The organism is Streptomyces sp. SID13726 (assembly GCF_010548375.1).
In the GTDB taxonomy this organism is placed as follows: Bacteria; Actinomycetota; Actinomycetes; order Streptomycetales; family Streptomycetaceae; genus Streptomyces.
In genome coordinates this window covers 1-99,380 of sequence record NZ_JAAGLY010000028.1, presented here as the reverse complement: position 1 = coordinate 99,380, position 99,380 = coordinate 1, and the positions used below count along the sequence as shown (strand labels likewise).

General features: G+C 70.1%; 80 protein-coding genes, 9 tRNA genes, 2 pseudogenes and 1 riboswitch. Of the genes and pseudogenes, 44 read left to right on the top strand and 47 right to left on the bottom strand.

Annotation, left to right across the window (positions count from 1 at the left end; genetic code table 11):
• On the top strand, positions 1-811 hold an 811-nt coding region (locus tag G3I78_RS41030; RefSeq protein WP_203616192.1), incomplete at its 5' end, for an NPCBM/NEW2 domain-containing protein.
• A 15-nt stretch (positions 812-826) separates the two neighbouring features.
• On the opposite strand, the gene G3I78_RS52445 is transcribed toward G3I78_RS41030, so the two are convergent.
• On the bottom strand, positions 827-4,300 hold the full coding sequence (locus G3I78_RS52445; RefSeq protein WP_343243970.1) for a BTAD domain-containing putative transcriptional regulator: 3,474 nt from the start codon (positions 4,298-4,300) through the stop codon (positions 827-829).
• 450 nt (positions 4,301-4,750) lie between these two features.
• Positions 4,751-6,829, bottom strand: coding sequence for an asparagine synthase-related protein (locus G3I78_RS41015; protein ID WP_164434469.1), 2,079 nt, complete (start codon positions 6,827-6,829; stop codon positions 4,751-4,753).
• 683 nt (positions 6,830-7,512) lie between these two features.
• On the opposite strand from G3I78_RS41015, the gene G3I78_RS41010 reads away from it, so the two are divergent.
• The 4 genes from G3I78_RS41010 to G3I78_RS40995 all read left to right on the top strand — a co-directional run bounded on the left by G3I78_RS41010 (position 7,513) and on the right by G3I78_RS40995 (position 12,537).
• Entirely contained in the window at positions 7,513-8,937 is a 1,425-nt protein-coding gene (locus G3I78_RS41010) for an MFS transporter (RefSeq protein WP_164434467.1), read from the top strand.
• Positions 8,938-9,010: 73 nt separating this feature from the next.
• Complete coding sequence (lhgO, locus tag G3I78_RS41005) at positions 9,011-10,231, top strand: L-2-hydroxyglutarate oxidase (protein WP_343243971.1); 1,221 nt, start codon at positions 9,011-9,013, stop codon at positions 10,229-10,231.
• A 34-nt stretch (positions 10,232-10,265) separates the two neighbouring features.
• Positions 10,266-11,141, top strand: a complete 876-nt coding sequence (trmB, locus tag G3I78_RS41000) for a tRNA (guanosine(46)-N7)-methyltransferase TrmB (RefSeq protein ID WP_164434463.1) — start codon at positions 10,266-10,268, stop codon at positions 11,139-11,141.
• A gap of 40 nt (positions 11,142-11,181) precedes the next feature.
• Entirely contained in the window at positions 11,182-12,537 is a 1,356-nt protein-coding gene (locus tag G3I78_RS40995; protein WP_164434460.1) for a PrsW family intramembrane metalloprotease, read from the top strand.
• Between the two features lie 15 nt (positions 12,538-12,552).
• On the opposite strand, the gene G3I78_RS40990 is transcribed toward G3I78_RS40995, so the two are convergent.
• The 5 genes from G3I78_RS40990 to G3I78_RS40970 form a co-directional block, all read right to left on the bottom strand.
• Positions 12,553-13,506 (bottom strand): aldo/keto reductase, encoded by a 954-nt coding sequence (locus G3I78_RS40990; RefSeq protein ID WP_164434458.1) that lies wholly within the window; start codon positions 13,504-13,506, stop codon positions 12,553-12,555.
• A gap of 67 nt (positions 13,507-13,573) precedes the next feature.
• A complete protein-coding gene (locus tag G3I78_RS40985; RefSeq protein WP_164434456.1) occupies positions 13,574-14,599 on the bottom strand; it encodes a M23 family metallopeptidase in 1,026 nt (341 codons plus the stop codon).
• A gap of 11 nt (positions 14,600-14,610) precedes the next feature.
• Positions 14,611-14,768, bottom strand: a riboswitch (cyclic di-AMP (ydaO/yuaA leader).
• Between the two features lie 224 nt (positions 14,769-14,992).
• Complete coding sequence (locus G3I78_RS53040) at positions 14,993-16,078, bottom strand: PP2C family protein-serine/threonine phosphatase (RefSeq protein ID WP_164434454.1); 1,086 nt, start codon at positions 16,076-16,078, stop codon at positions 14,993-14,995.
• A gap of 107 nt (positions 16,079-16,185) precedes the next feature.
• Positions 16,186-16,259, bottom strand: a tRNA-Met gene (locus G3I78_RS40975).
• 65 nt (positions 16,260-16,324) lie between these two features.
• On the bottom strand, positions 16,325-17,548 hold the full coding sequence (locus G3I78_RS40970) for an alginate lyase family protein (protein WP_164434453.1): 1,224 nt from the start codon (positions 17,546-17,548) through the stop codon (positions 16,325-16,327).
• Between the two features lie 107 nt (positions 17,549-17,655).
• Between G3I78_RS40970 and G3I78_RS40965 the strand changes: the two genes are divergently transcribed.
• From G3I78_RS40965 to G3I78_RS40950, 4 genes are all read left to right on the top strand, one after another.
• Entirely contained in the window at positions 17,656-17,907 is a 252-nt protein-coding gene (locus tag G3I78_RS40965) for a hypothetical protein (RefSeq protein WP_164434451.1), read from the top strand.
• 192 nt (positions 17,908-18,099) lie between these two features.
• Entirely contained in the window at positions 18,100-18,855 is a 756-nt protein-coding gene (locus tag G3I78_RS40960) for a class II glutamine amidotransferase (RefSeq protein WP_164434449.1), read from the top strand.
• Positions 18,856-18,901: 46 nt separating this feature from the next.
• Complete coding sequence (locus tag G3I78_RS40955; protein WP_164434447.1) at positions 18,902-20,053, top strand: sensor histidine kinase; 1,152 nt, start codon at positions 18,902-18,904, stop codon at positions 20,051-20,053.
• Complete coding sequence (locus G3I78_RS40950) at positions 20,041-20,691, top strand: response regulator transcription factor (protein ID WP_164434445.1); 651 nt, start codon at positions 20,041-20,043, stop codon at positions 20,689-20,691. The genes G3I78_RS40955 and G3I78_RS40950 overlap by 13 nt, the downstream gene beginning before the upstream one ends.
• 148 nt (positions 20,692-20,839) lie before the next feature.
• Here the strand turns inward: G3I78_RS40950 and G3I78_RS40945 are convergent, their stop codons facing one another.
• From G3I78_RS40945 to G3I78_RS40935, 3 genes are all read right to left on the bottom strand, one after another.
• Complete coding sequence (locus tag G3I78_RS40945) at positions 20,840-23,044, bottom strand: MMPL family transporter (RefSeq protein ID WP_164434442.1); 2,205 nt, start codon at positions 23,042-23,044, stop codon at positions 20,840-20,842.
• A 79-nt stretch (positions 23,045-23,123) separates the two neighbouring features.
• Positions 23,124-23,759 (bottom strand): GTP cyclohydrolase II, encoded by a 636-nt coding sequence (gene ribA / locus G3I78_RS40940; protein ID WP_164434440.1) that lies wholly within the window; start codon positions 23,757-23,759, stop codon positions 23,124-23,126.
• A 107-nt stretch (positions 23,760-23,866) separates the two neighbouring features.
• Positions 23,867-24,391: a MarR family transcriptional regulator gene (locus G3I78_RS40935; protein WP_164434438.1), complete on the bottom strand. Its 525-nt coding sequence runs from the start codon at positions 24,389-24,391 to the stop codon at positions 23,867-23,869.
• A 71-nt stretch (positions 24,392-24,462) separates the two neighbouring features.
• Here G3I78_RS40935 and G3I78_RS40930 point away from each other — a divergent pair, with 71 nt between their 5' ends.
• On the top strand, positions 24,463-25,590 hold the full coding sequence (locus G3I78_RS40930) for a dihydrofolate reductase family protein (RefSeq protein WP_164434435.1): 1,128 nt from the start codon (positions 24,463-24,465) through the stop codon (positions 25,588-25,590).
• Positions 25,591-25,600: 10 nt separating this feature from the next.
• Here G3I78_RS40930 and G3I78_RS40925 read toward each other — a convergent pair whose 3' ends face one another.
• The 4 genes and pseudogenes from G3I78_RS40925 to G3I78_RS53330 all read right to left on the bottom strand — a co-directional run.
• The gene (locus G3I78_RS40925) at positions 25,601-27,172 is read right to left on the bottom strand and encodes a hypothetical protein (protein ID WP_164434433.1); all 1,572 of its coding nucleotides are present in this window, start codon (positions 27,170-27,172) and stop codon (positions 25,601-25,603) included.
• 200 nt (positions 27,173-27,372) lie between these two features.
• The gene (locus G3I78_RS52435; RefSeq protein WP_239158358.1) at positions 27,373-27,681 is read right to left on the bottom strand and encodes a hypothetical protein; all 309 of its coding nucleotides are present in this window, start codon (positions 27,679-27,681) and stop codon (positions 27,373-27,375) included.
• A 324-nt stretch (positions 27,682-28,005) separates the two neighbouring features.
• On the bottom strand, positions 28,006-28,452 hold the full coding sequence (locus G3I78_RS40915) for a hypothetical protein (RefSeq protein ID WP_164434429.1): 447 nt from the start codon (positions 28,450-28,452) through the stop codon (positions 28,006-28,008).
• 41 nt (positions 28,453-28,493) lie between these two features.
• A pseudogene (locus G3I78_RS53330) lies at positions 28,494-28,619 on the bottom strand (restriction endonuclease fold toxin-2 domain-containing protein); the annotation flags it as partial.
• A 14-nt stretch (positions 28,620-28,633) separates the two neighbouring features.
• On the opposite strand from G3I78_RS53330, the gene G3I78_RS40910 reads away from it, so the two are divergent.
• The 5 genes from G3I78_RS40910 (at position 28,634) to G3I78_RS52430 (ending at position 32,528) form a co-directional block, all read left to right on the top strand.
• The gene (locus tag G3I78_RS40910) at positions 28,634-29,278 is read left to right on the top strand and encodes a hypothetical protein (RefSeq protein ID WP_164434427.1); all 645 of its coding nucleotides are present in this window, start codon (positions 28,634-28,636) and stop codon (positions 29,276-29,278) included.
• 120 nt (positions 29,279-29,398) lie between these two features.
• On the top strand, positions 29,399-30,037 hold the full coding sequence (locus G3I78_RS40905; RefSeq protein ID WP_164434425.1) for an HAD family hydrolase: 639 nt from the start codon (positions 29,399-29,401) through the stop codon (positions 30,035-30,037).
• 101 nt (positions 30,038-30,138) lie between these two features.
• Positions 30,139-31,257 carry a helix-turn-helix transcriptional regulator gene (locus G3I78_RS40900; protein ID WP_164434423.1) on the top strand — a complete coding sequence of 373 codons (1,119 nt, stop codon included), beginning with the start codon at positions 30,139-30,141 and terminating at the stop codon, positions 31,255-31,257.
• Positions 31,258-31,596: 339 nt separating this feature from the next.
• Complete coding sequence (locus G3I78_RS40895; RefSeq protein WP_164434421.1) at positions 31,597-32,178, top strand: DUF6415 family natural product biosynthesis protein; 582 nt, start codon at positions 31,597-31,599, stop codon at positions 32,176-32,178.
• Complete coding sequence (locus G3I78_RS52430) at positions 32,175-32,528, top strand: hypothetical protein (protein ID WP_239158357.1); 354 nt, start codon at positions 32,175-32,177, stop codon at positions 32,526-32,528. The genes G3I78_RS40895 and G3I78_RS52430 overlap by 4 nt, the downstream gene beginning before the upstream one ends.
• Before the next feature lie 478 nt (positions 32,529-33,006).
• Here the strand turns inward: G3I78_RS52430 and G3I78_RS40885 are convergent, their stop codons facing one another.
• The 5 genes from G3I78_RS40885 to G3I78_RS40865 all read right to left on the bottom strand — a co-directional run bounded on the left by G3I78_RS40885 (position 33,007) and on the right by G3I78_RS40865 (position 39,981).
• Entirely contained in the window at positions 33,007-34,392 is a 1,386-nt protein-coding gene (locus G3I78_RS40885; RefSeq protein ID WP_239158356.1) for a hypothetical protein, read from the bottom strand.
• An 8-nt stretch (positions 34,393-34,400) separates the two neighbouring features.
• Complete coding sequence (locus tag G3I78_RS40880) at positions 34,401-36,431, bottom strand: HNH endonuclease (protein ID WP_164434416.1); 2,031 nt, start codon at positions 36,429-36,431, stop codon at positions 34,401-34,403.
• Positions 36,432-36,856: 425 nt separating this feature from the next.
• Entirely contained in the window at positions 36,857-37,957 is a 1,101-nt protein-coding gene (locus tag G3I78_RS40875; RefSeq protein WP_343243969.1) for a DUF3644 domain-containing protein, read from the bottom strand.
• 204 nt (positions 37,958-38,161) lie between these two features.
• On the bottom strand, positions 38,162-38,701 hold the full coding sequence (locus tag G3I78_RS40870; protein WP_164434412.1) for a GNAT family N-acetyltransferase: 540 nt from the start codon (positions 38,699-38,701) through the stop codon (positions 38,162-38,164).
• The gene (locus tag G3I78_RS40865) at positions 38,698-39,981 is read right to left on the bottom strand and encodes an XRE family transcriptional regulator (protein WP_164434410.1); all 1,284 of its coding nucleotides are present in this window, start codon (positions 39,979-39,981) and stop codon (positions 38,698-38,700) included. The genes G3I78_RS40870 and G3I78_RS40865 overlap by 4 nt, the downstream gene beginning before the upstream one ends.
• A gap of 241 nt (positions 39,982-40,222) precedes the next feature.
• On the opposite strand from G3I78_RS40865, the gene G3I78_RS40860 reads away from it, so the two are divergent.
• The 7 genes from G3I78_RS40860 (at position 40,223) to G3I78_RS40830 (ending at position 49,226) form a co-directional block, all read left to right on the top strand.
• On the top strand, positions 40,223-40,669 hold the full coding sequence (locus G3I78_RS40860; RefSeq protein ID WP_164434408.1) for an ATP-binding protein: 447 nt from the start codon (positions 40,223-40,225) through the stop codon (positions 40,667-40,669).
• Between the two features lie 227 nt (positions 40,670-40,896).
• Entirely contained in the window at positions 40,897-41,088 is a 192-nt protein-coding gene (locus G3I78_RS40855; RefSeq protein ID WP_164434406.1) for a hypothetical protein, read from the top strand.
• A gap of 190 nt (positions 41,089-41,278) precedes the next feature.
• On the top strand, positions 41,279-41,458 hold the full coding sequence (locus G3I78_RS40850; protein ID WP_164434404.1) for an FxLD family lanthipeptide: 180 nt from the start codon (positions 41,279-41,281) through the stop codon (positions 41,456-41,458).
• Between the two features lie 216 nt (positions 41,459-41,674).
• On the top strand, positions 41,675-44,629 hold the full coding sequence (locus G3I78_RS40845) for a lantibiotic dehydratase (protein WP_164434402.1): 2,955 nt from the start codon (positions 41,675-41,677) through the stop codon (positions 44,627-44,629).
• A complete protein-coding gene (locus tag G3I78_RS40840) occupies positions 44,626-45,900 on the top strand; it encodes a lanthionine synthetase C family protein (protein WP_164434400.1) in 1,275 nt (424 codons plus the stop codon). The genes G3I78_RS40845 and G3I78_RS40840 overlap by 4 nt, the downstream gene beginning before the upstream one ends.
• 21 nt (positions 45,901-45,921) lie before the next feature.
• Positions 45,922-48,003 carry a methyltransferase, FxLD system gene (fxlM, locus tag G3I78_RS40835; RefSeq protein WP_164434399.1) on the top strand — a complete coding sequence of 694 codons (2,082 nt, stop codon included), beginning with the start codon at positions 45,922-45,924 and terminating at the stop codon, positions 48,001-48,003.
• Positions 48,004-48,092: 89 nt separating this feature from the next.
• Complete coding sequence (locus G3I78_RS40830) at positions 48,093-49,226, top strand: hypothetical protein (protein ID WP_164434397.1); 1,134 nt, start codon at positions 48,093-48,095, stop codon at positions 49,224-49,226.
• Positions 49,227-49,232: 6 nt separating this feature from the next.
• Here the strand turns inward: G3I78_RS40830 and G3I78_RS40825 are convergent, their stop codons facing one another.
• From G3I78_RS40825 to G3I78_RS40805, 5 genes are all read right to left on the bottom strand, one after another.
• A complete protein-coding gene (locus tag G3I78_RS40825) occupies positions 49,233-50,948 on the bottom strand; it encodes a relaxase/mobilization nuclease domain-containing protein (RefSeq protein ID WP_164434395.1) in 1,716 nt (571 codons plus the stop codon).
• Positions 50,945-51,688 carry a MobC family plasmid mobilization relaxosome protein gene (locus tag G3I78_RS40820; RefSeq protein WP_203616190.1) on the bottom strand — a complete coding sequence of 248 codons (744 nt, stop codon included), beginning with the start codon at positions 51,686-51,688 and terminating at the stop codon, positions 50,945-50,947. The genes G3I78_RS40825 and G3I78_RS40820 overlap by 4 nt, the downstream gene beginning before the upstream one ends.
• A 172-nt stretch (positions 51,689-51,860) precedes the next feature.
• Complete coding sequence (locus tag G3I78_RS40815; protein ID WP_239158355.1) at positions 51,861-52,787, bottom strand: DUF2637 domain-containing protein; 927 nt, start codon at positions 52,785-52,787, stop codon at positions 51,861-51,863.
• Between the two features lie 431 nt (positions 52,788-53,218).
• A complete protein-coding gene (locus G3I78_RS40810; protein ID WP_164434393.1) occupies positions 53,219-54,493 on the bottom strand; it encodes a DUF3631 domain-containing protein in 1,275 nt (424 codons plus the stop codon).
• A gap of 233 nt (positions 54,494-54,726) precedes the next feature.
• Complete coding sequence (locus G3I78_RS40805) at positions 54,727-54,957, bottom strand: hypothetical protein (protein WP_164434391.1); 231 nt, start codon at positions 54,955-54,957, stop codon at positions 54,727-54,729.
• 94 nt (positions 54,958-55,051) lie between these two features.
• Here G3I78_RS40805 and G3I78_RS40800 point away from each other — a divergent pair, with 94 nt between their 5' ends.
• From G3I78_RS40800 to G3I78_RS40790, 3 genes are read left to right on the top strand one after another with little or no spacing between them, the layout of a single operon-like run.
• On the top strand, positions 55,052-55,738 hold the full coding sequence (locus G3I78_RS40800) for a helix-turn-helix transcriptional regulator (protein ID WP_164434389.1): 687 nt from the start codon (positions 55,052-55,054) through the stop codon (positions 55,736-55,738).
• Entirely contained in the window at positions 55,735-57,273 is a 1,539-nt protein-coding gene (locus tag G3I78_RS40795; protein WP_164434387.1) for a site-specific integrase, read from the top strand. The genes G3I78_RS40800 and G3I78_RS40795 overlap by 4 nt, the downstream gene beginning before the upstream one ends.
• Before the next feature lie 24 nt (positions 57,274-57,297).
• Complete coding sequence (locus G3I78_RS40790; RefSeq protein ID WP_164434385.1) at positions 57,298-58,527, top strand: hypothetical protein; 1,230 nt, start codon at positions 57,298-57,300, stop codon at positions 58,525-58,527.
• A gap of 39 nt (positions 58,528-58,566) precedes the next feature.
• Here the strand turns inward: G3I78_RS40790 and G3I78_RS40785 are convergent, their stop codons facing one another.
• From G3I78_RS40785 to G3I78_RS40750, 8 genes are all read right to left on the bottom strand, one after another.
• Entirely contained in the window at positions 58,567-59,592 is a 1,026-nt protein-coding gene (locus G3I78_RS40785; protein ID WP_239158354.1) for a hypothetical protein, read from the bottom strand.
• Positions 59,589-60,158: a hypothetical protein gene (locus G3I78_RS40780; RefSeq protein WP_164434383.1), complete on the bottom strand. Its 570-nt coding sequence runs from the start codon at positions 60,156-60,158 to the stop codon at positions 59,589-59,591. Before G3I78_RS40780 ends, G3I78_RS40785 begins: the two co-directional genes overlap by 4 nt.
• 439 nt (positions 60,159-60,597) lie before the next feature.
• Positions 60,598-60,670: transfer RNA gene (locus G3I78_RS40775), tRNA-Lys, on the bottom strand.
• 119 nt (positions 60,671-60,789) lie between these two features.
• The gene (locus G3I78_RS40770; protein WP_164434381.1) at positions 60,790-62,343 is read right to left on the bottom strand and encodes an amino acid permease; all 1,554 of its coding nucleotides are present in this window, start codon (positions 62,341-62,343) and stop codon (positions 60,790-60,792) included.
• A 37-nt stretch (positions 62,344-62,380) separates the two neighbouring features.
• Positions 62,381-62,641 carry a hypothetical protein gene (locus tag G3I78_RS40765; protein ID WP_164434335.1) on the bottom strand — a complete coding sequence of 87 codons (261 nt, stop codon included), beginning with the start codon at positions 62,639-62,641 and terminating at the stop codon, positions 62,381-62,383.
• Between the two features lie 47 nt (positions 62,642-62,688).
• On the bottom strand, positions 62,689-64,833 hold the full coding sequence (locus G3I78_RS40760; RefSeq protein ID WP_164434379.1) for a DEAD/DEAH box helicase: 2,145 nt from the start codon (positions 64,831-64,833) through the stop codon (positions 62,689-62,691).
• Between the two features lie 233 nt (positions 64,834-65,066).
• The gene (locus G3I78_RS40755) at positions 65,067-65,582 is read right to left on the bottom strand and encodes a hypothetical protein (RefSeq protein WP_164434377.1); all 516 of its coding nucleotides are present in this window, start codon (positions 65,580-65,582) and stop codon (positions 65,067-65,069) included.
• Positions 65,583-65,661: 79 nt separating this feature from the next.
• A complete protein-coding gene (locus G3I78_RS40750; RefSeq protein ID WP_164434375.1) occupies positions 65,662-66,012 on the bottom strand; it encodes a metallopeptidase family protein in 351 nt (116 codons plus the stop codon).
• 85 nt (positions 66,013-66,097) lie between these two features.
• On the opposite strand from G3I78_RS40750, the gene G3I78_RS40745 reads away from it, so the two are divergent.
• The 8 genes from G3I78_RS40745 to G3I78_RS40710 all read left to right on the top strand — a co-directional run bounded on the left by G3I78_RS40745 (position 66,098) and on the right by G3I78_RS40710 (position 73,088).
• A complete protein-coding gene (locus G3I78_RS40745) occupies positions 66,098-67,660 on the top strand; it encodes a metallophosphoesterase (RefSeq protein ID WP_164434373.1) in 1,563 nt (520 codons plus the stop codon).
• 80 nt (positions 67,661-67,740) lie between these two features.
• Positions 67,741-67,813: transfer RNA gene (locus G3I78_RS40740), tRNA-Glu, on the top strand.
• 38 nt (positions 67,814-67,851) lie between these two features.
• A tRNA-Asp gene (locus G3I78_RS40735) sits at positions 67,852-67,926 on the top strand.
• A gap of 23 nt (positions 67,927-67,949) precedes the next feature.
• A tRNA-Phe gene (locus tag G3I78_RS40730) sits at positions 67,950-68,023 on the top strand.
• A 66-nt stretch (positions 68,024-68,089) separates the two neighbouring features.
• Positions 68,090-68,374: a hypothetical protein gene (locus G3I78_RS40725; protein WP_164434371.1), complete on the top strand. Its 285-nt coding sequence runs from the start codon at positions 68,090-68,092 to the stop codon at positions 68,372-68,374.
• 85 nt (positions 68,375-68,459) lie between these two features.
• Complete coding sequence (gene hrpA, locus G3I78_RS40720) at positions 68,460-72,419, top strand: ATP-dependent RNA helicase HrpA (RefSeq protein WP_164434370.1); 3,960 nt, start codon at positions 68,460-68,462, stop codon at positions 72,417-72,419.
• 93 nt (positions 72,420-72,512) lie between these two features.
• A tRNA-Asp gene (locus G3I78_RS40715) sits at positions 72,513-72,587 on the top strand.
• Positions 72,588-72,896: 309 nt separating this feature from the next.
• A complete protein-coding gene (locus G3I78_RS40710; RefSeq protein ID WP_164434368.1) occupies positions 72,897-73,088 on the top strand; it encodes a DUF6274 family protein in 192 nt (63 codons plus the stop codon).
• A gap of 413 nt (positions 73,089-73,501) precedes the next feature.
• Here the strand turns inward: G3I78_RS40710 and bldC are convergent, their stop codons facing one another.
• Positions 73,502-73,708: a developmental transcriptional regulator BldC gene (bldC, locus tag G3I78_RS40705; RefSeq protein WP_003949541.1), complete on the bottom strand. Its 207-nt coding sequence runs from the start codon at positions 73,706-73,708 to the stop codon at positions 73,502-73,504.
• A gap of 456 nt (positions 73,709-74,164) precedes the next feature.
• Positions 74,165-75,007, bottom strand: a complete 843-nt coding sequence (locus tag G3I78_RS40700; RefSeq protein ID WP_164434366.1) for a hypothetical protein — start codon at positions 75,005-75,007, stop codon at positions 74,165-74,167.
• A gap of 222 nt (positions 75,008-75,229) precedes the next feature.
• Here G3I78_RS40700 and G3I78_RS40695 point away from each other — a divergent pair, with 222 nt between their 5' ends.
• A complete protein-coding gene (locus G3I78_RS40695) occupies positions 75,230-76,333 on the top strand; it encodes a Glu/Leu/Phe/Val dehydrogenase dimerization domain-containing protein (protein ID WP_164434364.1) in 1,104 nt (367 codons plus the stop codon).
• Between the two features lie 281 nt (positions 76,334-76,614).
• A complete protein-coding gene (locus G3I78_RS40690) occupies positions 76,615-76,869 on the top strand; it encodes a DUF3073 domain-containing protein (RefSeq protein ID WP_164434362.1) in 255 nt (84 codons plus the stop codon).
• 92 nt (positions 76,870-76,961) lie between these two features.
• Here G3I78_RS40690 and purM read toward each other — a convergent pair whose 3' ends face one another.
• The 5 genes from purM to G3I78_RS40665 all read right to left on the bottom strand — a co-directional run bounded on the left by purM (position 76,962) and on the right by G3I78_RS40665 (position 82,288).
• A complete protein-coding gene (gene purM / locus G3I78_RS40685) occupies positions 76,962-78,029 on the bottom strand; it encodes a phosphoribosylformylglycinamidine cyclo-ligase (RefSeq protein ID WP_164434361.1) in 1,068 nt (355 codons plus the stop codon).
• A 44-nt stretch (positions 78,030-78,073) separates the two neighbouring features.
• Positions 78,074-79,600, bottom strand: a complete 1,527-nt coding sequence (gene purF, locus G3I78_RS40680; protein WP_164434359.1) for an amidophosphoribosyltransferase — start codon at positions 79,598-79,600, stop codon at positions 78,074-78,076.
• 57 nt (positions 79,601-79,657) lie between these two features.
• Positions 79,658-80,470, bottom strand: a complete 813-nt coding sequence (locus tag G3I78_RS40675; RefSeq protein ID WP_164434358.1) for an META domain-containing protein — start codon at positions 80,468-80,470, stop codon at positions 79,658-79,660.
• 147 nt (positions 80,471-80,617) lie between these two features.
• Positions 80,618-81,415, bottom strand: a complete 798-nt coding sequence (locus G3I78_RS40670; RefSeq protein WP_164434357.1) for a maleylpyruvate isomerase family mycothiol-dependent enzyme — start codon at positions 81,413-81,415, stop codon at positions 80,618-80,620.
• A 231-nt stretch (positions 81,416-81,646) separates the two neighbouring features.
• A complete protein-coding gene (locus G3I78_RS40665; RefSeq protein ID WP_164434356.1) occupies positions 81,647-82,288 on the bottom strand; it encodes a TetR/AcrR family transcriptional regulator in 642 nt (213 codons plus the stop codon).
• A 79-nt stretch (positions 82,289-82,367) separates the two neighbouring features.
• On the opposite strand from G3I78_RS40665, the gene G3I78_RS40660 reads away from it, so the two are divergent.
• Positions 82,368-83,810 (top strand): MFS transporter, encoded by a 1,443-nt coding sequence (locus G3I78_RS40660; RefSeq protein WP_164434355.1) that lies wholly within the window; start codon positions 82,368-82,370, stop codon positions 83,808-83,810.
• 83 nt (positions 83,811-83,893) lie between these two features.
• Here the strand turns inward: G3I78_RS40660 and purL are convergent, their stop codons facing one another.
• Genes purL through purS form a run of 3 tightly spaced genes read right to left on the bottom strand, consistent with a single transcriptional unit; the run spans position 83,894 to position 87,089 of the window.
• On the bottom strand, positions 83,894-86,152 hold the full coding sequence (purL, locus tag G3I78_RS40655; protein WP_164434354.1) for a phosphoribosylformylglycinamidine synthase subunit PurL: 2,259 nt from the start codon (positions 86,150-86,152) through the stop codon (positions 83,894-83,896).
• Positions 86,149-86,829 (bottom strand): phosphoribosylformylglycinamidine synthase subunit PurQ, encoded by a 681-nt coding sequence (gene purQ, locus G3I78_RS40650; RefSeq protein ID WP_079310179.1) that lies wholly within the window; start codon positions 86,827-86,829, stop codon positions 86,149-86,151. The genes purL and purQ overlap by 4 nt, the downstream gene beginning before the upstream one ends.
• Positions 86,826-87,089, bottom strand: a complete 264-nt coding sequence (purS, locus tag G3I78_RS40645) for a phosphoribosylformylglycinamidine synthase subunit PurS (RefSeq protein WP_015659417.1) — start codon at positions 87,087-87,089, stop codon at positions 86,826-86,828. Before purS ends, purQ begins: the two co-directional genes overlap by 4 nt.
• 269 nt (positions 87,090-87,358) lie before the next feature.
• Here purS and G3I78_RS40640 point away from each other — a divergent pair, with 269 nt between their 5' ends.
• The 8 genes from G3I78_RS40640 (at position 87,359) to G3I78_RS40605 (ending at position 91,932) form a co-directional block, all read left to right on the top strand.
• Positions 87,359-87,676 carry an Lsr2 family protein gene (locus G3I78_RS40640; protein ID WP_164434353.1) on the top strand — a complete coding sequence of 106 codons (318 nt, stop codon included), beginning with the start codon at positions 87,359-87,361 and terminating at the stop codon, positions 87,674-87,676.
• 139 nt (positions 87,677-87,815) lie between these two features.
• Positions 87,816-87,887 (top strand) — tRNA-Gly (locus G3I78_RS40635).
• 80 nt (positions 87,888-87,967) lie between these two features.
• Positions 87,968-88,040: transfer RNA gene (locus G3I78_RS40630), tRNA-Gly, on the top strand.
• A 126-nt stretch (positions 88,041-88,166) separates the two neighbouring features.
• Positions 88,167-89,231: an ABC transporter ATP-binding protein gene (locus G3I78_RS40625; protein ID WP_164434351.1), complete on the top strand. Its 1,065-nt coding sequence runs from the start codon at positions 88,167-88,169 to the stop codon at positions 89,229-89,231.
• Positions 89,228-90,001 carry an ABC transporter permease gene (locus tag G3I78_RS40620; RefSeq protein ID WP_164434349.1) on the top strand — a complete coding sequence of 258 codons (774 nt, stop codon included), beginning with the start codon at positions 89,228-89,230 and terminating at the stop codon, positions 89,999-90,001. The genes G3I78_RS40625 and G3I78_RS40620 overlap by 4 nt, the downstream gene beginning before the upstream one ends.
• A 19-nt stretch (positions 90,002-90,020) precedes the next feature.
• Entirely contained in the window at positions 90,021-91,232 is a 1,212-nt protein-coding gene (locus G3I78_RS40615) for a sensor histidine kinase (RefSeq protein ID WP_164434347.1), read from the top strand.
• Positions 91,229-91,837 carry a response regulator transcription factor gene (locus tag G3I78_RS40610; protein ID WP_164434345.1) on the top strand — a complete coding sequence of 203 codons (609 nt, stop codon included), beginning with the start codon at positions 91,229-91,231 and terminating at the stop codon, positions 91,835-91,837. The genes G3I78_RS40615 and G3I78_RS40610 overlap by 4 nt, the downstream gene beginning before the upstream one ends.
• A gap of 22 nt (positions 91,838-91,859) precedes the next feature.
• A tRNA-Gly gene (locus G3I78_RS40605) sits at positions 91,860-91,932 on the top strand.
• A gap of 44 nt (positions 91,933-91,976) precedes the next feature.
• On the opposite strand, the gene G3I78_RS40600 is transcribed toward G3I78_RS40605, so the two are convergent.
• From G3I78_RS40600 to G3I78_RS40575, 5 genes and pseudogenes are all read right to left on the bottom strand, one after another.
• Positions 91,977-92,876 (bottom strand): phosphoribosylaminoimidazolesuccinocarboxamide synthase, encoded by a 900-nt coding sequence (locus G3I78_RS40600; RefSeq protein ID WP_164434343.1) that lies wholly within the window; start codon positions 92,874-92,876, stop codon positions 91,977-91,979.
• Positions 92,877-92,969: 93 nt separating this feature from the next.
• Complete coding sequence (locus G3I78_RS40595) at positions 92,970-94,502, bottom strand: N,N-dimethylformamidase beta subunit family domain-containing protein (RefSeq protein ID WP_164434341.1); 1,533 nt, start codon at positions 94,500-94,502, stop codon at positions 92,970-92,972.
• A gap of 259 nt (positions 94,503-94,761) precedes the next feature.
• Positions 94,762-96,681, bottom strand: coding sequence for a hypothetical protein (locus tag G3I78_RS40585; protein ID WP_203616194.1), 1,920 nt, complete (start codon positions 96,679-96,681; stop codon positions 94,762-94,764).
• A gap of 372 nt (positions 96,682-97,053) precedes the next feature.
• Positions 97,054-98,307, bottom strand: a complete 1,254-nt coding sequence (gene purD, locus G3I78_RS40580) for a phosphoribosylamine--glycine ligase (RefSeq protein ID WP_164434337.1) — start codon at positions 98,305-98,307, stop codon at positions 97,054-97,056.
• 204 nt (positions 98,308-98,511) lie between these two features.
• Positions 98,512-99,380 (bottom strand): annotated as a pseudogene (locus G3I78_RS40575) (DNA polymerase III subunit gamma and tau); the annotation flags it as partial.

Below are 99,380 nucleotides of genomic sequence, written 5' to 3'. Positions count from 1 at the left end.
CTCGGAGGGCCTGGGCGCGCCGGTGAAGGCGGGTATCGCGGCCGGTGTGGTCGCCGTGGCCGCCGCCGCGGTGGCGCTCGCGCTGGTCGGCGACGACAGCCCGGCCAGGAAGCCGGACGCCAAGCCGCCCGCGTCCGCACCGGTGGTCGAACCCGCCGACCCGGCACCCACGCCCACCCCGAAGAAGCCCGAGCCGAAGCCGCCGGTGATCGTCGCCGTGGCCACCCCCAGCCCCACCCCGACGCCCACCCCCACACCGACCCCCAAGCCCAAGCCCAAGCCCGAGCCGACCCCGACGCCAACCCCCACCCCGAAGCCGAAACCGAAGCCGACGCCCACACCGACTCCCACCCCGACGCCGACTCCGCCTCCCCCGCCGGCCGTCTACCAGTGGAGCGAGCTGTCGTACGACGTCTCCGGCGACGGCAGCCGGCCCGAGATGCGGATCGGCGAGAGCAGTTGGGTGTGGCAGCGCTACGGCGTCTCGATCGGCCACACCTCGTACGGCCACGGCGTGACCGTCCACGGCCGCTCCTCGGTGACGATCGACCTCAACCGCGAGTGCTCCTCCTACGACGCGATGGTCGGCGTCGACGACATGTCGCTGGGGCTCGGCAAGGTCTACTTCTCGGTCTACGCGGACGGGGTGCGGCTGTGGAGGTCCGGGCTGGTCGAGGGCGGTGACCCGGCCGTGCCCGTCCATGTGAACCTCGCGGGGCGCAAGACCGTACGGCTGGTGGTGGAGCCGCGCAGCCACTTCGACGATCTGATGCCGGCGGACTGGGCCGAGTCGAAGTTCCGCTGCGGCTGAGCCCGGTGCCGGCCCTCAGGGGGCCGCAGGCAGTGCTTCGTCGAGTTCCTGGAGGATCTCGGCCGGGGTGAGAAGCCTGCCGCGGGCGCGCTCCGCCGCGTGCCGCTCGGGGTCGAGGCCGGTGCGGGTGGCGGATTCCGCTCGCTCTGCTTCCGTGCGCTCCGGATGGTTGCGGGGATCGCTTCCGCGCAGGCGCTCGGCGGCGGCGAGGAGCCGGGTGGCGCGCGGAAGGTCTCCGAGGTCGCACAGCAGGGCTGCCGCGGAGTCCACCAGCGTCGCCACGATCACGTCGGCGCAGCGCTTCTCTACCGCCTCGCGGACGGTGGCGGCCAGCAGGGGCAGCCCGCGCTCCGGGCCCGACTCCGCGACCGTCACCATCGCGTCGATCGAGTTGAGCATCACCAAGAACGGGGACGGCGGCGATACCGGGCCTATCTGCCGGCGGACCGCGTCCACCAGTTCGCGCGCACGGGCGGTGTCCTTGTCGTCCAGGGCGATGTAGGCCCGCATCAGCCAGACGAACGGCCGGGTCTCCGGGACGCCGTACCGGTCGCCGACGGCACTCGCCTCGTCCAGGGTGGCCAGCGCGGTGGCGCGGTCGCCGGTGCGGTACGCGACCTCGGCGAGCCGGGCCACCAGGAACGGCGTCTCGGCGTACGCCCCCACCTCGTAGGCGAGGCGCAGCGCCTCCTCGTACTCCTCCTTGGCCTCGGCGGGACGGCCGCGGGCCATGGCCGTCTCACCGGCCGCGCTGCTGACCTGGGCGCTGAGCCAGCGGTCGCCGAGACGGCGGCTGAGGGTGCGCAGTTCGCCCAGGTCGTCGTCCACGCCGTCCATGCCGCCCGGGGAGTCGACCATGGTGTGGGTGCGGAACATCAGGGTGACCGCCACGGACCAGTCGTCGCCGTGGACGCGGCAGTTGGCCACGGAGGCGTCCATGAGAGAGCGAATGTCCACGGGGTCGCCGAGCACCAGGCCGATCATGGGCCAGGCGATACCGGGGATGCGGGCCGCGTCGGGACCGCCCTGTGCGAAGTGTTCGCGGACGAGGGTGACGTGGCGGTGGAGGCCGGGGTCCAGGCGGCTGTCCATGGGCTCTGTCTCGGCCCTGAGGAAGAGGTGGAGCATGCGGAGGTTCATGCGGGTGCGGTGGGTGGCCGCCGGGTCCTCGGCTCCGCCTTCGGACCTTGTGCTCCCACCCGCACCACCCGTGCGGCTTTCGTGGTCGGGTGCGGGTGGCCCCTGGGGGGCGGATTCGCCGTCGGCGGGTGCGGGGGGGGGGGTGGTCGGGGCGGCCGTGGATGCGGAGGTGAATGGTGTAGCCGTGGATGCGGAGGTGATTGGTGCGACCGTTGATGCGGAGGCGGCCGGTGTGGCCGTGGATGCGGAAGTGATCGGTGTGGCCGTGGATGCGGAAGTGATCGCTGCGACCGGACCCGGCTGATTCCCGGCTCCGTTGCTGTCCTGGGGTGTGCTCAGGGTCAGTACTCGGTCCGTCCAGGACATGCCCTCGCGGCGGTAGTTGCGCAGCCACCAGAACCAGCCCATGGCCAGGACCATGGCGGCGGCTTCCGGTTCCTCGCCTGCCGTGATCGTTCGGTCGAGGGCGGTGCGGATGTTGTCGAGTTCGGTCTCCAGGCGGGCGATCCACGGGAGTTGGGCGGCGGAACGGAGCCGGGGTTCGGCCTGCTCGACCAGGGTGCGGACCCAGTCGCGGTGGCGGCGCTCGGCGGTGGCGCGGAGGTCGGGGGACTCGGCGGCGCGCTCGGTGGCGTACTCCTGGATGGTTTCGAGGAGGCGGTAGCGCATGCCCTCGGAGCCCTCGCGCTCGTAGGGGGTGGCCACGATCAGGGACTTGTCCACGAGGGCCCCGAGGAGTTCGGCGGCGGGCGCTCCGCAGACGGACTCGGCGGCCTCCAGCTCCCAGCCGCCCGCGAACACGGAGACCTCGCGCAGCACGGTCCGCTCCCGCTCGTCGAGCAGGTCCCAGGACCAGTCGACGACGGCCCGCAGAGTCTGCTGGCGGGGCAGGGCGGTGCGGCTGCCGGAGGTGAGCAAGCGGAAGCGGTCGTCGAGGCGGTCGGCGATCTGCCGCGGGGTGAGCAGCCGCAGCCGGGCGGCCGCCAGCTCGATGGCGAGGGGCAGTCCGTCGAGGCGCCGGCAGATCTCGGCGACGGCCGCCTCGTCGGCGAGCACGGTGTCCGCGTCGGGGCGGACGGCGGCGGCGCGCTCGGCGAAGAGGCGGTGCGCCTGGTCGGGGAGGAGGGGCTCGACCGGCCGCACGGACTCGCCCGGGACGCCGAGGGGTTCCCGGCTGGTGGCGAGGACGGTGAGCCCGGGGCAGCGGGTGAGGAGGGTCTCCGCGAGGTGGGCCGCGGCCTCGATCACATGTTCGCAGTTGTCAAGGATCAGGAGTTGGCTGCGCGGGGCGCAGTACTCGACGAGCAGGGCGAGCGGGTCGTCCTGCGGGGCCGTCAGCTCGGTGGTCATGAGCACGGTCTCGCGCAGACCGAGCGCACTGACCACGGCACCCGGCACCGCCTCCGGCCGGTCGAGCGGGGCGAGCTCGACGAGCCACGCCTGCGGTGAGCCGGCGGCGGCCTCCTCGGCGAGACGGGTCTTCCCTGAGCCGCCCGGTCCGGTGAGGGTGACGAGGCGGGCCCTGTGCAATTCGGAACGGATGGCGTCGAGTTCTGGTTCCCGGCCCACGAACGAGTTAAGGCGCGGACGGATGTTGCCGGTGCGTTCGGTGGGTCGACGGTGGCTCGGTTCCGCGGGTGTGAGCAGTTCCCTGTGCAGGGCCTGGAGTTCCGGCCCCGGGTCACTGCCGAGGCCGTCGGCGATCACACGGCGCGCGGTCTCGTACGCACCGAGCGCGTCCGCACCACGACCACTGTCCCGCAGGGCACGCACGAGCAGCACATGCAGCGACTCGTCGTACGGGTACGCCCCGGTCAGCTCCACCAACTCCGGCACCACCCCCTGCGCCCGCCCGAGCGACAGCTCCGCCTCGATCCGGCCCCGGACGGCCTCCAGCCGCAGCGCCTCCGGTCGGGTCGCGGCCGTACGGTCGGGAAGATCGGCGAACGCGGGACCACGCCACAGACCGAGCGCGGCGGCGAGTTCCCGAGCGGCCGTCGAGGCGTCGCCGTCGGCCAGGGCGGCGGTCCCCTGTCGCACAAGTCCCTCGAAGACATACAGATCCACGTCGTCCTCGGCCGCGGCCAGCCGATACCCCCCGGGCTCGGAAACGACCGCACCCTTCCCCACCGCACGCCGAAGCCGACCGACCAGTGCCTGGAGCGCGGCGGGGGCGTCCTGGGGTGGGCCGTCGCCCCACACCTCGTCGATCAGCGCCTCAGATGTACGAGTACGGCCGGGATACAGGGCCAGAGCCGCAAGCAAAGCCCGAACCCGGGGACCCCCCAGAGCCACGACGCCCTCGCCGTGGCCCACCACCTCGGTCACACCCAGAATTCTGTACCGCACGGGTTCATTGTCGCCGGGTTCTCGGTGAGGGTCGGTGAGTTTCGCCTATGGATGTGCCGGGTTCGGTTGTGGGGCGGGTGCGGGTGCGTCGTGGCTGGTCGCGCAGTTCCCCGCGCCCCTAACGAGCTACAGGCACCCTGCGCCGATACCCGACCCCCCTCGACCACGGCGCCCCACGCGCGCCACCACGGGCCGTCAGCCGCCGACGGCGCGCAGGGGACGGGGTGGGGGGTGTCCGCCCGCAGCGGCCGGCGTCCATAACCGAGCACTGCTCCAGAGACCGAGCCGCCGGACCGAGGACGGATACCCCCCACCCCGGCCCCGACCCCACCACCACGAGCACGCGCTACACACGCCCCCACCAGGGCCGAGCGGGCCGCCGCAGGCCTCAGGGGCGCGGGGAACTGCGCAAAAACGCCCACCCCCACCGAACCCGCAGACGAATACGGCTCAACCGCCGGAGGCCAACGCTCCGCGCTGCGGCCGAATCCCCGCCGGCACAGCCCGCGCCCGAGCCGGCGTCCCCGTCCAGCACGTCCCCCGCCGAGCCAGCAACCGCCCCAACCACAGCTCCAGCGAGACCAGATCCGCCAGCCCGTCCAACGGCAGCGCCTCCCCCTCCGCCGCCCCGCGGAGCGCCTTGCGGACGACCCGTGCCTCCACCAGCCCCGCCTGAGCCAGCAGCGGAGTCCCGAACAGCGACATCAGCGAGTCCGCCGCCACCCGCAACCCCGTCCGCGTCGCCGCCGCCGAGGAGGCGTGGGACGGTGCCCCCCAGCCGGGCGGGAGGTCGGAGACGCCCGCCCCCTCCAGCACCGTACGGAGGATCTCCGCGCGGGCGCCCGGCTGGACCCGCAGCGCCTCCGGGAGGGCACGGCAGGCCCGCACGACCTGGTTGTCGAGGAACGGCGCGTGCAGCCGCTGCGAGCGGATCTCCGCGGCCTGCTCCAGGACCCGCAGATCCGACGCGTGCCGAGCGAGCGCCGCACGCGCGCGGAAGTCACCGGGATGCTGCCCCGGCCCCACCCCGGACCGATGCGTGGCCCCCTGTAGGCGAACCGATACTTCAGCCAGCGCCTCACCGGTGAGCCAGCGCGCCGCGGGCCCGGGCCTGGCCCAGGTGAGCGCGGCGAGAGAGGCCCCCACCGCACCCCCGGGCTCGTCGAAGCGCCGGTGCAGGAGACGGTCGGCCAGCACCTCCAGGCCCGCGCGGTACGGCGTACGGGCCAGCTTCCGTGCCGCCCCGTACACGCGCGCGGGGACCAGCACCGAGCCGTCCGCCTTGGCCAGCGCGGCCACCGGCCGGACCAGGTGGCGCCGCTTGCGGTCCATCAGCAGGTCGGCGAGGCGCGCCGGGTGGGCGTCCAGGACCTGCCGGGCGCCGTACCCCGTGAAGTGGTCCGCGCTGCCCGCCGCGAGCCGCGCGCGGTGCCGTGCGGCTGTCACCAGGCAGGGCCCGGGTTCGTCCGTCAGCGGCCCGTCCAGTTCGGCGTACGGAAGCGTTTCCTCACCGCCGGCCACCACCACGTGATGCAGCCGGGGGTTGGCCGCGAGCGTCCCCGCCCGCTCCACCTCGGCCTCCCGCCCGCTCACCGCGAGGTCGTTGAAGGTCACCGCCAACAGCCGCTCACCGGCCCCGGTGCCGTGTCCCAGGACGGTCCCCGGCATCCCCGGCAGCCCGGCCGCCAGCAGGGCGAGCGTCCCCGACGCGGGCCCCCCGGACAGGTCGGCCCCGATCCCCGGCACCGGCATCCCGCGCGCGGCACGCCGTTCGGCGGGGCCCATGCCGGGCACCGGGCCGGGGTCGATGTCCGGCACGTGGCGGGGCGCGGACAGACGCGCGCGCACCGCCTCCACGAGAGCGTCCCGTACGCCGTCGACCGCGCTGTCCGCGTCGGCGGTGGGCGCGGCGACGGCGAGCGAGGCGACCGGCTCGTACCCGGCGATCTCACGGGCGCCGTTGCGCAGGATCAGCGCGTGCCCCGGCGGAATGCGCCGTACGCCTTCGTAGGGCGTGGAGTCGTGCAGCGCGGCCGGCACGTCCGGGGCGGCGAGCAGGGCGGCGAGGTGACCGAAGTCGAGGTTGGCCTCGATGAGGTCGGCGAGCGGGAGGGCGGCGGTCGCGTAGGCCGTGCCGCCCGCCCAGGGTGTGTGGAACACCGGCCGCGCGCCCGCGAGATCGCCGGAGACGGTGATCCGGCGGCCCACCTGGACCACCGCCGTGTACGCGCCCGACCAGGCCGTCAGATGCCGAAGTGCCCCTCCGCGCGCGGCGAGCAGTCCGACCCGCAGCTGTTCGTCGGAGGCGCCGCAGGTGCCGAGGACCGCGATCCGGGTCTGTTCGTCGACCTTCACCACGCGCACCTCGTCGGGGCGCCAGTCGCCGACCGCCCACAGCGGATCCGGGTCCCCCCACAGGAGTTGGGAACCCACCGGGTGAACGGTCTCGCCGTCGCTTCCGGTGGCTCCCGCGGTCCCGATCGCGGAAACACCGGCGGCGGTGCTGCTCCATCCCACCAACCACCGCATCGACGCCTCCACAGGCTGTGGACAACCAGTGCACCGTACGAACCGGTCACCATGCTGCCATGAAGGAAGCCTGCCGGAGAGCTGGTGGAGCCGCTCGGGACGAGGGGAACGCGCCCCTGTGAACACCCGCGTACGCCAGCGAACACCGGCGCCGGGCAAGGGGCGTGCGACGCGAATGCGCCCCCGAAACGCTCCCCCAGAACACCTAACGCGCCCTCAACTGCCATGGTGGGAGGGCTGATCGCCCGCGAGAACGAGGGTAGATTTTCAGCCAAATCGGCGCCATCGGAGCAGGCTCGCGCACGCTCCGTACACACTCCGCGCGCCGCACGACAGGCGCGCAGCCCGGGAGACGCCACTTCGCCCCCCGGGCCGTTCCGCCGCCCGCGGGGATGTAGGCGGCGGTGTCCCCCAGCCCACTGGATCCAGTACAGCGGGCCGACCCACGCACGGCCCATGGAACCGCTCCCCCGATGGCCGGAGAAGAGCGCACGCACAGGCGCACGGCCACACAGCGGGAGCACGACGCAACTGCGCGTATCGGACCCGTACTTCAGTACGGACCACAATCCCGCCATCCGGAACAATGCCTCTTAACGCTTGGGATGCGGCGAACTACGCTGGGTTTACGAATGCCGCGTGGTTATGCCAGCGCGGCAGCCGTCTGTGTCGAGGGGTGGCGCATGTCCAGGGAGCAACGCGGGCCGAACGAAAAGCTCGGCGCCGTTCTCGCCCTCGCGGGAATCAGCAACGCAGGACTCGCGCGTCGCGTCAACGATCTTGGCGCCCAACGCGGGTTGACACTTCGCTACGACAAGACGTCGGTGGCGCGCTGGGTGTCGAAGGGGATGGTGCCGCAGGGTGCGGCGCCGCACCTCATCGCCGCCGCCATCGGCCAGAAGCTCGGCCGCCCGGTGCCGCTCCACGAGATCGGCCTGGCGGACGCGGATCCCGCGCCGGAGGTGGGCCTCGCCTTCCCCAGGGACGTCGGCCAGGCGGTCCGGTCGGCGACGGAGCTCTACCGTCTCGACCTCGCCGGCCGCCGCGCGGGCACGGGCGGCATCTGGCAGTCCCTGGCGGGCTCGTTCGCAGTGAGCGCATACGCAACGCCCGCCTCACGGTGGCTGATAACCCCGGCCGACAGCTCGGTCGCGCGCGAGGTGAACCACTCCGAGGGCACCGGCGCACCGCTCAAAGTCGGCCACAGCGATGTGCAGAAGCTGCGGGAGGCCGCCGAGGACGCCAGGCGCTGGGACTCCAAGTACGGAGGCGGCGACTGGCGTTCGTCCATGGTGCCGGAGTGTTTACGGGTGGAGGCGGCACCGCTGCTGCTCGGCTCGTACTCCGACGAGGTCGGCCGGGCGCTGTTCGGCGCCTCCGCCGAGCTCACCCGGCTCGCGGGCTGGATGGCCTTCGACACCGGTCAGCAGGAAGCGGCCCAGCGGTACTACATCCAGGCGCTCAGGCTCGCCCGCGCGGCGGCCGACGTACCGCTCGGCGGCTATGTGCTGGCGTCGATGTCGTTGCAGGCGACCTACCGGGGCTTCGGCGACGAGGGCGTCGATCTCGCGCAGGCCGCCCTGGAGCGCAACCGTGGTCTCGCGACCGCCCGCACCATGAGCTTCTTCCGGCTCGTCGAGGCGCGGGCACACGCGCGTGCCGGGGACGCGGCGGCGGCCGGAGCGGCGCTGAAGGCCGCCGAGGGGTGGCTGGAGCGCTCGCGGGAGGGCGACAACGACCCCTCGTGGCTCGGGTTCTACTCCTACGACCGGTTCGCGGCGGACGCGGCGGAGTGCTACCGCGACCTGAAGGCGCCCCGGCAGGTACGGCGGTTCACGGAGCAGGCGCTGTCGAAGCCGACGGAGGAGTTCGTGCGCTCGCACGGACTGCGGCTGGTCGTCTCCGCGGTCGCCGAGCTCGAGTCGGGCAATCTCGACGCGGCGTGCGAGCAGGGCGTGCGGGCGGTGGAGGTCGCGGGGCGCATCTCCTCGGCCCGCACCACCGAGTACGTGAAGGACCTGCTGCACCGGCTGGAGCCGTACGGCGACGAGCCGAGGGTGGTGGAGCTGAGGGAGCGGGCCAGGCCGCTGCTGATGGCTCCGGCGTGAGCCCGGGACGACATCACCGCACCCCGCGTTTGAAGTGACTGTCAGTGGTGCAGTGCACTATCGGGGGTGGGAGGTGGTGCAGGTGCTGTCCGGGATCGCTTACGACTGTGACGTGCTCGTGATCGGTGGGGGCATTGTCGGGTTGTCCACGGCGTACGCGATCACTCGGGCCGCGCCCGGGACTCGGGTCACCGTGCTGGAGAAGGAGGCGGGGCCCGCCCGGCATCAGACCGGGCGCAACAGCGGGGTGATCCACAGCGGGATCTACTACCGCCCCGGCTCGCTCAAGGCGCGGTACGCCGTGCGCGGAGCCGCCGAGATGGTCAAGTTCTGCGCGGAGTACGGCATCGCGCACGCGGTGACCGGCAAGCTGATCGTCGCCACCGAGCGCGGCGAGCTGCCCCGGCTGCACGGCCTGGTCCAGCGCGGCCGGGAGAACGGCATTCCGGTGCGGGAGCTGGGCGCCGCCCAGATCGCGGAGTACGAACCCGAGGTGGAGGGCCTGGCCGCCATACACGTCGGGACGACCGGGGTGTGCGACTTCGTCGGGGTCGCCCGGCAGCTGGCCGAGGCGTCCGGGGCGGAGATCCGGTACGGCGCGGGGGTGCGCCGGATCGACCGCAGGCCCGAGCTCGGGGTCGCCGTACGCACGGACGCGGGGGACGTCGTACGCGCGCGGGTGCTGGTGAACTGCGCCGGGCTGCACTGCGACGAGGTGGCCCGGCTGACCGGGGACGACCCCGGGATGCGGATCGTGCCGTTCCGGGGTGAGTACTACACGCTGGCCCGGCCCGAGCTGGTGCGGGGCCTGGTGTACCCGGTGCCGGACCCGGCGTTCCCGTTCCTCGGCGTGCACCTCACGCGCGGGATCGACGGAAGCGTCCACATCGGACCGAACGCGGTACCGGCGCTGGCCCGGGAGGGCTACGACTGGGGCGTCGTACGGCCCAGGGAGCTCGGCGCCACCCTGGCGTGGCCGGGGTCCTGGCACATAGCGCGGCGGCACTGGCGGTACGGAGCCGGGGAGCTGCGGCGGTCGGTGTCCCGGCGGGCGTTCACCACGGCCGTGCGCAGGCTGCTGCCGGCGGTGACCGTGGACGACCTGGTGCCCTCGGCAGCCGGGGTGCGGGCGCAGGCGGTGCTGCGGGACGGGACGCTGGTGGACGACTTCCTGATCAAGGAGGGCGCCCGGGCGGTGCACGTGCTGAACGCGCCCTCGCCCGCGGCGACCGCCTCGCTGCCGATCGGGCGGGAGGTGGCCCGGCGGGCCCTGGAAGCGCTGCGGGCCGTGTGACGGACCACTGGATTCACGTAAAATCGTCCCCACTGTGTCTGATTCCCTCAACACTCCCGATGCCACCGAGCCCTCGCCGCACACCCCCGGTGTGTCCGTCCGGCACACCCGGACCAAGGGCGAGCCGCGGTTTCCCGACGGGCCCAGTGCCGATCCCGCGGGCTCGCACTTCGAGCGGCGGATCCGGAGTTTCCAGCCGCGGCGGAGCCGGGTGACGGCGGGGCAGGCGGACGCGTTGCAGCGGCTGTGGTCCCGGTGGGGGCTGGACATCGACGGCCAGTGGACCGTCGAGCCGGACGAGTTGTTCGGGAACGACCGTCCCGTCGTGCTGGAGATCGGCTTCGGGATGGGGGAGGCGACCGCGCAGATGGCCGCCGGTGACCCGGACACCAACATCCTCGCCGTCGACGTGCACACCCCGGGCCAGGGGAACCTGCTCAACCTGGCCGAGCAGCACCACCTGACCAACATCCGGGTCTGCAACGGCGACGCCATCATCCTGCTGCGCGAGATGCTCATGAAGGACTCGCTCGACGGGCTGCGGGTGTACTTCCCCGACCCCTGGCCGAAGAAGCGGCACCACAAGCGGCGGCTGATCCAGCCGGAGTTCCTGGACCTGGCCGCGACCCGGCTCAGGCCCGGCGCGACCGTGCACTGCGCGACCGACTGGGAGCCGTACGCCGAACAGATGCTCGAAGTGCTGGACGCGCACCCCGACTTCGAGAACACCCAGGCCGACGGCGGTTTCGCGCCGCGTCCCGACTTCCGGCCGCTGACCCGTTTCGAGGGGCAGGGACTGGACAAGGGACATGTCGTGAACGACCTGCTGTTCCGTCGCGTACAGCACGGCGACCGACCGGACCGTTCCGACCGATCCGACCGATCCGACCAACCCTCCTCCGGCGCCTGAGCGTTCCAGCAGTCCCCGCCGTCTCGTTAAGGTCGATGCCGTGGCCACCTGTCCCCCGTATCCGACGCACCCCGGTGACCCCACCGGTGGCGGCGCGCTGCGGCACGCGCACTGGTGGCAGCGGAAGTGGGTGCGCTACGGCGCGCTGATCACGCTCCTCGCGCTGTCCGGGCTCGTCATCCTGGCCCTGGTCCGGCAGCAGACCGGTACCGAGGGGTTCCTGGTCGGACTCGGGCTGGCCGTGCTGCCGGTGCCGCTGCTCCTGGCCGCCTTCCGCTGGCTCGACCGGGTCGAACCAGGGCCCTGGCGCAACCTGGTGTTCGCGTTCGCGTGGGGCGCCTGCGCGGCGGCGCTGATAGCGATCGTGGCCAACAGCTTCGCGACGAAGTGGATAGCCACGGCGACCGCGGACCCCTCCAGCGCGGACACGCTCGGCGCGACCGTGATAGCGCCGGTCGTCGAGGAGTCCGCCAAGGCCGCCGCCGTCCTGCTCGTCTTCCTGTTCCGCAGACGGGACTTCACCGGGATCGTCGACGGAGTGGTGATCGCCGGGGTCACCGCGACCGGGTTCGCGTTCACCGAGAACATCCTCTACCTCGGCACCGCCTTCGGCACCGACCAGCTCACCGGCGACCGCGGCATCGCCTCCGTCACCGCCGCGACCTTCTTCGTGCGCGTGGTGATGTCACCGTTCGCGCACCCCCTCTTCACCGTCCTGACCGGCATCGGCTTCGGCGTCTCCGCGCTGTCGGCGGAGCACCAGCACGTACGGCGGGTGCTCGTCCCGCTCTCCGGCCTGCTGCTCGCGATGGGCATGCACGCGATGTGGAACGGCTCGTCGACGTTCGGGGAGTACGGGTTCTTCGCGGTGTACGCGATGTTCATGGTGCCGGCGTTCGCGCTGCTGACCTGGCTGGTCGTCTGGACGCGGCAGCGGGAGCTGAAGACCGTGCGCGAGGAGCTGCCCGCGTACGCCGTCGCCGGCTGGCTGACCCCGACCGAGCCGTACGTCCTCGGCTCGATGCGGGCGCGGCGGGTGGCCCGGGAGTACGCGCGGCGGCAGCTCGGGGGGCGGCCCGCGGGGCGGGCGGTCGCGCAGTACGAGTCCTACGCCACGTCTCTCGCGTTCCTACGACGACGGGGGCGGCTCGGCAAGGCCGGGCCCGACTTCGTCGTACGGGAACGGGAGTTGCTGCACGAGCTGTGGTGGCGCCGCGAGATCGCGCGGCCCGCGCTGGACCACGCGGCACGGATGACGGCACCGCCGGTACCGGTGGCCGCGCCGCCTTGGCCGGTGTACGGGGTGTACGGCTACCCGACCCACCCGACGGCCCACCCCACGCATCCGGTCCAGCCGACGGTGCCGTACCCCGCGTACAACCCGTACCGGACGTAGGGCCTGTCGTTTGGATCAGGCCGACGCCTCCGTCAGCCGTGCCAGCTCCTCCTCCGTCAGCGCCAGTTCCGCCACCCTCACCAGCGCCGGCAGCTGCTCCACCGTGCGCGCGGACGCGATCGGGGCCGTGACCGTCGGCTGGGCGGCGAGCCAGGCGAGGGCGACCGTGGCGACGGGGACCCGGTGTGCCTCGGCGATGTCGTCGAGGGCCGCGAGGACCTTCCGGCCGCGCTCGGTGTCGAGGTGCTTGCCGGCGCCCGCCACCGCGCGCGGGCTGTCCACGGTCGTACCGGCGCGGTACTTGCCGGTGAGGAACCCGGAGGCGAGGGCGGAGTACGGGACCGCGGAGAGGCCCTCGCGGGCGACGACGGCCTGGAGGTCGCCCTCGTAGGTGTCGCGGGAGACCAGGTTGTAGTGCGGCTGCACGGCCACGTACCGGGCCAGGCCCTCGCGGTCGGAGAAGGCGAGGGACTCCGAGAGGCGCTCGGCGGAGATGTTGGACGCGCCGATCGCCCGCACCTTGCCCGCCTTCACCAGCTCGTCGAGCGCGCCGATGATCTCCTCGACGGGTATCTCCGGCTTGTCGAAGTGGGTGTAGTACAGATCGATGTGATCGGTGCCCAGGCGGCGCAGCGAGGCCTCCGCGGCCGCCTTGATGTTCGCGGCGGACAGGCCGGGGAAGGCGGGGTGCTGGCTGACCTTCGTGGCGATGACGACATCGTCGCGGTTGCCGCGGGCCGCCACCCACTTGCCGATGATGGTCTCGGACTCGCCGCCGGAGTTGCCGTCGATCCACGCCGAGTAGGAATCGGCCGTGTCGACGAAGTTGCCGCCCGCGGCCGCGTACGCGTCGAGGACCGCGAACGAGTGGGACTCGTCCGCGGTCCAGCCGAACACGTTGCCGCCGAGGGAGAGCGGGAAGACCTCCAGATCGGAGGAGCCGAGCTTGCGAAGGGGAGAGGAAGTCATGTCCTACGACAACGCAGGCACCGGAAGCCGATCTTCCGATGCCTGCGACAAAGTTCCGTAAAGAACCTCAGGGCGTGAGCCCCTTGCCCCGCAGCCACGCCATCGGGTCGATCCCGTCGGCCGCGCCGCCCGGGTGGACCTCCAGGTGCAGGTGCGCGCCGGTCACGTTGCCCGTGGCGCCCACGCGCCCGATCACGTCACCGGTGCCGACCTTCTGGCCGACGCTGACGCTGATCGAGGACTGGTGGCAGAACCACAGCTCGGTGCCGTCGTCGAGGGTGAGGATCGTGCGGTAGCCGTAGGAACCGGCCCAGCCGGCCTCCGTGATGGTGCCGCTGTGGATCGCCTTGATGAGGGTGCCCGTGGGCGCCGCGAAGTCGAGGCCCGTGTGGTAGCCGGAGGACCACAGCGAACCGGCCTGACCGAAGGTCGAGGTGATGGTGTACGACGAGGTCGGCAGCGTGTACTGCTTGGCGAGCTCGGCCAGGCGCGCGGCCTCGGCCTTCTCCGCGGCGGCCTGCTCGGCCTTCTTCTTCGCGGCGGCGGCCTTCTCCTGAGCGTCCTTCTCCGCCTTGGCGGCTGCCTCGTCGGCCTCCTTCTGGGCGGCGTCCGCGACGGCCTTGGCGGCCTTGGTGTCGATCTGGTTCTGCTGCGTCTCGGCCTGGGCGAGGATCCGCGAGCGCAGTGCCTCACCGGCGTCCGAGGTGCCCTTGGCGGTGTCGGCGGTGGTGGCGCCGACGCTGCTGAAGGCGCTGGTGTCGGCGGCGGCGGAGCCGGAGTCGTCCGAGATGAGCGACCCCACGTTGGGCAGGTCGGGCATCGAGATCGACACGGGCGGCTTGCCGGTGTTGGCGCTGGCCATCCCGCCGGCGCTGACGGCGGCTATGACACCGACGCCGAGAACGGTGGAGCTGCGGGCGAAACCTCCGCCGCGCTGCTTGGCGACACGGTGCCGGCCTCGTACGGGGGCGAGGGAATCCGCGGTCGGGTTCCACTCGCCGACCGGGGCCTCGTCGTCGGCTTGGTAGCCGCCGTACACGAGAGTGCTGCGCGGTACGGGAGGGGCCTCGGGGGCAGGCGGGTTGGACGCCACGTGGGCGTGCTCCTTTCCTTCCTTCTCGCCTACCGGGTTAGCTGACGGGTTCGGAGCAGGAAGGTCTCCTACGCGCGTATATCCGCCGTGCTGCCACGGCGAAGTACGAGCGATTCACCCCAAGTTGGTGGTTCCCCGGTTCCCTTGCGGAATTCGGCGCGTGAGCACGGAGCCGTCTCTTGTGACGGCTGGGACGACCGCGCTGCGTTATCGAACGTTAATAGACCCGGGGGCTCGATTCCAAGCTGTTCCGCTTGATCATTAACGAAATCCCGCAGGACTTACGGCCCATGACCGGCGAAAAACGGGCGAGTTGACCTTGCCTCAGTCGACGCACAGGGATTGACGGTATGTCAGTTGTTATGCGGAGGGCGCTCGCCCGCTCACACCACGTCACGAAGGCCGTCGTACGGCGAGCAGCGCCATGTCGTCGGTGAGGAACCCGCCGGAATGCCGGCGCACCTCGGCCGCGAGGGCGGAGAGCAGCGCGCCGGGCTCCGCGAAGGAACGGCCGGCCAGCCGCGCCCGCGGATCGTAGAACCGCCCCTGCGCGTCCCGCGCCTCGGACAGTCCGTCGGTGTGGAGCAGCAGCGTGGCCCCGGCCGGGAAGCCGTGCTGTTCGGCGCGGTCGGGCCAGGTGCCGAGCTCGCCCATGCCGAGCGGCAGCGCGGGCTCCCGGGCGGGCAGCGCGTCGACCGTGCCGTCGGCGTGCAGCAGCAGGGGCGGCGGATGCCCCCGGTTGACGATCCGTACGGCCCCGTCGCCGTGCGGGAGTTCGGCGAGGACGGCCGTGGTGAACCCCTCGAAGGCGTCGACGCTGTCCCGCCGCGTACCCTCCCGGGCCAGCGCCCGCTCCAGACGCTGGGCGACGGCCTCAAGGGTGGCCTCCTGCTCGGCGGCCTCCCGGAACGCCCCGATGACGATCGCGACGGCCGCCACCGCGCCCATCCCCTTCCCGCGCACGTCCCCGACGATCAGCCGTACGCCGTGCGGGCTGTCCTGCACCGCGTACAGGTCACCGCCGATGAACGCGTCCGCCTGGGCCGCCTCGTAGCGCACCGCGACGGCGAACCCGCCGATCCGCTCGCCCGGCCGGGGCAGCACCGCGCGCTGGGCGGCCTCGGCGATCTCGCGCTGCGAGGCGAGCTGTTCGCTGCTGCGGCGGACCAGGACGTTGATGAGGACGGCCAGGACGGCGACCGTCACCACGGTGACCAGCTCGGTGACGGCGTCGGCTTCGAGGAGGATGCCGAGCCGGGTGTGGATCGCCAGGACGACGAGGACGGAGGCGGCGCCGGTCAGGACGGTGCCGCGCCGCGAGTACAGCGGGGCGGCGACCAGGGGCGCGGCGGTGAAGAGGGGAGCCGCGGAGAACTGCATCGGGGTGAGGTAGTCGTAGAACGCCCCGACGACGAGCAGCAGCGCCGGGAGCGCGCGGACGAAGGTGCGCGCGTACGAGATCGGCCCCTCCTGCTCCACCCCTCCAGGTTTCCCGGCGCGGGAGCGCGGGGCGAGCCGGGTGGACCGACCGGGGGAAACACTCAGGGCCGGAGTCCAGTGACTGGACTCCGGCCCTGAGCCTTGAGTAGCGGGGACAGGATTTGAACCTGCGACCTCTGGGTTATGAGCCCAGCGAGCTACCGAGCTGCTCCACCCCGCGTCGGTGTGTTCACTACTGTACGCCATCCGCGGGGTCGCTCGCGCCAGGGTTTGTCTCCGCGGGGTTCAGAGCCCCGGGTTGTCCGCGTGGGTCAGGGTCTCCCAGGAGACGAAGAGGTCGTCGGTGCCGGCGGGGCGGGTCTCCTCGGCCAGCTTGTGCGCGGCCGGGACGGAGACGTCCAGCCGGTCCTCCAGGTGGTTGAGGGCGACCTCCAGGTCGGGGCCCATGTTCCGGTCGACCTTGCCGCCGCACAGCCAGGCGGGCGCGGGCTCCCCCGCCTGGTAGCGGGCGTGGAAGGCGAGCGCGGCCTTCAGCCGGTCCTTGACCTCGCCGTAGAGGTCGACGCCCTGGTGCCAGGCGGTCTCGGCGACGTGCGCGGTCGCGGCGAGCGAGTATCCGACGTGCTTGAAGTTGCGGCAGGTCTCCTGGGCGAGACCGTCCTTGAAGGTGGTCTGCCGGAACCAGTAAGTGGTCAGCTTCTGCGGGGTGTTGACGCTGGAACCCGGCGGGGTGAGCGGGAGCTTGCCGTCCTTCTCCAGGTAGAAGTAGGCGGGCACCCGCTCACGGAAGCGCTCCAGGGCGTGGTCGAAGGCCTTGTGGTCGTCGAGGAAGACGGCGATGCCGATGGCCGCGTCGGTCATCACGAGGTCCCAGTTGCCGTTGTAGTCGGGGACCTTCTGCGTGACGGTGGGCAGATAGGCGGTCCGCAGCATGTGCTCGAACCGCGCGACCCGGTCGGCGGGCCACCCGGCCCCGTCGGTGTACCGGACGATCTCGGCGGCCCGGGCCCAGGTGGACCCCGCCCACCCGGTCTGGAGCCCCGAGTCCTCCTCGGTGTGCCGCCGCATCCGCGCCGACCAGGCGTCCATGATCTCCCTGGCCTTCACGGCGTGCTGCTGCTTGCCGGTGACACGGAACAGCAGGGCCTGCGTGTAGGCGGCGATGGCATCCTCACGCTCCTCCACGCACCCGTGCGCGGGCCGGTCGGTGTGGTCGCCACCGGGGCAGTCGACGCTCGCGTACGGCTCGGGGGCGTACTTGTACGACCCGTACTTGCTGTCCCGCATGTCCAGATACGCCTTCAGCCACGGCTGCTTCCCGGCCGTGACCTTCTCCCGTACGAGGTCCAGCTGCGCGTTGCTCACCAGCACCCCGGGGTGGGTGAAGCTCGCGTCCGGGGGCAGGGCGCGGGCCATCGTGCGGGTACCGGAGTCGGTCGTACCGCAGGAGGCGAGGAGTGCGGTGAGCAGGGGCGCGAGGAGCAGGGCGGCGGTGCGTCGTGGGGCCATGGGGCCAGGGTGGGACGGCGGGCGGCGGGGCGCAGGTCCGGTTGGGCCGATTGGCCGGGTGGGGTCGGCGTACTGTGGCGCCCCGCGCAGGAGACGAGGAGGGGTCCATGACGACGTCCGACGAGCGCCCGGTGGAGATCGACAAGCGGGACGTCCCGCTCTCCGGGGGCCGCACGCTCCGGGTGACGGAGTTCGCCAACGGCAGCGTCCGGCTGGCCGTGCACGCGGGCTCCCCCTATGTGGTGACGGTCCTGGAGCAGATCGACGACGGGGTCGTGCTGAAGCTCTCCCCCGGCCGCGAGGGCTCCGGCGCCCACAGGAACTGGGTCCGCGACCACAGCGAGGACAGGCCCGCGTAGGGCTTGTCCGGCGGATCTGGCGGACACGGGTGAGCGGGGTCCGGTGCGTACAGCCGCGAGGTGGAGGAGCCGTGTCGATCAGCCGCAGCCGCGGCGGCCGACGCGAGGGTCCCCTTGAGGGGAGGAGGCTGCGCCGGCCTCCTCGGCATCGGCATGATCCGCCGCACCAGCCCGCACAGTACTGTCGCCCCCATGTGCCGTCTCCTCGGTGTGGTCACCCGCACCCCGCTCCTCCTCACCACCGCCCTGGGCGATCTCGCCGCTCCCTTCACGGAGTTGAGCCGGGAGCACGGTGACGGCTGGGGGATCGCGGCCCGGCCCGGGGACGGGGACGCGGGCCCGCTGATCGTCAAGGGGACCGGACGGGCCTCGGACGACGAGCTGTGGGACCGGGCGCTCGGCGGCACGCTCGCCGACGCGGCCCTGCTGCATCTGCGGATGGCCTCGCCGGGGCTGCCGGTCGTCGCCGAGAACACCCATCCCTTCGCCGCGGACGGCCTCGCGTTCGCGCACAACGGGTTCTTCTCGCCGTACGACGCCCTCGACGAGCTCATCGATCCCGGGCTGCTCGCGGGGGCGGGCGGGAGCACCGACTCCGAGCGGTACTTCCTGCGGGTGCTGACGCTGCTGCGGGACAAGGGCCCGGTGGACGCGCTCGCGCAGGCCGCCGAGGACATCCGGGCCCGGTCCTCCTTCGCCAGCCTCAACTGTCTGCTGCTGACCGGGCAGGCGCTGTACGCCTACTCCGACGAGGACCCGGAGTCCGAGGTCAGCCGGCGGCGGGGGCCGGACTTCTTCCGGCTGCGCTACCGCGCGGACGGCGAGCGGGTGGTCGTCGCGTCGAGCGGGGTGCCGGCGGCCGAGGGCGAGGGGTGGGGCGTGCTGCCGTACCGGGAGGTGCTGGAGATCCGGCGGGCGGACCTCGGCGTCCGCCGCTGGATGGTGTAGCCCGCTACACCGTGCGTCCACGGGTGGATCATCTAGCGTGAGCCGCATGTGGAAGTCGGTTCAGCGTGCGGCGATGGCCACCGTGCATCTCTTCGTGGCCGCGGCGATGTGCTTCGGGGTGTACATCTTCATCACCGTGCTGCTGATCGCCGCCGTCGGCACGGTCGCGGTGGTCGGCTGCTGGCTGCTGCCCGAGGCGGTGCTGCTGATACGGCGGATCGCGGGCGCCAAGCGGAACCTGACCGCCCTGTGGACGGGCCGGGGGATCCCCGAGGCGTACGCCCCGCTGACCGGCACCCTCAAGCAGCGGCTGCGGACCTCCGTGCAGGACCCGAGCACGCTCACCGACCTCCGCTGGATGGTCTGCTACTACCTCTACGGCGCCCTCCTCGCCCTCGCCCTCCCGCTGTGGCCCGTGGGCCTCGTGGTCGACGGGGTGTGGGCCGGGGCGCTGCGCCGCGACCCGGTCGTGCTGCCGCTGATCGTGAGGCTCGCCGACACCGAGGCCCGCTGGTCGACGAAACTGCTCATGCCCTCCCCGAAGGCCCGGCTCGCCGCACGCGTGCAGGAGCTGAAGGAGACCCGGGCCGACGCGATCGCCGCGCACGAGGCCGAACTGCGCCGCATCGAACGGGACTTGCACGACGGCGCCCAGGCCAACCTGGTCGCCCTGTCGATGCGGATCGGGCTCGCCAAGCGGGCCTACGACCGTGACCCGGACGCCGCCCGCAAGCTCCTCGACGACGCCCAGGCCCAGGCCGAGCAGGCGCTCACCGAGCTGCGGCACGTGGTGCGCGGCATCCACCCGCCGATCCTCACCGACCGGGGCCTGGTCGGCGCGGTACGGGCGCTCGCGGCGAGCAGCGGACTGGCGGTGACCGTGGACGACGGCGGCCTCGACGAGGGCACCCGGGCGCCCGCGGCGGTGGAGGCCGCCGCATACTTCGTGGTGGCCGAATCCCTCACCAACGTGGCCAAGTACAGCGGGGCGGAGCGGGCCGAGGTCCGGCTGACCCGCATCCGGCGCGGACTGACCGTGCGGGTGCGGGACGAGGGCCGGGGCGGCGCCGACGAGTCCGCGGGCTCGGGACTGCTCGGGATGCGGCGCAGGGTCGCCGCGCTCGACGGGACCTTCGAAGTGACCAGCCCCGTCGGGGGCCCGACCGTGATCGATGTGGAGCTGCCGTGCGTGTGGTGATCGCCGAGGACAACGCCCTTCTGAGAGAGGGGCTCGTCCTCCTGCTGACGTCCTCCGGGCACGAGTGCGTGGCCGTGGTCGGCACCGGACCCGAGATCCTGCCCGCCCTGCTCGAACACCGCCCCGACATCGCCGTGCTCGACGTCCGCATGCCGCCCCACTTCCGCGACGAGGGCCTGCGGGCCGCCCTCGACGCACGCGAGCGCATTCCCGGGCTGCCGGTCCTGGTCCTCTCCCAGTACGTCGAGGAGTCGTACGCCGCCGAGCTGCTCACCGGTGGCACCAGCGGGGTCGGCTATCTGCTCAAGGACCGGGTCGGCCGGGTCGACGAGTTCCTCGACGCCCTGGAGCGGGTCGCGGCCGGCGGCACCGCGCTGGACCCCGAGGTCGTCACTGAGCTCCTCACCCGCCGCCGCGACACCCCGCTCGACTCCCTCACCCCGCGCGAGCGCGAGGTGCTGAAGCTGATGGCCGAGGGCCACGACAACACGACCATCGCCTCGACCCTGGTCGTCACCGAACGCGCGGTCAGCAAGCACATCGGCAACGTCTTCCTCAAGCTGGGCCTGCCCCCGAGCGACAGCGGCCACCGGCGGGTGCTGGCGGTACTCGCGTACCTGGCCCACACGCCCCAGTAGCCGCGTTCCCTGAGCCCGAGGGCGGTGTACGGGCCGTTTCCGGAGGGGGCCGGGGAGGGGGTGTCCTGTCCGGAGCGGGAGAGATCGTGAGAAGGGGCAGCCCCGCGCCCTCAAGGGGCGCGGGGCTGTAGGCGACCGGAGACAGAACTCAGCGGTGACTCAACACCCGTTCCTCATCAGCGACTTCGGCGGAACCCACAAGCTTCGAGCCCTCGACGTCGATGTCCGGCAGCACCCGTCCCAACCACCGCGGCAGATACCAGGCCTTGTGCCCGAGCAGAGCCAGCACGGCCGGAACAACCGCCATCCGCACCACGAACGCGTCGAACAGCACCGCCACCGCCAGCCCGAACCCGATCATCTTGATCATCGACTCCCCGGCCCCGATGAACCCGGAGAACACCGCCATCATGATCAGCGCGGCGGCCACGACGACCCGCGCGCTGTGCTGGAACCCCGAGACGATCGCCTGCTTCGGCGCGTCCCCGTGGACGTACGCCTCCCGCATCCGCGAGACCAGGAACACCTCGTAGTCCATGGCGAGCCCGAACACGATGCCCACCAGGAAGATCGGCATCATGCTCATGATCGGACCGGTGGTCTCCACCCCCAACAGCTCGGCGCCATGGCCCTGTTGGAACACCGCGACCACGGCACCCAGCGCGGCCAGCACCGAGAGCAGGAAGCCGAGGGCCGCCTTGAGCGGGACCAGCAGTGAGCGGAACACCAGCAGCAGAAGCACGATCGCGAGTCCGACGACCACCGCGAGATACGGGATGAGAGAGCCCTGCACCTTCTGCGCCACGTCGATGTCGAGGGCGGTCTTGCCGGTCACCTCGAAGCTCGCGTCGGCCTTGGACTCGATGCCGGGACGCTCGTCGCGGATGGTCTGGACGAGGTCCTTGGTGCGCTCGTCGGTGGGCGCGGTGGAGGGCGTCACGGCGAGGATCGCGGTGTCGCCAGCCTGGTTGAACCGGGCCGGCGAGACGGAGACGACTCCGTGGGTCGCGGCGATGTCCTCGGCGACCGTGGCCACGGCCTGGTCCGGGTCGTCGGCCCCCTTGGCGTCCACGACCACGGTGAGCGGCCCGTTGAAGCCCGGCCCGAACCCGGCCGCGAGGGCGTCGTAGGCCCGCCGTTCCGTCGTGGAGGTCGCCTTCGCCTCGTCGCCCGGCATCCCGAGCCGGAGGTCGAGGACCGGGGTCGCCATGGCACCGAGACCGACCACACCCAGCAGCAGAACGGGGAGGGGATGCCGTACGACGATCCGCGCCCAGCGCGAGCCGCCGTTCTCGGTCCTGAGCAGCTTCCTGCGGTGGCGCCTGGAGTTGCGGCGGGCGCCGCGGGAGAGGACGGCGTTCGGCCAGAAGCCGAGCAGGGCCGGGACCAGGGTCAGGCAGATGAGGACCGAGACACCGACCGCGCCGGCCGCCGCCAGGCCCATCTTGGTGAGCATCGGGACGCCGACCACCCAGAGTCCGGCGAGCGCGATGACGACGGTCAGGCCGGCGAAGACGACCGCGGAGCCCGCGGTGCCCGCGGCGAGACCGGCGGCCTCTCTCGGGTCGTGGCCCTTGGCGCGTTCCTCGCGGTAGCGGGAGACGACGAACAGGGCGTAGTCGATACCGCAGGCCAGCCCCAGCATGGTGGCGAGGGTGCCGGTGTTCTCGGACAGGCCGAAGGTCTCGGAGAGGGCCAGGATGCCGGTCATGCCGATGCCGACGCCGATGACCGCGGTGAGCAGCGGGAGCCCGGCGGCGGCCAGGGAGCCGAAGGTGATGAGCAGGACGACGGCGGCGACGGCGATGCCGATCACCTCGGCGGCGCCGCCCGCGGAGGGCTGGGTGGCGAGGGCGTCCCCGCCGACCTCGACGCGCAGACCCGCGTCCCGGGCCACGTCGATGGCCGACTCCAGGTGCTTCTTGCTCGCGTCGGTGAGGTCGTCGGCCTTGGCCTTGAAGGAGACGGTCGCGTAGGCGGTCGTACCGTCCTCGCTGACGGCCTTGGCCTGGAACGGGTCGGCGGCGGAGGCGACTTGGGACCCGTCGGCGGCGGATTCCACGAGCTTCTCTATCGCCGCCCTGTTCCCGGCGGCGGTGACCTTCTCGCCGTTCGGCGCGATGAACACGATCCGCGCGCTCGCCCCGTCGGCGGCCGCTCCCGGGAAGCGCTGTTCCAGCAGGTCGAACGCCTTCTGGGACTCGATGCCGGGCATCGTGAAGCCCTCGTCGGCGGGGGTGGCCGCCTTGGACGAGGCGAAGCCGACGGCTCCCAGGACCCCGATCCACAACAGGGCGACGAACCATCGCCATCGGAAGGAGAAACGACCCAGGTGATAAAGGAGAGTTGCCATGGATACGACGATTCCGTCGGCGGCTCTCCGCCACGAGGGAGTGCCCTCCCGAACCGGGGTGTAGCGGACTACACCCCCGTCATCCGGCGCTGAGCTCGGTCAACTCCCCCAGCGGCAGCGTGTGCTGGGTCTGGAGGACCTTGGCGCGCAGGTAGCGGACGTTGTGGGCGGTGGTGAAGACCCCGGTCGGGACCCGGTCGTGGACATCGATGCCGAGGTCGCGCAACTGGCCCGCCTTGTCGGGGTTGTTGGAGAGCAGGTCGACCGAGTCGATGCCCAGGGCGGTCAGCATCTGCGCGGCGGCCGTGTAGTCACGGGCGTCCTCGGGCAGGCCCAGCGCGGTGTTCGCCGCGTAGGTGTCGAGACCCTGGTCCTGAAGGGCGTACGCGTCGAGCTTGTTGTAGAGGCCGATGCCGCGGCCCTCCTGGCGGAGGTAGAGCAGGACGCCACCGCGCTCGGCTATGCGCTCGACCGCCTCGCGCAGCTGGGGCCCGCAGTCGCAGCGGGCGGAGCCGAAGACGTCACCGGTCAGGCACTCGGAGTGCAGCCGCACCAGGGGGACGGGGCTGGGGTCGCCGAGGACGACGGCGAGGTGTTCCTGGCCGTCGGTCAGGCCGTGGAAGGTGACGAGCTCGGCGTCCACGCGGAAGCCGTCCCCGAAGCGCAGCGGAACGCGGACGCGGGAGCGCTGGGTGGCGGCGGGCAGGTCGGTCATGCGGGTACTCCGGTCCGTAGGCATATCTGCTTCAGATTTGAAGCAGATCTACTGATCGAGACCCTACCCCATGCTTTAAATTTGAAGCAACGGTTTTATGGCGCTCGTCACGCCCGGCTCTCACCCGAGCAGGAGGGGGACGAGCGCCGGCGCCAGGGGACCTCCTCGACGGGGCCGCCCTCCCCCTGAAGCCCCGCCGTGACGCTGGTGAAGATCTCCTCCAGCTGCCCGACCTGCTCCGGGGTGAGCCGGTCGAAGAGCGCGGCGCGGACGGTGTCCACATGCCCCGGCGCGGCCCGTTCCAGCACGGCCACGCCCTCCTCCGTGAGCACCGCGATGCTGCCGCGCTTGTCCCACTGGCAGCTCTCGCGCCGCACCAGCCCGTCCTTCTCCAGCCGCGCGACGGCGTACGTCAGCCGGGGCCGGGTGATCTTCAGCCCTTCGGCGAGATCGGTCATCCGCAGCCGCCGTTCCGGGGCCTCGGAGAGGTTGGCGAGGATGGAGTAGTACAGGTGGGGCATGCCGGCCTCCTGCTGGAGCTGCCGGTCGATGGTGTCCTCCAGGAGGAGCGAGGCGGCGATGTAGGCACGCCACGCTCGCTGCTCGTCGGGGCTGAGCCAGCGGGTCGTCATGCCCCCAGTGTAGGTTTGCTTCAAACTTGAACCAAGCCCGCCGTCCCTCGACCAGCCGGGGAGCCCCTCGCATGTCCCACCCCTACGTCCTCCTCTCCGCGGCAGTCTCCCTGGACGGCTACCTCGACGACACCGGCCCGGACCGGCTCCTGCTCTCCAGCCCGGCCGACTTCGACCGCGTGGACGAGGTACGGGCGTCCGTGGACGCGATCCTCATCGGCGCCGGCACGATCCGCGCCGACAACCCCCGCCTCCTGGTGAACTCCGACGAACGCCGCGCGGCCCGGGTCGCCGCCGGGAAACCGCCGTACCCCCTGAAGGTCACGGTCAGCGGCACCGGCGACCTGGACCCGGCCGCGCACTTCTGGCACACGGGCGGCGAGAAGGTCGTCTACACGACGGACGAGGGGGCCGAGCGGGCCGGCGAGCTGGGCCTGGCGGCCGACGTGGTCCCCCTGGGCCCCGCACTGGACTGGCGCCGACTGCTGGAGCACCTGCGCTCGGCGTACGGCGTCGAACGGCTCATGGTCGAGGGCGGCGGCCGCATCCACACCCAGCTGCTCCAGGAGGGCCTGGCCGACGAGGTGCAGCTGGTGCTGGCCCCGCTGTTCGTGGGCGACCCGGACGCGCCGCGCCTCTTCGGCCCGGGCGGGTACCAGTCCGGCCGGCTGCGCCTGGTGGAGTCCCGCCGTATCGAGGACGTCGTCCTCATGCGCTACGAGCCCACGGCCCCCGGCACGGGCCTGACCCCCGTCGCCGCGGACCACCACTGGCTCTCCCTGGCCTGCGAACTGGCGGCCGAGTGCCCGCCCTCACGGACGGCCTTCAGCGTCGGCGCGGTCGTGGTCGCCGCCGACGGCACGGAACTGGCCCGCGGCCACTCCCGTGAGTCCGGCGACCCGGTCGTCCACGCGGAGGAGGCGGCCCTGGCGAAGATCCCCGCGGAGGATCTCCGGTTGGGGTCGGCCACGGTCTACACCAGCCTGGAACCCTGCACCCACCGCGCCTCCCGCCCCGCCCCCTGCGCCCGGCTGATCCTGGACGCGGGGGTACGGCGGGTGGTGACGGCCTGGCGGGAGCCGGACACCTTCGTCGAGGGAGCCGACGGGACGGGACTGCTCACGGCGAAGGGCGTGGACGTGGTGGTGCTGGGCGACCACGAGGGCCGGGCGAAGGCACCCAACAGCCACCTGCTGTGACCCCGGGGCCTCAGCCGATGGCGTAGGCCCGGTACACCGTCTCCACCGAGCGGTCCCCGGCGGCGTCGGTCACCTCGGAGCGCAGGGCGACCGCGCCGGAGGCCGGGTTGCGGACGGAGGCCTGCCAGGTCGTGCCGGTGTGCTTGACGGTCGCCGCCTTCCAGGTCTTGCCGCCGTCGGCGGACGACCAGACCTTGACGGCCTTGGCGGTCACCTTGGTGAACTTCGTGTCGGGTCCCTGGGAACCGCGCCCGGCGCTCACGTTGACCGTCGTGGTGGTGCTCGGCGCGGCCTGGTTGCGGCTGTTGAGCCCGGTCGGCAGGAAACGGGTCATGAAGACGGGCGCGACCGTCGACTTGGCGGGGTCGGCCTTGAAGTGCCAGTCGAGCGTGACGCGCGACGAGAGCATCCCGGCGGGGAAGGTGATGCCGGGGCGGTAGCGGTGGGCGTCGACGGTCAGGTCGTACCAGCCGGCCGAGCGGATGCCGGCGGAGAACTCGGCGTCGTCGGTGGCCCAGTCGGTCAGGGTCTGCTTCTTGACGGTGGTGCCGCCCTTGGTGAGGACCACCGTCTCCTTCGTCGGGTCGGCCGAGTTCGCCCCGACGTCGGGGTCGCCGATCAGGGTGTCCGGAGCGAAGCCGACGGCCCTGCGCCCGATCGTGGGCAGGGCGTACATCGGACTCCACACGGCCCGCCCGAAGGACTGGGTGACGTTCTGCCCCGCCTTCAGCGTCCGGACCTTCGGGAAACCGCTGCTGACGTCGTCCCCGTTGCTCCCGAAGACGTCGTCGCGCGGCTGCCAGGTCCCGGGGGTCACATGGACGGTCTCGCCGTAGGGGGCGTCTTCGTCACGCACCCCGGCGGGCAGGTCGGTCGAGCAGTCGTCGGTCTTCGGCGCGGCCTGGAGCATGGTGTCGACCTGCGTGCCCATCTCCGTGCCGCTGCGCACCGCGAAGTGGATCCCCGCCAGCTGCGACCGCTTGTAGGCCCCGCCGGGCGCGGCCGGGATGCCGGTGCTGTTCTTCACGGCGACGTAGCTGTCCTTGCCCGACCACTGCGCGAGGTACGCGAACTGGAGCAGCTTGGAGGAGTTCGGGACGGCGTAGAGGGACCCCTGGTAGTTCCAGCCGCCCGTGCTGAAGGCGGACGGCAGGTTGCTCACCGTTCCGGCGCACACCTGTGCGTTGATCCGGGCCGGCTCGGTCACGTCGGCGGGCGTGTCCAGCGACACCTTGACGGCCTTGCCCTTGCGCGCGTCGAGCGTCACCGCCCTGTTGCCCGAGACCTTGAGGTCCAGCGCGCCGAGGGTGTCGGTGCCGAGCCCTTCCGAGCCGTGCTCCCAGATGTCGGTCATCGCAAGGTAGCGCCCGGCCGGCAGGCTGAGCCGCTTGCCCGACTTCACGGTGTACGTCTGCCCGGACGGCACGGCGACGACGGTGAGCGTCGTCGCCACCTTGGCACCGTGCCGCCCCAGCGTGGTGACGGTCAGCGAGGCCGACGCGGCCTGCGCGGAAACAGCGGAGACGACCAACGGCACCACCGCGGCCACCCCGACAAAAGCGATCGATCTTCGTCGCATCATCTTCAACTCCCCCTCAGACCCCCGAAGTCGGCCAAGCCTAGGCACGGGAGAGACAAGGAAGCTCAAAGCGAGCAGACACATCTGCCCAAGCGGCGACAAAGAAACACCGGCGCTTTTGAGAGACCCGAGAGATCTGAGAGACCCGAGAGATCTGAGCGATCTGAGCGATCTGAGCGATCGGTGAGCAGATCGTGCTGCTCTCACTGGACGAGGAGACCAGCGTCCCGCGCGAAGCGCCCCTGCGGGTGTCCCTGACGGTCTCGGCGGCCGCCCTGCTGGAACTGGGCTTCTCCGGTCACCTGACGGAACGCGACGGCACACTCGTCGTCGCCGGAGCGTCGGCGCCGGTGGACCCAGCGGCCGCGGTCATGGCGGAGCACCTGCGCGGCCACCCCGAGCAGACGAGCCGCGAGTGGCTGCCGGCCGTACGAGAGCGCGCTCGACACCGCGTACCAGGGGCTGCTGAAGAAGGGACTGGTGAGGGAGGAGGGGCGACGGGTCCTCGGCACGTTCGGATCGGTGAAGTACCCGGCGACGGCCCCGTCGGAATCCGCGGCGCTGAGACAACGTCTGGCAACCGTCCTCGCACACAGCCACACCCCTGGCGAGCGCACGGCCGCGTTGATCACCCTGCTGCACCACGCGGGCCGCCCTGCAGGGAAGAAGCCGACCGCCCGAAGCACATCGCCGGCTCACCGCACACAAGGACGCCCCCAGCTCGAAGTACCTCTGAGCTGGGGGCGGGTTGGTAGGCCCTGTGGGACTCGAACCCACAACCAATGGATTGAGAGTCCTGGCCTCCCGCATGTTCACGGTGGATGGGGGCCTCGCCGTCAGTCGAGGCCGCCCGTCTCCTCGACGTGTTCGACGAAGGCTGCGACGATTCGCTGTCGGGGCGCGTCGGGAACGGGCATCGGCGGCATACCGGCTTCCAGACCCCACTCGGTGTTGAACATGACCTCCATGCCGCTCGGCACCACGTTGCCCCGCAGCCATAGAACGAACGTGGCCGCCAGGTGAGCGTTGCAGTCCAGCGCGGCCACCCCCTCGGGGGACAGCAGGGCCATACCCTCCAACTGCTCGTCGTCCAGGGTGATGCCGAAGTGCATCGCCGAGCCCTTGACCGGTCCGTCGGAACCGTGATCGATGCCGATGAACTCGTCGGGGTTCCGCTCCCGCAGCTTCGCATCCAGGCCCTCGTAGGTCAGACCCCAGCTCTGCCCCTTGGGCGAGGTGAACACGTACATCGTGCGGAGTTCTGCGATCTCTTCCGGTTCCATCGTGGCGGGATGCTTCCTGTGCGGCGGAGTACGAGCGGTGGTCAGGGAACGTAGCGGGCGTGGCCCCGGACACCGTAGGCGGCCATCATGATGCGCCAGTACTGGACCGCCTCCTGGTTGTTCGTGACGGTTTCGACGCCTCGCATCTCGGTGTTCCGCGGATCGTTGAGCGCTGCCGCGCGTGAAGCTCTCCGACATCCTTGTGCCCGATCCGGTGGCCGGGGAGTTCGCCGTGCTCAAGGATCCGAGGTACGTCGGTGATGTCCTGGTCGGCGGCACGCCCAGTGCAGGGAAGGTACTCACTGCGACGTCCGGTACTGCGGCGTCGTGGCAGACACCGTCGGGAGGCGGCGGTGGACTGTCGATCGCGACGGCCAGGATCCGCGTCGTCAACGACGACCTGTCCGGCCTTCCGGGGTCCGGATCGTGGGCGATCGTGCAGACCTCCGTCGGCACCAAGCTCCAGTGCTCCATCGCGGCCGCAGTCGGCGACCGGATCCGCGTATGCCCGAACTTCCTGTACGTCGGCTCGCACTACCTCGACTGGACGATCCTCGACGGCGCCGGGGACCCAGACGACTACGCAACCTCGGAGTCTTCCTCGCCTCCGACTGAAGGCAACCCGGCGATGTACCCCACCCTAACCATCAGCAAGATGGCATCGTCCGAGATGTTCACCGTCGGGCCCGGCCACCTCAACGCAGGCCTGGCGACGATCGCGCTCGCCCACCAAGGCGCGGGCACCGGACCCGGGAACCGGGTCTACGCCCACACCACATATCCCTGGCGGTTGCGACTGGAGAACATCGGCCCAGAGCCCGCCTGACCACGACTGCGGCCCCGCTCCCCTTCGGGAGAGCGGGGCCGCTTTCGTCATGCCCGGGCCCAGGAGCGCTACGTGGCTGCTGCCGGGCCAGCCACGAGTTCGCCTGGGTACCCTCGGCCCATGATTCGCGCTGTGCTCCTCGACGTCGGCGAGACGATCACCCGGGACGATCGGTACTGGGCTGCGTGGGCCGACTGGCTCAACGTCCCACACCACACCCTGTCCGCGCTGGTCGGATCCGTGGTCGCCCGGGGAGACGACAACTCCGAAGCTCTGCGCCTGATCCGTCCCGGCATCGACATCCCCACCGAGTACGCCGCGCGGGAGGCGGCCGGGTTCGGCGAGCAGCTGGACGACAGCGACCTCTACTCCGATGTCCGCCCCGCCCTCGCCGCTCTCCAGTCCGCCCGGATCCGGGTCGTCATCGCCGGTAACCAGACCGCTCGCGCGGGCGCCTTGCTTCGTGGCCTCAACCTGCCGGCCGATCTGGTCACCACGTCCGATGAACTCGGCGTCGCCAAGCCGCAGGCAGAGTTCTTCCACCGCGCGCTCGCCGCGGCCGACGTCGATCCGGCCACTGCCCTGTACGTCGGTGACCACCCCGCCAACGACATCCGCCCTGCACAGGCGGCCGGGATGCGCGCCGCGCATCTACGCCGTGGCCCCTGGGGACACCTGTGGGCCGGCACCCCCGAGGCCGCTGCCGCGGACTACCGCATCGACAGCCTCCACGACCTCCTCAGCATCGTCTCTTCCTGACCTGTCACCCCACCAGCCTGGGCGGCGCTACGGTGGCCAACATGACGGCACGGTCAGTCGGAGAGCGCATCGCCTACTACCGGAGCGTGGCCCGTCCGCGCATGACCCAGCAGCAGCTCGCCGACGCGGCGTGCGTGGCGCTGGGCACCATCCGGAAGATTGAGCGCGGGGAACGCGGGGCCAGCTCCGACATGCTGGAGACGATCGCCGACGCACTCAGCGTCGACCCGACACGCCTCCTCTCCGACCGGGCCGCCCCCCAGTCCCGGGTACACGCGGCGCTGCCTGCCCTGTCTGCGGTGATCGCCTCTTACGACCTGCCCGACGACGGGCCGGTCCGCACGCTACGGATGGTGCGCACGTCCGTCGATGAGGCGGCAGCGTGGCGGTTGGCCGCGCAGTACACACGGATCGCGCGCACACTGCCTGACCTCCTGTCTGAAGTACTGCGTGGGTTCCACGGTTCCGCAGGGGCCGAGCGGAAGGAGTGGGCCGGGCTGCTGGTGCGAGCGACCCGCTCGGCAGACGCAGCCGCCTACAAGGTCGGCGCTCGTGACCTGTCCGCACGGCTGGTCGAACTCATGCGGTGGGCCGGGCCCGAAGCAGGTGATCCACTGCTGGATGCGACCACGGCCTACGTGCGCACCGAGACGTATTTCGCGGCACGAGCCCACCGTCCCGGGCTGCGCGCCCTGGAGACGGCCCTCGATGCGGCACCCCCGCCCACCACCTGGGCGGCAACGGCGGCGCGGGGCGCACTTCACATGCGTGCCGCAGTGATCGCCGGTCGGGCAGGCGACAGCACCGCCGCGGACGTGCACCTGACCGAAGCACGTGCGCTGGGCGACAGGGTCCGCGAGAACGTCTACTACGGCACGGCGTTCGGTCCGGACTCGGTGCGTGTCCATGAGGTGTCGGTCGCGGTGAGCCTTGGTGACGAGCACACGGGCCGGGCGCTCGAGGTGGCTCGCCAGTGGAAGCCGCCCGTCGACCTGCCTGCCGAGCGCCGGTCCGGGTTCTACATCGAGATGGGCCGCGCGCAACTGTGGGCGGGGCGCGCGGACGCCGCGTTCGAGGCGCTGAAGGTGGCCCGGCGGATCGCGCCACAGCACACACGAGAGCACCCCTGGGTACGGCAGGACGCCGCGACCCTGCGCCGGCTCAAGCGAGCCGACGCCGAGGAGCTGACGGCCTTCGCAGAATGGTGCTCTGCCACCTGACTACCCCTCGCCGGGGTACTTCCGGCCCTGGGCCGGGCGCACCATCTGTCGCATGCGCACGACCAAGCAGATGGGATCCGGGATGTCGGCTGCACCCCTGCCCCCGCCCGCGGTCATAGACCCGGCGGTGAGTATCGCCCGTCTGCACGGCGAGGCCTGCTTCTTCTGCGGTGCTGTTGCCAGGGTCCTGCGCGCAGCCGGGACAGTCGTGATACGCGGCACCACACGCGTGTGGCCCATCGCCACCTGCGGATGCCGAAGCAGCGTCAGTCCCGTCGCAAGAGATTCCCGGGCGCCGCGCGAACGGCCCCGGGAACGTCCGACTGAGTTGGAGTCGACATGGCGCACCGTACCGTCCCGGAAGCCGCAGCGGCAGAGGTAACCGAACCCCCGGACATCGCCACCATGCGCGGCACGGTGGACCGCCTCCTCGATCCGGACTCCGTCCCAGACGCTCTCCCTCCGGCCGGCGCCGAGCTGGAGACGCTCACCGCAGCCGTGATCGGCCACCTCGAAATCCTCATCCCCCAGGCCGAGGCCGTGGCCGACCGACCGACGGTGGGCCTGATGGCACGGCACGGCCTGATCGCCTGCATCTCGGACGCCCGCGGCAGACTCGCATCCCAGCCCAGCGCCCGATATGGCGGGCCCGCCGGCCACGCCCGGCGCCTCGCCCGCGCGCTCAACGCCCTGTGCAACCACTACGAGGAACTGCACCAGGAGACTCGCCCTGTGGCGCCCACACGGGTGAAGTGGTGCCAGCGCTGCGGCAAGCCCCTCTTGCCGGGCACCTACGACCGCATCGACAACGAGCGGCCCACCGGCCCGGGCACGACGGTCTACGTCTGCAAGAACTGGTGCAAGCGGGCCAACACCCAGACCTCTCCCGTATCCCGGCCTGAGCCGATACAGGAGGGATGACCGGCCGCCACCACGCCCCCGATGGGGCGGCCGCGACCCGCCGCTGGCGCCCGCGCGGGCATCACCGCGCCGGCGGCGGGTCAATCGTCTGGACCGCGCGCAGCGAGCCGCAGTTCGACGTCAAGGGCCGCGGCGATTCGGATCACGGTGTCCATGTACGGGGTCTGGTGACCCTGCTCGATCCGGTTGATGGCCTGCCGTTCGAGCCCAGCCATCCCGGCGAGCTTCTGCTGGGAAATCCGCCGCTCGCGGCGCAACTCTCGGATGCAGTCGCCGAGGACCCGGCGGTGGGCAAGGACCCAGTCGGGCGGGGGAGCGGTTGGCACCCCACCACGCTGACCGGATCATGATCTGGTGTCTGTATCGTCGACCGTACATTTTGAGCGCCGGTCGAGGCGGCACCGCAGACCGCTGAGGCGTTGGGCGAGAGCCCGGACAGGGCGCCGAGGCGGAGCCGGGCGGTCACCCCCGTGGGTGGCCGCCCGGTCTCGTTCTCGGTTCGAGTTCCATGATCGACTACACCTCGGTTGAGCTTCGACTGAGCTTACGATCATGGAAGTATCCAAAAACGGACACGCCCCCAGCTCGAAGTACCTCTGAGCTGGGGGCGGGTTGGTAGGCCCTGTGGGACTCGAACCCACAACCAATGGATTAAAAGTCCTGGCCAAAGCTTGCCGGGTGGTTCCGGACACTGCTTCGGTGTCTGGAACCACCTGGTCAGAGCATGTGGGCCTTGAGTGCCGATCCATCGCGCGACGGGTTGTGCCGCGCCGTCCGCTCACGCATCGCTCACGCATGGAACCTGCCGTTCAAGCGGTCCGCGGCAAGCTATGCCTCCCTTACAGCACGTAGCGGGGGCCGCGGCGCTGCGGCCTTCATGCTCTGGATGCAGGCCGCTAGCAACCCGGTGAGTTGCTCCAAGCTCTGGATCAGTTCCTCGTCGTAGAGCTCCCCGACATCATCCAGGCTCAGTTGTTCGAATGCCTTGGATGCCTGGCGCACACGGCCGTGCAATGCGGCCTTCCGCTCCTCGACCTTCACTTGAGGATCCTTGTCGACTGCCTGGACCACGAACTGCTGTAGCACCTCGTACGCCGCGGCGGCGTCGGCTGGGCTGCTCTGCGAAGCCTGCTCGGAGGGCGTCAGATGCCTCTCAGCATCAGCCTTCACTGCGTCGGTGAGTTGGATCTTCTGGCCAGCCGACGTTTTGACCGCACCTTCTTCCAGAGCTGCGCGAACGTACTCGATCTGGCCCGCACGCTTGGTCTCGGCGGCAACCGCCTTCCTAAGTGTGGTCGTGTCGGAGATATGCTTCGCCATCACTGTTTGGAGGTCGGGATCGTCCTCTAGGCGATCCATGAGTGCGTTCCTCGCGGCCTCCGCAGTGGCGGAGTCTGCGAGGATGGCCACGCGCAGCGCCGTGGGGTTTTCCGTGATCTCCAACGCTTTGGTGGGACGAATACCCTCTGCTTCTGCAGCTGCGGTGATTTGCGTCCCTCGCTCGGAGTCACCACTGGAACGAGCTGTGTAGTACTGGCCCCAGGTTTCAGCGTCGGGCAGGTCGATGTCGACTCCCGGCTGCAAGTCGTCGAACACGGGAACCAGGCCCTCTTCGGCCGCCTTGGACCAGGCGCGATAGAAGCGCATCACGCGCTTGGCTGAGCAGCCGGCCCGTCGCCCGAACTCGTTCGCTGATACCTTCGTCACCTCATTGTGGTCGCCACGAGGTGATGTTTCAGACTTTTCGCCTTGATTCGATCCCGGGTTTACGCAACGGGCGACCTTCAATCCGAACAGCCAGCCGCCAGCTTTGGCGTACCCTCCGAAATCGCGAGCGTCGCGCGTGACGGGGTCCTCGCTAGGGTCGGCGCCAAGGAGCCTGCTGGCCTCCGCGCGCATCCGATTCATCTGTTCCCGAACGTGCCGAACCCCCTCATGCGGGTGCTTGATCTGGAGAAGGATGCGTACGTCCTCGACCTTGGCGCCAAGACCGAAGGGCGGCTTCGCCTCGATAAATGAGGCGAAGTCCTCGAAGGGCTCGTCGTTATTGACCCCGGACGGGACTTTTCGCCAGGTCTCGTCATCGATCACCGCGGCCAGTAGCTCGAGGAATCCTGAAGGCGTACCTCCGTTCCGTTCGAGAGCCTCCCGAAGGGTGTAGACGCGGTGTTGTTCCTCGGTCAGGTAGCTGTTTGACTCAACGCGTACAGGCATGGGGACTCCTACTTGAGGGCGCTTAGTACAGCCCGCAACCTTTTATTGGCCTTCTCCAGCGTGTTGGCCTGCTGGGCGTTGAAGCCGGCAGCGTCGTTCACACGCTTCGTCGCCTGCATCATCGCCTCCTGGTAGCCAGGCGATTCGGGCGAGATGCCCCGCTGGTACAGGTACTGCTTGATGGCCTCGGCTGTCTGGGCCTTGATCTCGGCGATCTGCTCCCTCTCGGTCTTGGGGGGCTCGTAGACGGGCGGTGCGTCCGGCTCGGACCGCTGCTCGGGAACACTCGGCGCTGCCTTCAGCATGATCCCAGCGAGCTCGACGACGTCCTTCAACTTGAGCGGTGTTTCGGCTGAGTCGACTGCCGCCTTGATGTACTCCACCAGTTGGAGTTCGTCCGCGTCCATGTCGCTCTCGTTGCCTGCCGCTCTGGTCGTAGTTGCGACAGCTGCTTCGACGTACGACAGCGACTCCTGAACCGGCGGCTCAGAGCCGGGCTCGCGATCGTCGCGCTCCTCCAGGAGTTTCAGGCCCTGTTCGTTCTCGTCTCGCAGAAGGGAGAGGAACCCCTGCATCTTGGGATCGTCCGGGGCTACGATCACACAGGACTGTTCCCGCGGTGGCATCTTGTCCCATACTCGCAGTCCCCGCCCGACGAGCTGCATCAGATGCCCGCCGTCGCGATAGTGGGTGAGAACGCCGACGACGGTGATCTCCGGACAGTCGTAGCCAATGAAGGCCATTCGCACGGTGACGAGGATGTCCATCGGCCTGTGCCTGAAGTTCTTCAGTTCCTGCGGGGCGCCGGCGTCGGACGAGATTGCAAGCCCAACGCGCAAGTTCGGGTAACGGTCGTGGAGGTACCTCTGAACCTTCTTCGCTTCACTTTGCCCCATACAGGAGATGAGGCCCCGATACGCCTGGTTGAACTTCTGCTTGTCCTTCACCGCTCCGACGACACGGTCGACGAGCGGCTGCCAGGTCTTTTCATCCCGCAGCACAGGAACGAGTTCACTGCCGTCGTCCGAGAGGTTGTACTCCAGGACGCCGTCGCCCGTGGGCGCGTCAACCGCTCCCACGGTCCTCCGTGTCACCCGCGCCTCAGTGAGATGCATCTCGAAGCGGCGCAGATAACCCTCGGCGATGCCGTCAGCATAGGTAGCCTCGGCGTCGCGGACCAGCGTCATCCGCCGAGGATCCGTCGGGTCAGATTCATAGTCGGCCAGAATGAGCTGCTGGTTGTCGGCCCGGTAAGGGGTGCCAGTCAGAAGGAGCGTGTGGCGCGCGAAGGCGTGGACGCGTTCGACAAGGCCGCCCGCCTTGGTGCCGCCACCGTCTTCCTTGTCTCCGGCGGCCCCGCAGAACTGAGCCTCATCGGCGATGAGAAGGAAGCGGCCCTCGTGCTTGCGGGCCCATTCGATGAACAGACGCTCGCTGCTGACGAGTGCGCTGTAGGTGGCTACGAAACCACTTCCCGGCTCGTTCGGGTGCGTCAGCGGTGGATCGCTGATCTTGTGGCGGATCATGCCGAGTCGCTTGCTGCTGTCAAACAGCAAGCACAGTCCGCCGATTGCTCCGTCGGTCCGCTTGTGCATCCAGCTCGTCTCACACTGCTGGGCCAGAGCCACGCGGGGAACGAAGACTGCGACGAAATCGATCAACCCTTCGCGGATCAGTCGGGTGGCAAGTGACTGGTATGCAAGCGTCTTTCCTGATCCCGGGGAAGCGAGGACGATCGTGCGGTCCTTGCTTGCCCTGATGCGTTCGAGCACGACCGTGCTGACTTCCCGCTGGAAGGGCCGAGGTACGAAGTTGTCGCTGTACTGCATCTGTTGTCCTTTTCGCAGATTGCAGCCCTCGCACAGGGCCTGCCCGTTCTCGATGGTCGTGGGGCCGCCGTCAGCCCACGGGATGCGGTGATCCGCGTGCCAGCCAGTGCCAAGCGGTATGTCGCAGCGTTGGCACAGGCCCTCGGCCTGTTCGTAGATCAACTGCCTCTGCCGTGCGCTGAAGAACCGCTGCGTATCAAATGCGGGCACAGGCCGCCCCCTTGCATGCCTTGGACATAACGAACCTGCCGTGAAGCACAGTAATCGTCGGCACTGACAACGGGTTGGGGTATGTGGAGAGTTGATCTTCGATGAAACGATTCTCTGGGTTCGCATCCAGGTCTCCACGGCACTCTCTCGGGGTACGACCGCATGGGTGGCAGCCGGACCGACTACTCCGCAAGTACTGCCGACATGGCGCGAATGTGCAGGTAGTGATCGTTAAGTCGAGCGGCAGCTGCGGATCTCGACCGCGTGGCTGGCCGCCCATGACCTCACTGCGGCCGACACCCACCGGGTCATCCGGATCTGCGTACGCAAAGGTGTCTTGGTCCTCGCCGACCAAGGCGGCATAGGAGCCGACCGATGAGTGGCGATTTCACCCGGACGATGGCCGGGCGCAAGTATCGCTACGGTCACCCCGCCTTGCAGCCGGGTACGGTGCACGACTCCGGTTGGCGGGCGGACGGGTTGTGGGCTCGCCAGACGGCTTCCAGATCCAACGTGTCGCGCGCGGTGCGCATGCGCGTCAATGCATTGTCGGAGAACCGCTTCAGGCGTTGGGAGCTGAATACGAACTCGTGGCAACACGCGGGATCAGCGTCGATGCCCAGGTGCCGCCGCAAAGCGACGCACTTGGGCCGGGTCAAGGTAAGAGCCTCAGCGAGATCGGCCGCCGAGCGGTGGTATTTGGCCTGGAGGTCCACCTCCCGGATCGCGGCGGCGGGCACGGTTTCATCGGTTGCGTAGCGGACAGGCGGAGCAGCCTGGTTCTTGACGAAGCGCACCTTGATCAGCAGCCCCTCACCGTCCGTAGCAGTGGCCAGCTCCTCCAAGCGAGGGAAGACCTCCGAGCGCACCGCTCCCCCGCGTATGCCAGCCTGAACGCGATCGACGTCCTTACTCGAGACGCGGGTCTCCGGCCCGGTGTGGGCCTCCATCGCCAACAGGGTTCGAATCCTGGCTCGCGCCTCGTGCGTCGCGCGTCGGCCAGGCTTGAGCAGGGCTGCGATCTGTGTGTATTCCTCGTCCAGGAGCAGCGCAAGGTCACGGGGCGGGTCAACCGACACGGGCAGTACGCGGTCGGGCAGGTGATCAGCTAGTGGCTCCTTGAATACGCCCCTGAGCAGGTCGTCGAAGAGTGTCACTGCAGCTCGGGCATGCACGTACAGCAGCTGCTCGGAAACCTGGTTGAACCAGTGCTGCTCGTCATCGCGCATGGCGTCGATGGCTCTGAGCGTCCCTGCGTCAGGCTCGCTGAGCTTGATGTCCGGGTGTTCTACAGCCTTGCGTACGCAGGTTTCAAATCCGAGTGACCGGCCCAGGGCCGAGTCGAAGACGCTTATGCCCTTCTGGACGAGCGCGGCTTTCAGCAGCATCTCGAACGAGTGCTGAAGGTGCAGGAGTACCTTCGTTTCCCGCCCTCGGTCGTGCGGTGAGTTGAATGCCTCGGCCGCCGCAACCATCGAAGAAACGGCCTTCTCCTTGAGGACACGAGCTTCTTGTCTCAGTCTCACTCGCAGCCCTCACGTTCCAGACGCACCAGCCAATCGATTTCCAGAGTAGAGGTTTCCCGTCATTACGGGCTGGTAGATGCTGCGACGAGCACCAGCCCCGCTCGGTCGCCCCGTCTGTGCGCCCAACATGTTCAACGAGGCCCGGCCGGATGTACTCCGAGACTGGGTCCCGAGGCTCCATTCCTGCGCTGCCCGCCTCTTGGGTCAGCGGGTGTCGCGGATCATCACGGTGAGGACCGGCGAGGCCGGTGACGGTTGGCTCTGTCCGAGGTCCTCGTATCCCCACGACTTGTAGAGCGCGTGGACCTTTCCGTTTCCAGCAGCCGAGTTGACCATGAGTGTGACGTACGGCTCCTCGCGTGTAGCGAGAAGGGCGTCGTGGATGCGGCGGGCGGTGCCGGTCTTCCGCCAGGTCGGCCGGACGCCGATCTCCTTAAGGGCTACGGCCGGGTGCTCGGTGTACTTCTCGGCCGGCGCCGGGGTGGTGCGCTGCCAATACCGGTCGCCGTGCTCGATGGTGTTGCCGTAGGCGTAGCCGACCGGATGCCCGTCCGCGTACGCAAGGACGGCCGTGAAACCTGGCTCGGTGCCGTGCCGGTCCAAGCGCTCGCCGAACGCAGTGACCGCGTAGTTCGGCAGGTGGAGCAGTGGGGCGCGTACGTCGGCGTACACGTCGAGGAGGTCGCCGCGGGCGGTGCCGAGGGTGGTGAAGGTGCGCAGTTCGATGGCGGGCGCCGTGGTCATGCGGCCATCCTCCAGGTGGCGGCGTGCTCGGTCCAGGTCTGCACGCTGGAGCTGCCCGGAGCGGTGGCGCGCAGTGCGGCCCCGAACTCCTGCAGCATGCGCGTGACCCGGGCGTGCTGGGTCGCGGCCTCGGCGGAGACCTTCATCGCAGTGGCCGTGGCGGCGTCGGGGGCACCCTGCGCGAGCTGGGCGTGGGCGAGCCGGGTCGTGGTGATGGCCCGGGAGCGGATCATGTGGGGCCGGAGGGCGGACAGGCAGCGGTGGGCGTGGTACTCGGCGGTCGAGTAGTCGCCGAGGGCCAAGTGCGCGGAGAGGGCCAAGGAGTCCAGCTCGGCCTGGTCGTAGAAGGCGAGCATCCACACCGGGCGGTAGTCGGCGGGGTCGGCGCGCAGCATGGCGTCCTGAGCCTGCTCGAACGCTCGGCGGGTGCCGGTGCGGTCCTGGGCCGCACCGTGGATGGCGCCCTGGCGGGCCAGGCCGAGCGAGGCGAACAGAGGGTCTCGGCGAGTGAGGTGCAGGTTGCGGGCAACGTCGTTGGCGGCGAACGCGTCCGCCGGTCGGCCCATGTGGCGGTACATGGTGCCGGCGTGGCTCCAGATGCGGAACTTGATCGCCTGGTCGCCGGACATCTCGGCGAGGGCCTGGGCCTCACGCATGTGCGCCTTGGCGACGTCGTAGCGTCGGCCGTCGATGGCGGCCCACATCGCGGAGGAGCGGAAGGCGGCCGCTGAGGCGTAGAGGTTGCTGCGTACGCGCTGGGTGGCGCTGCCGGCGTTCTGGAGGTTGAGCGCCTCGTCGGCGAGGGCGGCGGCCCGCTGTTCGATGCCGAGTTGTCCGCCGTGGCGGTGGTCGCTGGCGATGATCTCGGCGAAGCGCTTGTTGAGGCGGTTTACGTCGCTCATGCCGATACGGCGCGGCGATGCGGTGCCGGGTGCGGCTGCTGCTGCGGCAGCCGCCGCGATGCTGCCGACGAGGGTACGGCGCTTCATGTCGGGGTCCTCCTGCTGCGGTGGGGCCGGGATGGACGACGGTCGGCCCCGTGGCACGAACCCTAAAGCGACTGCGCGTAGTCCGGTGACGTCCTCAAGTGCCCTGCGGGCGGCTGACTTTGGCCACGTGACCCGGCCCGCTTTCCATGCCCGGACCGATGAGCCGTCGAGGCCACCAGGGCGTCCGGTCAACCGTTCAATGGCCCTGTTCACGGCCTCGGCGAGGCTGTTGGAGCTGTAGCCGTGTTCGGTCATCCACGCCTCAAGAACGGTGTTGCGGGTGGTGTCCATGCGGGCACGGTAGCCCTCGCTATCCCCGCCCGCCAGGTAAAGGAGAGGTCAAAACACCCTAGGTCGGTCCGTCGGCTGAGCACCTGAACGTCCTAACCAGCCTGCTGGAAAAGGGAGTTGTCTGGGTTCTGGTCGCCCGCTGCACCCCACCGTGCGGGCGGCTGTTGACGGCCCAGCCCGCCCCTGAGGTTCCCCCGCGGGGGCGGGCCGGGCGCCGAGACGACACGAAGGCTCCACCCCAATGACGAGTCTGAAAACACCAGTTGAGGCCCTCTCCGCCGGCCATCCCACGTACAGCCAGACCTTCCCGTGCGAGCCGTCCACGGCCGAGCTCGGCCGCGATCTCGTTCGGGACGTCCTCGGTGTGTGGCACCTCGATGGCCTCGCCGACCGTGCCGCGCTGATCATCACGGAGCTCATCGCGAACGCTTCCAGGCACACTCCGTGTCCCGAGATTCGCCTCATGATTGGGCGGCCGAGCGCGACTCGACTGCGTGTCGGGGTCCTGGACCGGGAACCATCGCGTCTTCCCATACTCAGCCAGGCGGCTGACGACGACGAATCGGGCCGCGGACTGCTCCTCGTCGACGCTGTCGCCGACCGCTGGGGCTACGACCTGCACGGCTCGGACAGACGCCCCTGGGGCAAAGAAGTCTGGGCGGAACTCCGCACCGAGGGCGGCAAGTGAGTGTCCCGGCCACGGCATCCTCGCCCCTTCCGGATCTGGCCCTACTCCGGCCCCGCCAGCAGATGGCCATGGACTGCGCCCTCTGCACACGGCCACTGGGAGCGAGCGGTCGACTCCTGGGCGAGATACGCCACCGGGGCCTGAAGTTCCAGCTCTGGGCCTGCGCTCCCAACTGCCAGGCCGCCAGATCGACTATCCCGACCAGCTGAGAAAGGGGACGTCCTTCCATGGAGGAGTGGCCGTGGATCACCGGTGATTGCTGGCTCGGCTGCGGCCGGACCGGAGTCCTGGTGATCTGGCTCGGCCCGGTGCAGTGGGACGGGCAGCACGCTCCCTTCTATGCGTGCGAGCCGTGCCTTGATCGCCTCAAGGCACAGGCGTTCGCCTACTTCATGGAGCGGCGGCCGGCGTCCGCTTGATCAGACATCCGGCACACGACTTCCCGGCAGGAGGCAGGCGGCCCGCGAGGGACTTCCTACGCGGAGCACGTCCCCTCGTGCCGGGCGGCCAGGAGCCGTCCGGGGAGCAGCCGTGTGGCAACGCTCCCGTGACGGCACTTGGTGGGCGCTCCCGCCCAGAAACATCACAACGATTACGAGGAGTCGACGCATGACGCGCAACACCGTAGTTCCCAGCCGCACCGAAGTACGCCCGCAGATCCCGGGAGCATCGGACGGCTTCGACCTGGACGTCTCCCTCGTCGAGATCGCCGATCCGGCGGGCCTGGTCAACCTGACCGACGACAACTGCGGTTCCACCTGCGGCGCTTGCACCACCAACGTCGCCTGACCCGGTTCCGAGATCACTCCGGTCTGGTGCCACCGCGTCTCGCCGCGGCGGCACCAGCCGCCCGCCCCTCACCTACGGAGGTACTTGGTGGTTGCTCCGCCCGCAGCGTTCCGCGCTGGCTCCACCGCTCTCGTGCGCGCCGTGGCCCGGCCCTCGCTGCCGTTTCCTCCATGTCCTGACCTCTATGACCGCTCGCCCAGTGGTTCGTCTGCCCGCGTGGCGTGGCTACGCGCGGTGTGGGCGGACAAGGATGTCGCCGAGGCACTCCAGCACTCCAGCCCAGTCCTGGCCGCGCAGGTACGGGCCCTGTGTACGGACGGGTATCCCGCCCTCCGTGATGTGCAGCGCGCGGTGCTCTCAGTGGCCCGCTACCTGCTGCGGGCACAGCACCGGGCGACGCCCTTCGGCCTGTTCGCCGGCGTGGCCACCGCGGAGTTCGGCCCGCAGGCGCGGGCTGACTGGGGCGAGCAGCACGTGGCCGTCGGCCGCGCGGGGGCAGAGTGGCTGGCTGCTGTGGTCGAGCGGTTGGAGTTGTGTCCGGACCTACTCGAACGGCTGCCCGTCGTCGTCAACAACACCGTGACGTACCGGGGAGACCGGCTCATCGTGCCGTTCCAACCCGACGTCCAGGACGACCGGACTCGCGCGGTCGAGGCGTCTCTGGCCCTGACCGGACCGGTGCGCGCGGTCCTGACCGCGACCCGGGCGCCGATCCGGTTCGGCACCCTCGTGGAGAAGCTCCAGGCGGAGTTCCCCGAGGCCGGTCCCGAGAAGGCGCGTCAACTGCTGGCGGAGCTGATACAGCGGCGGGTGCTGATCACGGGCCTGCACGCTCCGAGCACCGAGACCGATGCCCTCGGGTATCTGGTGAGCCAGCTCGACGTGATCGACGCTGGAAGCCTCGCCCCGGTCGCGGAGACCGTACGCGAACTCCACGCGGTCCAGGCGGGCCTGGAAGAGTGCACCACGCACGGCGGCCGGGACAGCGTCGCGGCGCGGATGCGAGACCTCGTCCCTGGCCTGCGTCGCCACCCCGTCGCGCTCGACCTCCGCCTGGACGCGCAGATCGTTCTGCCGGAAGCGGTCGCCCGCGAGGTCGCGCGCGCCGCTCTTGTCCTGACCCGCTTGAGCAGCCGTCCGTACGGGACCGCCGCGTGGAACGAGTACCACCAGCGGTTCTACGAGCGGTACGGCATCGGCACGATGGTGCCGCTCGCGGAGGTCGTCGCGGACAGCGGCACCGGCTATCCCGAAGGCTACCCAGGCACTCCGGCCGGCGCGCGCAGGCCCCGCGTCTCCGCTCGGGATGACGCCCTCGTACGGCTGGCTCAGGCCGCTGCGCTCGACGGTCGTGACGAAGTGATCCTCACGGACGAACAGATTGAAGCCCTGGACGTTGGTCCCGACGAGCCTCGGCTACCGCCGCACTTGGAGATCGGGGTGCGGGTGCACTCGGCCAGCCTGGAGGAGTTGCAGCTCGGGCGGTTCCGGCTGGAGGTCATGAGCGTGTCCCGAGGCGTCGGCGTCTCCACGGGCCGGTTCCTCAGCGTGCTGGCCCCCGCCGACCGTGAGGCCCTCGTCGCAGAGCTTGCCGACCTCCCGGCCGCAGACGGCAACACCATGCCCGCGCAGCTGTCTTTCCCGCCCCTGCTCCCCGAAAGCGCCCACGTCACCCGCTCCCCACAGGTTCTCCCCGCCGTGATCAGCCTTCAGGAGCACCGCGTCCCGCAAGACACCGTCCTCACCCCGGAGGACTTGACTGTGGGGTGCGACGGCCGCCGCATGTACCTCGCTGTCCCCGAACGAGGCCACCGTGTTGAGGCCGTCGGGATGCACGCGCTGAACCTGCACACCCACACCCCGCCGCTGGTGCGGTTCCTCACCGAGCTGTCCCGCGCCCAGTGCGCGCAGGTCACCGTCTTCGACTGGGGCGCCGCAGCGGCCATGCCGTTCCTGCCACGTCTGCGGTACGGCCGGACCGCACTGGCCCCGGCGCGCTGGCGGCTCGAAGCGTCCGAACTGCCCGGCCAAGCCCGCCCTCGGGCCGAGTGGGACACCGCGCTCAGCGAGTGGCGTGCCCGGCGGAGACTACCGCGCCGCGTCTATCTCGTAGAGGACGACCGACGCCTCTTCCTCGACCTCGACGAGGCCGGCCACCGTGCGCTCCTGCGCAGACACCTCGACCATTCGCGCCTGGCCGTGCTCGTCGAGGCCCCGGAACCGGAGGCGTACGGCTGGTGCGGTGGGCGAGCCCACGAGGTCGTGGTACCCCTCAAAGCAACCGGGCCGTCGGCATGGCCGCCACTGCCGGCCCCCAGCCGGGCCCGTGCCCTGTCTTCGACCCAGATGCAGACGCCTGCCGCTTCCTCAGTTCTTCTGGCCGCCCTGTACGGCGACCCCCGCCGCCAAGACGTCTTGCTCTCACAGTACTTGCCCGGCCTCCTCCAACGGCTCGGCAACCCGCCGTGGTGGTTCATCCGCTTCCGCGACCCGGACCAACACCTCCGCGTACGCATCGCCCTCCCCGACCCGCAAGCCTTCGCCGACACGGCCCGAACCGTGAGCGCCTGGGCCGACGAGCTACGAAGCGTCGGCCTGCTGGCCGACCTGCGCTATCCCACCTCCTACCGCGAGATGGGCCGTTGGGGCTCCGGCGCCGCATGGGAGGCGGCCGAGGAGGTGTTCCGGGCGGACTCGCGAGCCGTCCTGGCCCAGCTCGCGCAGCCACAGCGCCCCAGTCAGCGCACGCTGGTGGCGGCCCACACCGTCGCCATCGCCTCCGCGTTCCTCGGCACAATCGAGGCCGGGATGCGGTGGCTGATCGACCATGTCTCGCCGACCGCACCCGTGCCCGTTCCGCGCCCGCAGTTCACCGAGGCCGTACGGCTCGCCGACCCGAGCGACGACTGGTCGGCCTTGCGCAGTGTCCCGGGCGGAGACGCCATCGTGTCCGGATGGGTCGACCGGGAAGCGGCACTCGCCACGTACCGGCCGCACCTGCCCGGCCCGGGCACCCAGGGCATCGCCGTCGACGACGTCCTGACATCCCTGCTGCACGTCCACTTCGTGCGCCACGTCGCCGTGAACTTCCCGGAGGAAGAGGTGTGCCTCTACCTGGCGCGCGCCGCCGCCCTGGCCTGGACCGCCCGCACCAAGGGGAGGGCCTCGTGAACGCCCACCTTGCGCTCGGCCTGGTCGACGCCATCGCCGCCCAGCTCGCCGACCCCGAGACCATGCCCCGAGACCCCAGGACGCTGTCCTCGGACCGGCAGCACCTTGCCTACGGTCCGCCCGGAATCGCGCTCCTGCACATCGAGCTGGCCGCGAACGACCTCGGCCCGTGGCAACGCGCCCACGACTGGCTCGCCGCCGCCTCCCGGCAGCCGCTCACCAGCGGCCCAGACAGTCACCCCTTCTACGGAGTACCCGCCTTCGCTCATGCCCTGACCTGCGCGGCCGATCACCTGGCCGACTCCTACCAACGCGCTCTCGACGTGATGGACGCCCAGATCGCAGTCGACGTAAGACGCCGTCTCGACGCCGCACACCGCCGCATCGACGCCGGACGCCTGCCGCAGCTCGCCGAGTTCGACGCCATCCGGGGCCTCACCGGATACGGCGCCTATCTACGGCGCCGAAGCCCGGGTAGTTCCACGATGCGCGCCGTTCTCGACTACTGCGTACGCCTCACCGAACCGATCACCCACCATGGCGAGAGCCTGCCGGGCTGGTGGGCGGAGACCGGACCCTCGGGCAGCTCAGACGACCGATTCCCCGGCGGGCACGCCAACACCGGTATGGCGCACGGCATCGGCGGCGTGCTCGCGCTCCTGGCTCTCGCCGCTCGAAACGGCTCCGTCACCGACGGGCACCACGCAGCGCTGCACACCATCCTGGCCTGGCTGGACCGCTGGAAGGAGGAGGCCGACGGCGGATCGGTCTGGCCGTACTGGGTCACTCAGGCAGAGCTGCGAAGCGGGCGTCTCGCCCCGTCCGCGCCTCGGCGGCCATCCTGGTGCTACGGCACCGTCGGCCTCGCCCGCGCCCAGCAACTTGCCGCGCTTGCCCTCGGCGACACCCGCCGCCAGATCGACGCGGAGAACGCACTCGTGGCCGCCCTCACCGACCCCGAGCAGCTGAAGGCCACGACGGACAACGGCCTCTGCCACGGGTTCGCCGGCCTCGCCCACGTCGCCGCGCGTACGGCCGACGACGCACGCCCCTCGACCGCGGAGAAACTCCGCGCCGCGATCCCGGCCCTCCTGGCTGCGGTCATCCCACCGGGCACCGACCCCGAACTCACGGCCACGGCGCTCATCCAGGACGAGGAAGGCGGCCCCGGCTTCCTCGACGGCGCCGTCGGCATAGCCCTGGCCCTCCTCACGCCCAGCACCGCCGCACCACCCCGGTCCGCCTGGGACACATGCCTCCTCATCGCCTGATCCACCGACCGAAGGACCTCAATGCCTCCCGACCGCTGGCAGCAGCACAACATCACCTTCGTCGACCGCGGGACTGCCCGGCGCACCATCACCGAACGCCTTGGCCCCACCCTGAACGAGGCCGAGGCCGACGGGCAGCTCACCGGCCGGTGGTTCATGAACAAGCAGCCCTGGCCGCTGCGTTACCTCGCCGACAGGCCCTCACCAGCCATCGAGTCACTCCTGAGCGATCTCATCGGCGACGGCGTGGCCGTGTCGTGCCTGCCCTGCGTCTACGAACCCGAGACCGACGCATTCGGCGGACACGAGGCCATGGACGCAGCCCACGAACTGTTCCACCGCGACTCCCGCCACCTGCTCACCTACCAGCCGAGCCCGATGCACCTGGGACGCCGGGAGACCGCCGTCCTGCTGGCGAGCGCCATGATGCGCGCTGCTGGACTCGACTGGTTCGAACAGGGCGACGTATGGGCGAAGGTCGCGGCCCTTCGACCGGCCACCGCTCCACAACCGCCCGAACAAGCCACCGAACTGGCCCCGGCCATGCAGAAGCTCATGACCGCCGACGCCCACAGCCTCTACCGCCCGGGTGGCCCACTCCGCGCGCACGAGGAATGGGTGACCGCCTTCGAACGGGCTGGCGCCACGCTCGCAGACCTCGCAGGCCGCGGCGCCCTAACCCGCGGCCTGCGAGCCGTCATCGCCCACCACGTGATCTTCCACGCCAACCGCGCCGGTCTCCCCCGGGCCGACCAGAGCGCCCTGTCCCACATCGCACGAGAGGTAGTCATGGGAACGAGTGACCACACCGAGTCGCCCACCGAGGCAACGGCCAGCGCCGCTAGCGTCAGCGCGGTGACCACCGACACGATCACCACCCCCACGGCGGACGCCGAGCGCCTCCGCAACGCCCTTGTCGACCAGCTCCGCGCGGACGGACACGCCCGCACGCCCGCCGTCGAGACCGCGTTGCGGACCGTGCCCCGCCATGTGTTCGTGCCCGACGCGTCTCTCGAAGACGCCTACGCCAACGCACCGGTGCACATCAAGTACGACACCGACGGCATGTCCATCTCCTGCGCCTCCCAGCCGGGCGTCGTCGCCCTCATGCTGGACCAGCTCGAAGCGCAGCCCGGCGAGCGCATCCTCGAGCTCGGCGCCGGCACCGGCTACAACGCCGGTCTGCTCGCCCACCTGGTCGGCGAGAACGGACACGTAACCACGCTCGACGTCGACGACGACCTCGTGGAAGGCGCCCGCACGCACCTCGCCGCCGCCGGGATCACCAACGTCCAGGCCGTGACCCGCGACGGGGCGCTCGGCTACGCCGAAGCAGCGCCGTACGACCGGATCATCGCCACCGTGGGCGCGCACGGTGTGCCGCACGCCTGGCTGCAGCAGCTTGCACCCGGCGGTCGGCTTCTCGTCCCCCAGCGCCTCAAGGGCACGGTGTCCCGCTCCATCGCCTACGAGCAGCGTGACGGGCGGTGGGTGTCCCTCGGCAGCGAGATGAACACCTTCATGCCGCTTCGGCGGGGCATCGCCGACGACGACCGCCGAGTGATCCCGCTCAGCACGGACGGCACCGTACGACTCCAGGCCCCCGCCGGACTCAACATCGACGCCGACGCCCTCGCAGGTGTACTCGACCAGCCGCGCACCGAGGAGTGGACCGGCATGACGGTCCGCGCCATGGAATCGCCGGAGTGGATGGAACTGTTCCTCACCTGCTCCCTCCCCTCCGGCCTGATCCGGATGCTGTTCCCTCAGAGCACCAAGGGCACTCTGCTCACCGAGGATCCCTACCCCTCGTCGACCGCCGTCGTCAACAAGGGCGCCGTCACCTACCTGGCGCGGCGGCTGTCGGAGAAGAGGACCCCCGAGGGCGGCAAGCTCTGGGAGTTCGGCGTCATCGGCCACGGCCCCGGAAGCGACGAACTGGCCGCGAAGGTCGCCGACGCCATCCGCACCTGGGACCGCGAATACCGCAGCCGCGAAGCCACGTTCGAAATCCAGCCCCTCGACGCCCCCAGCATCGAGCGGCGCCCCGGCCTCTTCGCTCTCGACACCCCGCTGAACCGCATCGTCGTCGACTGGCAGTGACGCCCCCACGCGTATCGGACGGTGCCCGTCGACACGTGGCTGGCGGGCACCGCCGCCTCAGCACTCCTCACTCTCGACAAGGGGGATCCATGGACCCACACGGCTCCACAGCCCAGCGCTTCCCGCTCGTCGCCCGATTCCGACCCACCTGCCTGCCCCTGCCTGAGCGCGTGCGCGCGCTCGTCGACCTGGCAGACACCGCGGTGAAGAAGGCCGACCAGGGACTCGCATCGGCCGTCTACAACCAAGCCGCACTCATCGCCTCCGATCTCGACCTCCCCGACCTCGCCCGCGAGATGTGCCACCAGCACGCCGCCGCCTACCTCCACGCCTGCCCCCTGCCCGGCATGAGCGCGATCCGGGGACTGGAACCGGTCGTCAATCTCGCTCGCCTCCAGATCCGCGCCGGCCACGCCGATGAGGGTCGGCAGCGGCTCCTCAACCTGTACAAGGCCGTCGAGGCGGGCGCAGCCGCCCGGTTCGAGGGCGTCACCGTACCCGCGAGCCTCACTGCGACCGGCGAAGACCGCCAGGAAGTTCGCGCATGGCTGTGGCGCGTCCTCCTCGCCGACGGCACGCGCACCCTCACCGCCGAGGGGCGATGGGCCGAGGCGCTGGCGCATATCGAAGCCCACCATGGCATCGGAAAGCGGATGCTCGACGGTCGGCAGGTCGCCGTCCTCGCCGCACTCGTTGCGGGTGACACCGCGTGGGCCGCTGCCCTCCTCGCCGACACGATGCCCGACGATCCGTGGGAACAAGCCGTCACGACATGCCTGACCGTCCTATGCCGCCGTGACGCCGGGCAGCCGATCGACGGGCATCTGGCGGGCCTGGTGACGGTCTACTCCGGACGGAAGACCGAACCCGGGATGACCGTCTTCGGCACCCGGCTCGGACTTACGGTCCTCGACGCGATCGGTTCCGCCGAGGCGCTAGCCGCGCACCGCATCGTCGAGGACCTCCACCGCAGGACGACAGACGCCGAAGACGGCTATGCGGCTCGCGAGAGCTTGGCTCATCCTCTGTTCACCGAGACCGCCACGGACCGGCAAGTGCAGGACTGTCGCGCGCTGGTACGCGCCTGCGCCCTTGGCTCAGGGAACCTCCCGAACGAGCTGCGAGGAGGACTGACGGCGGCTCTGCGCGCCAGTGATCGCGTGATCCGGGAAAGCCTCGCACGTTCCTCCGATCCCGGAGGAACGCAACCCCTGCGGCTCTGACGGTGCCTAACGGCGCCGTCGGTGCTGCTGTTCGGCAGGCGTCGTATTCGTCGATGGAGTCTGACCGTTTTGGATCTGCTGGACGCGGACCGAGGGTGTGATGGTCGAGCGTCGGCGGGCAGCTTCAGCGCGGCGGTTCGGGGCAGGGTTCCGGCCGGTGTGCTGAATACGGGTGATCAGCACCCGGGCAGGTTGGCGGGCGCTGGTCAACTCGCGCTGGGCAGCAGCCTCCTTGAGGAGCTGGTGGGGTTGGTGGCCGCGGGCGTCGGCGTCGGCGAGGACGGTGGCAAGTGCCGGCCAGGCCGGGTCGGCGATGATGCGCTCGGCGTGGTCGGGGACGGCTGCTCGTACGTCGTTCGCGAGAACGCGGCGGGTTTGCTCCCTGGGCGGTCGGGCTGTGAGTTCGGCGAGAGTCGGAGCAAGGGCGCGGTCGGCGGCCATCTGGAGGTGCTGGACGGCCGGCAGGTCGGCGTCGGCCTGGTGGGCGTGGTTCTTCGCTTCGTGCCAGCGGGCGGCGACGATGGCGGCCCAGACGAGGGCTGCGACCATGGCTGCCAGTGCGCTGCCGTCGGGGCCGGTGGCGGTGTGGACGATGTCGCGGGCCGCGCTGCGCAGGGCGTGGGCGGCGCGGTCTTCCGCCCGGATCTGAGAGCGCTGGGCTCGGGCGAACGCCTTGGCGGCGGCCTGGAGTTCGGTGCGCAGGTTGGCGGGTGCCTTCTGGGCGGTGGCTTCCAGTAGTTCGCCGAGGGCGGTGATGTGGGCCTGGGCGTGGGTGTCGTCGGCGAGGTCGCTGTGGAGGGTGTCGAGGGCGTCGGTCGCTTGGTGCCAGGGGGTGCTGGGGTGGTTGCGGCGGGCGGTGGGGTGTTCCTCGGGCCGGCTGGATTCGAGGCGGGCCGTGATCTTGGGCAGGGAGAGGTCGGGGGAGATCTTGCTTCCGGGGTGGTAGATCTGCTCGCCGGCCTCGTTGACGTCGCCGGGGCGGCCGGCGGCGTAGCCGAGGAGGTCACCTGACGGGCCGCGCCGGACCTGGACCTCGACGCCGCTGGCTTCGAGGTAGGCGATGAATTCCTCGGCGTTGGTCACGTGCGGGATGGCGGCGCGGATGCGGTCCTGGAGCCACTCGCGGCTGGGCTGTTCCCAGCCGAGGCGTTCGGCCTTGTGCATCTCGGCCTGGGTGGGGCGGCGGGCGCCGGTGCGGTCGCCCTTCTTCAACTGCCTGAGCCCGTAGTCCTTTTCGATCTCGCGGCAGGCATCGCCGACGCGGATGCCGCTGTCGTGGAGTTTGGGGCGGCGGCCGTCTTCGCGGACGGTGGTGGCGAGGATGTGGATGTGGTCGTCGGCGTGGCGTACGGCGATCCAGCGGCAGGCGAGATCGTCACCGGCAGGGGCGATGCCGGCGGCCTGGACGATGCGCTGGGCGATCTCGCCCCACTCGGTGTCGGAGAGGTAGCGGTCCTCGGGTGCGGCGCGCACCGGGCAGTGCCAGACATGATCGGTGACCTTCCTGCCGAACTCGCTGTTGCGCAGCCGCACGGGCTCGTCGAGGTAGCGGGCGAGTTCGCTGAGGGTGGCGTTCTCGTCGCGGCCGGGGTCGGGCATGCCGAGCATCGCGAATCCCACGACGATGTGCGGGTCGAGGTGCTCGTCGTGGTCGCCGGGGCCGTAGAGGTAGGCGAGCAGGCCGCGGGTGTTGGACCCGGCCGGTTTGATGGCGGCGATCACGCGGCTGCCTCCGTGTCCGGGTCCGTGGGCTGACGCAGGGCCTCGGCGATCAGCTCCAGCAGAACGTGGAGTTCGGTCAGATGCTGGCGGATGTCGGGTGGGGTGTGGTCGCTGTTGAGGGCGCGTGCAATCTGGTTGACGTTGACGCCGATCCGGTTGAGCTGGCGCAGGACCTGGGCGCGGAAGATGTGCGTGCGGCGGCGGTCCTCGGACAAAGGCAGGTTGGCGGTGAACCGACCGATGATGAACGCGACGACCACGTCGGCGGCGAAGCCGCCCTCGCCCTTGTAGCCGTGCTCGGCAGTGGCCTCCTCGAGGAGGGCGAGCTGATCGGTCGTGAAGCGCAGGGGGCCGACACGCTCCTTGCGTTTGTCTCCGGTGAAGCGGCGGATCGTGGGCTGAACGCTCTTCACGACAGGCTCACCGCCGACGCTTTCGACGGTGTCGGTGGCACGTACGGGACGCAGGGTCTCGCACTGGACGGTGCGGAGCGTGTCCTCGTCGGGGCCGCCCTCGGTCCCGACGTCCTGGCCTGGCGCCCCCTGGCGCTGGGCCTCCTCCGCCACCCCCGGGGCGGAGACCCCCGAAGACCGGCCGTGAGTCGGACTCGGGGTACTACTGGCTCCGCCCGGGGCAGGTCGTCCGAACGCGCGGCGCCAACGGTCCATCAGCGTAGGGGACTTCGTCAGCGTCGGCAGCTCGGCGGGCGTGTCCTCGGAGTGGAGCGGGTCGTGCGTCATGGACGGTTCTCCGGAGAAGGGGCGGGGAGGGCGTGCGAGTCACCGCGGAGATCAGGTGGAGTTCGGGCGGCTGCCGCCTCTTCCACAGGTTTGGACGTTCGTGCGTTGCGCGGGGCGGTGACCGGCGGGCCGGATGACCGGAAGAGTTCCGGTCATCCGGTGGCGGTTCCGGTCAGTCGTCGGGCCGGTCGGTCTCGGCTGGGGCTTCGGGTTCGGCCCGGAGGATGTCCATCACGTCGGTCAGCCGCTTGCTGCCGATCGTCAGCCCCTTGTCCTCAACTGCCTTTCGGACGACCGTCCGGGTGAGCTTGCCCTGCTCAGCGGCTGCAGCCCTGCCGATCTCCACGAGTACCTCAAGCGAGGCGCCGGGCGGACGCCCACCGCGCGGCTTGCCTGCTGCGGCATCGGCGGGCGATTCCGGCGGCTGGACGGATGTGGCGGTCGGCGGCTCGGTGGTCCGACCGGGCTGAACCAGTAGGCCGGCAGGCCGCACGCCCTCGGCCGGAGCCTCGGCAGACGGGCCGACTGCGATGGCCGGCGCCTCGGCGGGGTGGACGGATGGGGTGGCCGGTGGTTGCGGCACCTGCGCTGAATCAGGGGCCGAACGGTCGACAGCAGGCTGTGCGACGAGTTCGTGGATCTGCCGCATCAGCACGCCGAAGGCCACCATCGCGGCGGCCGGGGGAACCGCGGCGACCACATAGTCGAGCAGCGGCACGCTGTCGACTTCGCGCGTGCCTGTCACCCCGGCCACGTTGAGCCCGATGGAGCCGACCGATCCGATGACGGTGACGCTGATGGCCCATTTGTCGGTGACACGGCGCAGGCCCGCACGGAGCATGAGCAGCTCGCCCGCGACGATGAACGCGTCCAGCGTCGCGGGCCACGCCCATCGGCGGGTCGGCGAGTCGCGGAGTCCATGTTGGGCGGCGACGTCCGCCAGGTGTGCGTAGGAGAGCCAGAACGCACCGGCGGTAAGGGCCACGATGACGACGCCGGCCGTGCGGAGCACGTACTGCTCCGCAGTCAGCTTCCTCTTCGCCGGCTGCTCCAGGCCGGGCTGGTCGCCCCGCAGCGGGCGGTCTCGGCGACGGGACATGCGAGGGATCCTCAAGCGGGGTACTCCTGGGGTAGTGGTGTGGTGCGTCTTTGCCGTCTTGGCCGTTGCAAGCGCAGGTCAGAGCAGGTACGGCAACCGCCTCGGCTCTCCGTCCTGGCGGGTGCCGCCTGCGTCGTGTTCCGAGTCGGAACACGACGCAGGGGCGTTCTGCAGGGCTTGGTTGCGGATGGACCGTGTCCCGAGTCGGGACAGAGGCGTTGCATCGTCCGTCCCAGTGGGCGGGGCTGTGACCTGCGGTGATACGGCAGGACGGCGGGGGACGGCGCAAGACGGATGAGGGCGGCGTCTTGGCGGCGGGCTGCGATGGTCGATCGCGGTGCCGTCTTGGCCCCGGTTCCCGTCTTGGCTGCATGCCCTTTGACCTGCGAGATCACGGCAGGGACGGCAGGGACGGCAACCGGGAGAGGGCCTCAGTCCTCGCCGCGAGTGGTGTCGGCGTCGACGGGGTGGACGGCGGGGCAGTACCGGCGCCAGGCGTCGAGGAACTTGTTGCGCATATAGCCCTTGCGCTGCGTCCGGTCAGCCATGCGCACATTGCCGGACTTGATCTCGTACGCGCGCAGCATCCTGCCCAGTTCACGCGCGTCCAGCCCGCCGCGTCCCCATTCCGCCCACGGGGCCTCGGGGTCCTGGCGCAGGTAATGGAGGAGTTCCTCGGTGGACAGGCTGTCCACCTCGCGCTGGGCGACGAAGACCCGGCGGATGTCAGCGAGGATCCGCGCACCGCTGGGGTGGTCCTCCTCGGCCACCTCTTCGGCGGCGACCATCCGCGCACAGGCAACCCGCGCCAGCCGGGGCCAGCAGCCACCGGCCAGGTCGGCGACGATAACCAGAGGTTCCCAGGTGTCCGCGGCACGGTCCTCGACCGGCATGTCCGGCTCCAGGTCCGCGGCCTCGTCCAGCAGCGGCCTGGCCCACGCGTGCAGACGGTCGCGCAACTCATTCAGGGCCGGGATGTCACGCCGCGACCGGAACGGCTTGACCTTCTCGCCCTCGGCCCGGCGCCGCATACGGATCACCACTGCCCGGTCCATGACCGTGTCGGGCAGGTCGCCGATCCCCGCGATGGCCGCCATGGCGAACGTAGCGAAGCGGTGCGGGGTGTGGTCGTTGCCGACGACCCGGGTGACGTACCGGTTGCGCTGGTGGCCTGCGTTGAGCAGGCCGCGCATCTCCTCGTTCTTCTCGGCCATCTTCGGTGTGCCGAAGATGGTGTCGGCCTCGTCCACCAGGAGCGTGGGCGGGTTCTCCTCGGTGATCGATCGGAAGATGGCCGCCGGTGTGGTGTTGATGGTGAGCATCGGTTCGTGGACCGTCTCGGTCAGCACGTCGAGGAGACGCGACTTGCCGCACCGCTTCGCCGGACCCACCACCGCAAGGCGCGGGGCGTGCTGCCACGCGGGCTGTAGGTGCGTCGCCGCCACCCACAGGGTGATCGCGTCCAGAGCCTCCTGCGATGGCGGGATCACGAACTGGGCGATCTGCGCGCGCAGTTCATCCAGCAGCTTCGAGCCGAGGGTCGGCTCCGCATCGGGAATCGCCTCCAGGCCACTCGGCGTCTCCGCCGCGTCGGCGCCGTCAGCCTGCGCGGCGCGCAGGTGGGCGCCGGGCCGGCCGGGGACGGCGGTTGCGGGCCAGACAGCCTTGGCAAGGGCGGAATAGGACTCGGGGTTCTCGGGTTGCACTCGGCAGCTCCTCGTCTGGCGGTGGCGGGCTCGCATGCCCTTGCCGCCGGGTTGGTTCTTCCAGGGCCGTTCGGGGTTGCTCGGGCCTCCGGCGTTGCACCGCCGGAGGCCCACTCCTTTCTCGCGGGCGCCAGGCCATCGCGAGGGAACACGGACCGTACGTCGACGCCCGGCAACAGTCCAGCGTTTCTGTGTCAGCTCAGCGCAGAACGGTCTGCTACAGCTCCCCGCTCTCACGCGGCCAGGCCCAACAGAGCCAACAGGTCTGCAGTCACCACCCGGTAGGCGTTGCCCAGCCGCAGCACCTTGCACGGGTACTGGCCTCGCTTCGCCAGCTCGTACCCCTTGCTCCGCCCAAGCCCCAACGCCCGATTGCCCGTCTCCAGGTCAACGGCAGCGGGAAGCTCAAGCAGCTCCTCACGGCTCATGCCCTTCACCCGGCCCGCGGGTTCGTTCTCGCGCATACGCGCTCCATCCATGACTGAGCCCTCGGCGAACACGGCGATCGCGCTCGTCTCCAAGCCATGGAATCAACGTTAGGGAAGTTAATGTGTCCTCATGACACAACGCGGTTGGGATGCTGGAGGGGACGAGGACGACGTCCCGGAGTGGGTGGACCAGGTGATGGCCACGGTGGCCGCCGAAGTCCGCAGACGAAGGAAGGAGCTAGGGATGAGCGCCCAGGACCTGGCGGACCGCTGTGAGGAGATCGGGCACCCGATCCCGCGCAACGTGATCGCCAACATGGAATCCGGCCGCCGAGCCAACCTGCCCCTGGTCGACGTCATCGTCCTCGCCAAAGCCCTGCGGACCTACCCGATCTGCCTGCTCTACCCCGTCGGCTACGTCCACCGAGTCCAGCGCCTTCCCCTTCAGCGCTCCGAACCGACCTGGGATGCCATGCGCTGGTTCACCGGTGACAGCGAGGACTTCGGCTTGGAAGACGGCATGCTCCGTTCCTTCCGTGCCCACGTCCGCCACCAGCGCGCCGCCCTGGCCGCCCTGAAGGGCGAGAAGCACGAGCGCTGGAAGGCCGAGACGGCACCCAACCGGGCGGAACGCGAGGAAGCCGTACTAGCCCAAGCCGACTACGCAGAAAGGGTGTTGGAAGCCAAGTACCGGCTCCGCAGTGCCCGCGCCTTCATCCGCGAAGACGGCGGCACCCCACCGCACCTGCCGCCGGAACTCGCCGACGTCGACCCACCCGAGACCCACCCCAGCACCACCGAGGAGAACGATCTTTGAAGGGCTCCACCCACCGCCGCTGCTACTGCCGCGACCCCCGCACCGGCAAGCCGCTCGGCAAGAAGTGCCCCAAGCTCTCCAGCCGCAAGCACGGCTCGTACTCCATACGCCAGGAACTCCCGCCCCGCGAAGACGGAACCCGACGCTCCTTCAGCCGCGCGGGCTACGAGTCCCTCAAGGACGCGCAGGCCGACCTTGACCACGTCCGCTCCCTACTCACCCTCGCGGAGAAGGACGACCCGGACAGCCTTCAGCGCCTCGTCGACATGCTGGAGGAGGTCGCGGTCGAGAAGGCTCCACTCCCGGCCATCGAGGAGACCCGACGCCGCCTGAGGGCGGGCCTGGCCCTCCGTGGCAGCCTCACCGTCGGTGAGTGGCTCGACCAGTGGTTCGCCGCGAAGAAGCGCCGCAAGACCACGCTCAACGGCTACGCCTCCCACATCCGCGTCCACCTGAAGCCGCGCATCGGCCACGTACGCCTCGACCGCCTCAACGTCGGCCACCTCGTTGAGATGTTCGACGGGATAGCCGACGACAACGAGGTCATCGCGGCCGAGAACGAGGCCCGCCGCGAGCAGATCGCCCGCTGCAAGCCGAGTAAGCCCGGCCGCCCCGTAGGAGCTGAGCGGAAGCTGCTCGCGGTCGAGCGGGCCAAGCTGGCGGAGATGAAGCCGTTCCGGAAGATCACCGGCCCGGCATCCCGTCAGGCGATACGCCGAACCTTGCGCGCGGCCCTGAATTCCGCGATCGCCCAGCAGCTCATCACCTTCAACCCGGCGTCCCATGTCGAGTTGGAGTCCGGCAAGCGCCCGAAGCCACTTCTCTGGACCGATGAGCGAGTCCGACGCTGGCGCGCGACGGGCGAGATCCCCGGCCCGGTGATGGTGTGGACCCCGCAGCAGTTCGGCGCCTTCCTCGACGCAGCCGAGGGCGACCGCCTGTACGCGATCTTCCCCCTCATGGGTACCCGCGGCCTCCGTCGCGGCGAGGCGGTCGGCCAGGACTGGCACGAGATCGACCTCGACGCCGGCCTCATCACGCCCGCCAAGGAGATCGTGGTGGACGGCTGGGACCCCTACGAATCCGAGCCCAAGACGGACGGCAGCGCCAACACGATCGCACTCGACAGCACGACCATCTCCGAACTGCGCGACCACAAAGCCCGCCAAGAGAAGGAGCGCGCGGAGTGGGGCGAAGCCTGGAAGGACACCGGCAAGGTCTTCACGAAGGAAGACGGCTCGTGGCTCCACCCGGGGACGGTCTCCGAGACCTTCCGCCACATCCTCGCCACGACTGACCTGCCGCCCATCACCCTGCGCGACCTGCGCCACGTCGCCGCCACGCTCACGCACGGAGGCGGCGGCGACATCCACGCTGTGAAGGAGACCCTGCGGCACTCCACCATCACGCTGACCTCGGACACGTACACGAGCCTGCTCCCTGAGCTGGATCGCGAGATCGCCGAGGCCGCAGTAAAGCTGGTACCCCGCGTCCGCGGGCGGAAGGCTGAGGAGAAAAATCAGGGCGCAGCCTGAGGAGAGCACCGAGAGAATGCTGTCGTGGAGAACGAGAGCAATCTTCCCCTCACTCTCATAACGGTCGACCGTGCATCGTCGAGCATGGTCGTCTCCCGCCTGGACGGGAACGGGGCATGGCTGGTTCCAGCCCCGTCCCTGTTCGAGGACACGAGCGTCGTGGCCAAACTGGAGTTCAGCCCAGCGCTACCAGCGCTCCTCGTTACCACCCTGGCGGGGGACCAGATTCTCTTCGAGTTGCCGCTCCAAAGCGCCGCTGATCAGCTCGAAGGACGGCTCGTGGTGTATCTCGACCAGAATCAATGGAGCACTTTGAGCAACGCCTGCCATGACCCGCAGAAGAGTAGCGAGGAAGATCAAGCCGCTGGTCGGAAGCTCAGGGATTGGGTGGACCAGCGTCGGATCATCCTGCCGGCCTCTTCCAGCCACTACTTCGAGACCGGCAAGCGGTTCAGTACGGAAAAGCGTTATGCCCTTGGGCTCACGGTCTTGCAGTGCAGCCGGGGCTGGCAGATGCGTGACCCCCTCCAGGTCCGGCGAAACGAGCTGCACGATGCCTTCTGCCATCGACTGAGCCGCCCCAAGGACATACGCTCCGCCCCGATCTTCACCCTCGATCCGGATGCCCTCTTCTCTCCAATTCGAGGGACTGGCTCCGGACTGCCGCCGACCTTGCTGAGTCAGTTTGAGTTCCACCCCGACGCGCTTGTCGCTGCCTCTGCTTCCATCGATACCATGCTCGACACCGAACGGGTCGGTGAGGGACCAGATACCGGCTGGACGACGGTGAGTCAGCGATTCAGCGACTGGCTGGACGAACTGGATCAGGATTCACAGCAGAAGCGGAGGGCTGTCGACATCCACATCGTTACGGATCTTCAGCAGGAGTTGGCTGAGGAGGCGGCTGCAGCGGGAGTTCCCACAGAGCTGTTCCGGCAGTGGGGCTTCAAGGGATGGGTGCGAGCGATCGGCGAGTCCCCGGCCACCGGCCTATTCCGGGAGATGCTTCATAGTCGGCACCTCAACAAGGGCACGACTTGGCGCCGCAATGACTTGACAGACATGCTGTACCTGTCCTGCGCAGCCGGATACGCGGACTTCGTCGTGTGTGAGAAGCACATGCGTGACCCATTGCAGCGCGGATTGAAGCGCATGGGACTCTCAACACAGGTCTACCGTCGGCTTACTGACGCTGTAGCGGCTATCGAGGAGCTTCTGGAAGCGCCTTCCTCCGCTGTCAATCACGCGCAGTAGCTTTGAGTCTGTCTCCCCGACCTTGGCTGACGGGTGGCACTAGTCTCGGTTTGGCAGGTGGTCAAATCCGCTGCAGGGGTGAAGGCACCGGTAGCAACAGACGTCTCTTCCCGTCGGGTCTTCTCCCAAGCCGTGCCGGAGGACCTCCTGGCTCAACTCAATCTTGGTAAAGCGGGCCAAGGGGTCTCTGGGCCGGGACACCCAACTCACTTCGTGGAGCTGCACCTCGGACATGACGGATCGCGGAAAGGCGGCGACGGTCTCACCAACGGTGTGTGAACAGCTGCGCGAGCCGCACACGTTGCATGCTCCGTCAGCGTCATGCCGCACGGTGACGTCGTATCGGGTATCGAGCAGGTGCGGGCAATAATCGATGTCCTGCCCGCACAAAGAGCAGTTTCGAGTCGCGGTGAAGCCGGCAGACATGCCCCATCTGCTGTGCATAAGCGTGAGGCGGCAGACGTCCCAGTAGGTGTCGTCGGAGTACTCGATGTTGCAGTCGAACAGCCCACCTACGAGGGCTGCGACATGGTGGGCGTGTCGGTGGGCGAGTTCGGAAAGCTCGCTGTCTTCGAGGAAGTTGTAGGCGTCAACGGCACGGGCCAGAGAGGTGCGTGCCGCCGTTTCCAGATCGCGCCACGGATCGACGGGCTGGCGCGTGTCGTGCGGTATGTGCAGAGAACGCGCCATCGCCATGTACTGGCGGTGGCTCCACAGGTCGGAAGTGGGTGGACCGATAGACCACGGAGACGGCGAGGTAAGTGCTGCGATGTTGGCTCGCAGTTGGCGTCGGACCTGCGACCACACGCGGATAAGGAAGTCCCGTTGTGCGCTCATCGTCCACAGTCCGCGGCGGTGGATCTCCTCTGTCGTGGATGTCCAGGACGGAAGGTGGGCCAAGGACAGGCCCCAGGTGAGGGAGATGCTGCGACAGCACTGCCCGTACAGGCTCATGGATTCCCGCAGGGCCGTCACGCCGTCCTGGTGCATCATGGCCAGGCGCACAGGGCCTGATGCCGGGGGCAGAGGTACCCCGGTGCGGATGACGAGGCCGGCGAATCTCATCCGGTCGCGTCCTCCGGAGCGGCATCGCCCGGGTCTGCCGGGGGAAGCTCGGCACGAGCCGGGTCGGACACGGCCGCTTGGATGAGCCTCTCGACGTCTGCCAGCCGGCTGGTGATCTCCAGACCCCGGATGGCCGTTTCATTCTCGGTCCGGACGATCTCAGCGATCTTGACCGTCACATGCGCCTCGTTGACCTCATCGTCAGGGCAGCTGGGCCCCAGTGAGGAGCGTGCCCGCTGCCAGGCAGTCAGAACGATGCTCTTGACCAGATCGGTGGTGAGCGTGGTGGCGACAGCGATCCCAATGGTGGCCACCACCTCGGTGGCCCCGTACTCGCTGAGATAGCGGCGGTCTTCTCGCGCGTATGCGAAGTCGATGTTCACGCCACGGTGCCGCAGCGTCTTGATCAAGCCGGCCACATCGTCCCGGTAGACGGCCATCCCGTCGATGCTTGAGTCGGGGAGCAGAAGCACGCGGTCGCCGGTGGGGGCAGCCAGCACCGCATCGGGCAGATCTGCCGCTGAGATGTCCCAGCGTGTCACAGCACCGGTGATCTCTTTGGCCATCAGCAGGAGCCCTCCGTGATTAAACGTTGTGTACGTGCCCAAGCCTAGAGCGGCGTGGGATTCCGCTGTCCCGCACGCAGTAGCCCACTGAAGTTTGATGTTGAGGTGGCTGCCGTCAGTCGTGACAGATCAGTTGGAAGGTGTGGGCCACTGCTCTGACTTCGCAGGCTGAGAAAACGACGGATGAGCTAGTTGGCTTCAGCTGCGGCCGGTCCATCGTCTATCACAGCGCGGGGCGAGAGGCACCGCGCCGCTGCGACGCCTCGCAGACACACCCGCGTGGGATCTTGTCAGCATCACCCAACGTGCGGCCCTGATCGAACATCCGCTCACGCATCGCTCACGCAGAACCCCGAAAACGCCACAGCGCCCGACCCGACCGAAGCCGACCCGAGCGCTGCGTAGCAGGTCAGAAGGGGTTTCCCCTCCCCCGCACCCGTAGGCCCTGTGGGACTCGAACCCACAACCAATGGATTAAAAGTCCACTGCTCTGCCAATTGAGCTAAGGGCCCAGGCGATGTTGCCTCCCCGAGCATAGCCGGACGCGGCCAGGTCTCCGATCGGGTATCCGGGACACGGCCGCGTCGGGCGGACGGAAGAGTGGACGGAACGGACGGAAGAGACGGAACGGTCAGGGATCGACCGGTTCGGGGGCGTTGGCGCGGGCCGCCTCGCGGGCCTTCGTGCGGTCGTGGTCGGGGTTGAGGAACCAGTGGCGGGCCGAGGCCTGCCACCAGATCCAGGCGAAGCCGAGGACGACCAGGACGGCGACCGGGGCGTAGTTGAAGGTCTCCCAGGTGACCGGGGAGACCTGCGGGAGCATGAACAGCACGGTGATCACGCCGACCCAGCCGACCGCCACCACGCCGATCAGCCGGGACCAGCGACCCAGGTGCCACGGCCCGCGCTCGAACGCCTCGCCCTTGCGCAGCCGCAGCAGCGTCGGGATGACGTAGGCGATGTAGAGACCGATGACGGCGATGGACGTCACGGCCGCGTACGCCGTGACGTTGATCAGGTACGGCAGGCCCAGGACGAGGGCGCCGAACGCGGCGAGCCAGACCGCCGCGACGGGGGTGCGGGTGCGCGGGCTCACGGTGTGCCAGATGTGCGAGAACGGCAGGGCGCCGTCGCGCGAGAAGGCGTAGATCATGCGGCTGTTGGCGGTCACGGACGCCATCCCGCAGAACAACTGGGCGCCGATCACGACCAGCAGCAGGAGCTTGCCGGCGGTGGCGCCGAGGGCGTCGAGGAGGATCTGGGCCGGGGGTGCGCCCGTCGGGGAGTCGAGGGCTCCGTCGTAGGACTGGATCGCGAAGGTGAAGCCCAGGAGCAGGACGAAGCCCGCTATCCAGGACGTCCAGATCGACTGCACGATCCCCTTGGGGCCGGCCGTGGACGCGTCGTGCGTCTCCTCGGTCATGTGCGCCGAGGCGTCGTAGCCGGTGAAGGTGTACTGGGCCATCAGCAACCCCAGCAACACCACGTAGACCCCGCTCCCCCAGCCCGTGTTGTTCACGAACTCGCCGAAGACGAAGGACGCCGACTGGTGTTTGTCGGGGGCGAAGGTGAGGGCGCCGACGATGACCGCCACGCCCAGCACGTGCCACCACACGCTCACGCTGTTCAGCAGCGCCACGATCCGTACGCCGAAGGTGTTCAGCAGGCCGTGCAGCACCAGGATGGCCGCGAACAGCAGCATGGTCCGGCCCGGGGTCACCTCGAAGTCGAACTGGAGGTTCAGGTACGCCCCGAGGAAGGACGCGGCGCCGAAGTCGATGCCCGCGGTCACCGCGACCTGGCCCAGCACGTTGAACCAGCCCGTGAACCACGCCCAGGCGGCCGCCGAGCGCGGGGGCGCGAGCCGGTGCGCCCAGAAGTACAGGCCGGCCGAGGTCGGGTACGCCGAACAGATCTCGGCCATCGCCAGCCCGACGAACAGCGTCATCAGGCCTACGGCGACCCAGCCCCAGGTGATCACGGCCGGGCCGCCGGTGTTCATGCCGAAGAGGTAGAGGGTCAGACAGCCCGACAGGACCGAGATGATCGTGAAGGAGACCGCGTAGTTCGAGAACGCCGACATGCGGCGGGCGAGGACCTGCGTGTAGCCGAGCTGGGCAAGCCGTTCTTCGTCCGACAGGCCGGAAGAGCCCGTCTGCCCACTCGCTTTGGCGTCATCTGTCATGTCCCCAGCGATTCCCATACCGGGGGCGTGACACACGTCACAACTTGGCCGAGAAGTGCCCCTCTGGAAAACGCCCTTGTAGCCCTGCCGGCCGGTCGCGATCTTCGTACGCGCCGACGATCTTCTTGTACGTCGCCCAACTGCGGATCCTCACACCGGGCTTGAGCCTGCTCGCCCCGTCGTCGGCGAACAGGTCGACGTCACCGGTCGACGCCTTGCGGGCCGGCAGATCGGCACGGCCGTCCCCGGTCAGGTCGCCGAAGGGGACAGGGATGACGTATGCGAAAAAGGCCCGCACGACCGAAGTCGTACGGGCCCTTCACGATCCCTGGGGGTCAGTGCGCGTCAGCCGTTGCGCTTCCAGCGCGGCTTGTCGTCACGGCGGCCGAAGGAACCGGTGCCGGTGCCGCGGTGGTCGTCGCGACGACCGTAGGGGCGGTCGTGGCTCGGACGGTCGTGGCCGCCGGAGCGGAAGCCCGGGCGGTCGCCCTGACGGTCCCGGTTGAACGGACGGTCGCTGCCACGGTGGCCGCCACGGTCGTCACGGCGCTCGAAGGAACGGCCGGCCGGGCGGTCGGAGGGACGGTCGTCGCGGCGGAAGCCACCACGGTCGTTGTCCCGGCGCTCGTTGTCCCGGCGGAAGCCACCACGGTCGTCACGACGCTCGAACGAACGGCCGCCACGGTCGTCACGGCGCTCGAAGGAGCGGCCACCACGGTCGTCACGACGGTCCGAGGGACGGTCGTCGCGACGGAAGCCACCACGGTCGTTGTCCCGGCGCTCGAAGGAGCGACCGCCACGGTCGTCACGGCGGTCGGAGGGACGGTCGTCGCGGCGGAAACCGCCACGGTCGCCGTCACGACGCTCGAACGAACGGCCACCACGGTCGTTGTCCCGGCGGAAGCCACCACGGTCGTTGTCACGACGCTCGAAGGAGCGACCGCCACGGTCGTCACGACGCTCACGCCGCTCGTACGACGAGGACTCCGACTTCTCGAACTCCCGCTCCACCGGCTGCTCCGGCACGGAAGCGGTCTCCGCCTCCGCCGCCTCGGCCACCGCGGCCTGCGCCTCGGCGACGGCCGCCTCGGGGTCCTCGCCGCGCTCGCGGGCGACCCGGGCGACCAGGCGGTCGGCCTCCTCGCGCAGCTCGGTCGCGCGCCGCTGCGCCCGCTCCAGCTGCTTGGTGAGGTGGGACACCTCGCGCTCGGCCTGCTGAGCCGCGTTGGCCGCGGACTCGGACTGGACCTCGGTCATCGAACGGGCGCCGGTGATGTCGGCGACCTCGGGCTCGAAGGCCGTACCGGAGTTGATGATGTGACGCCCGGCGTCGACGCCCGCGTCCTCCATCAGCCGGAAGATCTGGCGGCGCTGGTGCGGGAGGGAGAGGGAGACGACGGTGCCGGTGCGGCCGGCACGGGCGGTACGGCCCGCGCGGTGCAGGTAGTCCTTGTGGTCGCCGGCCGGGTCCACGTTCAGGACCAGGTCGATGCCGTCGACGTGGATACCGCGGGCGGCGACGTCGGTCGCGACCAGCGCGTTGACGTAACCGTCCTTGAAGTCGGCCAGCGTGCGGGTACGCGCGCCCTGGGTCATGCCGCCGTGCAGCGCGTCGGCCTTCACGCCCGCCTCGCGCAGCTGCTCGGCGATGCGGTCGGCGCCCAGCTGGGTGCGGACGAAGATGATGGTGCGGCCCTTGCGGGAGGCGATGGCCGCGGTGACCGGCGCCTTGTCCTTGGGCTTCACGATGAGGATGTGGTGCGACATGGTCGTCACCGCGCCCTGGGCTGCGTCGACCTCGTGCGAGACCGGGTCGACCAGGTAGCGCTTGACCAGCGTGGAGATCTCGTTCTCCATCGTGGCGGAGAACAGCATCCGCTGACCGCCGGCCGGGACCTGGTCGAGCAGCTCGGTGACCTCGGGCAGGAAGCCCAGGTCGGACATCTGGTCGGCCTCGTCGAGGACGGCGACCTCGACGTTCTCCAGGGAGCAGGCGCCGCGGTTGATGATGTCGCGGAGGCGACCGGGGGTGGCGACGAGGATGTCGACGCCGCGCTCCAGGGCGTAGATCTGGTTGCCCATCGAGGTGCCGCCGCAGACGACCTTCATCTTCAGGCCGACGACGTCGCCGTAGGGCTGAAGGGCGTCCGCGACCTGCATCGCCAGCTCGCGGGTCGGGGTGAGGATGACCGCGCGGGGCTTGTGCTTCTCGGTGCGACCGCCCGCGAGGCGGGCCAGGGTCGGCAGACCGAAGGAGAGGGTCTTGCCGGAGCCGGTGCGGCCACGGCCGAGGATGTCCTTGCCGGCCAGGGCGTCCGGGATGGTCGCGGCCTGGATCGGGAAGGGGGTGGTCACGCCGTTCTGCGCGAGCTTGCGCACGACGCCCTCGGGGAGACCGAGGTCGGCGAAGGTGACCTCGGGGGTCTCCACGACGTCTTCGGTGCCCTCGTTCTCGGGCATGACGGCGTGATCAGAACTGGAAATGGACATGCGTATGCGAAACCTTCCGGAGTCTCGTCGGCACGCGCCCGTCAACTCCGTGATTCGCAATACGACCGCCTCTATGCGGTCAGCCACGGCAAGGGAGAGAACGCGCCACACGGCGCTCTTCTGCTTTGGCGCCGGGCAAATGATCAAACGATCTATAACCATACGCACCCGTCGCCCCCGAAGGCAAACCGATCCCCGCTGATGTAGCCGAGGTCACTCGGGCGCTTCCACCGTCACACCGGCGACCCGGCGGTGGGCGCCGGCTCCCGCTGCCCCAGCTGCGTCCCCGGCTCCGGCGGCGCCGACGAGGACGGCTCGGCGGGCGGCGGGGAGGGGGTGGGCGAGGCGGGCGGCTCGCTCGGCGCGGGCGGCTCCGGATCGGGCGTACGGGTGGGCGCCGGGTCGGTCTTCGTCGCCGAGGGCACCGGCTTCACGGACTTGCCCGGCTTGGCCCCGGCCGAGGCCGACGCCCCTGCCGAGGCGGACGCGGAAGGCGAGGCCGACTCGTCCCCGTCCTTCCCCTTGCCCGGCTTCCCGTGCTTGCCGTCCGGGCCCGCCCCGCCGAATCCGGCGGCAGCGCCCGGGGCCGCGGCCCCGCCGTCCGGCGCGGCTCCGCCCCGCTCACCGGCGGAGTGCGACGGCTTCGCGCCCCCGCCTCCGTCGTCCCCGCCCACGCTCATGCAACCCGCGGCGGCGGCGACGGCCATGACCGTGGCGGCCAGACGGACGGGTACGTACAAGGGGCGCACGAGCAGCCACCTCCGAGGGCGGTCGTCAAAGAGTCAACCTGCCCAACTCCCGCCGCCCACAAGAGGACACGCGCCCCGGCTATCCGTACCCGAGTGCGTGCAGCCGCGCGTCGTCGATCCCGAAGTGATGGGCGATCTCGTGCACCACCGTCACCTCGGTCTCCGCGACGACCTCGTCCCGCGTCGCGCACATCCTGAGGGTCGGCCCCCGGTAGATCGTGATCCGGTCCGGCAGCACCCCGGCGTACCACTCGCCCCGGTCGGTCAGCGGAGTCCCCTCGTACAGCCCGAGCAGCTCGGGATCGTCCGCCGGCGGTTCGTCCTCGACGAACACCGCGACGTTGTCCATCAGCCGCGTCAACTCCGGCGGAATCCGGTCCAGCGCCTCGGACACCAGTTCCTCGAACTCCTCGCGCGTCATCTCCAGCACAACCCCATTCTCCGGTACGACCCCGTCGTACGAGAGTCAGGAGCGCGCCCGCATATCCGCGCGCGCACTTGGGCATACGGGACCAATGGCCCGCGTCCCCGCCGCAGCCCGGAAGATCCTGACCGCCGTACAGAAGCCTCCGCACGCCCTGACCCGGCACTACGCCCGGCGCCGTTCGCACCCGTCGGCGCAGCTCGTCAGCCCGCCGCACCCGTGGGCCCGGGCCCTCGGCCTGGTCGCCGTGGTGCTGCTGGGCGCCTGGCTCGGTCTGCTGATCGTCGGCAACGTCCGGGTCCCGGTCGGCCCCATGAACACGACGATGACGCTGCGCCCGTCCCTGTCCGGCGGCACGAAGATCAACGTGTCCCCGCTCGGCGCGCTCCAGCTGGACAGCCACCAGGCCCCGGTCCGCCTCGACGTCAACGTCGACCAGCTGGACCCGGAGCGCGCCCAGGCCCTCGTCGACCACCCGGAGCGGCTGTCCGGCCTCCAGGAGGAGGTCGCCTCCGACGTCGAGCACGGCACCCTCGACCTGGCCGTGCGCTCCTGCGTCGCCGTGGTGTCCGGCGCCACGGCCCTCGGTCTCGCGGTCTACCGCCGCCCCCGCCGCGCCCTCGCCGCCGGCGGCCTCGCCCTGACCCTCCTGGCGGCCTCGGGCGGCACGGCGTACGCCACCTGGAACCCGGAGTCCGTCCTCGAACCGAAGTTCTCCGGCCTGCTCTCCTCGGCCCCGTCCCTGGTCGGCAACGCCCGCAGCATCGTCACCGAATTCGACGTCTACCAGAAGGAGCTGGCCCGCCTGGTGACGAACGTGACGAAGCTCTACGACGTCACGTCCACGCTCCCCGCCTACCAGCCGGACCCCACCACCATCCGGGTCCTGCACGTCTCCGACATCCATCTGAACCCGGCGAGCTGGAAGATCATCGCCTCGCTGGTGGAGCAGTACGAGGTCAACGTGATCGTCGACTCCGGCGACACCATGGATCACGGTACGGCGGCGGAGAACGGCTTCCTCGACCCGATCCCGGACCTCGGGGCGCCCTATGTCTGGGTGCGCGGCAACCACGACTCGCTCACCACCCAGCGGTACATGGAGGGCCTCAAGCGGGTCCACGTCCTCGACAACGGCGAGGCGGAGACGATCGCCGGGCTGCGCTTCGCCGGCATGGGCGATCCCCAGTTCACCCCCGACCGCTCCACGAACCCGGGCGCAGACCAGTCCCAGGAGGCGGCGGGCGCCCGTCTGGCCGCGGCCCTGCGGGAGCAGAAGGCCGCCGGAACCCCGGTCGACCTCGCGATCGCACACGAACCCTCGGCCGCCCGCGAGGTCGACGGCGAGGTGCCGATGATCCTGTCGGGCCACCTCCACCACCAGGAGATGGAGGTCATGAAGAAGGGCACCCGGCTGCGGGTGGAGGGCTCGACCGGCGGCAGCGGACTGCGCGCCGTCGAGGGCAAGTACCCCGACCCCATCGAGGCATCGATCCTCTACATGGACCGCGACACCCGCCGCCTCCAGGCCTGGGACGAGATCAAGCTCGGCGGCCTCGGTCTCACGACGGCGGAGGTCAGCCGCCACCTCCCGGAGGACAACCTGCCGGGGGCGACCCCCACCCCGAACCCGTCACCCGCGGGCAGCCCTTAAACCGTTTTGGCGATACCTCCCGGCATCCCATATGCTTCTCACGTCCCCGACGCGCTGAGAAGCGCCCAGGCGGGCCGATAGCCCTCATCGTCTAGCGGCCTAGGACGCCGCCCTTTCAAGGCGGTAGCACGGGTTCGAATCCCGTTGGGGGCACGCAACACCGTGTGCGACACTGTTCGCACACAAAGCTTGGTCCTGTGGAGCAGTTTGGAGTGCTCGCCACCCTGTCAAGGTGGAGGCCGCGGGTTCAAATCCCGTCAGGACCGCTGAGGTTTCTTCGGAACCTCTCGGCTGGGTAGCTCAGTTGGTACGAGCGACCGCCTGAAAAGCGGTAGGTCGCCGGTTCGACCCCGGCCCCAGCCACAGCACAGACCCCGATCTCCGGATCGGGGTCTTGTTGTATGTGTTCCAGGGACCAGGGTGGGGACGATGAAGCAGGACGACGGTCTGGAGCTGGCCCGCGCGCGGTACGGGCTGTTCGCGGTACTGGCCAGCAATCTCGCGATCGCCGGGGTCGCGGTCATCGGGGTCTGGCGGCTCGACGGCGACAAGGCGGTGATCGTCGGAGTCCTCACCGCCGCCTTCACCGCGGTCAGCAGCATGACCACCGCCTATCTCGGCATCAAGGCCGTCTCCAACACCGCGAAGTCCATCGCCCTGCGCGAGACGCGCGAGCCCGCACCGGCCTCGCCGCCCGCCCAGCGGACCCCCTGACCCACGGCCGCACCGCCGGCGACCGCACCGCCGGCGGCAAAACCGTTCGCCACGAATTTCCCGGGGATGAGATCCTGGATCGCGTATGTCTACGCACCCTGCCCCCGCCCCCGGCACCCCCGCCTTCGCGGATCTCGCCGCCCGCCTGACCGAGCTGACCCTGCGTGACGCGCAACGGCTCGGGCGCAGGCTCGAAGGCGCGCGCCGGATCCGCAAGCCGGAGGCGCGGACCGCCGTGCTGGCCGAGATCGAGGCGGAGGTCGGCAAGGGCGAGGAGCGCATGAGCGCGCGACGCGCGCGCGTGCCCTCCGTGTCGTATCCCGAGCAGCTGCCGGTCAGCCAGAAGAAGGACGAGATCGCGGCCGCCATCCGCGATCACCAGGTCGTGATCGTGGCCGGTGAGACCGGCTCCGGCAAGACCACCCAGATCCCGAAGATCTGCCTGGAGCTGGGCCGGGGCGTGCGCGGCATGATCGGGCACACCCAGCCCCGCCGGATCGCCGCCCGCACGGTCGCCGAGCGGGTCGCCGAGGAGCTGGACACCCCGCTCGGCGAAGCCGTCGGCTGGAAGGTGCGGTTCACCGACCAGGTGAACCAGGACGGCACCTTCGTGAAGCTGATGACGGACGGCATCCTGCTCGCCGAGATCCAGACCGACCGCGAGCTGCGCGCCTACGACACGATCATCATCGACGAGGCCCACGAGCGGTCCCTCAACATCGACTTCCTGCTGGGGTACCTGGCGCAGCTGCTGCCGAAGCGTCCCGACCTCAAGGTCGTCATCACCTCCGCGACCATCGACCCGGAGCGCTTCTCCCGGCATTTCGGGGACGCCCCGATCGTCGAGGTCAGCGGCCGTACGTATCCGGTGGAGGTGCGGTACCGCCCGCTGCTGGAGGAGGACTCAGACGACTCCGACCGCGACCAGATCACCGCGATCTGCGATGCCGTGGAGGAGCTCCAGGGCGAGGGCAAGGGCGACATCCTGGTCTTCCTCTCCGGTGAGCGGGAGATCCGGGACACCGCGGACGCGCTCACGAAGAAGGCGTACCGCTTCACCGAGGTCCTCCCCCTCTACGCCCGCCTCTCGCACGCCGAGCAGCACCGCGTCTTCCAGCAACACACCGGGCGCAGGATCGTTCTGGCGACCAACGTCGCCGAGACCTCCCTCACCGTCCCGGGCATCAAGTACGTCATCGACCCCGGCTTCGCCCGCATCTCCCGCTACAGCCACCGCACCAAGGTCCAGCGGCTGCCCATCGAGGCGGTCTCGCAGGCCAGCGCCAACCAGCGCAAGGGCCGCTGCGGCCGTACCTCGGACGGCATCTGCATCCGGCTGTACAGCGAGGAGGACTTCGAGGCCCGCCCGGAGTTCACGGACGCGGAGATCCTGCGGACGAACCTCGCCTCCGTCATCCTCCAGATGACCGCGGCCGGCCTCGGGGACATCGAGAAGTTCCCGTTCATCGACCCGCCGGACCACCGCAACATCCGCGACGGCGTCCAACTCCTCCAGGAACTGGGCGCGTTGGACCCGGCCGAGAAGGACGTACGCAAGCGGCTCACGCAGACCGGCCGCAAGCTCGCCCAGCTGCCGGTCGACCCGCGCCTCGCGCGCATGGTCCTGGAGGCCGACAAGAACGGCTGTGTCCGCGAGGTCATGGTGATAGCCGCCGCGCTCTCCATCCAGGACCCGCGCGAGCGCCCGGCCGACAAGCAGACCCAGGCCGACCAGCAGCACGCCCGCTTCAAGGACGAGACCAGCGACTTCCTCGCCTACCTCAACCTGTGGCGGTACGTCCGCGAGCAGCAGAAGGAGCGCGGCTCGTCGTCCTTCCGCCGGATGTGCAAGCAGGAGTACCTGAACTTCCTGCGCATCCGCGAATGGCAGGACATCTACACGCAGTTGAGGACCGTCGCCAAGCAGATGGGCATCCATCTGAACGAAGAGGACGCGGCCGACCAGTCCGTCCATGTCTCCCTCCTCGCCGGCCTGCTCTCCCACATCGGGATGAAGGACGTGAAGGACGGCAACAAGAACGAGTATCTGGGCGCCCGCAGCGCCAAGTTCGCGATCTTCCCGGGCTCGGCGCTCTTCAAGAAGCAGCCGCGGTTCGTCATGTCGGCGGAGCTGGTGGAGACTTCGCGCCTCTGGGCCCGGGTCAACGCCAAGATCGAGCCCGAGTGGGTCGAGCCGCTCGCGGAACACCTGCTGAAGCGGACGTACTCCGAACCGCACTGGGAGAAGGACCAGGCCGCGGTGATGGCGTACGAGAAGGTCACGCTGTACGGCGTTCCGATCGTCGCCCAGCGGAAGGTGAACTACGGCCGGATCGACCCGGAGTCGAGCCGCGAGCTTTTCATCCGCAACGCCCTCGTCGAGGGTGACTGGCGCACCCACCACAAGTTCTTCGCCGACAACCGCAAGCTGCTGAGCGAGGTCGAGGAACTCGAACACCGCGCCCGGCGCCGGGACATCGTGGTCGACGACGACACCCTCTTCGACTTCTACGACCAGCGGGTGCCCGAACACGTCGTCTCCGGCGCCCACTTCGACTCATGGTGGAAGCGGAAGCGGCACGAGCAGCCGGAGTTCCTGGACTTCGAGCGCGAGATGCTCATCCGGGAGTCGGCGGAGGCGGTCACCAAGGACGACTATCCCGACTCCTGGCGGCAGGGACCGCTCAAGTTCCGGGTGACGTACCAGTTCGAGCCGGGTGCGGACGCGGACGGTGTGACGGTCCACGTCCCGCTCCACGTCCTGAACCAGGTGAAGGACGAGGGCTTCGACTGGCAGATCCCGGGCCTGCGCGAGGAGTTGGTGACGGAGCTGATCCGCTCGCTCCCCAAGCCGATCCGCCGCAACTACGTGCCGGCGCCGAACTTTGCGAAGCGGTTCCTCGATACGGCCGTCCCGCTCCAGGAACCCCTGACGGTCACGATGGCCCGCGAGTTGAAGCGCATGGTCGGAGTGCCCTTCGAGGCCGACGACTTCGACCAGTCGCGGATTCCGGAGCACCTGCGCATCACCTTCCGGATCGTCGACGAGCGGCGCCGGAAGCTGGCGGAGGACAAGGACCTGGAGGCACTGCGGCTCCAACTCAGGCCGAAGGCACGCCAGGCGCTCTCCCAGGCAGCCGCGGCGACCGCTTCCCGCGAGGGCGGCGAGTCCCTGGAGCGCAAGGGGCTGACGGACTGGACGATCGGCTCCCTGACCCGGGTCTTCGAGACGCGGCGGGCCGGTCAGCCGGTGAAGGCGTACCCGGCGCTGGTGGACGACGGCGACACCGTCTCCGTCCGCCTCTTCGACACCGAGGCCGAGCAGGCCGAGGCGATGTGGAAGGGCACGCGGCGGCTGATCGTGCGCAACATCCCGGTGAATCCGGCGAAGTTCGCGTCCGAGAAGCTGACGAACCCGCAGAAGCTCGCGCTGTCGGCGAATCCGCACGGCTCCATCCAGGCCCTGTTCGACGACTGCGCGACCGCGGCGGCGGACAAGCTGATCGGGGACTTCGGAGGGCCGGCGTGGGACGAGGAGTCGTACCGCAAGCTCTACGAGAAGGTGCGCTCGGAGATCGTCGACACCACGGTCCGTACGGTCGGGCAGGTGCAGCAGGTACTCGCCGCCTGGCAGGCCTGTGAACGGCGCCTGAAGGCCGTACGGAGCCCGGCGCTGCTGGCGAACCTGGCGGACGTACGGGCGCAGCTGGACGCGCTGGTGAAGCCGGGCTTCGTGACGGCGACGGGGTTGCGCCGTCTCCCGGACCTGATGCGCTACCTGGTCGCGGCGGACCGGCGTCTCCAGCAGATGGCGACGAACGTCCAGCGGGACACGACCCGTATGGAGAAGGTCCACGAGATGCAGGACGAGTACGCCTGGCTCCTGGAGCAGCTCCCGCAGGGCCGGCCCGTGCCGCAGCAGGTCCGGGACGTCCGCTGGATGATCGAGGAGCTGAGGGTCAGCTATTTCGCCCACGCGCTCGGCACGGCCTACCCGGTCTCCGACAAGCGGATCGTGAAGACGATCGACACCCTCGCACCGTAACGGCACCCGCACACAGGGTGAGTTCGACCAGGACCCGCCTGCTCCTGTACAGTCCTTCTCGCAGCGCAACGCAGCAATCGCACTGCGAAACCTGGTCCTGTGGAGCAGTTTGGAGTGCTCGCCACCCTGTCAAGGTGGAGGCCGCGGGTTCAAATCCCGTCAGGACCGCAGTAAGAAGTCAGGCCCGCATCCCGGCTAGGGACGCGGGCCTTCTTCATGCACCGCCACATGCACCGCTCGCCGCCCTGTCAAGGTGGAGGCCGCGCCCGCGGCGCAGCCGCAATCGGGCACAGCAAATCCCGTCAGGACCGCAGTGAGGAAGTCAGGCCCGCATCCCGGTAAGGGAAGCGGGCCTTCTTCGTGTGCGTGGAAGCCTGGCCCGTGGCTTGGCGGCGCCCACGCCATCTTGACGGCGTCTCCAACCCCCGGTACCCAGAAACCAGGGCCCCGTTCCCCGTGGAGCCCTGGAGGTGGCGTATGGCGGCATCGGTCAGGCACGAGACGCGGGCGCTGCTCCGCGCGCATCTGTCGGCCGCGTCGTCGTATCGGCATCTGACCCGGCACTGCCCGATCTGCCACCGCCTGCTGCGGCTGGCGATGGACTCCGCCCCGCGGGCCGCCGCGGTGCCGGACGAGGCCGTGGAGGACGAGAGCGCCTCCCCGGCGTAACTCCCCTTAGCGCACGGGAGGTAGGGGCAACAAGGACTCTGGCGTGTGACGGGAGTCACCGCATGAGTTTTTGAAACCGTGGAACTTACCACTCCCCTACAACTGGTCAATTTAATATGTGCAATTGCACTACTGATCACACCTGTGTCAGCGGTCGGTCAGGACCCCGTCAGGGGCCGCCTCACAGGAGATCCGACACCCCTCCCCAGACTCCGACAAGCCCGCTCACAGGACCGCCGTCCGTCCACGATCCGCGCACAAAAAAGATCGCGCTGGACTCGGCGGAGTCCAGCGCGATCGACGACGAGGTTGAGAATGGGCCCTGTTGGGGCAGGACCCGCGTCGCTTGTAGCCAGTGTTCGGACGCCGCGGCCAGCTGGGGGGCGGGCCGGTTTGTCCGGTTATTCAGTTGTTCAGGCCTCGCTGCGCTGCTGCGGGATACCCGCGAGCAGAGCGCGGACCTCGGCCTCGCGGTAACGGCGGTGCCCGCCGAGCGTGCGGATGGACGTGAGCTTGCCGGCCTTCGCCCACCGCGTGACCGTCTTCGGGTCCACACGGAACATGGTGGCGACCTCAGCCGGGGTCAGCAGCGGCTCGGCATCAGGGGTGCGAGCGGTCATGAGCGGCCTCCTCGGGAGAACCGATCGTTCTCGGTTCTTTCCTCTAAATTCTGCACCTTGACCCGCGTTGCCCGAAATGGCGGACGCGAGTCGAGTCGGTTATAGGACGAACGGCTTGTCCTCGGCACTACAACTACACCATCTGTCCAGCCGCGTCGGCCAAACCGATGGAATTGCCCCCCAGACGTTCATCGGCGACGGAAGCCGATGGACCATGCCATAGCGGACAGTCACGCCACTGTGACGATCAGTCACAGAGCGATCAGGAGTCACCAGACCCCCCAAAGCGGAACCTCCCCCGGGCCCCTTGTCCTATTTTGGCATGAGGAGGGGGAAGAGATGCAAGAGCCGGGTACGTGCGGTCCGTCACGCTTGTCCCTTGTTGGTGGGACATCAGCGAAACCTCGTGACACCTTGACCGAGGACGAAACCCCAAAACGGACGGCACGTCAAACGTCAGTTCGCCGAGCGCCGGTCCCTGACGCCCCGCCAGCGCTCCACGAGCCGCCCGTACGCCTCCCCCGCAGCGGCCCCGTCGCCGTGCCTGAGCGCCTCGATGCCCTCGGCCACGTCCGCGGCCGAGTGGTCGTCCTCCAGCTCGCCCGGCGGCAGCACATGCACCAGGCCGCCGTAGTCCAGCTCGACCAGCGAGCGCGGGTGGAACTCCTCCAGCCAGCGCCCCACGTCGATCAGGCCGTCGATGAGCGGCCCCTGGTCGATGGCGTCCTTGAGGGTCCTCAGCGCCCGCGCCACCCGCCGCCGGGCCTGCACCATCGGCGTGCGGTAGCGCAGCATCGGCGGGATCTCGCCCGAGCCCTTGTCGAAGCGTCGCTCCTCGTCGCCGACCAGCACGAACCAGTTCAGCGGCACCTGCCAGGTCGCGGTCCGGATCCAGGGCCGGGCGTCCGGGTTGCGGGCCAGCCAGCGCTCGTAGTCCTGGGCGGCCTGGAGGCGTACGACCTCGGGCAGCACCGCGTCCAGGACCGGGGCCGGCAGGTCCTCCCCGAGTTCCTCCAGGGCCTGCCAGCCGCGCAGCCGGGTGCGCCAGGGGCACACGCAGACCACGCCGTCCACGTCGAGCACGAAGGCGTCGCTGCTCTCGTGCACCGGCACCGGGATCGGCGGGGTGGGCAGCAAGTCGGCCAGGGAGCGGCGCAGTTCGTCCTGGTACGACGGACGGTCCGGGCGGCGGGCGTAACGCGCCCAGTGGCCGCGTTCGGGCTCGGGGAAGGCGGCCAGTGGTTCGTACACACGCAGATAGGTCGCGTACGGGACGATCACCGAGGACACCTTGGGCACGCCTGCTCTCTCCCCCGCCGCCTGCCGGGAAAACCTGCGAAACCCGCACACAAACGCGCGGGAAAACTATGCAAATCGTCGCACGCCCGCAGACCACGGGAAGGTGATCCTGAGCACTGCACGGTCTCGGGGCGCCACAAGCCCTAATCTCGTGCTCACAGGCCCCGCCACCCGTACGGGACGCCTGCACCGATCGCCGAAACTTACCCAGGAGTCACCACAGTGACCGACGTAACCGGCGCCGCTGCCGATGTGCTGCACACCCTGTTCCACTCGGACCAGGGCGGCCACGAGCAGGTCGTGCTCTGCCAGGACCGCAGGAGCGGCCTCAAGGCCGTCATCGCCCTCCACTCCACCGCGCTGGGCCCCGCGCTCGGCGGGACGCGCTTCTACCCGTACGCGAGCGAGCAGGAGGCCGTCGCCGACGCGCTGAACCTCGCGCGCGGGATGTCGTACAAGAACGCCATGGCCGGGCTCGACCACGGCGGTGGCAAGGCCGTGATCATCGGGGACCCCGAGCGCGACAAGAGCGAGGAACTGCTCCTCGCCTACGGCCGTTTCGTCGCCTCGCTCGGCGGGCGCTACGTCACCGCGTGCGATGTCGGCACCTATGTCGCCGACATGGACGTCGTCGCACGTGAGTGCCGCTGGACGACCGGCCGCTCACCGGAGAACGGCGGCGCCGGCGACTCCTCCGTCCTCACCGCCTTCGGCGTCTACCAGGGCATGCGGGCCAGCGCGGCGCACCTGTGGGGCGACCCCTCGCTGCGCGGCCGCAAGGTCGGCGTCGCCGGTGTCGGCAAGGTCGGGCACCACCTGGTGGAGCACCTGCGGGGCGAGGGCGCCGAGGTCGTGATCACGGACGTGCGCGAGGAGGCCGTACGACGGATGCTCGACACGTATCCGGGGCAGCTGACCGCCGTCGCCGACACCGAGGCGCTGATCCGCACCGAGGGCCTGGACATCTACGCCCCCTGCGCGCTCGGCGGGGCCCTGAACGACGACTCCGTGCCCGTGCTGACCGCGCGGATCGTCTGCGGCGCCGCCAACAACCAGCTCGCGCACCCGGGCGTCGAGAAGGACATCGCCGACCGCGGCATCCTCTACGCGCCGGACTACGTCGTGAACGCCGGCGGGGTCATCCAGGTCGCCGACGAACTGCACGGGTTCGACTTCGAGCGGTGCAGGGCGAAGGCGGCGAAGATCTACGACACCACGCTCGCGATCTTCGCACGTGCGAAGGAAGACGGGATTCCGCCGGCCGCCGCGGCCGACCGGATCGCCGAGCAGCGGATGCACGAGGCGGCCGCGGGACGGGCTCGCTGAGGTTTGACCGGTACCCGTCGGCGCACACTTGGAGAGAACTCTCACGTTCGTCGGCGGGTCGGCCGCGAAGAAGTGGTTAAAATCGCGGTTGACCAGCGAGGACGGGGCTCCTCGCCGGTTCTGGGGCCGGGCACGTCCTGCGGGCGACGTACCGTATGGGCGCGGGCTCAGGTACCGTGGAAGCCCTACGGACCGGTCTCTCTGCGGAGAGCCCGTTCCAGATCATGAACGCGTGTCAAGACTCTGGGGCCACCGAGCCCCGTATCCGAGGGGGTCGAGCCATGGGGCGCGGCCGGGCAAAGGCCAAGCAGACGAAGGTCGCCCGCCAGCTGAAGTACAGCAGCGGCGGGACTGACCTCTCGCGTCTGGCCAATGAGCTGGGCGCTTCGACTTCGAGCCAGCCGCCGAATGGCGAGCCGTTCGAGGACGACGACGAGGAAGACGACCCGTACGCCCAGTACGCGGATCTCTACAACGACGACGAGGACGAGGACGACGAGTCCGGTCCGACGTCTCAACACCGCCGCGGCGCTTGACGCTCTAGCTGTGCTTGACCCGGTCCGAGTGGTCCACACCACCGGACCGGGTTTTGCGCTGCCTCGCGACTTTATGCGCTGCCATGGCGGCCTTATACGGCGTAGTCGCCCACCAACTCGGCGCCGGTCTCCTTGTCGCCGCGGTCGGTGATCTCGCCCGCGATCCAGGACTCGACCCCGCGGTCGGCCAGGGTCGCCAGCGCCACGTCCACCGACTCCTCGGGGACGATGGCGATCATGCCCACGCCCATGTTGAGGGTCTTCTCCAGCTCCAGGCGCTCGACCTGACCCGTCCTGCCGACGAGGTCGAAGATCGGGTCCGGGGTCCAGGTGGCGCGGTCGACGATCGCGTGCAGCTCGTCGGGGACGACCCGGGCCAGGTTGGCCGCCAGGCCGCCGCCGGTGACGTGCGAGAAGGCGTGCACCTCGGCCGTGCGGATCAGGGCCAGGCAGTCCAGCGAGTAGATCTTGGTGGGCTCCAGGAGCTCCTCGCCGAGCGTGCGGCCCAGCTCGTCGATCCGGGCGTCCAGGGCGAGGCCCGCTTCGTTCAGGAGCACATGCCGCACGAGCGAGTACCCGTTCGAGTGAAGACCCGAGGCCGCCATGGCGATGACCGCGTCACCCTTACGGATGCGATCCGCGCCGAGCAGCCGGTCGGCCTCCACGACGCCCGTACCGGCGCCGGCGACGTCGAAGTCGTCCGGGCCCAGCAGGCCGGGGTGCTCGGCCGTCTCACCGCCCACCAGGGCGCAGCCGGCCAGCACACAGCCCTCGGCGATGCCCTTGACGATCGCGGCGACCCGCTCGGGGTGGACCTTGCCGACACAGATGTAGTCGGTCATGAACAGCGGCTCGGCACCGCACACCACGATGTCGTCCATGACCATCGCGACCAGGTCGTGGCCGATCGTGTCGTAGACGCCCAACTGGCGCGCGATGTCGACCTTGGTGCCCACGCCGTCGGTCGCGGAGGCGAGCAGGGGACGGTCGTAGCCCTTGAGGGCGGAGGCGTCGAAGAGGCCGGCGAAACCGCCGAGGCCGCCGAGGACCTCGGGGCGCTGCGTCTTCTTCACCCACTCCTTCATGAGTTCCACGGCGCGGTCGCCCGCTTCGATGTCGACGCCCGCGGCTGCGTAGCTGGCACCAGTTGTCTCAGACATGACGGTGAGAACTTTCGTGTCGTACTGCAGGTATGACGGGCTGCCTACGGGCGACGGATCGCGTCGACAGCGGCCGTGGCCGCCGTGCCGGCGGCCAGCTCGGTCTCCAGGAGCTGCTTGCCGAGCAGCTCGGGGTCCGGGAGCTCCATCGGGTACTCGCCGTCGAAGCAGGCGCGGCAGAGGTTCGGCTTGGCGATGGTGGTCGCCTCGATCATGCCGTCGATGGAGATGTACGCCAGGGAGTCGGCGCCCAGCGAGGTGCCGATCTCGTCGATGGTCATGCCGTTGGCGATGAGCTCCGCGCGGGTGGCGAAGTCGATGCCGAAGAAGCAGGGCCACTTGACCGGCGGCGAGGAGATCCGGATGTGGACCTCGGCGGCGCCCGCCTCGCGGAGCATGCGGACCAGGGCGCGCTGGGTGTTGCCGCGCACGATCGAGTCGTCGACGACGACCAGACGCTTGCCCTTGATGACTTCCTTGAGGGGGTTCAGCTTGAGTCGGATGCCCAGCTGGCGGATGGTCTGTGACGGCTGGATGAAGGTCCGGCCGACGTAGGCGTTCTTCACGAGACCCGCACCGAAGGGGATCCCGCTCGCCTCGGCGTAGCCGATGGCCGCCGGGGTGCCGGACTCCGGGGTCGCTATGACCAGGTCCGCCTCGACCGGGGCTTCCTTCGCGAGCTTGCGGCCCATCTCCACGCGGGAGAGGTACACGTTCCGGCCGGCGATGTCGGTGTCGGGGCGCGCAAGATAGACGTACTCGAAGACACAGCCCTTGGGCTTCGCTTCCGCGAATCGGGAGCTGCGCAGACCGTTCTCGTCGATGGCGATGAACTCGCCCGGCTCGATCTCACGGACGAAGCTCGCGCCGCAGATGTCGAGGGCGGCGCCCTCGGAGGCGACGACCCAGCCGCGCTCCAGGCGGCCGAGGACCAGCGGGCGGATGCCCTGCGGGTCGCGGGCGGCGTAGAGCGTGTGCTCGTTCATGAAGACGAGGGAGAAGGCGCCGCGGACCTGCGGGAGGACCTTCGGGGCGGCCTCTTCCACGGTCAGCGGCTTGCCGTCCTGGTCGACCTGGGCCGCGAGGAGCGCGGTCAGCAGGTCGGTGTCGTTGGTGGCGGCCACACGCGGGCTGCGGCCCTCCTGCTTGGGCAGGTCGGCGACCATCTCGGCGAGCTGCGCCGTGTTGACCAGGTTGCCGTTGTGGCCGAGCGCGATGGAACCGTGCGCGGTGGCACGGAACGTCGGCTGGGCGTTCTCCCACACGGAGGCGCCGGTGGTCGAGTAGCGGGCGTGACCGACCGCGATGTGACCCTGGAGCGAACCGAGAGAGGTCTCGTCGAAGACCTGGGAAACGAGGCCCATGTCCTTGAAGACGAGGATCTGGGAGCCGTTGCTGACCGCGATACCCGCGGATTCCTGGCCCCGATGCTGGAGGGCGTAGAGCCCGAAGTACGTGAGCTTGGCGACCTCTTCACCCGGAGCCCAGACACCGAAGACGCCACAAGCGTCCTGGGGGCCCTTCTCGCCGGGGAGCAGGTCGTGGTTGAGTCGTCCGTCACCACGTGGCACGGCACCGAGTGTAGGCGAGATCGACCACTGGTCCGAATTCGCGGAGAGTGGGCTTTCTTACTCCGCGCGGGCCGTAACGCTCTCGCCGGAGGCCGCGGTGAGCCGCAGAGAATCCCGTTTCTGCTGGTAGGAGACCTTGCCGGAGAGAATACCGGCGAGTTCGCGTTCGGTCTTCATGGCAGCCGGTCCACAGGTCATGCGCGTGGTCGCGAGGCGGCCGAAGTCGATGACGCCGCCCTTGACGACCGCCTCGCCACGGAAGGTGTTGCAGCCGAGGCTGCCGGTGACGGTGTCGTCCTTGCCGAGGGTGAGATGCGCCTTCGTGTCAATCACCCAGCGGGTGCCTTTCAGCGCCGGGGGCGCCTTCTCCCGGAGGGTGATGGTGTCGCCCTCCTGACTGGTCAGGGTGAGGGTCCTGGTGCCGTCGCGTTCGGTGACCTTCGCCTTGTGGGTGCCCTCGAAGACGCTGGTGAACTGTGCTTCGAACGCCCCGAGCGGGTCCGGACAGCCCATCAGCGTCTGCACGAGGTCGGTGATCCGTACGGTGTCGCCGTCGATCTCGGCGTCGGCGCCGATGCTGTTGCAGCCGACCGAGCCGCCGGAGTCGCCGCCTCCGACGTCCGGGTCGGCGGTGCCGGGGGCGAAGCCGATGTGGGCGTCCTCGGCGTTCTTCGGCAGGACGTACTCCTTGCCGTCCACGGTCACCTTCTGCGGCACCCACTCCACGTCCGCGATGCCGGTCGTCGAGGTGGTCTTCTCGCCGTCGACGATCGTGTCGTGCCCGGTACCGGATTCCGTGCCGCAGGCGGCCAGCAGCGTGGTGCCGACGGCGGCCAGGGCGGCGCATTTCACACGTGTCGTCCGCTTCATGGTTCTTGGACGCGTGAGGGGGGTGATGGGTTCAGTGTTCTTGGCGGCGGTGTTCTTGGCGGCGGTGTTCTTGGCGGCGGGGTGGATTTGCCGGGTGCCGGGCACATGGGCTGAGGCCCGCGCGCGGCCTCAGCCCGTCAGCGGGTCTCAGCCCATCAAGGGGAGCAGTGCGCCCAGGTCCGCCCGTTCTCCGCTCGCGCTGACCCTGGCCTCGTCGAGGGCGTCCTTCCATGCGGTCCGTCCGGTGGCCAGGCGGATCCAGGTCAGCGGGTCGGTCTCGACGACGTTCGGCGGGGTGCCGCGGGTGTGCTTCGGCCCCTCGACACACTGCACCACGGCGTACGGCGGGATCCGCACCTCGGTCGAGCCGCCGGGTGCCTTGGCCGCGAGCGCGTCGGCGAGCAGCCGGGTGCAGGCGGCGAGGGCCTGGCGGTCGTAGGCGATGTCGAGCCCGGGGACGGCGGCGTTCAGGTCGTCGGTGTGGACGACGAGTTCGACGGTACGGGTGACCAGGTAGTCAGCGAGGGGCAGCGCGCCGGCGTTGGTCGCGAGGAGCCGGGTGCCGGGGTGGGTGTCGAGCTGCTCGCCGAGGCGGTGCGCGATGTCGGCGAGGTAGGTGTCCAGGTCGGGGTGGAGCCTGACCTGCTCCCGGGTGAAGTCGTCGATGGCGGCGGAGTTGGCGACGGTCGCGAACGGCCAGTCCAGCAGCACGACGTCCTGCCGCGCCGGCTCCGGCAGCGCGAGCGCCCGCTCGATCGCCGTGACCGCCATCCCGATGTGCGCGACCAACTCCCGCACGGTCCAGACCCCCAACCGCGTCGGCGACGCGAACTGCTCGGGGGGCAGGGTGTGGACGGCGTTCCGCACGTTGGTCAGTTGAGCGTCGACGGCTTTGCGGATCTTGGCGGGGTCGTAGGAGCGGGCGCGCTTTTTGGGCGGGGGCATGGGGTCAGGGTAGGGGGGTGGGAGGGGCTGGGGTGGAGTGCCGGGGGGGGCGATCAGCTGTGGGAGGGGCTGGCGGGGCGGGCCGGGTGGGTCGGGCCGGGCGAACGGGGCCATCACCCCCTGTCCGACCCCGGCGGACCAGACAAGCGCAAGCCAAGCGGCGTCAGCAAAAGTGCCGTCGGTCGGTCCCGTCGGTCACGCCGAGCAGGCAGTCGGTCGCCCCGGACACCGTCACTCCCTGCGCCCGTACCCCGAGAGCCCCCCCTCCACCAGCGCGAAGGCCCGTTCCGCTCGCGTGGCTGCGTCCGCCGCGACCTCGTCCACCGTTTCGCCGGCGTCGATGCGGAGGTGGTGTTCCTCGACCAGGGCCTGGCGGGTGGCGGTGAGGGTGGCGGCGGTGATGAGGGAGAGGGTGCGGTCGCCGGTCTCCTCGATGAGCAGGTCGGCCAGTTCGCGGGCGCCCTTTTCCGCCGACAAGTAGGCCCGTTCGCACAGGACCGGCGTCGCCATGACCACCGCGCGGATACGGCGGGCGAAGGGCTCGGCGTTGAGGCCGATCGACGGGTCGCGGCCCTCGATCATCTCCAGGAACTGCCGGCGGACGGCCTCCACCGCGGACTCCCCGACCTCCCGCTCGCGCACGGCACGGGCCGCGTCGGAGAAGTGCTCCTCCATCGGCTTGAAGACCAAGTCCTCTTTCGTGCCGAAGTAGTTGAAGACGGTCATCTTGGAGACCTCGGAGGCGTCGGCGATCTCCTGGACCGAGACGGCGTCGAACCCCTTCTCGTGGAACAGCGCCACCGCGGTCCGGTAGATCCGCATCCCGGTCTGCAACTTCTTGCGCTCGCGCAGCCCCATCGCCTCAGCAGCCATGCCATCACTGTACCAAGATGAATTTTGATCCCGGATAAAACATTGACTCGGTACATAAACACTGGGCATGGTGGTGCCCATGACCGAGACCCAGCGCAAAATCGGCTTCCTCGTCTGCCTCGTGACGATCGTCCTGGCCGTCCTGGACATGCAGATCGTGTCGGCGGCGACCGTCCCGATCGTCCGCGACCTCGACCCGGAACACGGCATCGACAAGATCCCCTGGCTGGTCAGCGCCTTCTCACTGGCCTCGTCCGCCGTCCTCCCCCTCTACGGCAGACTCTGCGACACCCTCGGCGCCAAGCGGGTCTTCCTCGGCGCGATCGGCGTCTTCCTCGCCGGCTCGGCACTGTGCGGCGCGGCCCGGTCGATCGGTGAGCTGATCGCCGCCCGGGCCGTGCAGGGCATCGGCGCCGGCGGCCTGATGAGCGTGACGATGGTCGTGATCGCCCAGCTCAAGGGCCCCGGCGAGAAGGACGCCAGGGGCGCGGGCATGGGCGGGGTCGTCGCGGGCGGCGGCATGGCGGTCGGCCCGTGGATCGGCGGAGTCCTCGCCGACCACGCGAGCTGGCGCTGGATCTTCTACGTCAACCTCCCGCTCGGCGCCGCTGTCCTGGTCCTCGGCGCCCTGGTCCTGAAGCTCCCCCGGCACACCGGCACCCACCGCATCGACTTCCTCGGAGCCGGTCTCGCCGCCGCGTTCTCCACCGCGCTGCTGCTGATCACCGAGTGGGGCGGCAAGCAGTACGCCTGGGCCTCCCCGCAGATCACCGGCCTGGCCCTGGCCGCGGTCGCCGCGCTCGGCCTGTTCCTGTGGCGCCAGGTCACGGCCGCCGAGCCGATCCTGCCGCTGTCGATGTTCCGGCTCCCCGCACTGCGCTGGGGCTTCGCGGTCCAGGGCCTGGTCGGCGCGGGCATGGTCGGCGCGATGTACTACGTGATGGTCTATCTCCAGGTGGTCCGGGGTGTGGCCAGCTCCTCGGCCGGGCTGTACCTCATCCCCATGGCGGTCGGCATGACGGCCGTGGGCATCCTGGTCGGCCGGCTCACCGAACGCGGCTGGCACGAGCGGACGTTCGTCGTCGCCGGCTCCGCCCTCGGCGCCCTCTCCTTCGCCCTGCTGGCCACCCTGGGCACCGGCACCTCACTGTGGTGGCTGCGCGCCGAACTGCTCCTCGTCGGCATCGCGTTCGGCCAACTCATCGGCCAGGCCATCCAGTTGGTGCAGGAAGCGGCCCCGCGCCACCAGCTCGGCGTCGCCACCACCGCGATCCGCTTCTTCCAGACCCTCGGCACGGCCCTGGGCGCCGCCGTCTTCGGCACCCTCATCACCCGGCTGTACGACGGTCCCGGCACCCCGGCCACCGGCCAGGACCTCGAATCCTGGGTCTCGGCACTGGACACGGTGTTCCTGTGCGGGTCCGGCCTGATGCTCCTGTGCCTGCTGATGGCGCTCCGCCTGCCCAAGTCCCGCCCGCCGACGGCGACTTCGGAACCGACGAGGGAACCGGTGCCCGCGTGACACCGAGCCGAAGGCCCCGCCCGTCACGATGACGGGCGGGGCCTTCGGCGTCGTACGACCATGCCTGGCAGTACTGCTACCGCCTACTTGAGCAGCGCCGGGATCGTCTCCTCGTGCGCCGCCCGCAGCTCCGCCAGGGGAAGCTCGAACTCGCCCTGGAGTTCCACCGATTCACCGTCCACGACACCGATGCGGGTGACGGGCAGGCCCCGCGCGCCGCACATGTCGTTGAAGCGCAGTTCCTCGGAGCGCGGGACCGCCACCACGGCACGGCCCGCCGACTCGGAGAACAGGAACGTGAACGCGTCGAGCCCGTCCGGTACGACCAGCCGCGCGCCCTTGCCGCCGAGCAGCGCCGACTCCACGACCGCCTGGATCAGGCCGCCGTCGGAGAGGTCGTGCGCGGAGTCGATCATGCCGTCGCGGGAGGCGGAGATCAGGATCTCGGCGAGCAGCCGCTCGCGCTCCAGGTCGACCTTCGGGGGCAGGCCGCCGAGGTGGTCGTGGACCACCTGCGACCAGGCCGAACCGCCAAACTCCTCGCGAGTGTCGCCGAGGAGGTACAGCAGCTGGCCCTCCTCCTGGAAGGCGACCGGCGTACGGCGGGCCACGTCGTCGATGACGCCCAGCACGGCCACGACCGGGGTCGGGTGGATGGCCACCTCGCCGGTCTGGTTGTAGAGGGAGACGTTGCCGCCGGTGACCGGGGTCCCCAACTGCTGGCAGGCGTCGGCCAGTCCGCGGATGGCCTCCGCGAACTGCCACATGACAGCGGGGTCTTCGGGCGAGCCGAAGTTCAGGCAGTCGGACACGGCGAGCGGCTTGGCACCCGTGGTGGCGACATTGCGGTACGCCTCCGAGAGCGCCAACTGGGCGCCCGCGTACGGGTCCAGCTTCGCGTAACGGCCGTTGCCGTCCGTCGCGATGGCCACGCCCAGGCCCGTCGACTCGTCGATGCGGATCATGCCGGAGTCCTCCGGCTGGGCCAGCACGGTGTTGCCCTGCACGAAGTGGTCGTACTGCGAGGTGATCCACTTCTTGGATGCCTGGTTGGGCGAGGCCACCAACTGGAGGACCTGCTCCCGCAGTTCGGCACCGGTCGAGGGACGCGGCAGCTTGCCGGCGTCGTCCGCCTGGAGCTCGTCCTGCCAGGACGGGCGGGCGTACGGGCGCTCGTAGACCGGGCCGTCGTGCGCGACCGTGCGCGGGTCGACGTCGACGATCTTGCCGCCGTGCCAGTAGATCTCCAGCCGGTCGCCGTCGGTGACCTCACCGATGACGGTCGCGATGACGTCCCACTTGTCGCAGATCTCCAGGAACCGCTCGACCTTCGCGGGCTCCACGACCGCGCACATGCGTTCCTGGGACTCGCTCATGAGGATTTCCTCGGGAGAGAGCGTCGAGTCACGCAGCGGTACGTCGTCGAGGGTGACGCGCATGCCGCCCGAGCCGTTCGAGGCGAGCTCAGAGGTGGCGCACGAAAGACCCGCCGCACCCAGGTCCTGGATGCCGACGACCAGCTTCTCCTTGAAGGCCTCCAGGGTGCACTCGATGAGGAGCTTCTCCTGGAAGGGGTCGCCGACCTGAACCGCGGGGCGCTTCGACGGCTTGGCGTCGTCGAAGGTCTCGGAGGCGAGGATCGAGGCGCCGCCGATGCCGTCGCCGCCCGTGCGAGCCCCGTACAGGATGACCTTGTTGCCCGCGCCGGACGCCTTCGCGAGGTGGATGTCCTCGTGCCGCATCACACCGATGGCACCGGCGTTGACCAGCGGGTTGCCCTGGTAGCAGGCGTCGAAGACGACCTCGCCGCCGATGTTGGGCAGGCCCAGGCAGTTGCCGTAGCCGCCGATGCCCGCGACGACACCGGGCAGCACGCGCTTGGTGTCGGGGTGGTCGGCCGCGCCGAAGCGCAGGGGGTCCACGACCGCGACCGGCCTGGCACCCATCGCGATGATGTCGCGGACGATGCCGCCGACGCCCGTGGCCGCGCCCTGGTAGGGCTCGACGTAGGAGGGGTGGTTGTGCGACTCGACCTTGAAGGTGACCGCGTAGCCCTGGCCGACGTCGACCACACCGGCGTTCTCACCGATGCCGACGAGGAGGGCGTCGGACTGCGGGGCCTTCTCGCCGAACTGGCGCAGGTGCACCTTCGACGACTTGTACGAGCAGTGCTCGGACCACATGACGGAGTACATGGCGAGCTCGGCGCCGGTGGGTCGGCGGCCGAGGATCTCGACCACGCGCTCGTACTCGTCCTTCTTCAGGCCGAGTTCGGCCCAGGGCAGCTCGACGTCGGGGGTCGCGGCCGCGTGCTCGACCGTGTCCAGAGGCGTCCGGCTCATGCGTTGACCAGCTTCTTGAGGATCGAGGTGAAGAAGGGGAGGCCGTCGGTGCGGCCGGAGCCGATGAGCGGCTCGACGGCGTGCTCCGGGTGCGGCATGAGGCCTACGACGTTCCCGGCCTCGTTGGTGATGCCGGCGATGTCGCGCAGGGAGCCGTTCGGGTTGAAGTCGACGTACCGGAACGCGACCCGGCCCTCGGCTTCCAGCTTGTCCAGCGTGTACTCGTCGGCGACGTACCGGCCGTCCATGTTCTTCAGCGGGATGTGGATCTCCTGGCCCGCGCTGTAGTCGACCGTCCAGGCGCTGGAGGTGTTCTCCACCCGCAGCTTCTGGTCCCGGCAGATGAAGTGGAGGTGGTCGTTGCCGAGCATCCCGCCGGGGAGCAGGTGGGCCTCGGTGAGGATCTGGAAGCCGTTGCAGATACCGAGGACCGGGAGCCCTGCCTTGGCCTGCTCGATGACCGTCTCCATCACCGGCGAGAAGCGGGAGATGGCGCCGGCCCGCAGATAGTCGCCGTAGGAGAAACCACCGGGAAGGACGACCGCGTCGACCTGGTGGAGGTCCTTGTCCTTGTGCCAGAGGGCGACCGGTTCGGCGCCCGCGAGCCGGATCGCGCGCTGGGTGTCGCGGTCGTCGAGGCTGCCGGGGAAAGTGACGACGCCAATACGAGCGGTCACTTCGCGGCCTCCGCGACTTCCTCCACCTTGACGGTGAAGTCCTCGATCACGGTGTTGGCGAGGAAGGATTCCGCAAGATCATGGATGCGGGCGAGCGCGGCCTCGTCGACCGGTCCGTCAACTTCCAGTTCGAATCGCTTTCCCTGACGTACGTCGGAGATGCCTTCGAAACCCAGACGCGGCAGTGCGCGCTGCACCGCCTGGCCCTGGGGGTCGAGGATCTCCGGCTTGAGCATGACGTCGACTACGACGCGTGCCACTGGCACTCCCGGTGGTGTGGTGCTGAGCAGGTTCCTTCAGACTACCCGCACAAAATTTCTACGCGCGTTGAGTTGTAGGAATCTACGTGACGGCCATCACGCACCACCACGGAGGTGGCTGTTCGCGAAAATTTCCGGGAAAGATCTCAGATCGACACCCGACAGCTATTGCGCTCGGACACGCGGAAGGATTTAGTCGAGCTTCACAATGCATTGTCGGGCACTGTACAAATGAATTGGCAACGTGCCGTACGAAGGGACCGATATTCGTGGCGCAGAAGGTCGTGGTCACTCTCTTTGACGACATCGACGGCTCGGAAGCGGCGGAAACGATCGCCTTCGGACTCGACGGCAAGTCGTACGAGATCGACCTGAATCAAGCCAATGCCAAGAAACTGCGTAGGGCCCTGGAGCCGTACGTGGAGGCCGGCCGCAAGCGGTCGAGGTCGGGCAAGGCCTACAAGCAGACCGAGGTCGCTCCCGACCCGGCGGCGGTCCGGGCCTGGGCCCAGGCCAACAAGATGGACGTGCCCGCCCGCGGGCGGATCCCCAAGAAGGTCTACGAGGCGTTCGCCGAGGCCCAGTGAGCACGGCTCCGTGAGCCGCGGCCGACGCCCGGTCATCCGCCCCCCGGGACAACCGACTTGCGTTGCACCCCACCCGGTCAGCTAGAGTCTGGAGCACGCCGAGGGGCAAGGTCGAAAAGGCCCAGCTCACGGAGTACATGCGGGTGTAGTTCAGTAGCAGAACATCCCCCTTCCAGGGGGAAGGCGCAGTGTGCAATTCCTGTCACCCGCTCTGCATCGCCGGTCCGGCCACACTTGTGGATCAGGTAGGATGGTGCTCGCGCCGATCAGTGAGAGCTGGTCGGAGGCAATGCGAACGTAGCTCAGTTGGTAGAGCGCAACCTTGCCAAGGTTGAGGTCGCGAGTTCGAACCTCGTCGTTCGCTCTGAATCAAGCCCCCCAGCTTCTGTCGGGGGGCTTTTTCATGTCCCGTGCACCTTCTGACATTTGTCACACGGAGTGGTGACAGCGCGCACTGCTGTCGCCCCCGGTCCGCCGGGACGCTGAGTTCATGAACACCGACGAACACGAACACGTGATTGAGGTCACCGGCCTGCGACGTGTGTACGGGGGCGGGTTCGAGGCCGTGCGCGGGATCGACTTCTCCGTGCGCCGCGGAGAGGTCTTCGCACTGCTCGGCACCAACGGCGCCGGCAAGACGTCCACCGTCGAACTCCTGGAAGGGCTCGACCGGCCGACCGAGGGGCGCATCCGCGTCCTGGGACATGATCCGTACGCCGAGCGGGCCGCCGTACGCCCGCGTACCGGGGTGATGCTCCAGGAGGGCGGCTTCCCCTCCGAGCTGACCGTCGGCGAGACCGCGCGGATGTGGGCGGGCTGCGTCAGCGGGGCACGGCCACCGGCCGTGAGCGAGCCGAAGGAGCGCGCCGGTGTCGAGGGCGTGAGCACGCGGAGGCCCGAAGGGCTGAGCACGGTCGTGTCCTCCACACCGGCTGGAGCGCCCCGCGGGCGAGCGAGCCGGCGAGCGGAGCAGGTGCTGGAGCTGGTCGGGCTCGCCCGGCGGACCGGCGTACGCGTGAAGCAGCTGTCCGGCGGGGAGCGGCGGCGGCTCGACCTGGCGCTCGCGCTGGTCGGCGACCCCGAGGTGCTGTTCCTCGACGAGCCGACGACCGGCCTGGACGCCGAAGGGCGCCGGGACACCTGGGAGTTGGTGCGGGCGCTGCGGGACCGCGGGACGACCGTGCTGCTGACCACGCACTACCTGGAGGAGGCCGAGGATCTCGCCGACCGGCTGGCGATCCTCCACGAGGGGCGGGTCGCGGCCACCGGGACACCGGCCGAGGTGACCGCCGCCCAGCCGTCGCGGATCTCGTTCGAGCTGCCCGAGGCGTACTTCGTGGGCGATCTGCCGCCGCTCGGAGCGCTCGGGATCTGCGGGCACGAGGTCCACGGGAGGGTCGTACGGCTGCGGACCCGGGAGTTGCAGCGGGCGGCCACCGGACTGCTGGTGTGGGCCGAGCGGGCCGGGGTCGAGCTGCGGCGGCTCGATGTGCGGTCGGCCTCGCTGGAGGAGGCGTTCCTGGGGATCGCGGCGCGCGAGGAGGTGGCGGCGTGAGCCTCCTCACCACACCCACGGGCAGGCTGGGCGCGCTCGCCCGGGCCGAGTTCACGCTGCTCCTGCGCAGCAAGGCCACCCTCGTCACGGCCGTACTGGTGCCGCTCGGGCTGCCGTTCACCCTGCGGTCCGTCGTGGACGGCATGGATGTCGAGAGCTCCGGGCTGAGTGTCGGGCTCGTGCTGCTGCCGGCCGCGATCGGCTTCTCCCTGCTGTTCGGGGTGTACAGCGCCCTGGTCGCGATCCTCACCGCCCGGCGTGAGGAGCTGGTGCTGAAGCGGCTGCGCACCGGGGAGCTGCGGGACTTCGAGATCCTCTGCGGGACCGCGCTGCCGATCGCCGCGACCGGGCTCGTGCAGTCCCTGGTGCTGGTCGCCGGGAGCACGGTCCTGCTGGACGTGCCCGCGCCCCGCGCCCCCCACCTCGCCCTCCTGGGGCTGCTGTCGGGCCTCGTGATGTGCGCGGCGCTCGCCGCCCTGACGGCGGCCGTGACCCGGACCGTGGAGAGCGCGCAGGTCACCGCGGTGCCGTTCACACTGGTCTCGATGAGCCTCTCGGGCGTCATCGTGCCCCTGGAGATGCTGCCCGACCGGCTCGCCTCGGTGTGCGAACTGCTGCCGCTGTCCCCCGTGATCACCCTGATCCGCGGCGGCTGGACGGGCACACTGTCGGTGTACGAGGCTCTCGGCGCCCTCGGTACCGCGCTGGCCTGGACCGTGCTGGCCGTGTTTGCTGTACAGCGGTGGTTCCGCTGGGAACCCCGGCGCTGACGGTACGGGGAGCGGGCAGATGCGCGGGTCAGGTGGCTGGTGGGGGCGGAAGAGCACGCCTGCGAAGGTGGAGACGTACACGCGGTGGTCGTTCCACCTCTTCGCGGTGCTCTATCTCGTGTCGGCCGCGCTGCCGATCCTCGGGGAGCTGACGGGGCCGCTCGCGGGCTGGCTGTTGCTGCTGGTGTGCGCGCACGCCGTGATGTGCGGGGTGACCGCGTCCCGGTCGCTCGACTGGACGCGGGGGCAGCGCGAGCAGCCGCTGCGGACGCTGTGGGTGCTCGGCGCGTTCACCCTCGCCGTCGTCGTCGCGGTGATCGCCGTCGCCCAGTGGGGTCCGGACGACGACGGTCTCGAAACGGCAGCGGGCGCGGTCTTCTCCACCTCGCTGATCTTCGGGGCCGGCATCGGCTCGCTCGGGGTCGGCGGGCGACGGCGCGTGCTCGCGCTCGTGAGCGGCTTCGCCGCGGGCGCCGTGCTCGGTGGCATTCTGCTGGGGCGCCCCCTGCCTCAGGCCCTGGGCCTCGGGGTGGTGGTGCTGATCGCCGCCGGCTTCCTCGCCTTCACCTCCACGTTCTCCGTCTGGCTCCTGGACGCCGTCTACGAACTCGCCGAGGCCCGCGACACCCGGGCCCGGCTCGCCGTCGCCGAGGAGCGGCTGCGGTTCGGGCGGGACCTGCACGACGTGATGGGCCGCAACCTCGCCGTGATCGCGCTGAAGAGCGAGCTGGCCGTACAGCTGGCGCGGCGCGGGCGGGAGGAGGCGGTGGACGAGATGACCGAGGTGCAGCGGATCGCGAGCGAGACCCAGCGCGAGGTGCGCGATGTCGTACGGGGATACCGGGAGGCCGACCTCGGGGCCGAACTCGCCGGAGCGCACGGGGTGTTGACCGCGGCCGGGATCGACTGCGCGGTCACCGGGGAGCCGGCCGGGCTGCCCGCCGAGGTGCAGTCGGCGCTGGGCTGGGTGGTCCGGGAGGCCACCACGAACGTACTGCGGCACGGGGACGCCAAGCGGTGCACGGTGGCCGTACTCATGGAGAGGGAGCGTGTGGTGCTGACCGTGGAGAACGACGGGGCGCCGAAGGCCCCGGGCAGCGGCACCGGCGGGTCCGGGCTCGCCGGGCTGCGGGAGCGGCTCGCGGCGGTGGCGGGGACGCTGGCGGCGGGGCCGGCGAGCGAAGGTGTGTTCCGGGTGGTGGCGCGGGTGCCGCTGGAGGGGGTCTCGTGAGCGTGCGGGTGCTGCTCGCCGACGACGAGCATCTGATCCGGGGGGCGCTCGCCGCGCTGCTCTCCCTGGAGGACGACCTGGCGATCGTCGCCGAGGCGGCCACTGGGCCGGAAGCGCTGGCGATGGCCCGGGCGCACGCGCCCGACGTCGCCGTACTCGATCTCCAGATGCCCGGCGCGGACGGTGTGAGAGTCGCCACATCTCTGCGCGCCGAACTACCGTCGTGCAAGGTGCTGATCGTCACCAGTCACGGTCGGCCCGGGCATCTGAAGCGGGCTCTGGCGGCCGGTGTGCGGGGGTTCGTCCCGAAGACGGTGAGCGCGCAGCGGCTCGCGGAGATCATCCGCACGGTGCACGCCGGAAACCGTTACGTCGACCCCGAGTTGGCCGCCGACGCGATCTCCGCCGGGGACTCCCCGCTGACCGCGCGGGAGGCCGAGGTGCTGGAACTCGCCGCCGACGGGGCGCCTGTGGCGGAGATCGCCGAACGGGCCGCGCTGTCGCAGGGGACCGTACGGAACTATCTGTCGTCCGCCGTCTCCAAGCTCGGGGCGGAGAACCGTCATGCGGCGGTGCGGCTCGCGCGGGAGCGAGGTTGGGTATAGTGGTTCTCGCGCCACGGCGCATGCGAACGTAGCTCAGTTGGTAGAGCGCAACCTTGCCAAGGTTGAGGTCGCGAGTTCGAACCTCGTCGTTCGCTCTGTATCGGCAAAGGCCCCCGGTTCTCACCGGGGGCCTTTCGCGTTACGACCAGCTCGTGCCCGTCAGTCGCTCGTACGCCTCGATGTACTTGGCGCGGGTGCGGTCGACCACGTCCTGCGGCAGCGGCGGCGGAGGCTGCTCGCTCTTGCGGTCCCAGCCGGACTCGGCCGAGGTCAGCCAGTCGCGCACGAACTGCTTGTCGTACGACGGCTGCGCGCGCCCCGGCTGCCACTGGTCGGCCGGCCAGAAGCGGGAGGAGTCCGGGGTGAGGACCTCGTCGGCGATGACGAGGGTGTCCCCGTCGAAGCCGAACTCGAACTTGGTGTCCGCGAGGATGATCCCCCGGTCCCGGGCGATGTCCCGGCCGCGGGAGTAGACGGCGAGGGTCGCCTGGCGCAGCTGGGCAGCGGTGTCGGCGCCGACCTGGCGGGCGACCTCCTCGTAGGAGACGTTCTCGTCGTGCTCGCCGACGGCGGCCTTGGTGGCCGGGGTGAAGATCGGGGCGGGCAGTTCGCTGCCGTCGGTCAGGCCCTCGGGCAGGGCGAGGCCGCAGACCGTACGGGAGTCGTTGTACTCGACGAGCCCGGAGCCGGTGAGATAGCCGCGGGCGACCGCCTCCACCGGGACCATCCGCAGCGACTTGCAGACCAGGGTGCGGCCGGACCAGTCGGCGGGGGCGCCCTCGGGGACGTCGGCGCTCAGGACGTGGTTCGGCATCAGGTCGGCGAGCTGGTCGAACCACCACAGGGACAGCTGGGTGAGGACGCGGCCCTTGTCGGGGATCTCGGTCGGCAGCACCCAGTCGTACGCGGACATGCGGTCGCTGGCGACCATCACGAGGTCGCCCGCCTCGTTCTGGTACAGCTCGCGCACCTTGCCGGTGTGCAGGTGCACCAGGCCCGGAACCTGGAGCGGCTCGGGCTTTTCTACGAATCCGGACACGGTTCCTCCCCGTGGGTATGTCCAACGGGTCGATTGTCCCGTATAGGGGTCTGACCTTGGACTTGGGGTCGGTCAGAGGCTGTGGACGTGAGCTCAGTCACGCTTGCAGATGCGGTCAAGGAGGTTGGCGGTGGCTCGCTGGACGCGGTGGTCGACATGGCCCGGGCGGTCGAGCGCCGGGGACCAGGCGAAGGTGCCGGCGGCGAAGACCAGGGCGCCGGAGGGGGCCCGGTACAGGGACGTCTCCTGGTGGCGCAGGGCGCCCTCGCTGTCGGCGTACGGCGAGTGGGCGAGCAGGATGCGGTCGTCGTGCTCGGGGAGCGGGGTGCGCGGGAAGTAGCGGTCGGCCTCGCCCGCGACCAGGCCGGCGAGTTCGTCGCCTTCGTGCGCTCCGGTCGCCTCCCACAGCCAGTGGTCGGCGTTGCGGACGATCAGGGGGTGCGGCTCGGGCACCCTTCCCGCGTACTGGATGCCGACCAACTGCTGCTCGGGGCGGTCGACTTCGCGCCAGAGCACCGGTTTGCCCGGGCCTCTGCGCTTGCGGCAGGTGAGCAGACGGTCGGGGACGCCGGATGGTGAGGGGCCCAACTCGACCTGCCAGTACATGGTGTTGGCGGACAGGAACACCAGCGAGGTGCCGCTGTCCCGGGCCCGCTCGACCGTACGGCGCATGGCCGTCGACCAGTACTCGTCGTGGCCCGGGAAGACCAGGCCTCGGTAGCGGGTGGGGTCGAGGTGGCCCGCGTGCAGGTCGCGGGCGTCGGCGTAGGCGAGGTCGTAGCCGTAGCGCTCGGCGAAGCGGATGAAGTCGTAGGCGTGGCCGACGTGCATCGGCAGGCCCGCGCCCGCGTACGGCCGGTCGAAGGAGACCGTGGTCGCGGCGTCCTTCTCGCCCAGGAGCCGGCCCTGTTCGTCCCAGGCGTGGTAGAGGCTGGCGCCGATCCGGCCGTCCTCCGGGTAGAGGTTGTACGCCTGCCACGTCACGTCGGGCAGCAGGAGCAGCAGGTCCGCGGGGTGGTTGTCGCGGACCGTGAACGGGATGTGCGAGCGGTAGCCGTCGGCGGTGGTCAGCACGGCGACGTACGCGCCGATGCTCCAGTAGGAGGGGATCTGGAGCCGCCAGGACAGCCACCAGTGGTGACAGGAGACCGTGCGGTCGGCGGTCAGCGGCGGGGGCTGGACGATGCCGGACAGGCGGGGGCTGGTGGTGATCTTCGCCGCGCCGTCGCCGCCGTAGTGGCCGATGCGGTAGATGTCGACGCCGAACTCCTGGGGCGGGTCGACGGTGATGTGGAAGTCGACGGCCTCGCCGGGGGCGACCGCGCCGGTGGAGGTGAAGCCCTTGATCTGGCGGCGGACGTCGTCGGCGGAGCGGGGGGCGCGGGTGGGGGCGGAGCGGGGGGACGGGACGCGCGGGAGGTCCGTGCCCGGGGTGTGCGGGAAGTCGGTGCCCGGGGCGTGTGCCGGGTCCGTCTCCACGTACCAGGGGACCATCTGGCCGGTGTCGTCGAAGTACGTCTCGCTGCCGCGCAGCCACGGGACGGGGCCCTGACCGAAGGGGTCCGTCACGGCGTGCGCGAGTGCTCCCGACTCCCAGCGGCGGATGTGCTCCGGTCCTGGGCCCATCGTCGCTCCCCTCCCTCGTGCCCCCGTCGTCCGTGGTGCCTTGCCTGGTGCTGTGCCGTGGTGCCGTGCTCTGGTGCTGTGCCTCGTGCCGCGTCCGGTGTGTGTTGCGTGCGGTGGCTTGTGCGGTTGCCGTGCGCCTGTCCTATGGCACAAGCTCTTGCCATGTGCGCGATCGGTCCCAGCACATCACATTCCGCACTCAGACTGTCACTGGTCGTTGCGAATTGGCCGAAAGTGGAAGAGGGCGTTCCGGCTGGGGTCAGACGAGGCGGACCGGCTTCTCGGCCCGGATCCCCGACCTGACCAGCCAGGCCTCCAGGGGGGCCGGGTCGCCGTCCTCCACGAGGCTGAGGACGCGGGGGGTCAGATCGGCGGCGCGTTCGCCGTGGATCAGGAGGGACGGGCCGTCGAGCCAGTCCAGGCCGGGGGCGGCCCCCGCGGTGTCGATCGCGGCACAGCAGACCATCGCGGTGACGTGGTCGGTGAGCAGCTCCCGGGCGGTACGTGGGGGCTGGAGCGGGAAGAGGGGGAGGGCTGTGTGGTCCCAGGGGGTGGTGTCGGGGGCGGCCGGGGGGCGGGGGGCTGCGGCCTCCTCGCGGGCGAGTTCTGCGGTGAGGGCGGCGGCGAGGGTTTCGGCTTCGGGCCTTGGGGTGGGGGTGGGGGTGGCGTCTTCGGGGGTGGGCTCGGTGTGGGTGTCAGTGTCGGTGCGGGTGTGGGTGTGGGCGGCTGCGGGGGTGTCTGTCCCGTTGTCCTGTGGGCCCTCTGAGCCCTGTGAGCCCTGTGAGCCCTGTGAGCCCTGGGAAGCCTCGACCGGCGCCGTGTCGGCGAGGTCGTCGCCGTTGTCGCTGCCGGTACCGCTGCCGTCGGCGTCGGCGTCGCCCAGCCCGGCCGGCAGGACAGGCTGAGGGCACGACAGGTGGGCCAGGACCCGGGAGAGGGTGGGCGCGTCGGATTCCGGGGTCGTGGTGCCCGGGGTGCGGCTCACTCCCTGGGCGTCCAGGACTCGGTGGAGGCGGGCCGCGTCCAGGCGCCACTTCCGGTCCACGACCTCCTCCGGGTACTCCTGCCAGTCCACCGGGGACCAGTCCGGGCCGTTCTCCGCGGGGCCGCCGTGGAAGAGGCGGGCGGCGAGCAGGGAGGCGGCCTCGTCGACCGCGCCGGGCTCTTCGAGCAGGTCGCAGGCGGGTCGCTCGCCGAGCCGGGAGGCGAACCCCTCGGCCAGACGGTCACGGCGGGACAGCTCGGTGAGGGCGGCCACCACCCCCGCGTCCAGCCGGGAGGGCCAGCGGCCCATCCGCCAGGCGGGCAGCGCGACCCGGGTCAGCAGCCGGTCCCAGCCCGCGTAGGCGAGGCCCACCTGTTCCTGGGCGACGATCCTGAGTCCGTAGTCCACAGCCTGTGCACGCTCGGCGGCCGCGGCGGCGACCCCGCGCTCCATCAGCGTCGCGTGCTCACGGCAGCTGCGCAGCAGGAGCCGGGCCACCGAGGCCACGCCCACGCAGAGCAGCCGGGTGAGCGGGCAGCGGCCGGAGTTCGACCCGACGGCCACCGCCGCGTCCAGTCCCCGTACGAAACGGCGGGCCGCGGCTATGTCCGGGTGCGCCGAGGGACCCGTACCGGCGACGACCGGCGCGAGGACCGCGCGCAGCTCGCCGACGCGCATCCACCACAGGAACGGCGAGCCGATGACCAGCACCGGTGCCGCGGGAACCCGGCGGTGGGAGCCGCGGACGCCCGCTATCTCGTCGTCCCGGCCCTCCTGCGGGGGCGGGCCGTGGGCGGGGTGGGTGCGGTCCTCCAGCCAGCTGTCGCAGTCCGGGGTGAGCGCTATCGCGGAGGGCGCGGGGACGTCCAGCCGGTCGGCGAGGTCGCGCACCATCCGGTACAGGTCGGGCGCGGACTCCTCGGCGATCGCCACGGTCGGACTGACGGCGGGCCGGGCCCGCGCCACCACCAGGGCGGCGGCCCCGGCGGCGAGCAGGACCAGTACGCCGAGCGCGCTCATGGCCGGCCGGGCGGTGTCCCAGAACCCGCCCACGAGATGGCCGGTGGAATCCCCGGCGAGCAGCACCACGGCGACGGCCGCGGGCAGCAGCGCCACGGCCAGCGCGCGGCTGCGGACCCGCAGCACGGCGAGAGCCCGGGAACGCGCGGCCTGCGCGCCTGCCTCCACACCCATACCGGTCACGACCGGACCTCACCCCCTCCCTTGCTGTCCTGGCTGCCTGGCTGTCCTGGCGTTGCTCACTCCCCCACTGTGGCACCCACCTCTGACATCGCAATGCCGGTGGGCCAAGTGCCGGACCGCTTGCGCCGCACCCTAGTTGGGCCCCGGGCCCCCGTCAGCCGTATGGGCTCCCGGTCACTCGATGGAATGGCTTTGGGGAAAGGTGGATGACGGACAGCAAAGATCAGGCCCCGAATCCTCTGACGGATCCGGGGCCTGTCGGGTTTATCTGCTTTCGGGCTTTCTCCGGCGGGTGCGGGGGTCTGCTGACCGGTACGGGGCCGGAGGGCTCGACCTGGGGTGCCGTTGCCGTCGGGCGACGGCTCAGGCCTCGGAGGCCGCCTTCGCCGCGATGTCCGTACGGTGCTGGGAGCCGTCGAGCCCGATCCGGGCCACCGCCCGGTACGCGCGCTCGCGGGCCTCCGTGAGGTCCTTGCCGGATGCCGTGACCGACAGGACGCGGCCACCGGCGCTGACGACGGCGTCGCCGTCCCGCCTGGTGCCCGCGTGCAGGACGTAGGCGTGCGGGGCGTCCTCGGCGGCCACCTCGTCGAGGCCGGTGATCGGGTCGCCGGTGCGCGGGGTGCCGGGGTAGTTGTGCGAGGCGACGACCACGGTGACCGCGGCCTCCTCGCTCCAGCGCAGCGGAGGCAGGTCCTCGAGGTTGCCGCTCGCGGCGGCGAGCAGGACGCCGGCCAGCGGGGTCTTGAGGCGGGCCAGCACGACCTGGGTCTCCGGGTCACCGAAACGGGCGTTGAACTCGATGACCCGCACGCCCCGAGAAGTGATCGCGAGACCGGCGTAGAGCAGACCGGAGAACGGGGTGCCGCGGCGGCGCATCTCGTCGACCGTCGGCTGGAGGACGGTGTCGAGCACCTCCTGCACGAGCTTCGGGTCGGCCCACGGCAGCGGGGAGTACGCGCCCATGCCGCCGGTGTTCGGGCCCTCGTCGCCGTCGAGCGCGCGCTTGAAGTCCTGCGCGGGCTGGAGCGGCAGCACGGTGTCGCCGTCGGTCACCGCGAACAGGGAGACCTCGGGGCCGTCGAGGAACTCCTCGATGACGACCCGCTCGCAGGCGTTCGCGTGCGCCTTGGCCTGTTCGAGGTCGTCGGTCACGACGACGCCCTTGCCGGCCGCGAGACCGTCGTCCTTGACGACGTACGGGGCACCGAAGGCGTCGAGGGCCTCGGCGACCTCCTCGGGGGTCGTGCAGACATAGGAGCGGGCGGTCGGCACTCCCGCCGCGGCCATGACGTCCTTCGCGAAGGCCTTGGAGCCCTCGAGCTGCGCGGCCTCCCCGGACGGACCGAAGACCGGGATGCCCGCCTCGCGCACGGCGTCGGCGACCCCCGCGACGAGCGGCGCCTCCGGGCCTACGACGACGAGGTCGACGCCGAGTCGCCGCGCGAGCGCGGACACGGCGGCACCGTCGAGCGCGTCGACCGGGTGCAGCTCGGCGACCTCGGCGATGCCGGCGTTGCCGGGAGCGCAGTGCAGGGCGCTGACGTCGGGGTCGAGGGACAGGGAGCGGCACAGGGCGTGTTCGCGGGCGCCGGTACCGATGACGAGGACCTTCACGGGGGTCAGCCTAACGGGGTTTTTGTGGGGGCTTCCTAAGGGGTGGGCGGAGCGGAGTCGTAGGTTTCTCCAAGTGTGGGGTGGGCGAGGGGCCTTGTGCTTCTCCGCCGGGTCACCTGGTTGTCGGGGAACTGCCCTGGTGCTGTCTGCCCGTTGGGCTCCGGGAGGAGGGCTCCCCTTCTCCCGTACGCCTGCTCGTTACGCCTATTCGTTGGTGAACTCCTCCATCACCGTCGCTCCGAGTTCCCGCACGATCAGTTCGCGGCCTGAGAGAGCCGACTCGTTGAGGTCGGGGTCGTCGTCCTCGGGGATGTCGTCCTCGATGGAGACGGGGGGTGGGGGCGGGGGGTCGGCCGGGGAGGGCTGGGGGGTGGGGGCGGAGGAGGTGGGGGTCGGGGAGGGCTGGGTGTGGGTGGGGGCCGATTGCGAGGGGGGTGTCTGGGTGTGGGCCTGGGGGGTGGGGCTGCCGTAGCCGCCAGTGCCTCCGGGGCTGCCGGGGCCGCCGAAGTTTCCGGTGCCTGCGGTGCCTGCGGTGCCGTAGCCGCCGGGGGTGGCGCCTCCGCCGTAGCCTCCGGCTCCGCCTCCGCCGCCGTTGAAGCCACCGGGGGCCGCGGGCGCCGAACCGCCGCCGCCCGACGTGTCGACGATCGCCTCGACCTTCCACTGCACGCTGAACTGCTCGGAGAGCGCCTGCCGCAGTACTTCCTCGCTGCCGCTGCTCGCGAAGTTGTCGCGGGCACCGGCGTTGACGAAGCCGAGCTGGAGGGTGGTGCCGTCGAAGCCGGCCACGTGGGCGTTCTGGCTGAGCAGGATCCAGGTGAAACGGCGACGGTTCTTGACCGCTTCGAGGATGTTGGGCCAGAGCTGGCGGGGGTCGATGCCGCCGGTCGGGGGCGTGTAGCCGGTTGGGGCGGGGCCGGAGGCCGCGGGGGTGGGCTGGTGCGCTGCCGGGGCCTGTCCCTGGGCCGGGGCGGCGGGGGGTTGGTGGGGCGAGGGTGCCTGGGGCTGGCCGCCGCTGCCCGCCGGGGTGGCGGTGGGCCAGCCGCCGGGGCGTCGGCCACCGCCGACGGGGG

What these genes read in the sequence shown, in the direction of transcription:
- G3I78_RS40800 (WP_164434389.1), top strand. Translation starts at nt 55,052, where the DNA reads ATGACACAACGCGGTTGGGATGCTGGAGGGGACGAGGACGACGTCCCG.
- G3I78_RS40615 (WP_164434347.1), top strand. Translation starts at nt 90,021, where the DNA reads ATGCGCGGGTCAGGTGGCTGGTGGGGGCGGAAGAGCACGCCTGCGAAG.
- G3I78_RS40895 (WP_164434421.1), top strand. Translation starts at nt 31,597, where the DNA reads ATGGCGCACCGTACCGTCCCGGAAGCCGCAGCGGCAGAGGTAACCGAA.
- G3I78_RS40745 (WP_164434373.1), top strand. Translation starts at nt 66,098, where the DNA reads ATGGCCCGCGTCCCCGCCGCAGCCCGGAAGATCCTGACCGCCGTACAG.
- G3I78_RS40865 (WP_164434410.1), bottom strand. Translation starts at nt 39,981, where the DNA reads ATGGACACCACCCGCAACACCGTTCTTGAGGCGTGGATGACCGAACAC.
- G3I78_RS40805 (WP_164434391.1), bottom strand. Translation starts at nt 54,957, where the DNA reads ATGCGCGAGAACGAACCCGCGGGCCGGGTGAAGGGCATGAGCCGTGAG.
- G3I78_RS40960 (WP_164434449.1), top strand. Translation starts at nt 18,100, where the DNA reads ATGTGCCGTCTCCTCGGTGTGGTCACCCGCACCCCGCTCCTCCTCACC.
- G3I78_RS40780 (WP_164434383.1), bottom strand. Translation starts at nt 60,158, where the DNA reads ATGGCCAAAGAGATCACCGGTGCTGTGACACGCTGGGACATCTCAGCG.
- G3I78_RS40725 (WP_164434371.1), top strand. Translation starts at nt 68,090, where the DNA reads ATGAAGCAGGACGACGGTCTGGAGCTGGCCCGCGCGCGGTACGGGCTG.
- G3I78_RS40690 (WP_164434362.1), top strand. Translation starts at nt 76,615, where the DNA reads ATGGGGCGCGGCCGGGCAAAGGCCAAGCAGACGAAGGTCGCCCGCCAG.
- purM (WP_164434361.1), bottom strand. Translation starts at nt 78,029, where the DNA reads ATGTCTGAGACAACTGGTGCCAGCTACGCAGCCGCGGGCGTCGACATC.
- G3I78_RS40675 (WP_164434358.1), bottom strand. Translation starts at nt 80,470, where the DNA reads ATGAAGCGGACGACACGTGTGAAATGCGCCGCCCTGGCCGCCGTCGGC.
- G3I78_RS40855 (WP_164434406.1), top strand. Translation starts at nt 40,897, where the DNA reads ATGGAGGAGTGGCCGTGGATCACCGGTGATTGCTGGCTCGGCTGCGGC.
- G3I78_RS40860 (WP_164434408.1), top strand. Translation starts at nt 40,223, where the DNA reads ATGACGAGTCTGAAAACACCAGTTGAGGCCCTCTCCGCCGGCCATCCC.
- purL (WP_164434354.1), bottom strand. Translation starts at nt 86,152, where the DNA reads ATGAGCCGGACGCCTCTGGACACGGTCGAGCACGCGGCCGCGACCCCC.
- G3I78_RS40850 (WP_164434404.1), top strand. Translation starts at nt 41,279, where the DNA reads ATGACGCGCAACACCGTAGTTCCCAGCCGCACCGAAGTACGCCCGCAG.
- G3I78_RS41010 (WP_164434467.1), top strand. Translation starts at nt 7,513, where the DNA reads ATGTCCAGGGAGCAACGCGGGCCGAACGAAAAGCTCGGCGCCGTTCTC.
- G3I78_RS52430 (WP_239158357.1), top strand. Translation starts at nt 32,175, where the DNA reads ATGACCGGCCGCCACCACGCCCCCGATGGGGCGGCCGCGACCCGCCGC.
- fxlM (WP_164434399.1), top strand. Translation starts at nt 45,922, where the DNA reads ATGCCTCCCGACCGCTGGCAGCAGCACAACATCACCTTCGTCGACCGC.
- G3I78_RS40665 (WP_164434356.1), bottom strand. Translation starts at nt 82,288, where the DNA reads ATGGCTGCTGAGGCGATGGGGCTGCGCGAGCGCAAGAAGTTGCAGACC.
- G3I78_RS41015 (WP_164434469.1), bottom strand. Translation starts at nt 6,829, where the DNA reads ATGCGGTGGTTGGTGGGATGGAGCAGCACCGCCGCCGGTGTTTCCGCG.
- G3I78_RS40785 (WP_239158354.1), bottom strand. Translation starts at nt 59,592, where the DNA reads ATGAGATTCGCCGGCCTCGTCATCCGCACCGGGGTACCTCTGCCCCCG.
- G3I78_RS40925 (WP_164434433.1), bottom strand. Translation starts at nt 27,172, where the DNA reads ATGATGCGACGAAGATCGATCGCTTTTGTCGGGGTGGCCGCGGTGGTG.
- G3I78_RS40870 (WP_164434412.1), bottom strand. Translation starts at nt 38,701, where the DNA reads ATGACCACGGCGCCCGCCATCGAACTGCGCACCTTCACCACCCTCGGC.
- G3I78_RS40915 (WP_164434429.1), bottom strand. Translation starts at nt 28,452, where the DNA reads ATGGAACCGGAAGAGATCGCAGAACTCCGCACGATGTACGTGTTCACC.
- G3I78_RS40710 (WP_164434368.1), top strand. Translation starts at nt 72,897, where the DNA reads ATGGCGGCATCGGTCAGGCACGAGACGCGGGCGCTGCTCCGCGCGCAT.
- G3I78_RS40965 (WP_164434451.1), top strand. Translation starts at nt 17,656, where the DNA reads ATGACGACGTCCGACGAGCGCCCGGTGGAGATCGACAAGCGGGACGTC.
- G3I78_RS40885 (WP_239158356.1), bottom strand. Translation starts at nt 34,392, where the DNA reads ATGCCTGTACGCGTTGAGTCAAACAGCTACCTGACCGAGGAACAACAC.
- G3I78_RS40585 (WP_203616194.1), bottom strand. Translation starts at nt 96,681, where the DNA reads ATGGGTGTGGAGGCAGGCGCGCAGGCCGCGCGTTCCCGGGCTCTCGCC.
- G3I78_RS40625 (WP_164434351.1), top strand. Translation starts at nt 88,167, where the DNA reads ATGAACACCGACGAACACGAACACGTGATTGAGGTCACCGGCCTGCGA.
- G3I78_RS40660 (WP_164434355.1), top strand. Translation starts at nt 82,368, where the DNA reads ATGACCGAGACCCAGCGCAAAATCGGCTTCCTCGTCTGCCTCGTGACG.
- G3I78_RS40990 (WP_164434458.1), bottom strand. Translation starts at nt 13,506, where the DNA reads ATGACTTCCTCTCCCCTTCGCAAGCTCGGCTCCTCCGATCTGGAGGTC.
- G3I78_RS40935 (WP_164434438.1), bottom strand. Translation starts at nt 24,391, where the DNA reads ATGACGACCCGCTGGCTCAGCCCCGACGAGCAGCGAGCGTGGCGTGCC.
- G3I78_RS40955 (WP_164434447.1), top strand. Translation starts at nt 18,902, where the DNA reads ATGTGGAAGTCGGTTCAGCGTGCGGCGATGGCCACCGTGCATCTCTTC.
- G3I78_RS40770 (WP_164434381.1), bottom strand. Translation starts at nt 62,343, where the DNA reads ATGACAGATGACGCCAAAGCGAGTGGGCAGACGGGCTCTTCCGGCCTG.
- G3I78_RS40595 (WP_164434341.1), bottom strand. Translation starts at nt 94,502, where the DNA reads ATGGGCCCAGGACCGGAGCACATCCGCCGCTGGGAGTCGGGAGCACTC.
- G3I78_RS40905 (WP_164434425.1), top strand. Translation starts at nt 29,399, where the DNA reads ATGATTCGCGCTGTGCTCCTCGACGTCGGCGAGACGATCACCCGGGAC.
- bldC (WP_003949541.1), bottom strand. Translation starts at nt 73,708, where the DNA reads ATGACCGCTCGCACCCCTGATGCCGAGCCGCTGCTGACCCCGGCTGAG.
- hrpA (WP_164434370.1), top strand. Translation starts at nt 68,460, where the DNA reads ATGTCTACGCACCCTGCCCCCGCCCCCGGCACCCCCGCCTTCGCGGAT.
- G3I78_RS40945 (WP_164434442.1), bottom strand. Translation starts at nt 23,044, where the DNA reads ATGGCAACTCTCCTTTATCACCTGGGTCGTTTCTCCTTCCGATGGCGA.
- G3I78_RS40670 (WP_164434357.1), bottom strand. Translation starts at nt 81,415, where the DNA reads ATGCCCCCGCCCAAAAAGCGCGCCCGCTCCTACGACCCCGCCAAGATC.
- G3I78_RS40830 (WP_164434397.1), top strand. Translation starts at nt 48,093, where the DNA reads ATGGACCCACACGGCTCCACAGCCCAGCGCTTCCCGCTCGTCGCCCGA.
- ribA (WP_164434440.1), bottom strand. Translation starts at nt 23,759, where the DNA reads ATGACCGACCTGCCCGCCGCCACCCAGCGCTCCCGCGTCCGCGTTCCG.
- G3I78_RS40815 (WP_239158355.1), bottom strand. Translation starts at nt 52,787, where the DNA reads ATGTCCCGTCGCCGAGACCGCCCGCTGCGGGGCGACCAGCCCGGCCTG.
- G3I78_RS40820 (WP_203616190.1), bottom strand. Translation starts at nt 51,688, where the DNA reads ATGACGCACGACCCGCTCCACTCCGAGGACACGCCCGCCGAGCTGCCG.
- G3I78_RS40970 (WP_164434453.1), bottom strand. Translation starts at nt 17,548, where the DNA reads ATGGCCCCACGACGCACCGCCGCCCTGCTCCTCGCGCCCCTGCTCACC.
- G3I78_RS40760 (WP_164434379.1), bottom strand. Translation starts at nt 64,833, where the DNA reads ATGTCCATTTCCAGTTCTGATCACGCCGTCATGCCCGAGAACGAGGGC.
- G3I78_RS40900 (WP_164434423.1), top strand. Translation starts at nt 30,139, where the DNA reads ATGACCCAGCAGCAGCTCGCCGACGCGGCGTGCGTGGCGCTGGGCACC.
- G3I78_RS40930 (WP_164434435.1), top strand. Translation starts at nt 24,463, where the DNA reads ATGTCCCACCCCTACGTCCTCCTCTCCGCGGCAGTCTCCCTGGACGGC.